This window comes from Streptomyces sp. NPDC047079, from assembly GCF_040643755.1.
Classification (GTDB): Bacteria; Actinomycetota; Actinomycetes; order Streptomycetales; family Streptomycetaceae; genus Streptomyces.
Genome location: NZ_JBEYUZ010000008.1, coordinates 1 through 115,343, shown reverse-complemented (window position 1 = coordinate 115,343; position 115,343 = coordinate 1). Strand labels below are relative to the sequence as shown.

The window sequence follows — 115,343 nt, the reverse complement described above, 5'->3', positions numbered from 1 at the left end:
GGCAGCCGACCTGCTCCACCACGGCGTCGCGCTGGGCTCAGGCTATGTCCAGAACCCGGTGATCTCGCAGGTCGCCGAGGCCGTCTTCGGCAAGGGCAGCTTGCTGTTCATCGTGCTGGCCGCCGCCACCGCCCTGGTCCTGTTCCTCGCCGCGAACACCGCGTACAACGGCTTCCCGCTGCTCGGCTCGATCCTCGCTCAGGACCGCTATCTGCCGCGCCAGCTGCACACCCGCGGCGACCGCCTCGCCTTCTCCAACGGCATCGTGCTGCTGGCGGGCGCGGCCAGCATGCTGATCGTCATCTACGGCGCCGACTCGACCCGGCTGATCCAGCTGTACATCGTCGGTGTGTTCGTGTCGTTCACGCTGAGCCAGACCGGCATGGTCCGCCACTGGAACCGGCATCTCGCCACCGAACGCGACCAGGCCAAGCGCCGGCACATGGTGCGCTCGCGCGCCATCAACGCCTTCGGCGCCTTCTTCACCGGCCTGGTGCTGGTCGTCGTCCTGGTCACGAAGTTCACGCACGGCGCCTGGGTCGCCCTGCTCGGCATGTGCATCTTCTACGCGACGATGACCGCGATCCGCCGGCACTACGACAGCGTGGCCGAGGAACTGGCGGCCCCCGAGGGCCCGAGCGACGACATCGTGCGCCCGTCGCGGGTCCACTCGCTGGTGCTCATCTCCAAGATCCACCGCCCCACGCTGCGCGCCCTGGCCTACGCCAAGCTGCTGCGCACGGACACCCTGGAGGCGCTCAGCGTCAACGTCGACCCGGCGGAGACGAAGGCGCTCAGGGACGAGTGGGAGCGGCGCGGCATAGACGTACCGCTGAAGATCCTCGACTCGCCGTACCGCGAGGTCACGCGGCCCGTCATCGAGTACGTGAAGAGCCTGCGCCGCGAGTCCCCGCGCGACGCCGTGTCCGTGATCATCCCGGAATACGTGGTGGGCCGCTGGTACGAGCACCTGCTGCACAACCAGAGCGCACTGCGGCTCAAGGGCCGGCTGCTGTTCACGCCGGGCGTCATGGTGACCTCGGTGCCGTACCAGCTTCAGTCCTCCGAGCTGGCAAAGCAGCGGGCCCGCAGACGGCAGGACTGGAACGCACCCGGCGCCGTGCGGCGCGGCCCCGCGGAGGAGCGGGCCAAGGAGTCGTCGGCCTCACGGAGCTGAGGCTCCCGTCACATGGTGAACGGCCGGGTGACAGCCACGTAGACTGGTGGGCTGTCGTCCGGCCGCACCGGCCCGCGCTCGTCCCCCCTCTCTCTCACCTGGAGTCGTCCCCCCATGCAGGCAGAACCGAAGAAGTCGCTGGTGGGCCAGGAGTACGAGGTGGAGATCGGCCCCGTCGCCCACGGCGGTCACTGCATCGCGCGCACGGACGCCGGCCAGGTCCTCTTCGTGCGGCACGCACTGCCCGGGGAGCGGGTGGTGGCCCGGGTCACGGAGGGCGAGGAGGGGGCCCGCTTCCTGCGCGCGGACGCTGTGCAGGTGCTGGAGGCGTCGAAGGACCGCATCGAAGCGCCCTGTCCGTACGCGGGCCCCGGCCGCTGCGGCGGCTGCGACTGGCAGCACGCCAAGCCGGGCGCGCAGCGCCGGCTGAAGGGCGAGGTGATCGCCGAGCAGCTGCGGCGGCTCGCCGGCCTCACCCCCGAGGAGGCGGGCTGGGACGGCACCGTGGTGCCGGCCGAGGGCGACAAGCTGCCTGCGGGTCAGGTGCCGCAGTGGCGCACCCGGGTCCAGTACGCGGTGGACCCCTCCGGCAGGGCGGGCCTGCGCCGGCACCGCTCGCACGAGGTCGAACCGGTCGACCACTGCATGATCGCCGCCGAGGGCGTCAGCGAGCTGGGCATCGAGAAGCGCGACTGGACCGGCATGGACTCCGTCGAGGCGATCGCGGCTACGGGGTCACAGGACCGCCAGGTGATCCTGACCCCGAAGCCGGGTGCACGGCTGCCGCTGGTCGAACTGGACAAGCCGGTGTCGGTCATGCGGGTCGACGAGAAGACGGGAGGCGTGCACCGCGTCCACGGCCGTCCCTTCGTCCGCGAACGCGCCGACGGCCGTACGCACCGTGTCGGGGGCGGCGGCTTCTGGCAGGTCCACCCCAAGGCTGCCGACACCCTGGTGACGGCGGTGATGCAGGGCCTGCTGCCCCGCAAGGGAGAGACCGCTCTCGACCTTTACTGCGGTGTCGGCCTCTTCGCCGGCGCGCTCGCGGACCGGCTCGGCGAGAAGGGCGCGGTACTCGGTATCGAGTCCGGCAAGCGCGCGGTGGAGGACGCCCGCCACAACCTCGCCGACTTCCCCCGCGTCCGCATCGAACAGGGCAAGGTCGAGTCGGTTCTGCCGCGCACCGGCATCACGGAGGTCGACCTGATCGTCCTGGACCCGCCGCGCTCCGGCGCCGGCCGGGAAACCGTCTCCCACCTGTCGTCCCTGGGCGCCCGCAGAATCGCCTACGTGGCGTGCGACCCCGCGGCCCTCGCCCGGGACCTGGCGTACTTCCGGGACGGCGGATACCGGGTGCGGACGCTTCGGGCGTTCGATCTGTTTCCGATGACGCATCACGTGGAGTGCGTGGCGATTTTGGAGCCGGTGAAGAAGGACGCCTGACCTGCGGTTTCGCGGTGCTCGTCGGCTACCCGACCTGTTTCCGGTCATTCATCGGGTCGAGTGGGCGTTCTTTCGTCGAGGGTGTCTGACCTGCGATCTCATCCTGAGGTGGCAGCCAGGCCAACTGCGGGGCACTGCGCCGCTCGGAAATCTTGACGCTCAAACGACGCTCGTCCTCAGCGGCCGACAGTGCTTGCGCGGGTGATCGAAGATCGCCTCGCGGTCGGCGGCCGCGCCGCGATGCCGCTTGCGATTTTCGCAACGCCTTCGTATGGTGGGTTCATGGGTGAGTCCGTAACCGATCGTGTACGAGAAGTCATGTCGGCGGCCTCGGTCACTCAGGCTGTGTTCGCCGAAGCCATCGGGCTGACGCCCGACAAGGTCTCCAAATCTCTTGGCGGTGTCCGCAGGTTCACGTCTCTCGACCTGGCGCGTATTGCGGAGTTCGGCAACACCACCGTGGACTGGTTGCTGACCGGACGTGAACGGCTGCGTCCCGCCGTCGCGGCCCGCACGACCGCGCCCGCGCTCGACGAGCGCGGGCGGGGCAGGCTGAGGGAGCTTGTCGACCGGTTCACCACGGCGTACGAGGTGATCGATCTCCTCGGCCTGTCGCCCGAACTGCCGGAGCTGCCCCCTGTCCGGTCGGACCTCCGGCGCTATGTCGACCAGGGCATCGCGCTGGCGGAGGACGCACTCGTCCGGCTCGCCGCCGAGGGCCGGCCGGCCATGGGCGGACTGGACACCGCGGATCTGCTCCAGGCCATGGAGCGCTCCTTCGGTGTCGACGTGGCGAAAGCCGATCTGCCGGACGGGTTCGACGGCGCCGCATGGCAGGTGGACGGATTCCGGCTGATCATGATCGCCCGGACCGACGTGCCGACCCGTCAGCGTTTCACCCTCGCCCACGAACTCGGGCACATCCTGGCGAAGGACGCCCAGGATCTGCTGACAGAGACGCATCTGTCCCCGGGACACCAGAAGGACCTGACCGAGGTGCGCGCCAACGTGTTCGCCGCCAACCTCCTGATGCCCCGGGACGAGATCATGTCGGCGGTGCGGGAAGGCGAACTCACGGACGAGTACCTCACCTCACTCGTCGTGCGATTCCAGGTGTCCCCCAGCGCCCTAGCGGCACGGCTCGGGCAGTTGGGCGTCATCGCTCCGGAGACGGCGAACAGACTGCGTGGGCTCACCACGCAGGCGTGTCACTGGCTGACCGGACAGAGTGACCTCTTCGAGGCCCGCAAGACGTGGTCACATGCCGGACGACTACCGTTCCGGCCGGCCCAGTTGCTCTACGAGGCCTACCTGGCCGGGGACACCACCCTGCGCCCGCTGGCCGCGTACACCGGCCTGGACGCCGAAAAGGTGCGTGCCATGCTCGAACCCGAACCGGCTCCGCAGGGCGAGGGGACCTCCGGTGCTGAAGTGGACGAAGGGGATCCGGTCTTCCAGCCATGACGCGCCACTGCTGGTTTCCCGACAACACGGTGTTGTGCAACTTCGCCGCAGTCGACCGCCTGAGCCTGCTGGAAAAGGTCCTCGACGGCCGCGGACGTTGGACACAGGCTGTCGCGGCCGAGGCCGAGCAGTCGGCGCGGTACTGGCCGAAGCTGAGTCAGGCGATCGACGGCGGATGGCTCGGCGAGCCGATCGAGATCGACGACCCGGTCGAGACTGCCCTCGTGGACCGTATCCGCCGCGTCGACTTCGCGGGCTCCTCGTCCCGGCCCTGCTGCTGTCGGCGTCAACGGCCACCGCGACGGCGCCTCCTGGCTGCTCAGCCCCCACGGAATGGACGGCGCCGTTCCACGGCACGTCCGACTCCGAGTGGGCGGCCATGCCACCGGTGAACGTCCTGCTGCCTTGGACGAGCACCGGAGCGGCGGCGAGTTCGGCGGCCGCGGCGAGCGGCGTGGCCGGGAGCGCGGCGGCGACCGTCGCCAGGGTGGTCTGCACGGCGAGGAAGTAGGCGTTCGCCTTGCCGCGGCGCACCGAGATGCGGTCGGCCATTTCGACCACCAGCTTGTACAGGTCCAGCAGGGTCTCGTCGGTGGATGCGCCGGGGGATGTGTTGATCGACATGGAGGGTTCTCCTTCGGGTCGGGTGCCTTATGGGGCCGGGCGACCCCCGGGGCGCCGTGGTGTCACGGCGCCCCGGGGGAGGGGGAGAGGGGTCAGGCGGCCCGGGGGAAGTCCTCCGGCCCGTCCTCGGCCTCGTCGGGCGCGACCTCGGCCTCGTTCCCGGCCTCGTCCTCGGGCTCGACGTCCCGGACGCAGACCTTGTCCTGGTGGAGGTTGATGCTGCTCACCTCGAGGTCGAGGATCTCGCCGAGCTCGATCCCGCCGTGGTTGAGGTCGTGCCGCAGCTGCCCGCTCATCGCGGAGCAGTGCAGGAACACCGGGCGCTCACGGCCGGGGACCCGCAGCAGCACATAGCCGCCCTGCCCCTCCGGGACGATCTTCACCACCTCGCCCTCCAGCCGCTCGTGCAGCGCGACCCTGGGCGACGCCGCCCCGGCGGACGGAAAGGGCACCACAGGCCTGCCCCGGCCCTGCGCCCTGCCCGGCGCCAGGGCCAGGGTGACCCGGCGCCGGCGGCTCTCCATCGACAGCACCGTCACCTCCACCTGGCTCCCCGGGGTGAGTTCCGTGCCGGCCGGCAGCGAGCTGCGCGGCACCAGGCCGTTGACGGGCCCGGAGATCCGGACGAACACCCCCGCCTGCCGCACGCTGTGCACCGTGCCGGTGAAGGTGTGCCCCACCGGGTGGGTGGCCTCCAGCCGGCGCCAGGGGTTGTGCTGGCCGCTGAGCAGCGTGTACTTGGTGCCGCCCGCCGGGAGCATCTCGAAGGCGCCGTCCAGCCACTCGCCCACCGTGCAGAACCGGGTCATGTCGGTGACGATCCGCGACCAGTCGACATCCTCGCCGCTGAGCACCCCCAGGGTGCCGTCGGCGGCCCGTACCACCGCGAAGTCCGCGGAGACGCTGACGACCTGGGCGCGGGCCGGGGTGATCCCGCCGGTCGCCAGCGGGATCAGCGCCATCTCCTGGGCGGGCTCCAGGCGCACCGCCTCCAGCTGCTGCCGCAGCTCCGCCCGCATCCGGGCCATGTCCGCGTACAGCGGGGTGTACGGGATGTGGCGCAGCCCGCGGACGTCGCTGGGGATGTCGTCCGCGTGCTGCGCGAGGTAGATCATGCGCTTGCCGATCAGCTTGGCGGCCATGTACTCCATGGCCACGTTGGGCGTCCGGCAGGAGAAGTCGACGATGCAGACCTCGGCCTGCTGGATGCCGCGCCACACCACATCCAGCACGTTGGCCGGGCCGTAGACGCTGTCGGCGCGGACCGGCGTCATGCCGGCCTCCGTGACGACCGGGCTGATGACGTCCTGGAAGTGCCAGTCGAAGTCGAACTCGTCGTCGTTGCGGAGGATCTTCTTGCCCATGGGCGTGATGACGAGGACGTTGCCGGGAACGGTCTGCTCGTCGCGGGTGAGTCGGATGTCATGCATGGCGGTTGCCTTCCGGGAGGAGGCGCCTGCTGCGCCTCGCTGGTACGAGACTCCCGAGCACGACCGGTCTTTCCCCGCTTCCTCCGCTGAGCTTCCGCGGCCCCCCTCCGCCGGCCCCGGGCGCGGGCTCAAAGTGACCTCAACGTACGCCCTGCACGCGGGGGTTGGCCGCTGCACAATTGACCTATGACAGACATGGGGGAGCAGTGGCGCATCCGGGTCCTGGGCGACCTCGCCGTCGAGCGGGACGGGACACCGCTGGAGCCGCCCGCCGGGCTCACCGGTGCGGTGCTGGTGGTACTGGCGCTGCGGTTACGGTATGGCGTGCGGGAGCAGGACGTGATGGCGTGGGTCCGTGACGGTGCCGGGCGCGCCGCGATCGCTTCGGAGGCGGCGCTGGCCCAGCACTTCAGCAGCCTACGCCGGACCGGACTGCCGGTGCCCAAGCGGGCCAAGGGACGCCCGTACACCCTCGACCGGCACGCGGTCCGGGTCGACGCCGAAGAATTCATCTCGGGCGTGGGGAAGTTGCGCGATCTGCCCGGGCCGCCGGGCCCGGCGGAACTCGCCCCGCTGATCGGCCTGTGGCACGGCGACCCGCGCGTCTGTCACCCGCAGGTCGAACCCGACCGCTGGAACGGGGTGTTCACGTGCCGCGACCGACTGCTGGAGGTGCTCGGCGGCGCGGACCCGGACGTCCTGCGCCAACTCGACGGCCTGGAAGGTTTCCTGGACTTCTTCCCCGGTGACCGTCTCTGCGACCCGGTCCGGGAGCGGCTGCGGGCCGGCGAGCGGCGGCGCATTCTGGTGGTGGAGGACCAGATGGCCGACCTGATCGAGGGTGCACTCGAGGGCTTCGGGTTCTCCTGTCTCACCGTCCGCTCGCTGGACGAGTGGTGGCAACTGCAGCGCGATCGGGAGGCGGAGGTGAGGCAGCTCGCCGGGGCGCTGGTGGACCTGCATCTGACCCCGGGGCTGGACGACCGGTGGGGCCTGGAGGTCGTGGCGTGGCTGGCCCGCCACACCGAGGTGCCGGCCTCGCTGATGACCATGGCACCGCCGTCGGGCGACCTCTACGACAGCACCCTGGTGCAGCGGGCCCGTTACCGCCTGGTCGGCATCATCCACAAGGGCACGCCCCAGGTCGACCTGACGGTCATCAGGACGGCCGCCGAGGCCCTGGTGTCCCAGGACCCGAAGTACCGCAGAAGGCGGGCCGAGACCTGGCTGGAGTGGGCGGCCCTGCGCGCCGACGAGAAACTGGACGCCGGGGGCAGCGGCCGGAACGCGGCGCTGGAGCGCTGCCGCCAGTCTGCCGACCGGGTGCGCGGGACCCTCCGGCACGGCACGGTGGAGGAGGCGGAACGTCAGATGCGCGCCTTCCTCCAGCACTACCCGGGCTGAGGGCCGAGCAGCCGCCGTCAGCGCGCGACGGGCAGCCGGACCCGTAGATGGGCGCCGCCGAGCGGGGAGCGGTCCAGGATGTCGAGCCGCCCGCCGGCCTCTCGTACCAGCCCCCGCGTGGCCGATAGCCCGGTGCCGCCGGTGCCGTGCCGGGACAGGTGCTCGCCGGTGCGCAGCAACTCCCGTTCCTCTTCGGTGAGTCCGGGCCCCGTGTCCTCGATGTCCACCTGGAACCATCTGCCGGTCCCGGCCGGGCCGCCGTCCTCGTCGGGCCGCCGGAGCCGCACCACGACGTCCGGGCCGCCGCGGACCGCGTCCGCGGATCCGGCCGCCCGCAGTGAGCGCACCGCCTGGGCCGCGTTACGGATCAGGTTCTCGAACGCGGTCTCCAGGCCGATGCGTACGGCCAGCACCGGCGCCCCGCCGGTCTGCTCGCCGTCCAGCTCGCTGCGGAAGGTGATCCGTACGCCCTCGTTGAACTCGACGTCCCGGGTGACCTTGAGCAGCAGTTCGCCCAGGTCGTGCAAGGCCGGCGGCGCCTGGTGGCCGGAGACCGCGGTGCGGATCTGCTCCCCGCCGAGCCGGGGCAGCATCTGCATGACCCGGTTCACTTCGGCAGCCTCGGCGCCGTCGAGTTTCTCGCCGAGCGCGCCGAGACTTGCCAGGATGAGCGCCAGGTCGTTGTCGGCCTGGTGCGCGTGGTGCCGTACCGCCTTCTCGGTGCGCGCGGCGCGGGTGAAGGCCCTGGCCTCCTCCATCCGCTGCAGCAGGACCTCCACGGACGCGGCGGCCTGCTCGCTCGCGCCCTCGGAGAGCAGGGCGCCCAGGCCGGCCCGCAGGGTGCGGTAGCCGCCGGTGCCGTCGGGGAGCGCCGCGCGCCGCAGGAGTCCCTGTCCGCACAGCCGGTCCAGGACCTCCTCGGCGTCGAAGAGCTGCCCGGAGCGCCGGGGGAAGTCGTCGGGCAGGCCGACCAGCGGGAGGTCGTTCAGGATGTCGGCGGCCCGGAACGGCTCCTCCGGGTGCAGCGCGTACGCCAGGCCCAGCGCGGCCCGTTCCTCGGCGGGGAGCCCGTCGGCCACCTCGGAGCGCACCCGGGCCCGGAACTCGGGGGTGCGGACCAGGGACAGTCCGGTGTGGCCGAGCCGGCCGTCGGCGGACCGCTGCGGCAGCACCTCGTCCAGCAGCATCCGCATGACCAGTGGATGGCCCTCGGACTCGTAGTCCAGGGCGTGCACGACGGCCGCGTCGGGGACCACGGCGTGCAGGTCGAGGAGCCAGGCCAGTGCCTCGCGCGGGGTACCGCCGTTGAGGGCGATGCCCGCGCCGGGGAACGCCAGGGCGCACGGGCCCAGCCGGGGGACCAGCAGGCGCAGCAGGTTGATCCGCCGGTGGGCGGGCGCCGACAGCAGACCGGCCGGCGGCGGGGCGAGGACCCGCAGCAGCTCCACAGCGGTCAGCGCCGCGACACCGGCTGGCGTGGCCGGGGCCGGACCGGCCGTGGGCACGAACCAGATCAGCGGCCGCGGCAGTTCGTCGGGCGGCGGTGCGTCGGTGGCGGAGACCCACAGGCCGACCCCGGCGGGGTCGGTGATCGGCAGGTGCGGCAGTCGGGCGTCGTCCAGCCCGGTCAGCAGGGTGTGGTAGCCGTGGTCCCGGAAGGTCACGGGTTTGCGTACGTCTTCGCCGAGCATCGCGCTCAGGCAGGAGGCGAAGTCGGCGACGGAGGTCTCGTGGCGGTCCGCGGCGAGGGCGCGCAGCGACTGCAGCAGCGGGACGTCAGACTCGCCGAGGCGGACGTAGCGGGTCAGATAGTCGTGCCGCGGCGGCACGGATTCGGGCGGGTAGTGGCTGAGGATCTCCGGGAGGCCGCGGCCGAGCGCGGGGTCCCAGCGGGGCGGGCGGGGCACCCAGGCGGGGCTGCTGCCGTTCATGTCGATGTCCTCTGCCGTCAGCAGCCTGCGGGCCGCCTCGAACTCGTTGGCGTCCAGGCAGGCCAGGACCGCCGCGGCGTGGGCCTCGGACAGCTCGGCGGCGGCGAGTTCCGCGCGCAGTTCCTTCTGCTGCCGCTGCTCGGTGCGTTGCACGGCGGCCTCGGCCTCATCGAGCAAGACCGTCGCCTCGGCGCGCCGGCGCAGCGCGGCCTCCTCGGCCCGCCGTTCCAGTTCCGCCGGGAGGGCGGTCGAGCTGCGGGAGGCGCGCCGGCGCAGCAGGGTGACCCGGGACCGTACGGTGGCGAGGGCCTCCTGCTGGGCGGCGTCGAGCCGGGCGTCGAGGCCGGCGCGTACGTCCCGGGGCAGGGCGGTGCCGGCCGGGCCGGCGGGGGAGCCGGCGGTGTCCAGGAGGTCGGCGACGACGGTGAACTCGCCCTCGTCGACCAGGCGGTGCAGTCCCTGGGCATCGGTCATCGGTTCGGCCAGGCCCCGCAACACCAGGACGGCCGCCTCGCCGGGGTCGAGCGTCCGGCCGCCGGCCAGGGCGACGGCGAGTCCCGGGTGCCGGCTGCGGCCCGCCCAGTCCCGTAGCACCGTGTCGAGCAGCGGCCCGGCCTGGTCGACGGGGTCCGCGGGGCCGGCAGAGTCTGCGGGTACGGTCATGAGGCCCTCCAGCGGGCGAGCAGTTCCAGGTCGCCGAGGAAGTGCCGGGCCAGCACGCCCTCCGGCCCGTCCGGCCCCTCCAGCGCGGCCGCCGCGTCGGTCAGTTCCGTCCAGTGCCCGGCCAGCCAGGTGCCCAGCTCCTCGGCGCCCGGCGGAGCGGCACCCGTCGCGGCGGCCGATCCCGCCGTCCGGAGGAGGTCGTCCACCGCGGCCACCACCGGGTTCAGCCGCTGCAGGTAGCGCTTGAGGTGGCCGCCGAACATCAGGGTCCCGTGCTGGGAGGCGCCCCGCCCGGCGGCCAGCACCAGTTGCTCGGCCGGAAAGGCCCCGGGCCCCTCGCGCCACTCCCGGAGTTCGCCGTCGCCGCGGCCGGTGACGATCCGGCCCAGCTCGGCGAAGGCCCCGGAGGGGGTGTTGAACAGGGCATGGTGGGTGCGGGTGCTGACCTGGCTGGCGAAGGTCATGGCCCGGGCGTGCGCCAGCCGCTGTTCCAGCTCCTCCCAGAGCCTGGCCCGTTCGTGCTCCCGCCGCGAGCCGTCCAGGCTCACCCGGATCAGCTCCAGCGGCATCGGCAGGTAAGCCGCCCGCCAGTAGGCGACGACTCGGTCCACGAACTCCCGCCACGGCGTGCCGAGTCGGGGCAGTACGACCTCCAGCGCCTCGTGGCCGGAGGCGTCTCCCGTGAGCAGCAGCAGGGAGCACGCCCCGAGCGCCACCACCACCCGCTCCCCGGCGGAGAGCCCCTCCTCGAGGACGAGTTCCTCGAGGACCAGCTCCTCCAGGACCGCGGCCACCGCCTCGGGGTGGTGCGCGGAGCGGGCGGCGCCCAGCACCGCCGTACGGGCCCGGGGCCGGAAGCCGGCGTCGGGCAGGCCGCGGCGGAGCACCGCGGCCTCCACGAACTGCCCGGTGTTCCAGCAGTGCCGTATCAGCCACCGCTGCCAGCGCCCCGCCCGGCCGTCTTGCCCGCCGTCGAGCCCGCCGTTCCGGTGGTCGGCCAGGCAGCGGGCGGCAACCACCGCGACCAGGTCCTCGGGGCCCGACCCGCCGAGCAGCTCCAGCAGTTGCCAGGGATCCTCCGCGGCGCCCAGCACCTGGGCCACCAGCCGCGGGTCGGCGGCGCCCTGATCCGCGTAGGCGTGCAGCAGCCGCTGGGCCGGGGCGTGGGCGGCCCCTGCCGGCGGCAGGGCCGTAGCGGAATCGCGCCCGGTCTCCGGCCCGGCCCCCGTGGCCGCCTCCGGCCCGGTCTCCGGCGCGGCGGTCAGCCCGACGGCTCCCGCCGCCCGGGCCACCGCGTCCGCGGCGGCGGCCCCGCTGACCCGGACGCTCAGCTCCGAGGCCAGCCGGTGACGCCCGTAACGGCCGTCGAACGCGAGGTAGTTGAAGCTGCCGACGACGGCCTCGTCGTCCCAGACCAGCAGCGCCGCCCGGTTGCCGCCCTCCACCAGGCGCAGCCGGCCGGGGAAGTCGGCCAGCAGATCCTGCAGCCGCTGCCGGGCCTCGCCGTACTGACGGCGGTCGCCCACCGGGTGGGTGGCGTCCGGCAGGACCAGGGTGACCTCGACGCCCTCCTCCAGCCGCGCGCGCAGGGCGCCCACCAGCCCGGTGTCGACGATCTCGGCGGCCAGGCCGTCGGAGGCGATCACCAGCCTGCGGCGTGCCCGGCTCAGGGCGACCCGGAACAGGGTGCGGTGCGTCGCGTCCGTCACCAGACGGGCGGCGGGCAGCCGACGGGCCGCCAGTCGGGCCTGCGCCTGCCTCAGGTACTCGGTCCAGCCGCTGACCCACAGCTCCAGCGCCGACGCCTCGACACTCGGGTACTCGGCCGGCGCCTCCACCGCCGGCTCCGGCAACTCTTCACGCCCACGCTCCGGTTCCGGCGCCGGTGCCCCAGCCGACCGGAAGTCCGCGGCCCGTACCTGGACCAGCCGGCTGTGCTCGTACGACGGCACCGAGGCCCGTACCCAGTCCAGGAGCTCCGTGATCACCGGGCTGTCGTCGCCGGGCTGTTCCAGCAGCAGCCCGACGTCGGACCGCCCCCCGGCGCCCGACAGCGGGGCCGCGCTGGTGACCAGGGCCGCCGTGTGGTCGGCGACCACCAGCTTGGCGTGCGTCCGGGCGCTGGTCACCGGCAGCACCACCTGGGTCGCGCCGGGTTTCCCGCCCAGCCGCTGCAGGTCCTCCAGGGCGTTGCGGGTCCGGTCGTCGAACTCCTCGTCCCGGTCCCGGTCGGCCGCCCCCCACAGCAGGACCAGCCGTACGTCACGCCGCACCGCGTCCTCGAGCGCCGGGAGGTGCCGACGCAGCGTCTGGTAGTGGATCCGCGGACTGCAGATCACCAGTTGGCTTGTGGCCTGTGCGATCAGCTGCCCCACCAGCCGCTCGTGCTTGTCGGCCGTCACCGGCCGCACCCGCATCTCCCGGTCCGCACGTTCCCGCAGCAGGCCTTCCAACTGCCTAGCGTCATCGGCGAGTTCGCGGTGCCAGGTGTGGCGCTGCCCGGCCGGGACCCCGCGCGCCGTCTCCACCCGGTCCGCCAGGCGTGCCAACGCGCCCGCAGGGGAGGGAGGTTCGCTCAGCGCGCCCACCGCAACATCGCGCAGCTCGCTGAACGGCTTGCCGCCGGGCGCCTCCGCGGCGAGCTGGGTGAGCCGTTCCGAGGCACTCTCCCGCAGCTCGGCCGGCACCCGGTCGTCCACCACGGTCATCGTCAGCTGCTGGTCATGCTCGTGCCAGCGCGGCTCCACCTTCAGCTCGATCCACCGGCGGGTCCGCGGCCGTTCCAGACCGGGCGGCGGCAGCCGGTAGGACAGCACCTTGCGTCTGCGCCCGGAGTCCACCGGCTGGTGGGACCTGTCGGCCGGCGGCTGCCGCTCGTCGGCCTTCAGCGACTCGTCGAGCGCCCGCAGCACCGCGGACTGCGACACCCTGTCCAGGCCCACCGGGTCGTCGCCCACCGGCAGGGCGAGCCTCGGGTCGGGCGGCGACAGCGGGCCGCGGGCGGGCAGCACCCGGCGGGTGATCTGGTCGATCATCAGCTCCCGCTTCTCCCGCACGTACTCCGCGCCGGGCACCGGCGCGCCCCGGTCCAGCTGGTCGGCGACCTCCGGCGGTACGACGATCCGGCTCAGCGAGCGGTCCACCGACAGCAGCCCCGCCCGCCACAGGTCGTACACCAGGTCGTGGACGATCCTGCGGCCCAGCTGCAGGTGCCCGGTGAGCTGCCCCACGTCGTTGAGCCCGGCGCGCACCGCGTCCAGCAGCACCAGCTCCATTGGCGACAGCGCGCCGCCGTAGCCGAGCCGTACCTGCAGCTCCACCGTCTCGCAGGGCACGTAGACGACCGCGATGCTCACCTCGCCTCCAAGGACAGGACGTCGGCGGCGTTCAGCACGACGCCGTAGTGGTCCACCGCCTGGCAGACGGTCTGCCAGAAGGTGTCACCGCCGTTGTCGAACCCCGCGTAGTGCGCGTAGTCCCCGACCACCACCAGCAGCTGTCGGGCCCGGGAGAACAGGACGTTGATCAGGTCCCGGCGGGACAGGTGCCCGAAGCTCTCGGCCGCGCTGCCCGAGCCGCGCCGCTTGTTCCGCACCAGCGAGACCACCACGATGTCCGCCTCCCGGCCCTGGAAGGCGTGCACGGTCTGCACGAACCGCGACAGGTCGCCGTAGCGGTGCAGGACCTCGGCCTGCTGGCGGTACGGGGTGAGCACCGCCAGCGGCTCGGTACTGAAACCGTTGCGGCCCGGAACCGGGGCCGGGCGCATGGCCGACACCAGGCGGTGCACGATGTCCGCCTCGCCCTCGTTCTTCCAGTACGGCTGCTCCTGGCAGTTCGGCAGCCCCGCGGTGTCCAGCCACACCAGGGCACGGCCGCGCAGCCAGCCCGGCGCCTCCACCGGTGCCGGGGTCTCCGGGTGGTGGGTGGCCAGCCCGCCCAGCGGCATGCCGTCCTCGGGCGGGCGCTCCCCGGGGCGCGGCGGCCGCGGGTAGAACACCCGGCTGACCACCTGCGCGATCGGCTCACGCATCCGGAACTGGGTGGACAGCCGCGCCGTCGGCCGGTTTCGCCAGGTACGCGACTCCACGTCGGTGTCCGTGTCCGTGCCGGCTTCCGCGCCGGTGCCGGTGTTCTCGTCTGCAGGCTCCTGCTCCGGGAAGAGGCTGCCGAACATGTCGAACGCCTTCAGGTACGTCTTGCGGTCGGCGCCCGCGGCGGCGATCGCGGTGCTGGGATCGTTGACACACGAGTCGAGGAACCGCACCACCTCGTCCCGCCGGTGCGCCGGCAGCTGGAAGTGGTCCCCGATCAGCGTCCAGCGGGTGCCCCTCACCAGCGGTATCGCCAGCTCCGTCGGCCATGCCTTGGCCGCCTCCTCGACGATCACCCAGTCGAACGAGGACGCCCCGCCGGGGGTCCCCAGGTTGCGCGGCGTGGCGGTGGCACAGGTGGCGAAGACGATGTTCGCGCCGCGCTGCAGCCGGTCCGCCAGCTCCGGCAGGACCGGCTCCCGGGCACCGGGGTCCAGCATGTCGCGCCACCGCTCGAGCACCGGCCGCACGTCCGGGTCCACCCCGGCGGCCAGTTGCTCGTCGATGCCCTGCCGCATCTGCCGAGCCCGGCGCAGCACCAGCTCGCTGCGGAGCCACGGGCGGACCCGCTCGTCCGGGTTGCCGCGCTGGGACACTACCCGCAGCGCGATCGGGACGTCGGGGTCCGCGTCCGTCGGCCTCTCGTCGTTCCGTGCGCCGATGTCCTTCAGGATGCGCGCCGCGAGGTTGTCCAGGGTGAAGTTGGACTGGGCCGAGACGAGGACGCGATGGGTGGACTCCTGCTCCAGATAGGCGGCGACGGCGCGCGCGGTGACCGTCGTCTTGCCCGTCCCGGGCGGACCCTGCAGGGCGAAGAACGGCTGGTGCACCAGGATGTCCCGCACCGCCTGCCGGCCGCCCTTCCGCAGGCCCTTGCCCGCGTCCGCCCAGCGATGCGGCAGCGTGGGCAGTGAGAACGGCCTGCGTAACTGGCTGACCAGCGACTTGAGGCCGAACAGCTCCCAGCGCGCGTCCGCCTGCCGGCGCAGCACCGTCTCCGCGCCGATGTCGTCGGCCGGCCGGACCCAGCCCCGCGGCGGGATCTTCTTCTGCCCCGGCTTGGGCTGCAGCACGATCCGGTCGCCGCCCTCGACCCGAACCACCTGCGCCTGCACGCTCCGTTCGTTCTGCCCCTTGCGGTCGTGGTCCCCGGCGTACACCTCGACGTCGGCGCTGCCGCTCTCCTCGTTCTCCAGTCGGCCGAAGAACTCCCCGAACGGAGGCCGCAGTTCGGGGTTGCTCGCGTACTTCGTGAGCAGGGCGTGACTATGGACCCGCTCCTGGTCGCGCTTCTGGTCCCAGCGCACCAGCGTGCCGTCGCCCGGGGCGTCGGCCACCGTCTCGTACGGGTAGCGGCGGGCGCGCAGTTCGACGCCCTGGAACTCCAGCAGCCAGTTGATGGCGCGCTCGTAGTCCAGCTGCGCGGTGGACTTCGTGACGGCAGGGCGGAGGGCGTCGGTGAACGCCTCCCAGCTCGGCCGGTCCCGGCGCAGCGCGTTGAGCCGCGGCGCCGGGGTGCGGTAACTCAGCGCCTTGATCTCGGGCATGGGTCGCTTCAGCGAGGCCGCCCGCAGATCCTCCAGCTTGTTCTGCACCCCGTACGCGTCCAGCCGCGCCACGTACTTCACAACCAGCACCTCGGGCATCGGAGCCCCCAGGCTCAGACCCTGCTGCGGCCGGAGCAACTGGCAGAACCACAGGCCGCGGGCGCCCGCCAGCACCACGGTGGCCTCCCGCTTGCTCTCCGTGGAGCCGCCGTTGACGAACGGGTCGGCGCCGTCCGGGGACCAGAGCACCTCGCCGCGGCGCAGGTCGGTACGGAGCAGCTCGGCCGTCTCCCGGATGCCGGCCTCAGTGTCCGCCGGGTGCTCCAGCCACTTCCACTTGCCCAGGGTCTCCTCGCCCCGCTCCGGCATGAAGGCCAGCAGATGGGGCAGGCTGCTCACCGCGCCGCCGAACTCGATCATGTTTGCTTCGTGGTGCTCGTTCAGGTAGCCCGCGACCTCATCTGCGGTGGGCCGGTTCCGCGGGTGCGGATCCAGCATCCGCCGCAGCAGGTCGCGCAGCGCAGACGGCAGCCGGACATGCTGCAGCCGGTCCCGCAGATGCTCGCCCAGGCGCTCCAGCCGGTCCCGCTCGGCCACCACCTCCGCCGTCTCACGGGGAACGCGCTCCGGTACCAGCTCCTGCGGCAGCGGCTCGACGAACCACTCCCAGGCGACCGCCGCCAGCCCGTACACGTCACCCTTGGCGCTCTCCACGACATTGTCCGACTCGCCCGGCCGGGGCAGCAGGTACGCCAGCCGCTCCGGCGCCAGATACGGCAGCGGCTCGGGCCCCTCCGCCAGCACCAGCTCCCGCAGCTGCCCGGCCGCGGAGGAGTCCGCGGACGCGCCACTTAGCAGCCCCGCCACGAATGAGCTCAGCTCGAACCGGGCCAGCCGCAGCCGGTACTCGCCGTCGGACCCGACGGCCACGTCCAGCGCGGCGGGGGAGAGCCGGCGGTGCGTCAGGCCCAGGTCGTGCACGATCGCCAGGGCGTCCGCCAGCAGCTCGAACTGCCTCAGTGCCCCCGACGGATCCTTGCGCAGGTTCTCGCCGTCCGCCGGGGAGAGCTGGTTGTCCGCCCCCACGGTGGCGATGAACGCCGCCTCGATCCCCTCGCCCGACTCCGTCCTGAGCCCCGCGTCCTTCGCCGTGACGGCGTCCAGGTAACCACCGCCCAGCAGCACCGGCAGACAAGGATGCTCCAGCCCCGACAGCCGGGTCAGTGCCCGCACCTGCTGGTCCCACAGCAGACCGCCCAGCTTCGTCAGCCCCAGATACACCGAGACGTCGACCTGCCGGTTCGTCTCCGCGTCGAACAGCTCCCGCGTCAGGTACAGGTGCCCCGGGAGCAGCTCCCGGAGGCCGATCGGCTCGTCCGGGACCATTGCCTCGTACGGCCCGCAGCGGGCGGTCGCCGCGTCGCAGCAGAAGTACTTGATCAGATCGACGACCTGCTCCACCCCGAACGCCACAGCCCTCGCCCCCTTGCGCAGCAGCACACGCGTTGCCGCAAGTATGGGGCAAATGGGCGGTGTCAGTGAGGGCTGTCACCACTTCATCTGGACCAAAAGGGGGGCAGCATGCTGACCCCCTTCGCAGCCGCGCTCGGAGTCCTGGGCTTGCTGACTCTCGTTCCCGGCCCGGACATGGCCGTGGTCACCCGGCGCGCCCTCGTGGCCGGCCGCGGGGACGCGCTGCGGACCGTGGGCGGAACAGCGACCGGACTGCTGGTCTGGGGTGTGCTGACGGTGGCCGGACTCGCGGCCGTACTGGCTGCCTCGCCCGCGGCCTACCTCGTGGTCAAACTCCTTGGAGCCGGCTACCTGGTGGTCGTGGGCGCGCAGGCGCTGTGGCAGAACCGCCGCGACGCACCCACGGCTTCAACGGGTCCCGGTCCTGCCGTCGTCGGAAGCCCCTGGCGGATCGGCCTGGTCAGCAACGTCCTCAACCCGAAGATCGCCGTCTTCTACACCGGGCTGCTCCCCACGCTGGCCCCGCCCGGGCTGCCCGCCGCCTGGGCCATGACCCTCCTCATCCTCCTCCACACCACCCTCACCCTCACTTGGCTGGGCAGCTACGTGCTCCTGCTGTCCAAGGCCAAGCACGTCCTTGAGAAGCCGCGGATCCGCCGTGCGCTCGGGCGGACCACAGGCGTCGTGCTCATCGGCTTCGGCCTCGCGGTTGCCACGGCTTCCGGCTGACCCGCATCAACCACTCCCACTCGGGCGTGACGGACTGAGGGCGACGACGATGGGCCGGGCAACACCGTTTGGGGGCAGCCGCGTTCGGTGCTGAGTCCTGCCATCGGCACCGAGTGGCTGAGGGGGTTTGTGGCGGGTGAGCCGTACCGCTGGGCGGAGCCTGGCCGGTGATGCCGGTCATCGTCTCCCCGCGGGCGACGGCGCGACCGGCGGGCAGCGCCTTGTCGAGACAGAGGGCCGTTCACGAATGTGGTCGCCGTCGACGTAGTCCGTGTCTGTGAGCCGGGCGCGGATTCCCCTGCCACGCGGTGGGCCGTGGGAGTGCTCTCCGCAGATCCGCCACACCGGCCCCCATTGACCTCTAGGGTTCCCAAGCTTAGCCTCCATTCCCATACGCAGACGACGTCCATATATGGAGACAGCGTTCATGGTGGGGGTCAATGTGGATGCCGAAGGCACCGTCCAGACAGCTGGTCCATCTCGCCGATCATTCTGGCCTGGCTCATCGCCGTCCTCCTCCGCGTGGCCCTCGGCTCGGCGACGGTCGCCGTCGTCACCGCCTCCGGCGTGGTACTGCCGCTCCTCGCGGGCAGCACTGTCCACCCCGAGATCATGGTCCTCGCCGTGTCCTGCGGGTCGATCGCCTTCTCCCACCTCAACGACCCGGGGTTCTGGCAGTTCAAGGAGTACTTCAACCTCTCGGTCATCGACGCGATCAAGGTCCGCACCACCTACACGACCGTGCTGGCGGTCCTCGGCCTGGGCGGCGTCCTGGCGATGGAGTGGGCCCTCGACGTCCTCAGCCTCTGACCACCGACCCGACCACCGCACACACAAGGAACCGCGACCACCATGAACCAGCCGACCGTCACCCACTTCGCCGTCTACCCCGTGGCCGGCCGTGACTGCATGGAGCTGAACCTCTCCGGCGCCCACGGCCCGTACTTCACCCGCAACATCCTCGTCCTCAAGGACTCCGAAGGCCGTACGGGACTGGGAGAGGTACCCGGCGGCGAGAAGATCACGCAGACGCTCCGCGACGCCGAACCCCTCGTCCTCGGCGCGAAGGTGGGCGACTACAAGCGCGTCCTGCGCGCGATCGCGGACCGCTTCGCCGACCGTGACTGCGGTGGACGCGGCGCCCAGACCTTCGACCTGCGCACCACAGTGCACGCGGTCACCGCCGTCGAGTCGGCGCTGCTCGACCTGCTGGGCCGGCACCTCGACGTGCCGGTCGCGGCCCTTCTCGGGGATGGTCGACAGCGCGACTCCGTACGCGTGCTGGGCTATCTCTTCTACGTCGGCGACCCCGGCCGAACCGACCTGGAGTACGCCCGCGAGCCGGACTCGGAGGTCGACTGGTACCGCCTGCGGCACGAGGAGGCCCTGACACCGGAGTCGATCGTGCGTCAGGCCGAGGCAGCCTACGACCTGTACGGTTTCCGCGACTTCAAGCTCAAGGGCGGAGTCCTGGCGGGCACCGAGGAGGTCAAGGCCGTACGGGCACTGAAGGACCGCTTCCCCGAGGCTCGGATCACTCTCGACCCGAACGGTGCCTGGTCCCTGCGCGAGGCGATCGAGCTGTGCACGCCCCTCGTCGGCACGCTCGCCTACGCAGAGGACCCCTGCGGGGCGGAGGGCGGCTACTCCGGGCGCGAGATCCTGGCCGAGTTCCGGCGCGCGACCGGCCTGCCCACCGCGACCAACATGATCGCCACCGACTGGCGCCAGCTCACCCACGCCCTGGCTCTGCAGTCGGTCTCCATCCCGCTGGCCGACCCGCACTTCTGGACCATGCAGGGCTCGGTGCGCGTGGCCCAGCTGTGCAACGCGATGGGCCTGACCTGGGGCTGCCACTCCAACAACCACTTCGACATCTCGCTCGCCATGGTCACCCACTGCGGTGCCGCGGCCCCCGGCGACTACAACGCCCTCGACACGCACTGGATATGGCAGGAGGGCCTGGAGCGCCTGACGACCGCCCCACCTCGCATCATCAACGGTGAGATCTCCGTCCCCGACGCCCCGGGCCTGGGCGTCACCCTGGACATGGACCGCCTCCTCGCAGCCCATGACCTCTATCGGACGAAGGCTCTGGGGGCGAGGGACGACGCCATCGGCATGCAATACCTGGTCCCCGACTGGAAGTTCGACGCCCGGCGCCCGTGCCTGGTGCGCTGACCGAGCGGTCCGCCCAGGGCCTGTCGCGAAAGTTGATCCCGGCCATGGGCGAGCACGGCCTGTGGCAGGTGGGGGTGCGACGAACGGCCAGTACAGTGGCGGACCCGGACCGTGCCCCTGGTATGCGCGGAACGCTACTGGCCCGTGGGACCGGGTCTACGACCTGTTCCGCCGCCGGCAGCGGGACGGCGCTTGGGCGAGGACGACCACCCGGCTCCAGGCCGAAGCGGACGCGAAGGGCCTGATCATCTGGGATGTGAACATCGACCCGGCCGTCTGCCGGGCGGCCCACCAGCACGCCGCCGGGGCGGGGAAAAGGGGGACGCCAGAAGGGGGCGCAGGCCCACACCGCAGGAGGCGACGGACGGACGCCCTCGCTCGCGGGCCAGGCGGGCCCGTCCAGCGGCTCCGGCGACTGAGAGCGTCCGGTGCCCGGCTGTCGCGCATGGGGATCGACAACCGGGCAATGCGCCAGGTGTGACTCGCGTTGGAATCGTCGTCCTGACTCTGGTGACCGCTCTCGGGGCTCTGGCTGCAGCGGTCGGGATCTCGCCCTGGTGGTGGTTCCTGGTGCTTCCGCTCACGTTCGTGGGTGTGCTCGGCGCCTGGGACCTGGTGCAGCGTCGGCACTCGGTGCTGCGCAACTATCCCGTGCTCGGCCATGCCCGCTACCTCATGGAGCGCATACGCCCGGAACTGCAGCAGTACTTCATCGAGCGGAACTACGACGGGCGCCCCTTCGACCGGGATGTGCGCAGCATCGTCTACGAGCGGGCCAAGGGCACCGACGCGGAGGAGCCGTACGGCACCGAGCGGGATGTATACCACCCCGGTCACGAGTTCCTGGTCCCGTCGATGGCGCCCTGCCCGGTGCCGAAGAACCCGCCGCGCGTGCGGATCGGCGGTCCGGACTGCAGCCGGCCGTACGACATGGCACTGCTGAACGTCTCGGCGATGAGTTTCGGCTCGCTGTCGGCCAACGCGGTCCTCGCGCTCAACGGAGGTGCCGCGGCGGGGGGTTTCGCCCAGGACACCGGTGAAGGCGGGCTGTCCGAGTATCACCTCCGTCCTGGGGGCGACCTGGTTTGGGAGATCGGCACCGGGTACTTCGGCTGCCGTACCGAGAAGGGCGATTTCGACGCGGCCGAGTTCGCCGACAAGGCCGCACACGATCACGTCAAGTGCGTGTCCCTGAAACTGTCGCAGGGCGCGAAGCCCGGCATCGGCGGTGTTCTGCCGGGAGCCAAGGTGAACGCCGAGATCGCCCGTGTCCGGGACGTGCCCGAGGGGCGGACGGTCGTCTCCCCGCCGTACCACCGGGTGTTCTCCACCCCGCGGGAACTCGTCCGCTTCATCGCCCGAATGCGCGATTTGTCCGGTGGCAAGCCCGCCGGGTTCAAGCTGTGTGTGGGCTCGCGCCGGCAGTTCCTGGCCGTGTGCAAGGCCATGCTGGAGGAGGGCACGGCGCCTGACTTCATCGTGGTGGACGGCGCCGAGGGCGGGACCGGTGCGGCGCCGCTGGAGTTCGCCGACCATGTCGGCACCCCGCTCACCGAGGGTTTGCTCACCGTGCACAACGCCCTCGTGGGCACGGGCCTGCGCGACCGGATCAAGGTCGGCGCGAGCGGCAAGATCGCCACCGGCACCGACCTGGTCAAACGCATGGTGCAGGGCGCCGACTACGGCAACGCCGCGCGGGCGATGATGTTCGCCGTCGGCTGCATCCAGGCCCAGAAGTGCCACACGAACACCTGCCCCACCGGCGTCACGACCCAGGACCCCCGCCGAGCCCGCGCCCTCGACGTCCGTGACAAGACGGCGCGCGTCCAGCGCTTCCAGGAGGCGACCGTGGCCAGCGCGCTGCAGATCATGGCGTCCATGGGCGTCACCGATCCCGCGCAACTGCGTCCGCACATGCTCCGCCAGCGCGTGGACCCCTTCACCGAGCGCTCCTACGAGGAGCTGTACGAGTGGCTCGAGCCGAGGCAGCTGCTCGCCGAGCCGCCGGCCTCTTGGGCGGCCGACTGGAAGGCCGCCGACCCTGACCGTTTCACCGTGTGACCTGGAGGACTCACGTGGCCCGTACTGTTGCCCGCGTCATCGTGGACGCGCTGAGCGAGCTCGGCGTGCGCCAGGTGTTCGGCGTCGTAGGAGACGCGCTCAACCCCCTGACGGACGCAATCCGCACGACCGAGGGCCTGGAGTGGGTGGGCTGCCGGCACGAGGAGGCGGCGGCCTTCGCCGCGAGCGCCCAGTCACAGCTCACCGGCACGCTCGGCGTGTGCATGGGCACCGTCGGACCCGGTTCCGTCCACCTTCTCAACGGGCTGTACGACGCGGCCAAGAGCCATGCCCCGGTCCTGGCGATCGCCGGTCAGGTACCGCTCGCCGAACTCGGCAGCGACTACTTCCAGGAGGTCGACAACGACGCCCTCTTCAGCGACGTGGCCGTCTTCCGCGCGACCATCACCTCTCCCGACCAGCTTCCGCAGATGCTGGAGACGGCGGTGCGTCACGCACTGGGCCGCAAGGGCGTCGCCGTCCTCACCGTGCCGGGCGACCTCGGCGAGCGGGAACTGACCGCCGACCGGCCGCCCCGCTTCTCCCTGAACGCTCCGCTGAGCCGACCGGACGGGTCGGCCGTCCGCCGCGCCGCGGAACTCCTGGACCGCTCCGAACGGGTCACCCTGCTCGTCGGGGAGGGCGCCCGAGCCGCCCGCGAGGACGTCCTCACCCTCGCCGGCCGCCTGGCCGCACCGATGGTGCTGACGCTGAAGGCCAAGGCGGGTTTCGAGGGCGACCACAACCCCTTCCAGGTCGGTCAGACGGGGCTGATCGGCAACCCCGCCGCGGCGGCGGCCCTCCAGGACGCGGACACCCTCCTGCTGCTCGGCACGGACTTCCCCTACCGGGACTGGTATCCCGAGGGCCGGACCGTGATCCAGGTGGACACCGAGGCCACCCACATCGGGCGCCGAGTACCCGTCCACGTCGGGCTCGTGGGGGACACCGGCGCCACCGTACGCGACCTCCTGGACGACCTCACCGCCGCGCCTGCCGGGTCCCGAGGCGCACGTGACCGCTCGCACCTGGAGAAGGCGCGTAAACGCTTCGACCAGTGGCGCACAGGTCAGGCCCGGCTCGCCGACCCGTCGCACGACCAGGGTGTCGTGGGCCGCATCCGCTCCGCTCTGGACAACCGTGCCCACGACATCCGCCCCGAAGTACTGGCCGCGGCCGTCGACCAGGTCGCGGCCGACGACGCCGTCTTCACCTCCGACACGGGGATGGCCACGGTGTGGCTTTCTCGCTTCGTCGAGATGCGCGGCGAGCGACGCCTCATCGGCTCCTACAACCTCGGCTCGATGGCCAACGCCATGCCCCACGCTCTGGGTGCCCAGAGCCTGGACCGCGAGCGCCAGGTCGTGGCCTTCTGCGGCGACGGCGGGCTGAGCATGCTCCTTGGCGACCTCATGACCCTGAAGACGTACCGCCTTCCCGTCAAGCTCGTCGTCTTCGACAACCGCCGGCTCGGCATGGTGAAACTGGAACAGGAGCAGGCCGGACTGCCCGAGTTCGGCACCGTGCTCGACAACCCCGACTTCGCCGCCGTAGCCGAGGCCATGGGCATCACCGGCATCCGCGTGACCGACCCGGCCGACGTGGAGAGCGCCGTGCGACGCGCCTTCCGCACTCCGGGCCCGGTCCTGCTCGACGTCCTCACCAACCCCGACGAGATCGCCGTGCCGGCCAAGCCGACCGTCGAACAGGGCTGGGGGTTCGCGGTGGCCAAGGTGAAGGAAATCGTACGCAGCCACGGAGAGCCGAGCGGGGACTGACAGAAGTTCGAGGAATGCTGGTCGGCCGCCGGGGTATGCGCGTGTTCGCCGGACGATGGACCGGCGAACACGAGGCCGATCGACTGGGAGGGCGCATGATGGCGACGACCACGCAGACCGCTGGGCAGACGGTGGACCTTCCGGAGGTCGCGGACCCTTCCAAGGTCGCGCCCAAGGACGCGCGGGAGTTGTCGAAGCTGTTCTTCGACCAGTTGGCGGTGCTGGAGGAGGGCACGCCCGCGTACCAGTACGCGCGCAACACGCTGATCGAGATGAACATGTCCCTGGTCCGCTACGCGGCAGGCCGGTTTCGCAGCCGGGGGCCCGAGGAGATGGAGGACATCGTCCAGGTCGGCATGATCGGGCTCATCAAGGCGATCGACCGGTTCGAGTTGTCGCGCGAGGTCGAGTTCACCTCTTTCGCCGTGCCGTACATCGTGGGGGAGATCAAGCGGTTCTTCCGCGACACGTCCTGGGCCGTGCACGTCCCGCGTCGGCTCCAGGAAGCCCGCGTCCAACTCGCCCGTGCCAACGAGGAACTGCGCAGCCGACTGGGCCGGACACCGACGATCAAAGAGCTGTCCGAGCTGATGAGCCTTCCGGAGGACGAGGTCGTCGAGGCCCAGCTGGCCTCCAACGGCTACAAGTCGGCCTCCCTGGACGCGGCGATCAACGGCAGCGAGGACGGTGAGGCCGCGCTGGCGGACTTCATCGGCGACGAGGACGCCGCCCTCGGCCTGATCGAGGACTTCCACGCCCTCGCCCCGATGATCGCCGAACTCGATGAACGCGATCGCAAGATCATCCACTGGCGGTTCGTCGAGGAACTCACCCAGGCCCAGATCGGCGAACGTCTCGGAGTCTCCCAGATGCACGTCTCGCGGCTCATCACCCGCCTCCTGGCCCGCCTGCGCGAAGGCATGCTCAGCGCCACCTGAGGGTCGGAGATCCGGCACCCGGACGGCAGCCCGGTGTCCTCCCGGCGCCAGGGCAGACACCGAGCGTCGTGCCTCACTGCGCGAGGTTCTGTCAACCGCGGCATCGAGCGGTCCTGCCGACCTGCCGCCGCTACGGCATCTGCGTCCTGGTGAACAACGACGCCCGCATGACGACGACCGTCCTCTTCGGTTGATCCGCTGGGGCGGCTCGCCGCCGCCGGCGCACGGTGCGCGCCGTTGACACTCGCTGGCTGCGGTGCTCCACCCGAAGCTGGTGGTGCGGAGGACCGGCGGGCCGCCGCGTCAGGCGGCGGCCCGCCGGCTCCGTCGAGGAGCTGGGCTTCGGTCAGATGCCGACGTAGGCCGCGAGGTGCTCGCCGGTGAGGGTGGAGCGGGCGGCGACGAGGTCGGCGGGCGTGCCCTCGAAAACGATCCGGCCGCCGTCGTGACCGGCGCCCGGGCCGAGGTCGACGATCCAGTCGGCGTGCGCCATGACCGCCTGGTGGTGCTCGATGACGATGACCGACTTGCCGGAGTCGACGAGCCGGTCGAGCAGGCCCAGCAACTGCTCGACATCGGCGAGATGGAGGCCGGTGGTCGGCTCGTCGAGGACGTAGACGCCGCCCTTCTCGGACATGTGGGTGGCCAGCTTGAGCCGCTGCCGCTCGCCGCCGGACAGCGTGGTGAGCGGCTGGCCGAGGGTGAGGTAGCCGAGCCCGACGTCGGCGAGCCGCTCCAGGATGCGGTGCGCGGCCGGAGTGCGTGCCTCGCCGGCGCCGAAGAACTCCTCCGCCTCGGTCACCGACATCGCGAGCACCTCGCTGATGTCGCGGCCGCCGAGGTGGTGGTCGAGCACCGAAGCCTGGAACCGCTTCCCCTCGCACTCCTCGCAGGTGGTGGCGACACCGGCCATCATCGCCAGGTCGGTGTAGATGACGCCGGCGCCGTTGCAGGTGGGGCAGGCGCCCTCGGAGTTGGCGCTGAACAGCGCCGGCTTCACGCCGTTGGCCTTCGCGAACGCCTTGCGGATCGGGTCGAGCAGTCCGGTGTACGTCGCCGGGTTGCTCCGCCGCGAGCCGCGGATGGCGCCCTGGTCGATCGACACCACACCCGCGCCGGCGGGGACCGAGGCGTGCACCAGCGAGCTCTTGCCGGAGCCCGCGACGCCGGTGACGACGACGAGCACCCCGAGCGGGATGTCGACATCGACGTCGCGCAGGTTGTTCGCCGTCGCGCCGTGGATCTCGAGCGTGCCGGTGGGTTTGCGCACCGTCTCCTTGAGGGAGGCCCGGTCGTCGAGATGGCGGCCGGTGAGGGTGTCGCCGGCCCGCAGCCCTTCGACGGTGCCCTCGAAGCAGACGGTGCCGCCCGCCGTGCCGGCGCCGGGGCCGAGGTCGACGACGTGGTCGGCGATCGCGATCATCTCCGGCTTGTGTTCCACGACGAGCACCGTGTTGCCCTTGTCCCGCAGCCGCAGCAGCAGGTTGTTCATCCGCTGGATGTCATGGGGGTGCAGGCCGGTCGTGGGCTCGTCGAAGACGTAGGTGACGTCGGTGAGCGAGGAGCCGAGGTGGCGGATCATCTTGACGCGCTGTGCCTCGCCGCCCGACAGCGTGCCCGACGGCCGGTCGAGCGAGAGGTAGCCGAGACCGATCTCCGTGAACGAGTCGAGGGTGTGCTGAAGCTTGCCGAGCAGCGGCGCCACCGACGGCTCGTCGAGGCCGCGGATCCAGTCGGCCAGGTCGCTGATCTGCATCGCGCAGGCGTCGGCGATGCTGATCCCCTTGATCTTCGACGACCGGGCCCCCTCGCTGAGCCGGGTCCCCTCGCACTCCTGACAGGTGGTGAAGGTGACCGCCCGGTCCACGAACTCCCGGATGTGCGGCTGCATCGCCTCCCGGTCCTTGGAGAGCATCGACTTCTGGATCCGCGGGATCAGACCCTCGTAGGTCATGTTGATGCCCGCGATCTTCATCCTGGTCGGCTCGCGGTGCAGGAAGTCGTGCAGCTCCTTCTTGGTGTACTCGCGGATCGGCTTGTCGGGGTCGTAGAAACCCGACTCGCTGTAGAGCCGGTAGTTCCAGCCGCCCGCCTTGTAGCCGGGGATGGTGAGCGCCCCCTCGGCGAGCGACTTGGAGTCGTCGTAGAGCTGGGAGAGGTCGAGGTCGGTGACCGTGCCCCGGCCCTCGCAACGCGGACACATGCCGCCGGTGCGGGTGTAGGTCGCTTTCACGGCCGTGCCGTTACCGCGCTCGACCGTGATCGCGCCGCTCGCGCGCACCGAGGGCACGTTGAAGGCGAACGCGCCGGGCGGGCCGATGTGCGGCTGCCCGAGCCGGCTGAAGAGGATGCGCAGCATCGCGTTGGCGTCGGTGGCGGTGCCGACCGTGGAGCGGGGGTCGGCACCCATCCGCTCCTGGTCGACGATGATCGCGGTCGTCAGGCCTTCGAGTACGTCGACCTCGGGCCGCGCCAGCGTCGGCATGAAACCCTGCACGAAGGCGCTGTAGGTCTCGTTGATCAGCCGCTGCGACTCCGCGGCGATCGTGTTGAACACCAGAGAGCTCTTGCCCGAGCCGGAGACGCCGGTGAACACCGTCAGCCGGCGCTTCGGGATCTCGATGCTGACGTCCTTGAGGTTGTTCTCGCGTGCGCCGTGCACGCGGATCAGATCGTGGCTGTCGGCAGCGTGCGGCGCGGGCGACTGCGTGTCCGTCCTCGGGGCCATGCTCTTCGTGTCTCCATCTGTTGCGCGGGCCGCCTGTGCGGTCTCCGGCCGGCGTCGCGTGTCTCGATCTGACCAGCTTCGAGCAGTACGTCCGGTTCTCTTGTGTCGGCTTCTTCTTCGTCGGCGCGGGTCGAGCTCGGCGCAGGGACCTCGAGGCGCCCCCACGCCGCTTGGACCGTGGAGCCCGTGGTCCCGGCCATGCGGCGCGCCCGGCGAGGCGTCAGACCAACCAGCGGCCGGGGCCCATCCGCTCACGGTCAGGCATCTCGCTCACCTCGCGCCAAGCCTGGCCGGGGCGTGGGGGGATACGGAACCGGCGGTACGGCCTGGCCAGCGTAGCGGGTCGGAGCCGGGAGGAAGAGTGAGGTCCATGGCGGTTACGGTAGGCGCGACTGAGGAGCAGGCGCTTCTCGATTCCTGACCGGTTCCATCAACGCGTGCGGGCTGCTGCTACTGACGCGTTCTCTGCCGGATGTCGGGTAGAAATCCTTGTCGGTTCCGGCGGGCACCGTGGTCTGGATCACATGCCGTGAATTGAGCGGAGTCCCCTGTCGGTTTACCCCCGCATGACGACCCGGACCTGCTGGACGAAGGGGGCACGCCCCACTCCCTGGAGGCAGTGGGGGGAGGACAGGCCCGCCGTCATGGCGGCCTGAACCGCTCCCGTACGGCGGTGTCGGTGCCGACCCGAAGCGGTCGGCACCGAGGCCCGATGCGAAGCGCCTCCCGCCGGGTACTCACCTCACCTGGTCGGCGGCGGACGTCGTAGGGTCCGCGCTCTCATCGGCGACTCGGTGGTGTGCGCGTCCGCCTCCCGGTGGATCTGTGCAGGGGCGGTCAGGGCCGGGGACGCAGGGGCGGCTGCTGCTCGGGCGGTTGCCCGCCCAGGTCGGTGAGCAGGCGGGCGCAGACCTCGCGCAGTTTGCTGTTGGTCTGCTGGGACAGGGCGCGCAGGACGGCGAACGCCTGGTCGGCGGTGCAGTGCCGCTGCTGCATGGTCGCGCCGATGGCCTGGTCGATGACGGCGCGTGACTGCAAGGCGTTCTGGAGGTCACGTGTGAAGTCCTCCGCGTCGGCCAGGCGCTGGGCCAGGGCGATGCCCCCTCCGGCCTGTGCCGCGAACTGGGCCAGCACACTCTCGTCCCGGCGGGTGAAGCAACCCGCCCCGGCGCTGTAGAAGTTGAGGGCGCCGACGGTGTGGGCGTGCACCGGGATCGGCAGGGAGAGGCAGGAGCGGACGCCCAGGGACACCGCGAAGGAGGGGTAGGACCCCCAGCGGCCTTCGTCGAGCAGGTCCGCCGAGTGCACCACCTGCCCGGTGCGCAGGGCTTGCAGACAGGGTCCGTCGTCCTGCCCGTACTGCTTTTCGTCCAGCTTGTCGGCCACATCGCCGGTGCTGACCACGGTCAGGGGCCGGTGACTGCGTTGCAGGGTGACACCGCAGCCCTCGGCGGCGGGGACGGTCCGGACCGCGTCCTCGACCAGATGCTGCAGAAAGTCGCGCAGGGAAGCGGTCTCCAGCAGCCACTCCACCACCGGCACCACGCGGTGACCGTCGGCACCCTGTAGGAGCATCACGTCTCACCTTCCTCACCTCGATCCCGGCCTCGGCCGAGCGCTTGGTCTCCTCACCTTGTGCTCGTCTCTTCGTATGCCCGGACCATGCGCGACCGCACGTCACCCGGGACCGTACGGAGTGTGGCGCTGCTCCCACGCTGACGACGCTTTCACTCCGCCCTGGGGGAAGGGTGTGCGTGACGTCGTTCGATTCCCTCGTGTGGTGAACGGTGGCCCTGCCGGGGGATTGATCACCGTGCGATTGACGGGGTGTCAGATCCGCCGTGGTCCGTGAAGGCGAGGGAGGGGGAGGGGGACCTCGGTTCTCAGGGGGTGCCCCCGCCGGGGTGCCGGTGCACACCCCCGCCCAGGAGATCGCGCAGGGCCTGCTCCTCCGCGGGGCTCAGTCCGGTCACGAACTGCTGGAGCGTGGCGATCGGGTCCGGTCCGCGGTCGAGGGCCTCGCGCATGGCCTCGGCGGTGAACTCGGCCGCGTTCTTCGCGGGCCGGTACGCGCCGCGCCGTCCGTCCACGTCACGCAGCACAAGTCCCTTGTCGTACAGGCGTTTGAGGATCGTGTGGACGGTGTTGTAGGCGAGGCCGCCGCCGATCTCGGTCTGGATCTCGGCCGGTGTCAGCGCCCGCTCGGTGGCCCAGAGTGTGGCGAGTACCTCGCTCTCCAGCTCGCCGGCGCTGCGTCGTTCCGCCCTGCCCTGGGGGCCTGTGCCAGCCATGCCCGCAACCTTACAGCGCGTAGGGAAGTGGCAGGGGTGGCAGTGGGGGCGGCCGGTGGTGAGCGCGGATCACCCGTTCGGCGGAGTGCGATCCGCGTGTGGCCGGTGTGGCGAGCCGTCTCGCCCTGCGGCGTCTCACTGCGCGGGTTTAACTTGTCCGTGTTTTACCGACTTCATTCCCGACTTTCGCCGTCGACTCGACCCTACGGCTTGTAGGGTGGGAGCCCCTACGGTTTGTAGGGAAGTGAGGGGTGGGCCGTGACCAGCAGCTCGAACATCACACTCGCAGGAGTCCGCCGGCTCGCGGGGCCCTCGGTCGCCGGTTCGTCATGGCGCGACCCCGGTCAGAGCCTGATCGCCGTGGTCGCGGGCGCCTTCACGCTGGCTCAGCTCGTCCTTGTACGGCCGGGGATGGGGCTCGGCTGGGACGAGACGGTGTACGTCAGCCAGGTCAGCGCCCACGCCCCCGCCGCGTACTTCAGCGCGCCGCGCGCCCGGGGCATATCGCTCCTGGTCGCGCCCGTCACCTCGTGGTCCTCCTCCACCGCGCTGCTCCGGGCGTATCTGGCAGTGCTGTCCGGCGCCGCCCTGTTTCTCGCCCTGCGTGCCTGGCGGGGTCTCTTCCCGGTCCGGGTGCTCGCGCTCGGCGGTGCCCTGTTCGGGAGCCTGTGGGTCACCCTGTTCTACGGCCCGCAGGTCATGCCCAACTACTGGGTCGCGGTCGGCGCCCTCGCCGGTACCGGCTGTTTCCTGCGCGCCCACGCCGACCGCACCGACCGGGCGCCCGTGTGGGGAGTCGCGGCGAGCGCTGCGCTGATGGCGTGGATGCGGCCCATGGACGCCCTGTGGATCACCACACCCCTGCTGGTCCTGCTGGTGGCCGTACGCCGGTGGCGGTGCCTCGCGCTGCTGTCCGCGCTCGTGGGCGGGCTGACCCTCGGGGCGGCCGAGTGGATCGCCGAGGCGTACGCCGACTACGGGGGGCTCGTGCGGCGCCTGTCCGAGGGCTCCCGGATCCAGGGCGGCCTGGGCTGGGACGTCGCCGTCACCGACCAGCTGCGCAGCCTCGCCGGGCGCGCCCTGTGCCGTCCCTGCACGGGCGCGCTGCCCAACCCGGCGGTGACGGCCTGGTGGTTCACGCTGCCCCTGTTCGCCTTGCTCGCGGCGATCGTCGCGGTCGGGGCCCGGCGCCCGGCCCGCACCCTAGTGCCGCTGGCCTGCGCGGCGACGGCGGCCCTCCCCTATCTCTTCCTGATCGGATACGCCGCGCCACGGTTCCTGCTCCCCGCCTACGCCCTGCTCGCGATCCCGGTCGCCGACGCCCTCCTCCACCTGGTGACCGCACCGGACGGCCGGTGGCGGCCCGTCATGGCGACGCTCGTGGCGCTCGGGCTGGCCGGCCATCTGGCGGTGCAGTACGCGGTGCTGCACCGCACCGTGGCCCGCACCACCGCCGACCGCCACGGCTGGTCCCGCACCGCCGCCGAACTGCACCGGTTGGGCGTCCGGCCGCCCTGCCTGCTGACCGGGAACGAGTCCGTCCCCATCGCCTTCTACACCGGCTGCTCCTCGGCGGCGACCAGCGGCAGCAACGCCAACAGCACCGCCGCCGACATCGCGCGGGCCGCACAGCGCATGCCCGTCGCCCACCTCGGCACGCCCACGGGCCGCCCGCCGTCGTACACCCACGGCTGGCCCGCCCACTCCTTCGACGGCATCCGTCTGTACATCGCCCCCAGGACCGCACCGTCGACGGCCGTGGGCGGACACGGATGACCCCGCCGACGACCACGCAGACGCCCCCCGACGCCCCGGAGACGGCTCCCGCCCGGACCAGGGCCCTGCATGCCCGCGCCCCCTGGCACGCCGCCGTCACCCTCGTGGTGCTGGTGTGCACCGCGTTGCTCGCCCGGCGCCACTGGCCCGTGATCGAGGCCGGCGCCGCCCGGCTCGCGGGCGCCGACCCGGGCTGGCTGCTCCTCGGGGCGACGGCCGCGGCGTCGACCTGGGCCTGCTCGGCCGTCGCCCAGCAGGGCGCGGTGGCCGAGGCGCTGCCCGGTGGCCGGCTGGTGGCGGCGCAGTTCGCCGCGTCCGCCGCCAACCATGTGCTGCCCGCGGGCGTCGGCGCAGGCGCCGTCAATCTGCGCTTTCTGACCCGCTGCGGACTGTCCGTGCCCCGCTCGGCGACCGCCCTCGCGGTCAAGGCCACCGTCGGGGGCGTGACCCGGGGCGCGCTGATCGCCGTCCTCGCCCTCGCCGGACCCGGGCTGCTGCGGATACCACGTGTCTCCGTGGCCGTCGTGGTGGCGGCGCTCCTGGCGACCGCCGCACTCCCGCTGCTGTGGCTGTCCGGATCGCTGCGGCGAGCCGTGCGAGCCGTGTCGGCGGACGTGCGGGCCCTGCATCGGCTACCCGGGCGGGCAGCCGCCCTGTGGGGCGGATCGCTGGCCTTCTCCTCGCTGCACGCGCTGGTGGTCGTCGCGGTCACCCGCTCCCTCGGCCTGCCCCTGCCACCGGAGCGGGTGGCACTGGCCTACCTCGCGGCGAGCAGCGCGGCCGTTCTGCTGCCCACCCCCGGCGGCATCGGGTCCCTCGACGCCGCGCTCGCGCTCGCGCTCAAGCTCGCCGGAGTCCCCGGCAGCGCGGCGGCTTCCGTGGTCCTCGGCTACCGGCTGCTGACCGTGTGGCTGCCGCTCGTCCCCGGTCTCGTGGTGCTCGGCGTGCTGATGCGGCGCAAGGCGCTGTGATCCCCGCGGGTTCCAGGGACCGCAAGGCGCACATCCGAGGCGTACGTCATCCGCGGGCACCCGCCTTCGCGGCCCGGCGGGAGCGCAGGAGCTCCAGGGCGAGCGGGATCAGCGAGACCACGACGATCAGCGCGATCATCGGGAGCAGGTACTTGTCGACGTTCGGCACCGAGGAGCCGAGCGCGTACCCGGCGAGGGTGAGGCCGAGGCTCCATACCAGGCCGCCGGCCACCTGCCAGAGGGTGAAGGTGCGCGCGGGCACGTGCAGCGCGCCGGCCATCGGGTTCAGCACCGTGCGCACTACGGGGACGAAGCGGGCCAGGACGATCGCCTTCGCGTGTCCGTACCGGTCGAGGAGCTCCTCGGCGCGCTGAGCGCCTTCCTTCAGCCGGGCCGAGCGGCTGCGGGCGAGCAGCGCGCCACCCGCCTTGCGCCCGATGAGATAGCCGCACTGGGATCCGGCGAGCGCGCCCACGGCCGCCGCGACGAGCAGCGCGGGCAGCGACAGATGCACCCCGTGCCGGCCCGAGCCGGTGCACAGCAGGCCCGCCGTGAACAGCAGGGAGTCGCCGGGCAGGAAGAAGCCGATGAGCAGGCCCGTCTCGGCGAACATCACGATGCCGACGCCGAGCACGCCGAAGGCCGCGAGCAGGGACTGGGCGTCCAGCACGTTCACGGCGAGCTGCGCTCCCTGTGACAGGGGTGTGGCCATCGTCGCGAGCCTTTCACGGGGGCCGGGTGCGGCACTGCGCCACCCGGCGGCTGACTGCAAATCTGTAGACCGTCTACTGAACTGTAGACGATAGTGGGGTGGCGAACGTTCCCGCCATCACCGGTACAGGTGACCGCCGCCGTATCCGCGCGGGTGCCGCCCTCCGGGATCAGGCCGTCGCGAGGGAGATCTCCGTCGACTTGATCAGGGCGACGACCGAGGAGCCGGGCGCCAGGCCGAGGTCCTCCGCGGCGATCCTCGTGATCACGGCCGTGAGTGTGCCGCCCACGACGGAGACCTTGACCGATGCCATGGCGCCGCCCGTGGAGACACGGTCGACGGTCCCCGGCAACTGGTTCCGGATGGAGACGTTCTCCACCGCCGTGGTGGCGAGCGCGACCTCCGTCGACTTGATCAGCACGTGCACGGAGGCGCCCGGGGCGAGATCCAGCTCGTCGACGGCCTCCGCGGTGATCGCGGCGGTGATGTCCTGGCCCCCGGCCAGTCTCACCTTGACGGCCGCCATGACCTCACCCGGGGTGACGGTCGTCACGGTGCCGGCAAGCTGGTTGCGGATGCTCAGGTTCATGAGTGCGCCTCGAGGAACAGGGGAAAACGCCGGGTTCTGTTCCTATGCTGAGCCAGCGGCGGCCGAATTCCCTCGCCACAGGCGCGTGGCGTGTCAGGCCGCACCCGCGTGGCGTGTCAGGCCGGATACGTGTGCGTCTGCGCCGCCTTCACGGTCGCCCAGACCGGAGCGCCCGGCTGGAGACCGAGTTCGGCCGCGGCGACGGTGGTCAGGTCCGCCGCCAGGGGCAGCTCACCGGTGAGGTCGATCCGGATCCGGTCACCGTGGGTCTCGAGTCCCGCGACCTCGCAGCGCCACAGATTCCTCGCACTGGAGCCGGCGGGCCGTTCCCGGTACAGGGTCACCGCGCCCGGCGGGAACGCCACGAAGACGGGCCCCGACAGAGCCTCGTCGGTCGTGACCCCGGGACCGGCGTCGAGCCGTACGGAGTGTCCCTCGGCCACGCCCCGGTACAGATTGAGCCCCACCAGCCGGGCGATGTAGTCGGTGCGCGGATGGCGGGCGATGTCCGACGGCGTGCCCTCCTGGACCACCCGGCCGTGCTCCACGACCACCAGCCGGTCGGCGAGGACCATGGCGTCGAGCGGGTCGTGGGTCACGAGCACCGCCACCGCCTCGAACTCGGCGAGGTGACGTCGCAGCCCGGCCCTCACCTTGAGCCGGGTGCGGGCGTCGAGCGCGGCGAGCGGCTCGTCCAGCAGCAGCAACCGGGGGCTCGTGGCCAGTGCCCGGGCAAGCGCGACCCGCTGGGCCTGGCCGCCGGACAGCCGCCGCGGCTTGGCGCCGGCGTGGTCGGCGAGGCCCATGCGCTCCAGCCACCCGGTGGCGACCTCCCGCGCCCGGGCCTTGGACGCGCCTCGACAGCGCGGTCCGAAGGCCACGTTGTCCAGGGCGGTCAGATGCGGGAAGAGCAGGTAGTCCTGGAAGACGACGCCCACGGGACGCGACTCGGGCGGCGTACGGTCCAGCGCGGCGCCGTCGAGCCGCAGATGACCGCCGGAGAGCGGGACGAGCCCCGCCAGGGCCCGCAGGGCGGTGGTCTTGCCGGCGCCGTTGGGCCCGAGCACCGCGACGACGTCTCCGGGCGCCGCGGCCAGCGTGACATCGAGCCGGAAGGAGCCGCGCTCGACGACGATGTGCGCGTCCAGGCCCTGACTCCCCGCATCGGCGGAGGCGGGACGGACGGAGGACCGGTCCGTATGGGTCATGACGCCGTCATCCAACGGTCCCGCAGTCCCGCCAGGACCGCGATCGACACGGCCAGCAGCACCAGGCTCAGGGCGATCGCCGCCGCAGGGTCGTTCTGGAGCGCCAGGTACACGGCCAGCGGCATCGTCTGGGTACGGCCGGGGAAGTTGCCCGCGAAGGTGATCGTGGCCCCGAACTCGCCCAGCGCCCGCGCCCACGCGAGCACGGCTCCGGCCGCGATGCCCGGCGCGACCAGCGGCAGCGTGACCCGCCGGAAAGCGGTGAAACGGGAGGCGCCGAGCGTCGTGGCGGCCTCCTCGTAGCGCGGGTCGGCGGCCCGAAGCGTCCCCTCCACACTGATGACCAGGAACGGCATCGCCACGAACGCCTCCGCCACCACCACCCCGGCCGTGGTGAAAGGCAGCGTGACCCCGAACCACGCGTCCAGCCACCGCCCCACGACCCCGTTGCGCCCGAGCGCCAGCAGCAGTGCCACACCGCCCACCACCGGGGGCAGCACGAGCGGCAGGGTCACCAGGGCCCGCACCAGGCCCCGCCCCGGGAAGTCCGTACGAGCCAGCAGCCACGCCAGGGGGACGCCCAGCACCAGGCTCACCGCGGTGGCGGCGGTCGCGCTCACCAAGGACAGCTGGAGCGCCTGCCACACCTGTGTGCTCGTCAGCTGGGCCGGCAGGGAGCGCCACGGGGCCCGCAGCAGCAGGGCCACCAGCGGCAGCAGCAGGAACACCAGGCCGGCCAGCGCAGGCAGCAGCAACGGCAGCGGCACCCCCGGACGGCGGACACGCCCGCGCCGCGAGCCGTCCGTGAGGGTGCCGGCCGCGGCGTCGGAGGTGCCGGAACGGGTCACGGCTGGAGGAACCCGGCCTCGGTCAGGACACTGCGGCCCTCGGCGGACCGCACCAGCGCGATGAACTCCTTGGCCGTCTCGGCGTTGGGCGCGTTCTTGAGCAGGGTGATCGGGTAGTCGTTGACGGCCTTGGCCGACTCGGGGAAGGGCACGCCCTGCACCTTGTCACCCGCCGCCTTCACATCGGTCTTGTAGACGACCGCCGCGTCGGCCTCCTTCAGCTCCACCTTCGTCAGGGCGCCCTTGACGTCCTGTTCGTACGACACCGGCGTGAGCTTCAGCTTGCTCGCGTCGAGTGCCTTCTGCGCCGCGGCGCCGCAGGGGACGGTCTTGTCGCACAGCACCACCTTCATACCGGACCTGGTGAGGTCCCTCAGGGAGGACATCTTGTGCGGATTGCCGGGCAGGGTGGCGATCTCCAGCTGGTTGCGTACGAAGGTGACCGGGGTGCCGGCCGCGGCTTCGCCGTCCGCCACGATGGCCATGGTCTTGGGGCTGGCCGCGGCGAAGACGTCGGCGGGGGCGCCGCCGGTGATGTTCGCGGCGAGGGTGTCGCTGCCGGCGAAGTTGAAGACGACCTTCGTGCCGGGGTGCTCCTTCTCGAACTCCTTGCCCAGGGTCGTGAAGCTCTCCTTGAGGGAGGCGGCGGCGAAGACGGTGACCGTGCCGGACAGCTTCGGCGACGAGGACGCCGCTGAGCCCGGCTTCGTGGCGGATCCGGAGCCGGATCCGGAGCCGGAGCCGGTCGAGGAGGAGCAGGCACTCAGGGCCAGCAGCGCGGCGGCCCCCGCACCGGCCACCTGAAGCGTCCGACGGGTTCGGCGCGCGGAACGGGTCATCACGGGTCCACTCCCTCTGTGCGTCGCGGGAGAGATCCCCGGACCCCTCCGATACGCCGATCATTCTGACGCAGATGCTATCCGTATGTCTTCAGTCGCATCGCATGGGCTAGTCGAATCAGGGGTGGAGGTGCGCATGTGCGTCCCTACGGGCCTGCCTGTGCGGTGGCGCGGGTGTCACGTGCGGTCGATGTGTACGTTTGTCGACTTCACTCGGGCGGTGGCCTCCACCCCGACCTCCAGGCCGAGTTCCTCCACCGCCTCCCGGGTCAGCAGCGAGACCAAGCGGTGCGGACCCGCCTGGATCTCCACCTGGGCGGCCACGTCGCCGAGCTTCACGGCGGTGACGATCCCCGGGAAGGCGTTGCGGGCGGAGGTGTACGAGGGGGCGTCCTCCTCGCCGGTGCCGCCCGCGAGCTCCACCGAGAACGCGGCCAGGTCCTTGCCGTCGATGACCCGGCGGCCGATCTCGTCGCGATGGGTCGCCATCCGGCCCGCGTCCGCCCAGCGCCGCGCGGTGTCCGGGCTCACCCCCAGCAGACGGGCGGCCTGCCCGATTGTGTAGGACTGCATGGGCGCCACGATAGGCGCCCCCGTCGCCCCGGCCGCAACACACCCCCGACGGCCCCTCGGCGCGCCCGGATCTGCGAAAACGGCGTGACCCCCTCCGCACGCATGGCAGGATCCCACCCCATGGACGTGTCCTGGGCGATGCGGAGCGTGCGCGCGGCGGTGTTCGCCGTCGTGTGCGTGCTGCTCGCCGCCGGGGGACACACGCTGGCCACGGGCGCGGTGCCGGCGGTGTGGGTGGACGTGGCCGGATTTCTGCCCGTCTTCGCGGGCAGCGCGCTGCTCGCCGGGCGTGAGCGTTCCCTCCTCGGCATCGGCCTCGCGATGGTCCTTGTGCAGGGCGGGCTCCACCTCGCCTTCGACGCGGGCGGGCCGCCGGATGCGGCGATGCCCATGCCCGGCATGCCTCACGGGATGCACATGGCCGCCCAGCCGCACGTCATGACCTCGCACGCCGTCGCCGCGCACCTGGTCGCCGCGCTCGTCGCCTCCTGGTGCCTACGGCGCGGCGAGGCCGCCCTGTGGTCGCTGCTGCGCAAGGCCGTGGCCTTCGTCCCGCGCCTCGTCGCCTGGTGGGGCACGGCGCCCCTGCCCGAGTACGCCGGACTGGCGCGCCCCCGCGCGCACCGGCGCCGCCTCCTGCGGCAGGCGCTGCTCCGCCACGCCGTGTCCCGGCGCGGACCGCCCCCGGCTGCCCCGTACACCATCTGACCCCCCAACACCGAGCACACGTACGGAGCACCACCACCCATGTCCCCCATGCGTACCACCCTGCGCCGCGCCGTCACCGTCGCGGCCCTCACCGCCGCCGGTGTCCTCGCCGCGGCAGGCGCGGCCTTCGCGCATGTCACCGTCCACCCCGAGAGCTACGCCAAGGGCGCCACCGACGGTGTGCTGACCTTCCGCGTACCCAACGAGGAGGACACCGCCGCGACCACCAAGGTGCAGGTCTTCCTGCCCACCGATCACCCGGTGCTGGGCGTGCTGGTCACCCCCGAGGCCGGCTGGACCGCGCAGGTGACCACCACCAAACTCAAGACGCCGGTCAAGACGGACGACGGCACCATCACCGACGCCGTCTCCGAGATCACCTGGACCGGCGGGCGCATCCGGCACGGCCAGTACCAGGACTTCCACGTCGCCTTCGGCCAACTCCCCGGCAACGCCGACCAGCTGACCTTCAAGACGCTGCAGACCTACTCCGACGGCAATGTCGTCCGCTGGATCGAGCAGACCCCGAAGGGCGGCGACGAGCCGGAGAATCCGGCGCCGGTCCTCCATCTGACGGCCGAGGGAGCGCCCGAGGCGTCGGCGGAGGGCAGCGCGTCGACGGCGGCCCCGTCCGGCGGCGGCACCGCCGGGAAGTCGGGCGACGCCGCCACGAAGACCGCCTCCGCCGACGACTCCACCGCACGCGGGCTCGGCGTCGCGGGCCTGGCCGTCGGCGTGCTGGGCCTGGCCGCCGCGGGCTTCGCGCTCGCCCGCGGCCGTGGCCGCAGCTCCGCCTCCCAGTAGCCGGATCCCCGTCCCGCCGCCGTCAGTGCCTGTCGGCGGCGGGACGGGCAGTGCACCGCGCCGGCAGGTGCACCATCGACGGCCACCGGGTCTGCGCGGCCGTCGAAGCCATCGGTGAGCCCGAGGCCGTACGTGCCTGCGGCGACGCTTGAGCAGGTGCCCTGACGGTGTCAGCCCGAACGTTTCGAAGGCGCCTGCTCGCGCTCCAGGCGGATGTCCTGGCTCGACAAGGTCATCGGTGACGCGGAGAAGGCGCGCAGCCGGATACGGATGCCCTTCTTGGGGATCACGAAGCGGCCGCCCGGGGCCTGGATCCGGTAGGTGGCCGTCGTATGACCGGCGAGGGACGAGGGGCCGTCGAGCACCTTCCAGTAGCGGCTCATGCCCTGCCCGGTGGTCACCGTGAAGTGGGGCTCCAGGGCCGCCTCACCTCGGTTGGCGACCCGGACCCTGAGCGTCTCGACCGTCAGGGGCGTCCGGGAGGCGGCGGCAGCGCGCATGTGCAGCGGCGGTGTGCCGGTCGCCGCCACGGCCACGGCCACCAGGGACGGGGCCACCAGGGCGCCCGTCAGCACCATGCGGGCCACCCTCCGTCCAGGCAGCAGCCTGGGCTGCCAGGCGGTGGTGAAGGCCGTGGGCGGCACGGTGACGGCTGCCGCCAGCCACAGCGGCGTCATCAGCAGGTAGTAGCCGTCCTGCGAGCGGGTGGCGAAGAAGAAGGCGCACCACGGCAGCACGGTCGCGGCCGGTCCCAGCCGGCGCACGAACAGCACGAACAGCGCCAGCAGCCCCGCCGCCAGCAGCATGCTGGCGTGCGAGTACCAGGTCAGCCGGTCGCTGCCGTCGGTGTAGTACAGGGAGATGCCCACCAGGCCCTGGCCGTGGATGACCGCGCCCTGCGTGATCGGCAGCGCGACGCCCGATATCCAGGTGCGTGGCTCGCTCACGATGAAATACGCGTTGATCAGCAGCCAGGTTCCGGTGGCTATGCCCGCGATGCGTCCCACGGCCAGGGCGGCCCCACGCGCGCCCAGCTCCCCCCGGCGTATCGCGTAGACCCCGGCCAGCAGGAACGGCGTGAGGAACCACGGCAGTTGCTGGGCGGCGCAGGCCGCGCCCAGACACGCGGCCCGTGCCCAGTCGGCCGGGCCGCCCGCGCCCATCCGCGTCCACCGCATCACGACGGGAATCAGCAGGGCGAGCGCGACGACCGCCGGGTAGCCGAGCCGGGCGTATGCCGGGACCATGCCGAAGCCGAGGCACACCATGGTGGCCGCGGAGCGCCACGGCGTCGGCAGCATCTTCCACATGACGATCGCGCCGAGCGCCATCGCGGTCGTGGTGACCAGGGTCTCCGGCACCGCGCCGTGGCCGAGCCAGAGCAGGGGCGCGGTCAGCAGGGCGGTCAGCGGCGGGTAGCCGTAGGTGTAGTCGTAGCCGCCCGTCACCGTCGGGGTGTAGGCGATACCGTGGCCGAACAGCCAGGGCCACGGCTGCCCGTACACCGGGTGGCCGTGTATCAGTTCACGGGCGGCCTGCGTGGTGAGGATCGACTCGTCGCTGAAGTTGTGCTTCACGGACAGGGCGCAGTAGGCGAGCGTGACCGCCGTCACCAGGACGACGAGGTCGAGCCGCGCCAGCGACCGGCTGCGCCGCACCACCAGCGTCAGGACGCCGGTGACCAGGATCGACGCGTAGCAGAGGGAGATGATCGCGGCGACCACCGGCTTGTGGCTGGCGGCGGAGGACCACACCGCGCGCGTGCCGATGAACAGGCTGATGTCCGCGAGCAGCGTCAGGACGCGATGCCACTGCGCGGGAGTCTGATCCGGCTCGTCCGGCGCCATCAGGGGGCGCAGACGTGTCCATCGGCCGCTTGTCGCGGACCTCACTTCTGCCAGCTGCACGACACGGAACGTAGGGCGGCGGGATGAACGTCGACCCCCTGGAGGTGAAGAGTCCGGTGTGAGCCCAGTAAGAAGTATCTGTACGGGGGTGTACCGACCGGGTGCATAGGCGCTCCCCGGTCAGTAGATGTCGCGCACATAGCGCTTCTCGGCGGCCAGCTGTTTCACATACGAGGCCGCCTCCGGTTCGCTCAGTCCGCCGTGCACGACCGCGATGTCCCGCAGTGCCCGGTCGACGTCCTTGGCCATACGGGAGGCGTCTCCGCAGACGTACAGGCGGGCGCCGTCCTGCAGCCAGTGCCACAGCTCCAGGCCGTGCTCGCGCATCCGGTCCTGCACGTAGACCTTGGCCCGCTGGTCGCGGGAGAAGGCGGTGTCGAGCCGGGTGAGGACGCCCTCCCGGCCAAGCGCCGCCAGCTCGTCCTCGTAGTAGAAGTCCGTGGCACGGTGCTGCTCGCCGAAGAACAGCCAGTTCGGTGCCTTGTGCCCCAGTTCGCGGCGTTCTTCGAGGAAACCGAGGAAGGGTGCGATTCCGGTTCCCGGTCCCACCATCACCATCGGTGTCGAGCCGTCGGCCGGGGGCCGGAAGTGCGGGGAGCGCTGTACGAAGACCGGTACCGCGGTACCGGGCTCGGCGTCCGCGAGGAAGCCGCCGCAGACCCCCGCCCGCCGCCGCCCGCCCAGCCCCTCGTAGCGGATCACGGACACCGTCAGCGACACCCGGTGCGGATCGACGAGCGGGCTCGACGAGATCGAGTACAGCCGGGGGCGCAGCCGCTTGAGCGCCCCGGTCCACTCCTCGGCCGTCGCCTTCACCGCGTGCTCGGCCACCACGTCGACCGCCTGCCGGCCCCAGGACCAGCGCGCCAGCCCGTCCTTGTTTTCGGGCCGCAGCAGCTGCCGCAGCTCCCGGTCGTCACGGGTGCGTTCGGCGACGAAGCGCAGGAGGTCCGGGGTGATCCGGGTGATGTCGAGATGCCGCAGCAGGAGATCGGTGAAGGGAATCGTGCCGCCCCCCGCGGCCTCGACCGCCGTGGAGCCGTCGATTCCCGTCACCTCCAGCCATTCCTGAACAAGCGCGGGGGAGTTGACAGGGTGCACCCCGAGCGCGTCCCCCGTCTCGAACGTCAGGTCCGTCCCGCTCGTGTCGAAGGTGAACCGTCGCACCTCCTTGCCCGCACCGGGCCTGCTGAGCGGCCGGTTGCCGAGGAGACGGGCGGTGGCCGGGGCGGACTTCCCGGCCCGGGGCGCGGTGGCGGCCGGCTCGCTCGTGCCGGGGGTCGCCTGGCCCGGGGTTCTCGCGCCGGGCGCGGGCCGGGCCGGTGAATGTGTACCGGGCGCCTTCGGGTCCTGTGCCGAGGGCGTGCCGCCGAGGGCCTCGAGGACTTCCTCGAGCCAGGCCCCCGCCGACGGCTCGTAGTCCGGTTCGCAGTCCGTGCGCGGCGCGAGGCGCACCCCGCCCAGCTCGTGCAGGCGCGCGTCCAGCCGGCGCCCGTGCCCGCAGAAGTCGTCGTACGACGAGTCCCCGAAGGCGAGCACGGCGTACCGCACGCCGTCGAGCCGGGGTGCCTCGCCGCCGGAGAGGTCGTGCCAGAAGCCGGAGCCGTTGTCGGGGGCATCCCCGTCACCGAACGTGCTGGTGATCAGCAACAGATCGGCGTCGCGCGGGAGATGACGCGCATCGGTCTCGTCCATGCCGACCAGGGTGGCCCGGTGCCCGGTCGCGGTGAGCCGTCGCACGGCGGCGGCCGCGAACTCCTCCGCGTTCCCCGTCTGCGAGGCCCACAGCACGACGACCTCACGACCGGCCGGCTCCGCGGGCGACCTCCCGGTCCCGGACCTGGAGTACAGGCCGGCGAGGAGGCCGTTGACCCACACGGCGTGCTCGGCGCTGAGGGGCGCGTCCGGAGGCAGCACCGGCACGCCCGGCGCGCCGGAACCGAGGCCCGCGAGGAAGCCGGTCAGATACCGGCGCTCACGGGCGGTGAGGACCGGAGGCGGTGAGGGGACGAAGCCGAGGGGGGCACCCGCCGGTGCGGCCGGGGGCGGGGCTGTGGGGAGCGAGCCGGCCGTGGGCGAGGCGGTGCCCGGTGCCAGGGCGTGGGCGTGGGCGTGGGCGGGAGCCTTTCCGTCGCGCTCCACTGCGGGCGGTTCCGTCACCTTCGTCAGCGCCACCGCGCACACCTTGAACTCCGGCTGGAACGACACCGGGTCCACCGCGTCGCTGGTCACCGCGTTGACGCTCAGATACTCGCCGAACAGGTCGTTCCAGTGGAACGGAGCGAAACAGCACCCCGGCCGCACCCGGTCCGTCACCACCGCCGGCAGTACGGCCCGCCCGCGCCGCGAGGCGACCTCGAGCCGGTCGCCGTCCACGACCCCGAGCCGTGCGGCGTCCTCGGGATGCACCTCCACGAACGGACCGGGATTGAGCCTGTTGAGCCTGGCGACCTTCCCGGTCTTCGTCAGCGTGTGCCACTGGTGCGGCACCCGCCCGGTGTTGAGCAGGAACGGGAAGTCGTCGTCCGGGAGCTCGGCGGGCGGCAGGTGCGGCCGTGCGTGGAACACCGCCCGCCCGCTCGGCGTCGGAAAGGACAGCCCGCCCTCGACGTACCGGACGGGATTGCGGGCCGGGCCGTCCTCCCGCGCGGCAGGCCACTGCACGGGCCCGGAGCGCAGCCGCCCGTACGTGACCCCGCGCAGATCCCAGCCGGTCTTCGGGTTCCACGCCCGCTTGATCTCCTCGAAGACCTCCTCGGCGCTGTCGTACGAGAACCCGTCCGCGTATCCCATCTCCCGTGCGACGGCCGCGATCAGCCGCCAGTCGGCCGTCGCCTCACCCGGCGGGTCGACCGCCGGCCGGGCGAGCGTCAGCCCACGCTCGCTGTTGACGAGGACGCCCTCCGTCTCGGTCCACAGCGCGCCGGGCAGGACCACATCGGCGTACGCATTGGTCTCGGTCTCGGCGAACGCGTCCTGTACGACGACGAACTCGGCGGCCTCCAGCCCCTCGATGACGGTCTTCCGGTTGGCCACCGACGCCACGGGGTTGGTGCACATGATCCAGCAGGCCCTGATGTCTCCCTCGGCCATCTTCCGGAACATCTCGACGGTCCCGGTCCCGACCCCGTCCGCGCGGAGGGTGCCGGACGGCACCCCCCACAACTCCTCGACGAACGCCCGCTCCTCGGCCACGAGGACGGACCGCTGACCGGGCAAGCCCGGCCCCATGTATCCCATTTCGCGCCCGCCCATGGCATTGGGCTGCCCGGTGAGCGAGAACGGGCCGCTGCCCGGGCGGCAGATCGCCCCGGTGGCGAGGTGCAGATTGACGAGCGCGTTGGTGTTCCAGGTCCCGTGCGTGGACTGGTTGAGCCCCATGGTCCAGCAACTCGTCCACTCCTTCGCCTCGCCGATGAGCCGCGCCGCCTCCCGGATGTCATCCTCGGCCAGACCCGTGATCTTCGCGACGGCCTCGGGCGCGTAGTCGGCGAGGAAGCCGGGCATCGCCTCCCAGCCCTCGGTGTGCCGGGCGATGAAGTCGGCGGCCGTGCGGCCGTTCTCGTGCAGCAGGTGCAGCAACCCGTTGAGCAGGGCCAGATCAGTCCCGGGCCGGATCTGGAGGAACAGGTCCGCCTTCGCCGCGGTCGCGGTGCGCCGGGGATCGACCACGATCAGCTTGGCACCCGCCTTGACCCGGTCCATCAGCCGCAGGAAGAGGATCGGATGGCAGTCCGCCATGTTCGAGCCGATGACCAGGAAGACGTCCGCCTTGTCCAGATCGTCGTACGAGCCCGGCGGCCCGTCGGCACCCAGCGACAGCTTGTAGCCCGCGCCCGCGCTCGCCATGCACAGCCGCGAGTTGGACTCGATGCGGTTGGTCCTCACGAAGCCCTTGGCGAGTTTGTTCGCCAGATATTGCGCCTCCAGGCTGAGCTGCCCGGACACATAGAACGCGACCGCGTCCGGACCGTGCGCGTCCACGATCTCCCGCAGCCGGCGCGCGGTCGCGCGGACGGCCGAGTCGACGGACGCGGGCGACGCCTCCGCACCGCGGTCGGCTCGGACGAGTGCCGTGGTCAGCCGCCCGGGGGCGGCCAGCAGATCCGCGGTCGTCGCGCCCTTGGTGCACAGCCGCCCGCGGTTGGCGGGGTGCTCCTTGTCGCCGGAGGCCTTGACGACGCGGCAGCGGCCGTCGGCACCGGTCGCGACGTCGAGCACGATCCCGCAGCCGACGCCGCAGTACGAGCAGACGGTCCGTATACGCCGCGTTCCGGGACTGGTGGTCATGACGACGACCGTAGGAACCGGCCGTTACGCGGATGTCACACCCCTCGATCTTGAGGGGTTACGGGCGCTGCACAGGGGGCGCTCGGCCGGTGTGAGGGGGCGCGAGGGCGGTACCCGGGGAGTGCGATGTGGCCAAGGTGACAGCAGTGGCGGTCGGGGGCGTCGCGGTCCGTGTCGCTGTTGGGCCGAACGGGTGACCATGCGCAAGAATTGACCGATGCAGACGATGAGTGCGAGCCAGCGGGGAGGGCCGGTGAACAGCCACGATGTCACCGACGAACAGTGGGAAGGGCTCGCTCAGGTCGTTCCGCTGCGTGGCCGGGACGCCTGGCCGTCGGCGGTCGGCCACCGGTCCATACCGGAGGCGGAGACCGAGGCGCGCCGCCGTTTCGTGGTCCTGCGGGTCAATGTGTTCGCGGACGCCCGGGAGGTGGCCGAGACGCTGATGGCTGGGGTGCCCGTGCTGCTCGACCTCACGGGTGCGGAGGCCGACGTCGCCAAACGGGTGCTGGACTTCAGCACGGGTGTCGTCTTCGGCCTGGCCAGCGGGATGCACCGGGTCGACCGCAACGTCTTCCTCCTGACCCCGCCCGGGACCGAGGTGCGGGGCCTGATGGAGGGGGCGGGGGTTCCCGGCGTCTGAGCCCCGGAGCGCGGAGTCCGAGCGGGGGACCGCCCCCGGGCGTGCGGGGCTTCGGTTCGTGTGGCCGATGGCTTCGGTTGGTGCGGGCCGATGGATTCGGTCGTCGCCGTGTGGCCAGCTCGGTCGCCCGATCGTAGGAAGGGCGCGAGGGCAAAACGGTTCGGCTGGGACGGGCCCCCTACGGTGCCGGACATGACCGCCCCACCCGCGTTGTCCCTGCCGGACCGCCCCGGTATCAGCGATCCGCGTCCGGACCGCCCCTGCCTCACCGAACTTCGGCTTTCCGCGTTCGCCGGGCACCGGCGGGCCGCCTTCGCGCTGGGCCCGTTGACGCTCTTCGCCGGCCCCAGCGGCTCGGGCAAGTCCCGTGCGCTACAGGCGTACGAGGCGCTGGCGCGGCTCGGTGGCGGAGCCGAGCTGAGGGAGGCGTTCCCGGCCCCGGCGTCCTGTGTGCCCGAGCGGGCGCGGCCCGACGCCCAGCGGCGGCGGGGCTTCCGCATCGGTTGCACGGCCGACGGCCCCGAGGGGCCCGTCCGGCTCGACCTCGCGGTCCAGGCCGAACCCGCGTTGCGTATCGTCGGCGAGCGGCTGACCTCCGGCGGGCTGGTGCTGCTGGAGACGGCCCTGCGCGATCCCGGCCGGGCGACGGTGCAGGCGGCCTGGCACACGGCGGGCTCCTCACCGGTCACCCGGGCCCCGCTCCCGGACGACCGCCTCGGCACCGCGCTGCTGCCGCTGCGCGTGGCGGGCAGGACCGACGGCCAGCGACGGGTGCTCGCCGCGGCGGAGCAGATGGTGGTCGCCCTGCGCTCGGTCTTCGCCTGCGACCCTCGGCCCCGGCGGATGCGCGCCCCCGTCCCGCCGGGCGCGGGCCGGCTGCTGCCGGGTTGCGACAACCTCGCCGACGTGCTGTGGCGTACGCGTGCGGAGTGCGCCAGGCGGCACGCGCTGCTGACCTCGGCGGTCGGGGCCGGGTGCGCGGGGCGGGTCGTGGATCTGCTGGCCGAGCCGCTCGCCGACGGAAGGATCCGCGCACTGCTGGACCGGGGCGAGGGGCTGCGGACACCGCTGGAGCTTCTGGGCGACGGCGAACTGCGCTATGTGGCCCTGGCGCTGGTACTCCTCACCGGTCCGGGCGTCCTCGATGTCGACCCGGTGAGGGAGGTGCCGGAGGCGATGCAGACCCTCACGGTGCTGGCGGACGGCCTCGACCGCTGTCTGGACCCCAGGCAGACTCGGGAACTGCTCCGGCTGGCGGCACGAATGTGCCAACGGGGCCATATCCGCCTGGTGGGCACGGTGAGAGAGGCACCCCCGGCGACGGAGGTGGACGGGGTGACGGTGGTAGACCTGAACCCGTGACACCAGAGCCTGAGCCCGCGCCACCGGAACGGAAGCCTGCGCTGCCGGAACGGGATCCCGCGCCGCCGGAACGGGATCCTGCGCCGCCGGAGCGGGGCCCTGCGACCCCGGAACCCGAACCCGCGCCCGGGGAACCCGAGTCCGCGACCGCGGAGTCCGAGCCCGTAGCACCGGAACCCGGTGCACGTGAGGGCCTCGACGTGGCGCGGCTTCAGCGCCGCCTCGCCGACTTCGCCGCGGCGCGCAACTGGCAGCCCTACCACACGCCCAAGAACCTGGCGGCCGCGCTGAGCGTCGAGGCATCCGAACTCGTGGAGATCTTCCAGTGGTTGACACCGGAGGAGTCCGCGCGGGTGATGGACGACCCCGCGACCGCCCATCGGGTGAGGGACGAGGTCGCGGACGTGCTCGCGTATCTGCTCCAGCTGTGCGAGGTGCTCGGCATCGACGCGCTGGCGGCGCTCGACGCGAAGATCGACCGCAACGAGGAGAGGTTCCCGGCGCCCGGAGCCGACTGAGACGGAAGCCCACCCCGGCGCGGTGGACGGCGCCTGGCCTCCGTCCCCGGGCCACGAACACCCTGGTATGTCACTCTCCGGAGTCACCGAGTTGTCCCCACCCCGCAGGTTGTCCACAGATTTCGGTCCAGCTCTGGCTTTTCGTCCCTCCAACCTTCACTCTGGGTAGTGGACAACGGAGTTCGGGCTGGATGTGCGAGAGCACGTCGGACAGAGCGGGGGGCAGCGCATGGACGCGGTGCGGCTCATCGTGACGAGCAGGTGCGCCCTGGCGGGGAGCGAGGGCGGGCCGAAGATCATGGCGGAGGCGTGGCAGGCCTACGCACTGGCGCAGGCGATCGGCAGTCGCCTGGCGGTCTCGGGCCCTCCCGAACTACGCGGGGAGGCACTGGGACTGACGGAGCTGGCGGGCAGAGGCTGCGGTGTCCTGGACACCCCCTCCATCGACGTGGCCGACCTGCGGGCCGCCCAGCTCACGGATCTCGGTGACGCCCGCAAGGCCCTCCTCGACCTGGGCACCCTCCTCACGGAGCTCGGCATGGCCCTCGTCGCGGCCGCGAGCGCGGCGGACGACGAGGGCACGTACTGGCAGTGCATGGAGGCCATTGACGCGGCCGACGAGTCCAGGGACCGGGTCAGGGAGATGCTGCGCAGACTGGCGGCGAGGGACGGCGAGATACGGGAGCGGTACAGAACGGCGGGTTGAGCACCCCCTCCACGCCCCGGCCGGGAGCGCCTGGCCGACGGCACCGCGGATTTCACCCGACCGAGCCGGCCGGAGACCGGCGGGAGTGCCGGCGCCGCCCGGCGTCCGAGCGTGCAGGATGGAGGCATGGATCTTCGCATCTTCACCGAGCCCCAGCAGGGGGCGACCTACGACACCCTTCTCTCCGTCGCCAAGGCCACCGAGGAGCTGGGCTTCGACGCTTTCTTCCGTTCCGACCACTATCTGAAGATGGGCGCCGCGGACGGCCTTCCCGGCCCCACCGACGCCTGGATCACCCTCGCCGGCCTCGCCCGCGAGACCAAGCGCATCCGCCTCGGCACGCTGATGACCGCCGCCACCTTCCGCCTCCCCGGTGTCCTCGCCATCCAGGTCGCGCAGGTCGACCAGATGTCCGGGGGCCGTGTCGAACTGGGTCTGGGAGCGGGCTGGTTCGAGGAGGAGCACAAGGCGTACGGCATTCCGTTCCCCAAGGAGAAGTTCGCCCGCCTCGAGGAGCAGCTGGCGATCGTCACGGGGCTGTGGGCGACCGAGCCCGGCAAGACCTTCACCTTCCACGGGAAGTACTACGACCTGACCGACTCGCCCGCCCTGCCCAAGCCCGCCCAGTCCAAGGTCCCGGTGCTCATCGGCGGCCACGGCGCGACACGCACCCCGCGGCTGGCCGCGCGCTACGCCGACGAGTTCAACATCCCGTTCGCGTCGATCGAGGACAGCGAGCGCCAGTTCGGCCGGGTCCGTGCGGCCGCCGAGGAGGCCGGGCGCGGCGCTGACGCGCTGACGTATTCGAACGCGCTCGTGGCCTGTGTCGGCAAGGACGACCAGGAGGTGGCCCGCCGCGCCGCCGCGATCGGCCGTGAGGTCGACGAGCTGAAGGCCAACGGCCTGGCGGGCACCCCGGCCGAGGTCGTCGACAAGATCGGCCGGTATCAGGAGATCGGCTCCAGCCGTATCTACCTCCAGATCCTCGACCTGAACGACCTGGACCACCTGGAGCTGATCTCCTCGCGGGTCCAGTCCCAGCTGGGGTGACCCTTCAGGGGCCGCCGGGGCCCTCCGTGCGTCGCCGCGCGGAGGGCCCCGACACCCCTGTGAGCGGAACCGTGGCCTCCGTCATGGCCCCGCCGCTCACGTCCCCCCGCGGGTGACGGTCCGGCCCGGCGCCGCGCCCGTGACGGTCTCACCGGGCCTGGACCTGGGGACGACCGGAAGACTGGGGGTGAGCGCGTGGCGGAAGGCGCAGCGATGAGAGACAGGCCCCGGGGGAGCGCAGGATCCCCGGCAGCCCGGGCGTGCTGGTGGAAATCGGGTGGTCGCGGGTGCCCCGGTGCCGGAAGACTCGGGACATGTTCCTGACGATCAGTACCACCGGCACGCCCGAACGCCCGGCGACCGACCTGGGTTTCCTGCTGCACAAGCACCCGGGGAAGGCGCAGGCGTTCTCCATCTCCTACGGCACCGCGCACGTCCTCTACCCCGAGGCGGACGCCGAGCGCTGCACGGCGGCGCTGCTGCTGGAGGTCGACGCGGTGGCACTGGTCCGGCGAGGCAAGGGCAAGGGCCGGGGCGGCGCACCCGACGCGGCCCTCGCGCAGTACGTCAACGACCGCCCCTACGCGGCATCCTCCCTGCTCGCCGTGGCGCTGAGCAGCGTGTTCTCGAGCGCGATGCGGGGCGTGTGCACGGCCCGGCCCGAACGCGCCGGGCAGCCACTGCCCCTGCGGATCGAGATACCCGCCCTGCCCGCCCGGGGCGGCCCCGACCTCGTACGGCGTCTCTTCACGCCGCTCGGCTGGAGGGTCACCGCCGAACCGGTGGCGCTGGACGCCGAGTTCCCGGAGTGGGGGGACTCGCGGTATGTGCGCCTGGTCCTGGAGTCGGAGGCACTGACCCTGGCAGGGGCCCTGCGCCACCTGTACGTTCTGCTCCCGGTCCTGGACGACGCCAAGCACTACTGGGTCTCCGCCGACGAGGTCGACAAGTTGCTGCGGGCGGGCGAGGGCTGGCTGCCCGGCCACCCGGAGCAGAAGCTGATCACCAGCCGGTATCTGTCGCGCCGCTGGTCGCTGACGCGGCAGGCGATGGAGCGGCTGGAACTGGTGCGGCTCGCGGAGAGCGACGACAGCGACGTCGAGGAGATCGACAACGCGGTGGATGCCGAGACGGAGAGCGAGGAGAAGCCGACCCCGCTCGCCGTGCGGCGCAGGGAAGCGATCATCGCCGCGCTCGAGGAGTCCGGCGCCACCCGCGTCCTCGACCTGGGCTGCGGCCAGGGCCAGTTGGTACAGGCACTGCTGAAGGACGCGCGGTTCACGGAAATCGTGGGTGTGGACGTGTCGGCGCGGGCGCTCGCCATCGCCGCCCGGCGCCTGAGACTGGACCGCATGGGGGAGCGGCAGGCGTCGCGCGTGCAGCTCTTCCAGGGCTCGCTCGCGTACACCGACCGCCGTCTGAAGGGCTACGACGCCGCCGTGCTCAGCGAGGTCGTCGAGCACGTCGACCCGCCGCGGCTGTCCGCCGTGGAGCACGCGGTGTTCGGCGCGGCCCGCCCCCGGACGGTCCTCGTGACGACCCCGAACGTCGAGTACAACGTCCGCTGGGACAGCCTGCCGGCCGGGCACGTCCGCCATGGCGACCATCGCTTCGAGTGGACGCGGCGGGAGTTCCGGGCCTGGGCGGACGCGGTGGCCGGACGGCACGGCTACGGCGTGCGGTTCGTACCCGTGGGACCCGACGACCCGGAGGTGGGCCCGCCCACCCAGATGGCCGTGTTCACGCTGGCCGCGAAGGAGGAGAGGGCCGCATGACCACCACCCGTACCACAGGGCGCACCCTGCCCGTGACCGACCTCTCCCTCGTGGTCCTGATCGGTGCGTCCGGCTCGGGCAAGTCCACCTTCGCCCGCAGGCACTTCAAGCCGACCGAGGTCATCTCGTCGGACTTCTGCCGCGGACTGGTCGCCGACGACGAGAACGACCAGAGCGCGAGCCGTGACGCCTTCGACGTACTGCACTACATCGCGGGTAAGCGCCTCGCCGCGGGACGCCGCACCGTGGTCGACGCCACCAGTGTGCAGCAGGAGAGCCGCCGCCAGTTGATCGAGCTGGCCCGGCAGTACGACGTGCTGCCGATCGCGATCGTGCTCGACGTGCCGGAGGAGGTGTGCGCCGAGCGCAACGCGGCCCGCTCCGACCGGGCGGACATGCCGCGCCGCGTCATCCAGCGCCACACCCGAGAACTGCGCCGGTCCCTGAGGCACCTGGAGCGGGAGGGCTTCCGCAAGGTGCATGTGCTGCGGGGTGTGGAGGAGGTCGAGACCGCGACGGTCGTCACCGAGAAGCGCTTCAACGACCTGACCCACCTCACCGGCCCCTTCGACATCATCGGCGACGTCCACGGCTGTGCGTCCGAGCTGGAGTCGCTGCTGGACAAGCTGGGATACGTCGACGGCGCGCACCCGGAGGGCCGGACCGCCGTCTTCGTGGGCGACCTGGTCGACCGCGGCCCGGACAGCCCGGGTGTGCTGCGCCGGGTGATGTCGATGGTGGCGTCCGGCAACGCGCTGTGCGTGCCCGGCAACCACGAGAACAAGTTCGGGCGCCATCTGCGCGGCCGCAAGGTCCAGCACACGCACGGACTCGCCGAGACGATCGCGCAGATGGAGGGCGAGAGCGAGGAGTTCCGGCAGCAGGTACGGGAGTTCATCGACGGACTGGTCAGCCACTACGTCCTCGACGGGGGGCGGCTGGTGGTGTGCCATGCCGGTCTGCCGGAGAAGTACCACGGCCGCACCTCCGGCCGGGTCCGCTCGCACGCGCTGTACGGCGACACCACGGGCGAGACCGACGAGTTCGGCCTGCCGGTGCGCTATCCGTGGGCCGAGGAATACCGGGGCCGGGCGGCCGTGGTGTACGGACACACGCCGGTCCCCGAGGCCACCTGGCTGAACAACACGATCTGTCTGGACACCGGTGCCGTCTTCGGCGGCAGGCTGACCGCGCTGCGCTGGCCGGAGCGGCAGTTGGTCGACGTGCCGGCCGAGCGGGTCTGGTACGAGCCGTCCCGGCCGCTGCGCACGGAGGCGCCGGGCGGGCACGACGGCCGGCCGCTGGACCTCGCCGATGTCCACGGCCGTAGGGTCGTCCAGACCCGGCACGCTGGCCGGGTCTCGGTCCGCGAGGAGAACGCCGCGGCGGCCCTGGAGGTCATGAGCCGCTTCGCGGTGGACCCGAGGCTGCTGCCGTATCTGCCCCCGACGATGGCACCGACCGCGACCAGCCACGTCGAGGGCTACCTGGAGCACCCGGAGGAGGCCTTCGCTCAGTACCGGGAGGACGGGGTCGCGAGGGTCGTGTGCGAGGAGAAGCACATGGGCTCGCGGGCCGTGGCCCTGGTGTGCCGGGACGCCGGGACGGCACGGAAGCGTTTCGGGGTCGGGGACACCTCCGGCTCGGTCGGGGGCGGGGAAGGCCCCACCGGGTCGCTGTACACCCGCACCGGGCGGCCGTTCTTCGACGACGCCGCGGTCACCGAGGAGATCCTCGGCCGACTGCGCTCCACGATCGGCGAGGCGGGCCTGTGGGAGGAACTGGAGACCGACTGGCTGCTGCTCGACGCCGAGCTGATGCCGTGGTCGCTGAAGGCTTCGGGGCTGCTGCGCTCGCAGTACGCGGCGGTGGGCGCGGCGTCCGGGGCGGCGTTCCCGGGGGCGCTGGCCGCGCTGGAGGGCGCGGCGGCGCGGGGCGTGGAGGTGACGGACCTGCTGGCGCGCCAGCGCGCGCGGGCCGCGGACGCGGCGGCGTTCACGGCGGCGTACCGACGTTACTGCTGGACCACGGAGGGACTCGAGGGCGTCCGCCTGGCCCCGTTCCAGCTCCTGGCGGTCCAGGGCCGCAGTCTCGCGGCGCTGCCGCAGGACGAGCAACTGGCGCTGCTCGACCGGCTGGTCGAGCACGACGGAAGCGGGCTGCTCCAGACGACCCGCCGGCTGTACGTCGACACCGGCGACCCCGAGTCGGTGCGTGCCGGGATCGACTGGTGGCTGGAGATGACCGGGCGCGGCGGGGAGGGCATGGTCGTCAAGCCGGTCGAGGCGGTGGTGCGGAGCGCGGCCGGACGCCTGGTGCAGCCGGGCATCAAGTGCCGCGGCCGTGAGTACCTCCGGATCATCTACGGTCCCGAGTACACGCGCCCGGAGAACCTCGCGCGGCTCCGCGGCCGGTTCCTGAACCACAAGCGCTCTCTCGCGCTGCGCGAGTACGCCCTCGGCCTGGAGGCCCTGGACCGTCTCGCCGAGGGCGAGCCGCTGTGGCGGGTCCACGAGGCGGTCTTCGGAGTGCTGGCCCTGGAGTCGGAACCGGTGGACCCGCGTCTGTGAAGGAGCCGTACTCCCCGGGTCGGGCGTCCTCGCGGACGTGTCACGCCCGGGGAGTACGCAGCGAGACCGGGCTCGCCCAGGCCACAGCGGCGGCGCTGGGTGTCCGTGACGAGGTGTATTTCTCGCCACATCTCGCCATAGGGGGCGGTGATCGGCACGACTGCTTATCGTCAAATAGACGGAATCAAATGGCCCGGTTCGCGGGGAACGAAGGGTGAACACGCGCCCGAATGGTCAGGATGGAGGCATGGGATTCCATGTCGACTCCGAGGCCGGGCGGCTGCGTCGCGTCATCCTCCACCGGCCGGATCTCGAGCTGAAAAGGCTCACCCCCAGCAACAAGGACGCGCTCCTCTTCGACGACGTGCTGTGGGTGCGCCGGGCGCGCGCCGAGCACGACGGGTTCGCCGATGTGCTGCGAGACCGCGGGGTCGAGGTCCATCTCTTCGGCGATCTGCTCACCGAGGTCCTGGAGATCCCGGCCGCCCGCACCCTTGTCCTGGACCGTGTCTTCCACGAGAAGGAGTACGGCCCGCTCGCCACCGATCATCTGCGCGCAGCCTTCGAGGCCCTGCCCGCCGCGGAGCTCGCCGAGGCCCTCGTCGGCGGCATGACCAAACGCGAGTTCCTGGAGGCCCACCCGGAGCCGACCTCCGTGCGGTTCCATGTCATGGAGCTCGACGACTTCCTCCTGCGTCCCCTCCCCAATCACCTCTTCACCCGCGACACCTCCGCCTGGATCTACGACGGTGTCTCCATCAACGCCATGCGCTGGCCCGCCCGGCAGCGCGAGACGGTCCACTTCGAGGCGATCTACCGGCACCATCCGCTGTTCCGTGACGAGCCCTTCAACCTCTGGTCGGAGGGGCAGTCCGACTACCCCTCCACCATCGAGGGCGGTGACGTGCTGGTCATCGGCCGTGGCGCCGTCCTCATCGGCATGAGCGAACGGACCACGCCCCAGGCCGTCGAGATGCTCGCGACGAAGCTCTTCGCCGCGGGGTCGGCGCGGTCCATCGTGGCGCTCGACATGCCCAAGCGGCGCGCCCTCATGCACCTCGACACCGTGATGACCATGGTGGACGCGGACACCTTCACCCAGTACGCGGGGCTCGGGATGCTCCGCTCCTACACCATCGAGCCGGGGGCGGGGGACAAGGAGCTGAAGGTCACCGACCATCCGCCGGAGCACATGCACCGGGCCATCGCCGCGTCGCTGGGGCTCAGTGAGATCCGGGTGCTCACTCCCACGCAGGACGTGCACGCGGCCGAGCGGGAGCAGTGGGACGACGGGTGCAACGTCCTCGCCGTCGAGCCGGGGGTCGTCATCGCCTACGAGCGGAACTCCACCACCAACACCCATCTGCGCAAACAGGGGATCGAAGTGATCGAGATCCCGGGCAGCGAGCTGGGCAGGGGCCGGGGCGGGCCCCGGTGCATGAGCTGCCCGGTGGAGAGGGACCCCGTCTGAGGGTGCCGCGAGCGCCGGGGCGGGCGGGGGTTCGTATAGAAATGTAAGACGTCGTATACACTTCCATTCGTCCCCTTGTTCGTCCTGCCTCGCGTATCCCTGGAGTGCCCCCATGGCGACAGTCCCGACCGCCCTCGCCGGACGTCACTTCCTCAAGGAGCTGGACTTCACCGCCGAGGAGTTCCGTTCCCTGGTCGAGCTGGCGGCCGAGCTCAAGGCGGCCAAGAAGGCCGGGACCGAGACGCGGCATCTGACCGGCAGGAACATCGCCCTGATCTTCGAGAAGACCTCGACCCGCACGCGCTGCGCCTTCGAGGTCGCGGCCGCCGACCAGGGCGCCCACACCACCTACCTGGACCCGGTCGGCTCGCAGATCGGGCACAAGGAGTCCGTCAAGGACACCGCCCGTGTGCTCGGCCGGATGTTCGACGCCATCGAGTACCGGGGGAGCGGGCAGAGCGTGGTCGAGGAGCTGGCCGCACACGCCGGGGTCCCCGTCTACAACGGCCTCACCGACGAGTGGCACCCCACTCAGATGCTCGCCGACGTGCTGACCATGACCGAGCACTGCGCCAAGCCGCTGACCGGCATCGCCTTCGCCTACCTCGGCGACGCCCGCAACAACATGGGCAACTCCTACCTCGTCACCGGCGCCCTGCTCGGCATGGACGTCCGTATCGTCGCCCCCCGGTCGCTGTGGCCCGAGGACACGGTCGTCGAGACGGCGAAGGGGCTCTCCACCGCCTCCGGCGCCCGGATCACGCTCACCGAGGACGTGAAGGACGGTGTGCGCGGCGCCGACTTCGTCGCCACCGACGTATGGGTGTCCATGGGCGAGCCCAAGGAGGTCTGGGACGAGCGCATCGCGCTGCTCGGCCCGTACGCCGTGACCATGGACGTGCTGCGCGCCACCGGCAACGACGACGTGAGGTTCCTGCACTGTCTGCCCGCCTTCCACGACCTCGGCACGGCCGTGGGCCGCGAGATCCACCAGCGGCACGGGCTGACCGAGCTGGAGGTCACCGACGAGGTGTTCGAGTCCCCGCACTCCCTCGTCTTCGACGAGGCGGAGAACCGGATGCACACGATCAAGGCCATCCTGGTCGCCACCCTCGCCTGACCGGGCGTGCCCGCCACCACAGCGGAGCCCGGCACCCTTCCCGTACGATCCTCGACGGTCCCGGAACCACCCCTTCCGGCGATCGCCTCGCGACCTCCCCCACGCGCTCGGCAGCCTCTCGGCTCCTCCCGGGCAGGGGACACCCCCCGGTCGACCCGCACCACTGAAAAGAGCGCCACCTTCATGCCCGGCAGACCCGCCAACCCCTTCCGCATCAAGTCACCCGAACTGCTCGTCGCCGAGGCCGGCGCCGATCTCGCGGGTCATGGCCTCAAGCGCCATATGGGCCTGTTCCAGCTCCTCTGCTTCGGCGTCGGAGCGATCGTCGGCACCGGCATCTTCGTCGGACTGTCCGACTCGGTCGCCCAGGCCGGGCCCGCGGTCGTGGTCTCCTTCGTGCTCGCCGCCCTCACCTGCGTCTTCACCGCCTTCGCGTTCGCCGAGCTGGGCGGCGCCATCCCGGTCTCCGGGTCCTCGTACTCCTTCGCCTACGCGGGTCTCGGCGAGGGCACGGCCTTCCTCGTCGGCTGGTGTCTGCTGCTGGAGTACGGCGTGTCCGTCTCGGCCGTCGCGGTCGGCTGGAGCCAGTACGTGAACGAGCTGCTGACCAGCCTCACCGGGTGGCAGCTTCCCTCGGCGCTCTCCGGCGGGCCGGGCGACGGCGGGGTGATCAACCTGCCCGCCGTCATCGTGATCGCGCTGGCCTCCGTGCTCCTGGTGCGCGGTGTTCGCGAGAGCGCCCGCGCCACCGCCGCCATGGCGGTCCTCAAGCTCGCCATCCTCGTCGCCTTCTGCGCCATCGGATTCACCGCCTTCAAGCACGGCAACCTGACCCCGTTCGCGCCCGCCGGGCTCGGCGGCATCGGCGCCGGCACCACGGCCGCGTTCTTCTCGTACATCGGCTTCGACGCGATCACCACCACCGGCGAGGAGGCCAAGAACCCCCGCCGGAACATCCCCCTCGCGATCCTCGTCTGCCTCGGCCTGGTCACGCTGCTGTACTGCGCGGTCGCGCTCGCCGCGATCGGCGCCATCGGCGGGCCCGCGGTCGGTGGCCGGCCCGCCGCGCTGTCGTACGTCGTCAACCAGGTCACCGGCTCCACGATCGGCGGCGCCGTGATCGCCTTCGGTGCCGTGGTCGCCATCGCCTCGGTCGTGCTCGCGGTGATGTACGGCCAGACCCGCATCCTGATGTCGATGTCCCGCGACGGGCTCGTCCCGCGCGTCTTCGAGCGGGTCTCGCCGAAGACCGCGACCCCCGTCACCGGCACCCTGATCGTGGCTGCCGTCTTCGCCGTCCCGGCGGCCTTCTCCTCGCTGGACGCGGTCGTCAACCTGTGCACCATCGGCACCCTCGCCATCATGGCCGTGGTCAATGTCGCGGTGATCGCCCTGCGCCGCCGCGAACCCGGCCTGGCCCGCTCCTTCCGCGTCCCGCTGTATCCCGTGGTGCCGCTGCTCGGCGTCGGTTTCTGCCTCTATCTGATGTATGAGACCGGCTGGACGACCTGGGCGCAGTTCGCGGCGTTCCTGGCGGCCGGCTGCCTCGTCTACGCGCTCTACGGCCGCCGCCACTCCCGGCTCGTGGCGGCGCCCGTCACCGAGGACGCCGCTGTCGCGGAACCGCAGACAGTCTGAACCACACCGCCTTGCCGGACGCGGTGGGGCGGTGGCCGCAGGACGAGCTGAGGCTCCGGATCAGCAGCAGGCCACGCCCGTGCTCCTGCCAGGGGTCGGCGTGCGTGACGGCGGGGCGGGTCAGATCGCCGGGCGGCGCCGGGTCGGGGTCGTGCACCTCGACCGTGCAGCCGGTCGGCATCAGCTCTACGACCAGCTCGATCGGCCCGTCGCCCGCCGCGTGCTCCACGGCGTTCGCGACCAGTTCCGCGGTGAGCAGTTCCGCGGTGTCGCTGTCCGCCGCGTGCTCCAGCTCCGCCAGCGCCGTACGGACCAGTGCGCGCGCGACCGGCACGGCCGCGGCGGTGTGCGGCAGCGCGACGCGCCAGGAGGCGGGAGCGGGGGGTTCGTACAAGGCGGGTCCGTTCATGGCGCAGGCGGTCCTGCTTTCAACACGAGGCATGCATGGTACGGCGCGCCCCGCAGGGGGCTGTCGGCGGGTTTCGCCCGGGCCCCGTGTCCCCCGCACCGGGCTGCGTACCGCACGACGCCGGCCACAGGGCATCCGGCACCCGCCCCGCCCCGGCCACGTATCGCGCACTCGTGACGACAGTCACGGATCAGTGATAACTTCGTCACAGAGCAGCAGTCGTCACAGAGCAGCAGTGAGACAGCCGCCCCCCGACCGAGGAGGCCGCACGTCATGAGTCCCTTCACCGGCTCCGCCGCCCGCACCTCCGACTGGCGTCACCTCAGGTGTGACCTGGCCGACGGTGTGGCCACGGTCACGCTGGCCCGCCCCGAGAAGCTCAACGCGCTCACCTTCGGCGCCTACGCCGACCTGCGTGACCTGCTCGCCCAGCTCTCCCGGGAACGGTCCGTCCGAGCCCTGGTGCTGGCCGGCGAGGGGCGCGGCTTCTGCTCGGGCGGCGACGTCGACGACATCATCGGCGCCACCCTCTCCATGGACACCGCCCAGCTGCTCGACTTCAACCGCATGACCGGGCAGGTCGTCCGGGCCGTGCGGGAGTGCCCCTTCCCCGTGATCGCCGCCGTGCACGGGGTGGCCGCGGGCGCGGGCGCGGTGCTCGCGCTCGCCGCGGACTTCCGCGTGGCGGACCCCTCCGCGCGTTTCGCGTTCCTCTTCACCAGGGTCGGGCTGTCCGGCGGCGACATGGGTGCCGCCTATCTGCTGCCGAGGGTCGTCGGACTCGGGCACGCCACCCGGCTGCTCATGCTCGGGGAGCCGGTACGGGCCCCCGAGGCCGAACGGATCGGGCTGATCAGCGAGATGACCGAGGAGGGCCGCGCCGACGAGGCCGCGAAGGCACTGGCCCGCCGGCTCGCCGACGGCCCGGCACTCGCGTACGCGCAGACGAAGGCGCTGCTGACGGCCGAGCTGGACATGCCGCTCGCCGCGTCCGTCGAACTGGACGCCTCGACCCAGGCCCTGCTGATGAACGGCGCGGACTACGCGGAGTTCCACGCCGCGTTCACGGAGAAACGGCCCCCGAAATGGCAGGGGAGGTAGCCATGGAGGCGGCACACAGGCCCCTGCGCGTCGCCGTGGTCGGCGGCGGACCCGGCGGGCTGTACGCCGCCGCGCTGCTCAAGCGGCTCGACCCGGCCCGCGAGGTCACCCTCTGGGAGCGCAACGCGCCCGACGACACCTTCGGCTTCGGTGTCGTCCTGTCGGACGAGACTCTCGGCGGCATCGAGCACGCCGACCCCGTCGTGCACGCGGCGCTCAAGGACGAATTCGTGCGCTGGGACGACATCGACATCGTGCACCGGGGAGTGCGCCATACCTCCGGCGGCCACGGCTTCGCGGCACTCGGCAGGCGGCGGCTGCTGGAGATCCTGCACGAGCGCTGCCGCTCGCTCGGCGTCGACCTGCGCTTCGGGGCCGAGGCCCCGCACCCGGCCCGGCTGTCGAAGGCGTACGACCTGGTGATCGCCGCCGACGGGGTGCACAGCACCACCCGCGAGGCCTACGCCGAGGTGTTCCGTCCGTCCGTGGAGGAGCACCGCTGCCGCTACATCTGGCTCGCCGCCGACTTCGCCTTCGAGGCGTTCCGCTTCGAGATCGCGGAGACCGAGCACGGCGTGATGCAGCTGCACGGTTACCCGTATGCCGCCGACGCCTCGACCGTGATCGTCGAAATGCGCGAAGAGGTGTGGCGGGCGGCCGGGTTCGCCGAACTGGACACCGCCGAGACGATCGAGCGCTGCGCCAAGATCTTCGCGGACGCGCTCGACGGCCTGCCGCTGCGCTCGAACAACTCCGCCTGGACCACCTTCCGCACGGTCACCAACGCCCGCTGGTCGCACGGCAATCTGGTCCTGCTCGGCGACGCCGCGCACACCGCCCACTTCTCCATCGGCTCCGGCACGAAGCTCGCGGTGGAGGACGCGCTTGCGCTGGTCGCGTGCCTTCAGGAGCACACCTCGCTGCGGGATGCCCTCGTCGCCTACGAGGAGGAGCGGCGCCCGGTCGTCGCCTCCACCCAGCGCGCTGCCCGGGCCAGCCTGGAGTGGTTCGAGAACCTCCGGCTCTACCTCGACCAGCCCGCCCGGCAGTTCGCTTTCAACCTGCTCACCCGCAGCCGCCGGGTCACCCACGACAACCTGCGGCTGCGCGACGCGCGCTTCACCGAGGCGGTGGAGCGGGAGTTCGGCTGCCCGCCCGGCACCCCGCCCATGTTCACCCCCTTCCGGCTGCGCGGGCTGACCCTGCGCAACCGGGTCGTGGTCTCGCCGATGGACATGTACTCGGCGGTGGACGGCGTCCCGGGCGACTTCCACCTCGTCCACCTGGGCGCGAGGGCGCTCGGCGGGGCGGCCCTGGTGATGACCGAGATGGTGTGCGTGAGCGCCGAGGGGCGCATCACCCCGGGCTGCGCCGGGCTCTACACCGGGCGCCAGGCCGAGGCCTGGCGGCGGATCACCGACTTCGTGCACACCCAGGCGCCGGGCACCGCGATCGGGGTGCAGCTCGGGCACAGCGGCCGCAAAGGCTCGACCAAGCTGATGTGGGAGGGCATGGACGAACCGCTCGAGGACGGCAACTGGGGGCTGGTGGCCGCCTCCCCGATCCCGTACAAGCCCGGTGGCCAGACGCCTCGCGAGCTGTCCCGCGCCCAGCTGACCGACATCCGCGAGCAGTTCGCGTCCGCCGCCTGGCGGGCCGCTCGCAGCGGGTTCGATCTGCTGGAACTGCACTGCGCCCACGGCTATCTGCTCTCCGGCTTCCTCTCGCCGCTCACCAACCGGCGCACCGACGCCTACGGCGGCGCACTCGCCAAGCGGCTCCGCTTCCCGCTGGAGGTCTTCGACGCCGTACGGGCGGTGTGGCCCGAGGAGCGGCCCATGACCGTACGGATCTCCGCCACCGACTGGGCCGAGGGCGGCACCACGGCCGAGGAGGCCCTCGAGATCGCCCGGGCCTTCGCCGCACACGGCGCCGACGCGATCGACGTGTCGACCGGGCAGGTGGTGGCCGACGAACGGCCGGTCTATGGGCGGTCGTACCAGACGCCGTACGCCGACCGCATCCGCCACGAGACGGGCATCCCGGTGATCGCGGTGGGCGCGATCTCGTCCTGGGACGACGTCAACTCGCTGATTCTCGCCGGACGCACCGATCTGTGTGCCCTCGCCCGGCCGCATCTGTACGACCCGCACTGGACGCTGCACGCGGCGGCCGAGCAGGGATACGGCGGGCCGGGCGCGGTGTGGCCCGCGCCCTATCGGGCCGGCAGCCGTCGCCCGCAGACCGGACGCACGGACGCCCCCAAACCCCGTCTCGCCTTCAGCGGCTGAGGGGTTCCGGCTCGGCACCGCGTCATGGCTCGGTGCGTACGCCGGCGAAGACCGCTCCCGCGTCCCGCAGCCGCTCGTGCAGCGCCCGGAAGACCGCGGCGGAGCGGGTGCCCGGCCAGTCACCGGGGAGCAGCTCCGCCGGCAACCCGGGGTCGGCGTACGGCAGATGCCGCCAGGAGTCCAGGGCCAGCAGGTAGTCGCGGTACGCCGCCTCCGGCGGGGTGTCCTCGCGCGCCTCCCAGTCGCGCAGTACGCGCGCGTGGCGGTCGAGGAACGCCTCGTGCTGCTTGGCGATCGCGGCCAGGTCCCACCAGCGCGCCACCGACTGCCCGGTCGGCGCGAAACCCAGGTGCTCGCCGCGGAAGAGATCCACGTACGGGTCCAGACGCAGTCGACGAAGGGTGTGCCGGGTCTCCTCATGGAGACGTGCGGGAGCGATCCACACGCCGGGGGCCGCGGTACCGAAACCCAGTCCGGCGAGCCGGGAGCGCAGCAGATGCCGCTTCTGCCGCTCCGACTCCGGCACCGAGAACACCGCGAGCACCCAGCCCTCGTCCTCGGGTGGCGTCGTCGCGTACACGCGCCGGTCGCCGTCCTCGAGCAGTTGCAGGGCGTCCGGCGACAGCGCGTACCCGGCCGCTCCCGTGGCCGTGCGCGACGGCACCAGCAGCCCGCGCCGCTTCAGCCGGGACACCGACGACCGTACGGAGGGTGCGTCCACGCCGACCGCGGCGAGCAGCCTGATCAGCTCGGCCACCGGCACCGGGCCGGGCACGAAGCGGCCGTAGGCGCCGTAGAACGTCACGATGAGGGAACGGGGAGCGTGCTGATCGGACACGTTGATCACTCTAGATCGTCCGCGTCACCCATGATCACCGAGTGGGGGCGCCGAGCTGACCTCCGCCCGCAGCCGGAAGCGCTGGAGCTTGCCCGTCGCCGTACGGGGCAGCGCGTCCAGGAAGACGAACTCGCGCGGACACTTGTACGGCGCCAGCTCGGCGGTCAGAAAGGCACGCAGCGCCTCTGGGTCGCGGCGCGCCTCCGGTCTGAGGACGGTGTACGCCACCACCACCTGCCCGCGCGCCTCGTCCGGCCGGCCGACGACCGCCGTCTCGACCACGTCCGGGTGACGCAGCAGGGCGTCCTCGACCTCGGGACCGGCGATGTTGTACCCGGCCGAGATGATCATGTCGTCGGCGCGCGCCACATACCGGAAGTAGCCGTCGGGTTCGCGGACATAGGTGTCGCCCGTGATGTTCCAGCCACCCCGGACGTACTCCCGCTGCCGGGGGTCGGCGAGATAGCGGCAGCCGACCGGGCCGCGCACCGCGAGCAGCCCCGGCTCGCCGTCGGGCACGGGGATGCCGTTCGCGTCCTGCACGCGGGCCTGCCACCCAGGCACCGGAACTCCCGTGGTCCCCGGGCGGATCCCGTCGTCCGCGGCGGAGATGAAGATGTGCAGCAGCTCGGTCGCGCCGATGCCGTTGATGACGCGCAGCCCGGTGCGCTCGTGCCAGGCCCGCCAGGTCGCGGCGGGCAGGTTCTCCCCGGCCGACACGCACCGCCGAAGTGACGCGATGTCGTGCCCGTCGTGTCCGTTCAGCTCCTCCAGCATGCCGCGGTACGCGGTCGGCGCGGTGAACAGCACGGAGACCCGGTGCTCGGCGATCGCGGGCAACAGCTGCCGTGGACCCGCCTGTTCGAGCAGCAGGGCGCTCGCGCCGGCCCGCAGCGGGAAGACGACGAGCCCGCCGAGCCCGAAGGTGAAACCGAGCGGGGGACTGCCCGTGAAGACGTCGTCGTGGCGGGGCCGCAGCACATGCCGGGAGAACGTGTCAGCGATGGCGAGCACATCGCGGTGGAAGTGCATACAGCCCTTCGGGCGCCCCGTGGTGCCGGAGGTGAACGCGATCAGCGCCACGTCGTCGGCCGCCGTGTCCACCGGCGGGAACGGTTCCTCGGGCACCGGCAGACGCAGCAGGTCCTCGGGGGAGTCGCCGCCGTAGGGGGTGATGCGCAGGCCGGGGACGTCGGCTTTCGCGAGGTCGTCCACGGAGCGGGCGTCGCACAGGGCGTGCCCGACCCGGGCGATCTCGCACAGGGTGTGCAGCTCGTGCGGACGCTGCTGGGCGAGCACGGTGACGGCGATCGCGCCCGCCTTCAGCACCGCGAGCCAGCAGGCGGCGAGCCAGGGGGTGGTGGGGCCGCGCAGCAGGACACGGTTGCCCGGGACGACGCCGAGGGGGCCGGTGAGCGCGTGCGCGATCCGGTCGACACGGGCCCGCAGCTGCCCGTACGTCCACACGTCCCCGGTCGCCGTACGGAAGGCGGGGCGGCCGGGAGCGGTGCCGGTCAGCAACTCGACGGCGGCGTTGAGCCGGTCGGGGTACTGGAGCTCGGGCAGGTCGAACAGGAGCTCGGGCCACTGCTCGGGGGGCGGGAGGTGGTCCCGGGCGAAGGTGTCCAGGTGGGCGGTGGTGCCGACGGTGCCTGTGGTGCCGCTGGTGCCGGTTGTGCCGGCGGTCTCCGTGGGGCTGGTGGCGTCCCTCGGGTCCATGGTGTCTCGCCCCCTTGTCGTGGTGGGCTCGCGCATCGAGCGTATCGTGTTGGTGACGACAGTCAACGGTCCGCGATACGCTCGGGTGGGCAGCACACCCGCCCCGGTGCGCCGTCAGGGAGAGGGACCGGCAATGACCGCATTCTCACTCGAACCGGCACAGACCGCCTGGTGTGCGGAGCTGCGCACCCTGGCGGAGCAGCGGCTGCGCCCGCTCGCGGACAAGGGCGAGCCGGGCCGCGTCAACCGGGAACTCGTCGCGGAACTCGGCCGCCTCGGGCTGCTGGACCGGCTGTTCACCTCGGGCGCGCTGGAGCTGTGCCTGATGCGCGAGTCGCTGGCCCACGCCTGCACGGAGGCGGAGACGGCCCTCGCCCTGCAAGGTCTGGGCGCCCACCCCGTGCACGCGTACGGAACGCGCGCACAGCGCGCCCGCTGGCTCCCCGGGGTCCGTGCCGGCACCACGGTGGCGGCCTTCGCACTGACCGAGCCGGACGCGGGCTCGGACGCCGCGGCGCTGGCCCTGCGAGCGGACCCGGACGGCACCCTGCCCGCGCAGGATCCGCCCTCCCTCGCACGGAACCCGCGCCCGCGGGCGCAGGAGCCGTCCCCGCCCGCGGCGGTGACGGCTCCCCTCGCCGAGCGCGACGGCGGGCGCGGCTGGCGGCTCACGGGGGAGAAATGCTGGATCTCCAACGCCCCCGAGGCCGACTTCTACGCCGTCTTCGCACGCACCGCCCCCGGCGCGGGCGCGCGCGGTGTCACCGCCTTCCTCGTCCCCGCCGACCGCCCCGGCCTGACCGGCTCCCCGATCGACATGCTCTCCCCGCACCCCATCGGTGCCCTCGTCTTCGACGCCGTGCCCGTGACCGCCGACGACGTCCTCGGGGAGCCCGGCCGGGGCTTCCGGGTCGCCATGGGCACCCTCAATCTCTTCCGGCCCAGCGTCGGCGCCTTCGCGGTCGGCATGGCGCAGTCGGCCCTCGACGCGACCCTCGCCCACACGGCGCAACGGGACGCGTTCGGCGGCAAGCTGAAGGACCTCCAGGCCGTCGCGCACCAGGTCGCGGAGATGGCCCTGCGCACCGAGGCGGCCCGGCTCATGGTCTACGCGGCGGCGACGGCGTACGACGAGGGCGCCCCGGACGTCCCCAAGCGTGTCGCGATGGCGAAGCTGCTGGCGACCGAGACCGCGCAGTACGTCGTCGACGCGGCCGTCCAGTTGCACGGCGCCCGCGCCCTGCGCCGCGGTCACCTTCTGGAGCACCTCTACCGCGAAGTGCGCGCGCCCCGGATCTACGAGGGCGCGAGCGAGGTCCAACGCGGCATCGTCGCGAAGGAGTTGTACGCCACCGTGGAGGCCCCGTGACCGCCGAGCGCACCGACCCGCCCGTCCCCTCGCGTATCAACCCGCCGGCTCTCTCCCCGCCGACGGGCTTCTCGCACGCGGTGGTCGCCGCAGGCTCCCGGGTGGTGTTCCTGGCGGGCCAGACCGCCCTCGACGCGGACGGCAAAGTCGTCGGCACCACGCTCCCCGAGCAGTTCGAGCGTGCCCTCACCAACCTGCTCACGGCCCTGAGCGCCGCCGGCGGCACCCCCGCAGACCTCGCCCGCGTCACCGTCTACGCCACCGACGTCGCCGCCTACCGCACCCACGCCCCCGAACTCGGTCGCGTCTGGCGGCGCCTGGCGGGCCGCGACTACCCCGCGATGGCCGTCGTGGGAGCCGTACGCCTCTGGGACGAGGAGGCACTCGTGGAACTCGACGGCTTCGCGGTGCTTCCATGACAGCGGGCTTCGCTGCCCGGCCGGTGCTTCCCGACAGGCCCGAGTCGGAGTGACACGGCCCACCGTAGGGCTGCTACCCGGCTCCCGCGCTGGGTCGTCCCTCGGCCGTGCGAGCCCGCCCGACGCCAATCGACAACGGCAGAAGCCCACGGCGTCCGATCCGTCCGGAGCCGCGGGCTTCTGCCGTCTCGCTGGTCAGCCGACGGGCTGACCAGCGGACCGCCTACTGAATTCAGGCAGCCAGAGGTACCTCGGTGCCCGGTGCGACGCCCGGGTAGGCGTCGACGACCAGGTTGAGCTGGCGCTGCATGTACCAGATGTTGAGGCCGAAAACGAACGCGAGCCACGTGCTCGCAGCGGGGCTGCAGGTCACCGGCAGGCCGGCCGCACGCTGAGCGTTCGCGATGGCCTTCCCGGTGTTGTGGTAAGAGACCAGCGGAGCGATCAGGGTCCAGCCCAGGAAGATCATGACCAGCACGCTGCCCGCCGGGCTGAGGGTCCGGCGCCGGTCGAACTCCTGCAACTCCCTGTGGATCTTGTAGTACCAGACCAGCTGATAGATCCCGAGGGTGACGAGCGGCAGGCCGAGCCACACCGCGACCGGTCCGCGGCGCTTCATGGCCAGGCCGGGCAGGCGGATCGCGACGGGGGTGTCGGCGGTGCTGGGCGCGACGGCACCTCCGGCCGGGATCGGGACGCTCCGGCTGGACTCGGTGGTGGGCTTGCTGTCGTCCATGTGATGGGCTCCGTTGGCTGGTTCTGGTCTCAGCCGGAGCAGCATGGCAGCTGGTGAGTGGGCCGTGAAGGTAGTTGGAGGTTCAATGAAGACCTGTCATATGATTGTGATCAAGCTTGACCGATAAGCGCCGACGAACGCGGGGGCCGCCTTCCCCGCGTGGTTCGGGATCGCGGGGCGTCGAGGTCCGCCCCGGCTGCTGGTTCTGGTGCTGGTGCCCGGACCCTTCTACTGTCTTCCCTCATGACATTTTCGATTGTGGCCCGGTCCGGACCGGCCTTCGGAATAGCAGTGGCCAGCAAGTTTCTGGCGGTCGGCGCCGTCGTGCCGGCCGTGGAGGCCGGTGCGGGGGCGGTGGCCACCCAGGCGGCGGCCAACCTCCGCTATCGCCCCCAGGGACTGGCACTGCTGCGCACGGGCTTGCGGCCTGCGGACGTGGTGGCAGGTCTCGTGGCCGCGGACCGGGATCGCGCGCACCGCCAGTTGGGGATCGTCGGCCCCGAAGGCCCCGGAGCGACCTACACAGGCGAAGAGTGTCTGGACTGGGCCGGTGGGACGGCAGGCGACGGCTATGCGATTCAGGGCAACATCCTCACCGGCCCGGAGGTGATCGAGGCCATGGAGTCGGCCTGGCTGTCCTCGTCGGAGGTGGCGCTCGACCGGCGACTGCTCGCAGTGCTGTCGGCGGGCGACGCCGCGGGCGGTGACCGCCGCGGCCGCCAGAGCGCGGCCCTGCATGTGGCCTCTCCGGGCGCCGGGTACGGCGGCGGCAGCGATGTCGCCTGCGACCTGCGAGTGGACGACCATCCTGACCCCGTCGGGGAGCTGGGGCGTCTGCTGGACGTTCACGAGTTGTTGTTCGGCAGGCCCGACCCGGACTCCCTGCTGGACCTTTCGGGTGAGCTGAAGGAGGAGGTCCAGAGCCTGGTCACCGCGCGCGGTTACGCCTCGCTGGACATGTGGGCCGGGGTGGAGAACCTGGAGAACCGCCTGGTTCCCGGCAAGATCGACCCAGTGGTGCTGGCCCGTCTGCGGAACGGCGATGCCCGCGACTGAGGCCCAAGTCCGCCCCTGCGTGCATCATGAAGCCCCCGGGTTCGCCACCGGGGGCGGACACCATGCGTCTCCGCCACAGCGCGCAGCAGTCACCACATCCCAGGGGGGATCCACCGATGAAGGCCACCAAGCTCATCCGCTGCCTGTTCCCGGCCGCCACCGTGCTCGCCGCCACCACGCTGCTCAACGCCTGCGCCCCGGGCACCGGCAGCGACGGCAGCAACCCGGCCGCGCAGCCGACCACGACGGCCGCCGCCACCGCCTCTCCGACAACGCTGGACGACGTCCTCAAGGACATCCAGGCCAGCAACTCCGCAGCCCGCGAGGACCTCCAGAAGAAGGTCGAGGACCTCCAGAAGAAGGTCGACGAGGCGTCGAAGTCGGCCGAGGCCGCCGCCGAGACGAACGACGTGCCCAGCGTCGTCGGTATGAACCACGCCGCCGCGATGCGTCTGCTGCACAGCAAGGGCTTCATGGTGAACGAGGAGGACGCGAACGGGGACCGCTGGATCATCGACAACAGCAACTGGAAGGTGTGCCGCCAGGACCCCGGCCCCGGCAGCCACCCGGCCACTCTCCGCGTCGCCATCTACTCCGTGAAGCTCGACGAGCCCTGCTGACCCACTGCCATCGGAAGGGCCCAGGTCGGGGATGCATCCCCGACCTGGGCCTCGTGTTGTCCGGACGAATACAGCCGTCCCTATTCGTCCGCAGCGCCCTCTTCGCCCTTTGCTGTCAGCCAGTCATGGCGCCTGGCGCTGCTCGGTCTTCCCGTTCACCGCGCCCAGCAGCGCGGTGAACGGTCGGCCGGCTCTGGTCAGTGCTCGCCGTCAGGCCCCGCAACGGACGAAAGCCTGCACCGTGCCGGGCTGGTTCGTCTCGTTCTGGAACCGAATCTCCCACTGTGTGTCGCTCATCGCGCGGCTACCCGTCACGTCGATGTTGGCGGACGACACGTTCCAGCCACCGCTGATGGCTTTGGTGCCCGCAGGGCAGGTGACAGTGAGGGTCTCGCTTTGGTTGGCGGCGATGGGCCGGACCGGGCTGTTCACGGTGACCGGGGGATCGCCGACCCCATTCATGGCCAGGGCAGGGGACGCCAGGGCGACGGCCAGCGCGGGAGCGGCGGCCAGGGCGAGAAGCTTGGTGCGGGTCATGGTGTGACCTCCTTGAGCGGTTCATGCGTTCTCGACGAATCGAACGCATGAACTCAGGCTAGGAGCGGGCTGGATGGGACCGCCATCTGATACCCCCCGTTGGAGTGACGGGGTGCGTACCGTCGGTTACTGGGCGCGGCCGCGCGGGAACAGCTGCGCCGCCGGAGGCCGTGCGTATCGCCTGCGGCCGCACTCCCCGAAGACGGCGGGCGATGAAGCGGCCCATCTCCGTATGGCCGGCGATGTGGGAGCGCTCGGTGCTGGGCACGCTCAGATAGCAGGGCTGCGGCGTTCGACGAGGGTGGTGTCTTGCCATGTGCCGTGGTCTTGGCCGACGCGTTCGCGGTCAGCACCGGCAGGTCGGCGGGAGCGCGTGCCGCGCGCACCCCGAACGGCGGGAATGTACGCGGTGGTCGTATGGCAGCGCCCGAGCCCCGTCACCCGGGGCAGTGGGTGACGGGGCTTCAGGGCAGACGTGGAACCCGGGTGTTTCTCAGATGTTCCGGAACGTCTCGATCTGTGCGCCGACCGAGTTGAGCCGCTCGGCCAGGTCCTCGTAGCCGCGGTTGATGACGTACACGTTGCGCAGCACGGAGGTGCCCTCGGCCGCCATCATCGCCAGCAGCACCACCACGGCGGGCCGCAGGGCCGGCGGGCACATCATCTCGGCGGCGCGCCAGCGGGTCGGGCCCTCCACCAGGACGCGGTGCGGGTCGAGGAGCTGGAGCCGTCCGCCGAGCCGGTTGAGGTCGGTCAGGTAGATGGCCCGGTTGTCGTACACCCAGTCGTGGATCAGCGTCTTGCCCTGCGCGGAGGCCGCGATGGCCGCGAAGAACGGGACGTTGTCGATGTTCAGGCCGGGGAACGGCATCGGGTGGATCTTGTCGATCGGCGCCTCCAGCTTGGAGGGCCGTACGGTGAGGTCGACCAGCCGGGTGCGGCCGTTGTCGGCCACGTACTCCGCGCTGCGGTCGTGGTCGAGCCCCATCTCCTCCAGGACCGCGAGCTCGATCTCGAGGAACTCGATCGGCACCCGGCGCACCGTCAGCTCCGACTCGGTGACGACCGCGGCGGCCAGCAGGCTCATCGCCTCGACCGGGTCCTCGGAGGGGGAGTAGTCGACGTCGACGTCGATGTTCGGCACACCGTGGACCGTGAGCGTGGTGGTGCCGATGCCCTCGACCGCGACGCCGAGCGCCTCCAGGAAGAAGCACAGGTCCTGGACCATGTAGTTGGAGGACGCATTGCGGATGACCGTGACCCCGTCGTGGCGGGCGGCGGCGAGCAGCGCGTTCTCGGTCACGGTGTCACCGCGCTCGGTCAGCACGATCGGCCGGCCGGGAGAGACGGACCGGTCCACCACGGCGTGATAGTGCCCCTCGGTGGCGGTGACGTCCAGCCCGAACCGGCGCAGGGCGATCATGTGCGGCTCGACGGTGCGCGTACCGAGGTCGCAGCCGCCCGCGTACGGCAGCTTGAAACGGTCCATGCGGTGCAACAGCGGCCCGAGGAACATGATGATGGACCGCGTGCGGCGGGCGGCGGCGGCGTCGATGGCGTCCAGGTCGAGGCCGGCGGGCGGCACGATCTCCAGATCGCCCCCGTCGTTGATCCAGCGGGTCCGCACGCCGATAGACGCCAGGACCTCCAGAAGGCGGTACACCTCCTCGATCCGGGCCACCCGGCGCAGTACCGTGCGCCCCTTGTTGAGCAGCGAGGCGCACAGCAGGGCCACACAGGCGTTCTTGCTCGTCTTGACATCGATGGCGCCGGAGAGACGGCGGCCGCCGACCACCCGCAGATGCATGGGACCGGCGTAGCCCAGGGACACGATCTCGCTGTCCAGGGCTTCCCCGATCCTGGCAATCATCTCAAGACTGAGGTTTTGGTTGCCGCGCTCGATCCGGTTCACGGCACTCTGACTGGTGCCGAGTGCCTCGGCGAGCTGTGCCTGAGTCCAGCCACGGTGCTGCCGGGCGTCACGGATGAGCTTGCCGATACGTACGAGGTAGTCGTCTGACATGAGACTGAGGCTATCTCAGATATGAGATGGCGCCTTCTGGGGGGTCCGTTTGGGTGAGTGACCGTCAGTGACCCTTGGTGGAACGGGTGCGACGCCATCCGAAAGGGCCGGGCAAATCCATCGATGTCGTACGACGTCCTGAACTGCTGCGGGTGTGGCGTGGCCCGTTCTTCCCTCCGGTGGTGAGGGACCAGGAGTGCTTGTTGATGTTCAGGCGGACTCCGGGCAGGATCCGGAAACTCTTGCGGAATGTGAGCGGCATGCGTGCTTCCTTCCGTACGTACTGGTGCACGTCGGATACCCCGGTTCGCCGAGCTGATGGCAGGCGGCACGCGGCAGGCGGCAGGGGGAGGGGTCGCCGGGGGGTGGCCTCTGGGGGTCGGCCGTCCGGCAGGCGTCGATCCTCTGCTGAGACGTGCGGTGTGCGCGGGCGCGGCCGCCTGGTGTGGAGCCGCCCGCGGCGTCGCGGGCCGGGATCCTGCCGGGGCTGGGGCATGACCATCCAGCACCCATGTACTAGAGTTATCTCGACATCGAGATATCTGCCGAGGCGCACCGCAGCCGCCACTCCGGTAAGGACAACCTAACTTAGCCTTACCTCAGAGGATCGGTCGAGCCGTCGTGGCGGCAGGATTGCGGTGATACGCGCACATCAATGAAGGAGACTGTCGTGTCGGCGAACAGCTTCGACGCCCGCAGCACGCTGCAGGTGGGCGACGAGTCGTACGAGATCTTCCGGCTGGACAAGGTGGAGGGCTCGGCCCGCCTGCCGTACAGCCTCAAGGTCCTGCTGGAGAACCTGCTCCGCACCGAGGACGGCGCGAACATCACCGCCGACCACATCCGCGCCCTCGGCAACTGGGACTCCCAGGCCCAGCCGTCGCAGGAGATCCAGTTCACGCCGGCCCGCGTGATCATGCAGGACTTCACCGGCGTTCCCTGTGTCGTGGACCTCGCCACCATGCGCGAGGCGGTCAAGGAGCTCGGCGGTGACCCGGCGAAGATCAACCCGCTGGCCCCGGCCGAGCTGGTCATCGACCACTCCGTCATCGCCGACAAGTTCGGCACCAACGACGCTTTCAAGGCGAACGTCGACCTGGAGTACGGCCGCAACAAGGAGCGCTACCAGTTCCTGCGCTGGGGCCAGACCGCCTTCGACGAGTTCAAGGTCGTGCCCCCGGGCACCGGCATCGTCCACCAGGTGAACATCGAGCACCTGGCCCGTGTCGTGATGGTCCGCGACGGCAAGGCCTACCCGGACACCCTGGTCGGCACCGACTCGCACACCACCATGGTCAACGGCCTCGGCGTCCTCGGCTGGGGCGTCGGCGGCATCGAGGCCGAGGCCGCGATGCTCGGCCAGCCGGTGTCCATGCTCATCCCGCGCGTCGTCGGCTTCAAGCTCACCGGTGAGCTCCAGCCCGGCACCACCGCCACCGACCTCGTGCTCACCATCACCGAGATGCTCCGCAAGCACGGTGTGGTCGGCAAGTTCGTCGAGTTCTACGGCGAGGGCGTCGCCGCCACCTCGCTCGCCAACCGCGCCACCATCGGCAACATGTCGCCGGAGTTCGGCTCCACCGCCGCGATCTTCCCGATCGACGACGAGACCCTGAACTACCTGCGCCTGACCGGCCGCTCCGACCAGCAGGTCGCGCTTGTCGAGGCCTACGCCAAGGAGCAGGGCCTCTGGCTGGACCCGAAGGCCGAGCCGGACTTCTCCGAGAAGCTGGAGCTGGACCTGTCGACGGTCGTCCCGTCGATCGCCGGCCCGAAGCGCCCGCAGGACCGCATCGTCCTCGCCAACGCCGCCGAGCAGTTCAAGCAGGACGTCCGCAACTACGTGGACAGCGTGGACGAGGCGGGTGTCGAGTCCTTCCCGGCCTCGGACGCCCCGGCACTCCACCCCAACGGCTCCCCGACCAACCCGGTCCCGGTCACCGCCCCCGACGGCACGGCCTACACCCTCGACCACGGTGCGGTGACGGTCGCGGCCATCACCTCCTGCACCAACACCTCGAACCCGTACGTGATGGTGGCCGCCGCCCTGGTGGCCAAGAAGGCGGTCGAGAAGGGCCTGACCCGCAAGCCGTGGGTCAAGACCACCCTCGCCCCGGGCTCGAAGGTCGTCACCGACTACTTCGACAAGGCGGGTCTGACGCCGTACCTGGACAAGGTCGGCTTCAACCTCGTCGGCTACGGCTGCACCACCTGCATCGGCAACTCCGGCCCGCTGCCGGAGGAGGTCTCCAAGGCCGTCAACGACCACGACCTCGCGGTCACCTCGGTCCTCTCCGGCAACCGGAACTTCGAGGGCCGTATCAACCCCGATGTCAAGATGAACTACCTGGCCTCCCCGCCGCTGGTCGTCGCGTACGCCATCGCGGGCTCCATGAAGGTGGACATCACCCGTGACGCCCTGGGCGCCGACCAGGACGGCAACCCGGTCTACCTGAAGGACATCTGGCCCTCGGAGGCCGAGGTCAACGACGTCGTCGCCAACGCCATCGGCGAGGACATGTTCAACAAGTCCTACCAGGACGTCTTCGCGGGCGACGCCCAGTGGCAGTCCCTGCCGATCCCGACCGGCAACACCTTCGAGTGGGACGCGGAGTCGACGTACGTCCGCAAGCCCCCGTACTTCGAGGGCATGGAGATGGAGCCGGCCCCGGTCGAGGACATCGCGGGCGCCCGCGTGCTCGCCAAGCTGGGCGACTCGGTCACCACCGACCACATCTCCCCGGCCGGTGCGATCAAGGCCGACACCCCGGCGGGCAAGTACCTCACCGAGCACGGTGTGGAGCGCCGCGACTTCAACTCCTACGGTTCCCGCCGTGGCAACCACGAGGTCATGATCCGCGGTACGTTCGCCAACATCCGCCTGCGCAACCAGATCGCGCCGGGCACCGAGGGCGGCTACACGCGTGACTTCACGCAGGAGGGCGGCCCGGTCTCCTTCATCTACGACGCCTCCCGCAACTACATCGAGCAGGGCATCCCGCTGGTCGTCCTGGCCGGCAAGGAGTACGGCTCCGGCTCGTCCCGCGACTGGGCCGCGAAGGGCACCGCGCTGCTCGGCGTCAAGGCCGTCATCGCCGAGTCCTACGAGCGCATCCACCGCTCGAACCTGATCGGCATGGGCGTCCTGCCGCTCCAGTTCCCCGAGGGCCGGACCGCCGAGACCCTCGGCCTGACCGGCGAGGAGACCTTCTCCATCTCCGGCGTCACCGAGCTGAACGAGGGCACCACGCCGCGCACGGTCAAGGTCACCACCGACACCGGTGTCGAGTTCGACGCGGTCGTCCGCATCGACACCCCCGGTGAGGCCGACTACTACCGCAACGGCGGCATCATGCAGTACGTGCTGCGCAGCCTGATCCGCAAGTAAGCGTTCCGGCACGGCAGCTGAGGGCCGCATCCCCGCCCGGCGGGGATGCGGCCCTCAGTCCTTCCAAGCACCGGCCCAGGCGTGCCGCCCGTCACCAAGTCCCCGAACGGCAAACCTAGATCCACCCCGCGGCCTGAGCGACGGCGTACGGGGCGGGGACCAGGGTCGCCATGCCGAGCCACAAGTGCAGCGGCCGGCCCTCCTGCCAGGGCATGAGGACGTCCACCACCAGCACCATTCCGAGCACGAATCCGCCGCCCAGGACCGCGCCGAGCGTCATCCCGAGTGTGTTGTCCGGCGATGTGCGGGGGCAGCCGAACCCGCCGACGCAGTGGATCAGCGCGTATCTGGTCAGCAGCCATCGCACACACAGGGCCGGAACGATCGCGACCAGTCCGATCAGGAGATTCGCCATCGCGGGCGCCCACCAGGAACAGGCGGTGCCCTTCTCGTGGCCACCGTCCGAACCGGAACCGTGCACAGCCCGCCCTCCCCCAGGTCATCGCGTTCGTACAGGTAGATGACCACAAGAGCACCGGGGTTGCCCTGTTCGCGCCCAGGTGCGGCCAACACCGCCCCCACGAGTGACCTTCGAGGCCCTCGGGCGGCGCGGAAGAGGGCGGACGCGAAGCGGCGCGAGGGGCGACTGTCACGGCTGCCGTGCGGCCACGCGCCGTTCAGGGGACTTCGGGCGGGCGTCGTTCGCGGGCTATAGGGCAACGGCTTTCCACGACTCCGAGCGAAAGCCCTTCCCCGCGCGGACGCCTGGCTCCGCGTGAACGTCTCTCCGCGACTCCGCGCGGACGTCGTCCGGTGGGTGCGCGGACCGGGTGGCCGGTGAGCGGCCACCCGGTCCGCGATCCGGCACGGCCTGGGGGGAGGGGCCGCACCGGTTGGGGCGTGGCTTGTGGCGACCGGTGGAGGCGACAACGTTGTCGGACTGGTCTGTACATGACTGTACTCCCTCAATCGACAACGATGTCAAGGGAGTTCGCCCGTACGGCTGATATGCCGGAGCAACCCCTTCCGATGACGAGCCGCATCGCCCCGCCACCCCACCCGGTGTTCCGCAGGCGGTCTTCCCCGGGACGGGCGGCGCACGTTACTGTCCCTGCGGCTTGTGCGACCCGTGGTGCGCGACCCGTCCGAAGGAGGAGGGGCCGCGTCATGCGTTTCCGTCCGACGTCCCTGCTGCTGGCCGCCGCACTGGCGGTCGGTGGTTCCGCCACTCTCGGCTTCGCTCGAGCGGAGGGACCCCCATCCCTCGCGCTCGCCGCGGATAGCGCACCACCCCTGGTCGGTGACCCGACCCCCTACGTCGACCCGCTCATCGGCACCAGAAACGGCGGCAACGTCTTCCCGGGCGCCGTCGTGCCGTTCGGCATGCTCTCCTGGAGCCCCGAGAACACCCGGGGCGACGCGACCAGAACGGCCGCACCCGGCGGCTACCAGTACGACGCCACGCGTATCCGCGGCTTCAGCCTCACCCACATGTCCGGCACGGGATGCGCGGGCGGCAGCGGTGACATCCCGTTCTTCCCGTACGCCGGCGAGGTGACCTCCTCACCGGCGAGCGACACCAAGGACGCCGTGTACACGGCCGGCTTCACGCACGCCGAAGAGACGGCCGAACCCGGCCACTACAAGGTGGGCCTGTCCTCGGGCGTCACGGCCGACCTCACGGCCACCGCGCGCACGGGCTCGGGCCGCTTCACCTTCCCCGCGGACAAGCCGGCCTCACTGCTGATCCGTACCGCCAACTCCGAGGTGGGCTCGACGGATTCGTCGGTCACCATCGACCCGGCGACCCGCACGGTCTCCGGCTCGGTCACTTCCGGCAACTTCTGCGGCTACCTCGACCCCGAGGGACAGCGCAGCTATTACACGCTCTACTTCACGGCCCGCTTCGACCGCGACTTCACGGCGACCGGCACCTGGCAGGACGACAAGCTCAGCCCGGGCTCCACGCACACGACCGGTGACACGGGCGGCTTCTCGCACGGCGGCAGGCCCGTCGCCGGCAAGGGCGCGGGCGGATACGTCGCGTTCGCGCCCGGCTCGGACCCCGTGAACGTCAAGGTCGGCATCTCGTACGTCAGCCAGGCGGGCGCCGAGGCCAATCTCCGGGCCGAGAACCCGGACAGGCGGTCCTTCGAGTCCGTCCGGGACGCGGCCCGCCGCGCCTGGCGCGACCGGCTGGGCGCGATACGGGTCGGCGGCGGCACGGACGAGGACCGCACCACCTTCTACACCGCGCTCTACCACGCGCTTCTGCACCCGAACATGATCAGCGACGCCGACGGCCGGTACCGCGGCAGCGACACCGCGGTGCACCTGGTGGGCCGGGGCCACACCGCCCAGTACGGCACCTTCTCCGGCTGGGACGTCTACCGCGACCAGGTGCAGCTGCTGACCCTGCTGGACCCCGACACGGGCTCCGACATCGCCCAGTCGCTGTACGAACTCGCCCGGCAGAACGGGGGAGTCTGGGACCGCTGGCTGCACGGAGCGAGCGGCACCCACGTCATGAACGGCGATCCGTCGCCGACCGCCCTCGCGGGCATCCGCGCCTTCGGCGGAACCCGCTTCGACCTGCGCGGCGCGCTGAAGTCCCTGGTCGAGGCGGCGACGGACCCCACCCCGCAGGACCTGTCCGCCGCGGGCAAACCGGTCCTTTCGGTGGGGCAGCGCCCGTCCCTGGACAGGTATCTGGAGCACCACTACATGCCCTCGGTCTCCAACGCCTGGGGCGGCGCCGCCGAGACGCTGGAGATGTCCACCGCCGACTTCGCGCTCTCGCAACTGGCCCTGGCAGCGGGGGAGAAGGACACCGCGGCGACGTTCGCGGCCCGCTCCCAGTGGTGGCAGAACAACTTCAACCTCGCGGCCGACCCCAGCGGTGGCTACATCGCGAACCGCAAGGCGGACGGCAGCTGGGTCACCGGCTTCACGCCGGCGACCGGGAACGGTTTCGTGGAGGGGACGGCGGCCCAGTACACCTGGATGGTGCAGCACAACCCGGCCGGTCTGTTCGCGGCGATGGGCGGCAGGGACAAGGCGCTGGCCCGCCTCGACGCCTTCTTCCACAACGCCGACGGCAGCTGGGCCTTCACCGGCAGCGGCGGCGACAAGTCGGAGCTGGACAACGAGCCGTCGATCAACGTCCCGTACCTGTACGACTACGCGGGCGCGCCCTACCGAGCCCAGGAGACGGTACGGGCCGCGATGATCCGGCTCTGGTCGACGAAGCCCGAGGGCATCCCCGGCAACGACGACCTCGGCGCCATGTCGTCCTGGTACGTCTTCTCGGCGCTGGGGATGTACCCGCAGGTGCCGTCACGGGCCGAACTCGTTCTGTCCTCACCGCTGTTCCCGCTCGCGGTGATCCACCGGCCCCACGGCAACACCATCGAGATCCGGGCCGAGGGCGCGGGCAAGGACGCCCCGTACCTACGGTCGCTGGCGGTCAACGGCCGTACCGCCGACCGGCCTTGGCTGCCCGCCTCCTTCGTCCGCGACGGCGGCCGCCTGGACTACACCCTCTCCGGCACCCCCGACCCCACCTGGGGCGCTGACCCGGCCGACGCGCCGCCGTCCTTCCGGGCGGGCGAGCAGCCGTATCAGATCGGTGTCGGCCCGACCACCGCGAGCCTCGCACCCGGCGGCAGCACCAGGATCGGCATCCGGGCACTCGCCCTGAGCGGAGGCACCGGCCCCGAGGTGCACTTCACGGTGGACACCCCGCAGGGGGTGACGGCGAGTCCCGCCCAGGGCACGGTCAAGGACGGCGCCCAGGAGATCACCCTGACCGCGGACCAGGCCGCCCGGCAGGGCTTCTACGACGTCAAGGTCAGCGTGACCTCGGGGGAGACCGCATACACACAGCCGGTGGCGCTCACCGTCGCGGCCCCCGGCACCCTGCTGGCCGCCTACAACAACACCGGTGTCTCGGACGACACGGGCGACCACGACGAGGCCGACTACGACGGCGGCGGCTGGAGCTACTCGCGCCAGGCCCTGGCCGACGCGGGACTCACGGCGGGCCGCCAGGGCACAGTGGGTGGGCTCTCCTTCACCTGGCCCGGCTCTCCGGCGGGCCGTCCCGACAACGTGTCGGCCGCCGGCCAGACGGTCGAACTGGCCCGGCCGGCAACCCGGTTGAGCTTCATCGGCAGCGCCGTCAACGGCAACCAGCAGACGAAGGCGACCGTGACGTACACCGACGGCACGACGGACACGGTCGACCTCTCCTTCACCGACTGGACGGTCGGCGGCGGCTCCGGCACGGTCCAGTACGGCAACGAGGTCGTCGCGAAGACGGCGTACCGCAACGTCGCGGGCGCCGACAAGGATCCGGTGGCGACCTACGTCTTCGCCACCAGGCCGTACGAGGCCCCGTCCGGCAGGACGATCGGCAGCGTGACCCTCCCGGACGACGCGGACCTGCACGTGTTCACCCTCGCGGTGGGCTGAGCGACGCCCGAAAGCGAAGGGGCGGGCGCGGAGGGAACTCCGCGCCCGCCCCGTCCCTCGTGGGCGTGTCAGGCCAGGAGTTCCACCTCCGCCAGGGTCGACGCGGTGTCCAGGACCAGGCGGTAGTGCGCGTACGAGCCGGGGTGCGGGACCGAGAACGCCCTGGTCTGCCGGTCCCAGGGGAAGGACTCGCCCGAGCGTGCGTCCAGGGTCGTCCACTGGGTGCCGTCCGGTGACCCCTGAAGGGTCCAGCCCGTGGGGGCCTTCGTGTGGTCCGCCGGGGAGGTCAGGGTGTACTGCACCGCCTTGGCGGGGCCGGCCACCGGCAGATCCACGCCCGTCACGTCCGTCTCCGTCACCGAGGTGTTGTCGAAGAGCGGGCCCTCGCCCTTGAGCACGTCCGCGCTCGGCGACGGCACATTGTCGTCCTGGGTGATCGACACCGGCGCCGCGTTCTTCCCGCTGCCCCAGGCCGACGGGCGCGGACCCATGTCGAAGTCCAGCACTCCGCCGCCGGACAGCAGCGCGTGCGGCAGCGCCGTCGACGCCCACGGGTGGCCGTTGACCTTCAGCCCCTGGACGTACACGTTGCGCGTGCTGTTCTTCGGGGCGTTGACGACGAGGTCCCGCCCGCTGTCCAGGTGGACGGTGGCCTTCTTGAACAGCGGCGACCCGACGGCGTACTCGCCACTGCCCATGACCAGCGGGTAGAAGCCCAGCGCCGAGAACAGATACCAGGCCGACTGCTCGCCGTTGTCCTCGTCGCCGTGGTAGCCCTGGCCGATCGAGCTGCCCGTGTACAGACGGGAGAGGACCTCACGGACGTTCGCCTGGGCCTTCCACGGTTCGCCCGCCGCGTCGTACATGTAGATCACATGGTGCGCGACCTGGTTGGAGTGGCCGTACATGCCCAGACGGACGTCACGCGCCTCGGTCATCTCGTGGATGACCCCGCCGTAGGAGCCGACGAACTCCGGCGAGGCCGTCTCCGGCGTGGCGAAGTACTCGTCCAGCTTGTCCGCCAGCTTGGCCCGGCCGCCGTACAGGTTGGCCAGGCCCCGGCTGTCCTGCGGGACCGTGAACGCGTAGCCCCAGCCGTTCGTCTCGGTGTAGTCGTAGCCCCACACCCGCGGGTCGTATTTCGAGGACTCCACCCGCCAGTTGCCCTGCGCGTCGCGGCCCTGGAAGAAACCGGCCTTCGGGTCGAAGAGGTCGACGTAGTCGCGGGCGCGGTTCAGGAAGTACGCCGACTCCTCCTTGTAGCGCTTCTTGCCGGTCTTCTCGTACAGCGCCTGGCCCATCTTGGCGATGCCGTAGTCGTTGACATAGCCCTCCATCGCCCACGACAGACCCTCGCCCGTGCTGGTGCTCGTATAGCCGAGGAAGGGCGAGGTCGTCATGCCCTTGCGGCCCACCCCGGAGGCGGGGGGCGCGACCGTCGCGTTCTTCACCGCCGCGTCGTAGGCGGCCTCCGCATCGAACTTCACGCCCTTCACATAGGCGTCCGCGAAGGCCACGTCCGAGGAGGTGCCCGTCATCAGGTCCGCGTAGCCCGGCGAGGACCACCGTGAGGTCCAGCCGCCGTCCTTGTACTGCTGCACAAAGCCGTCGACCAGTTCACCGGCCTGCTTCGGGGTGAAGAAGGAGTACGCCGGCCAGGTCGTCCGGTAGGTGTCCCAGAAGCCGTTGTTGACGTACACCTTGCCGTCGACGATCTTCGCCCCGGTGTGCGTGGGGGTGTCCGGACCCGTCATCGGGGAGAACGGGGACGCGTACCGGTAGGCCGAGTCCACTTTCTCGAAACCGGAGTTGGGATACAGGTACAGCCGGTACAGCGAGGAGTAGAGCGTCGTCAGCTGGTCGCTGGTCGCCCCCTCGACCTCGATCGTGCCGAGCAGCTTGTCCCAGGCGCGCTGTGCGCGTGCCTTCACCTCGTCGAATCCCGTCCCGTCCGGGATCTCCTGGCGCAGGTTGTCCTTCGCCTGGTCGACGCTGATCAGCGAGGTGGCGAGGCGCAGGGTCACGGTGTGATCGGAGCCGGGCTTGAAGCGCAGATACCCCTTCACCCCCGAGGACGCCCCGTCCGTCACGGGCGCGTCGAACACGCCGTATACGAACAGACGCGTCGCCCCCGTCGACAGCCCGGACTTCACGTCGGAGAACCCGGTGACGATCCCCTTGTCCTTGTCGAGGGTCAGCCCGGCCTGCTCGGTCACATTGTCGAAGATCACGCTCGCGTCGTCGCCGGGATAGGTGAACCGCAGGACCGCCGCGTGGTCCGTCGGCGTCATCTCCGCCTTGAGCCCGTTCTCGAAGGTCACCCCGTAGTAGTACGGGCGCGCCGTCTCGTTGTCGTGTCGGAAGGCCAGCCCCCGCGCCCCGCGGGCGGTGTCGGGGGTGCCGGAGGCGGCTGACGGCATCACCTGGAACGTCTGCCGGTCGCCCATCCACGGGCTCGGCTCGTGGCTCGCGCTGAACGCCTCGATGACCGGCAGGTTGTCCGCGTTGTTCGCCCGGGCGTAGTCGTACAGCCAGCTCAGCGAGCCCGCGTTGGTCACCGGCGTCCAGAAGTTGAAGCCGTGCGGCAGGGCGGCCGCCGGGAAGGTGTTGCCGCGCGAGAAGGAGCCGCTGGAGTTGGTGCCGCGGGTGGTCAGCGCGTAGTCGGACAGATGCGCCTTGGGCCGGTCCGGCGGTGCGACCTTCAGGGCGATGTCGTCCAGCCAGCCGCGGAACTTCGCCGGCCCCTTCGGCGAGTCGTACGCCACCAGGATGCGGTCCACGGTCTTCCCCGCCGCGACCGACCCGATCCGCGAGGCCACGTCGTTCCACTGGTTGACGTACAGCACCTTGGCCGCGCCCTGCCCCTGTGGGGTCAGCGGGAAGCCGTGCTGGTCCAGCGCCCCGAGTCCGCTCAGATAGCTACCGTCGGTGAAGGCGAGGTCGACGGAGACGTTCGAGGCGTCGTAGTCCCGGTCCTTGTCGGCCATCGACGGGAAGACACGGTAGGACAGCCGGGTGTCCCGCTCGACGGGCACGTTCACATCGAAGACCTTGTTGTACGAGTACGCCCGTCCGTCCGTCGTGTGTGTACCCGCGTACCTCAGGGCCCGCCGGCCCGTGAAGCCGGCGCCCGCCTTGGCGGTGGGGGAGCCGATCGGACCCCGGTCCACCAGGGTGCGCATGTCCTTGGGCACGGGTTCGGTGTCGTTGCCGGTGGAGAACTGCACATCGGCGAGTTGCAGTATGTCCGCGCCGTGGTTCTTGGTGAAGTCGAGCCGGAAATGCGCGTACTCGGCGGGCTCCGCAAGGTCGTACGACTTGGTCTGGAAGCGCTGGTCGAACGCTTCCCCCACACGGGTGTCCAGGCTCTTCCAGTCCTTGCCGTCCGTGGAGCCCAGCAGGGTCCAGTCGGCTGGGTCCCGCTCCGCGTAGTCGTTGGCCGACGTCAGTGCGTAGGTGACCACTTTGACGGGCGCGTCGAGGTCGAACTCGACCCAGCCCGTGGGGGCGAAGGTGAGCCACTTGGTGCCGGACTCGCCGTCGATCAGGTTCTCCTTGACCTCCCCGGCTCCCGTGTTCTCGGCGCTGGCGCGGACATCGGTGACCTCGTCGGTCACGTTGCCGGGGATGCCGGTGGTGTATCCGCCGTCCACGCCGGACGCCCGTTTCGTGCCGTCCGCCGCCGTGTCCACGGTGTTCGACCACGTCGGCGCCGGATCGCCCGTCTCGAACGAGGAGGCGAACTCCCGGTCCGTGGCCGCCGGTTGGCCGGGCAGCGCCACTGCAGCGCCTTGCAGGCCCGCAAGCAACGCGAAGGCGGCCGTCGCCACGACCGCCGCCTGAGCCCGTCTGTGCCGAGATCTGTGCTGCATACGCGAGCACCCTCCCTGCGCTATGTAAATATGGACAACGTTGTCAACTCCGCTGCGCAAGGACCAGTAGGTGCCCAAGTGACCTGTGATGTCAAGGGCGTTGAGCGTGGCATTCGGGGTCAATGTGGCCGATACCCCGCCCGAGCGGCCCACGGGCATTCCGTATTTCCGCGAGGTCTCAACTCGGATAAGCAAACCGGCAACCTTGCATTCGATCTTGCTCAGCTGGCGGGAAGTGGACTATACCTGTCGGCGTTCGGGCAGCCATCGCCTTGGGGGCACGGCAGCCCTCTAACAGGCGCGACCGTGGGGAATCGGGAGGCGGCGAACGTTCTTGCACGACCGGCTGCCGTGCCGTCCCACTGAATCCCTTATGCACGACCCCAGCTTCACCATCACCGCGGTGCCGGGGAGGATCCGGTTCACCGCCTGAGTCCTGGAGAAGGCGAGGACTTGAGCATGGGATCCACTTCCGGCGAGAACACCACACCCGGGGGCGTCGGCCGCCGCGATCTGATCAAGCGGTCCGCCGCGCTCGGCCTGATCACCGTCCCCGCGATGAGTCTCCTCTCCGCGTGTGCCAGCGGCGGGGGTGGCGGCGAGGGCAAGGCCAAAGCGGGCAAGAAGACCAAGCAGAACCCGCTCGGCGTCAACGACACGGCACAGATGGAGTTCGTGCTCTTCGACGGCGGCTTCGGCAAGGAATACGCCCAGGACGCGGTCAAGGTCTACGAGAAGGACTTCCCCAAGGCGAAGGTCAAGTTCTCCGCCACCCAGAAGATCCAGACCACCCTTCAGCCCCGCTTCAACCAGGGCAACCCGCCGGACCTCATCGACAACTCCGGCGCCGAGCAGATGGACATGGGCGTTCTCGTCGGCAAGAGCCAGCTCGCCGACCTCACCCCGCTCCTCGACTCCCCCTCGTACGACGACCCGTCGAAGAAGGTCCGCGACACGCTGCGCCCGGGCGTCGTCGAGATGGGCCAGTTCGACGGCAATCCCGTCTGGATCATGTACTACGCCTACACCGTGTACGGCGTCTGGTACTCGCAGAAGGCCCTGGACTCGCTCGGCGAGACGTACCCGGAGACCTGGGACGAGATGCTCAAGGTCTGCGAGAAGGCCAAGAAGAAGGGCATGGCGGGCTGGACGTACGCGGGCAAGTACCCGTACTACATCCCCTTCTCCCTGTACCCGATGATCGGCAAGGTCGGTGGTCGCGAGGTCCTCGACGCCATCGACAACCTGGAGCCGAACGCCTGGAAGCACCCGGCCGTCAAGGTCTGCTTCGAGGCCTACTACGAGCTCTACAAGAAGGGCTACATCCTCCGGGGCACGCCCGGCCTCGACCACATCCAGTCGCAGACCGCCTGGGCCAAGGGCAAGGCGCTGTTCATCCCGAACGGCTCCTGGGTGGAGAACGAGTCCGCGAACGTGATCCCGGGCGACTTCAACCTCGCCGTCTCCGCGCCCACCGGCATCGACTCCTCCGACAAGATGCCCTTCGGCACCATCTGGGCCTCCGGCGGCGAACCGTTCATCGTCCCGGCCAAGGCGAAGAACCCCGAGGGGGGCATGGAGCAGCTGCGCATCATGCTCAGCGAGGCGTCCTCGAAGAACTTCACCGCCAAGGTCAAGTCGCTCACGGCGTTCAACGGCGGCACCACCGGCATCAGCCTCACCCCGGGCCTGAAGTCCGGTGTGGCAGCGCTGGAGAAGGCCGGCAGCAACGTCCTGAACCCGCGTCTGCAGGACTGGTACGTGCAGCTCGAGAAGGAGAAGATCGGTGTGGCCGGCCTCGGCGAGATGATGGCCGGGCGCATCACCCCGGCCGAGGCCATCAAGAGGATCCAGGGCTTCGCCGACGAGGCCGCGAAGGATTCGACGATCAAGCACTACAAGCACCAGTGAGGATCCGTCACCAGCGGCGGCCGCCCGCACGGCCGGGGCCGGGGGTCATGCAGCGAGATCGGGGTCGGTAGCAATGCAGCACGGCAAGTACCGGTTCATCGTGGGGTTCCTGGCGGTTCCCCTCGGGCTGTACGCGCTCTTCGTCGTGTGGCCGTTCATCCAGTCCATCTACTACTCGTTCACGGACTGGACCGGGCTGAGCCCCGACTTCACGATGGTGGGCTTCGACAACTACACGAGGATGTTCCACGACGACATCTTCTGGAAGTCGCTGTGGCACAGCCTCCTGTTCGCGCTGCTGCTGCCGCTGGTGACGATCAGCCTGGCGCTGTTCTTCGCCTTCATGATCAATGTCGGGGGACGGCACCGGAAGGGCGGGCCGGTGATCACCGGCGTGCGCGGCTCGTCCTTCTACAAGATCGTCTACTTCTTCCCGCAGGTGCTCTCGATCGCCATCGTGGCCCTGCTGTTCGCGTTCGCGTACAACCCGGACAGCGGCGCGATCAACTCGCTCCTGCGCGGCATCGGGCTCGGCAGCGTACAGCCGCTGTGGCTGGGCGACCCGAGTCTCGCTCTGTGGTGCGTGATGGCGGTCCTGCTCTGGTCCACGGTCGGCTTCTTCGTGGTGCTCTTCTCCGCCGGGATGGCCTCCATCCCGGCGGATCTGTACGAGGCCGCACTCCTCGACGGGGCCAACCGGATCACCACGTTCTTCCGGATCACCCTGCCGCTGCTGTGGGACACCGTGCAGTCCGGCTGGGTGTACATGGGCATCCTCGCGCTCGGCGCCGAGTCGTTCGCGGTCGTACAGATCATGACGACCGGACCGGGCGGGCCGGACTACTCGACCACCGTCATGGTGCTGTACGTCTACCAGAAGGCCTTCCGTGACGGTCAGGCCGCCTACGCAACCACGATCGGTGTCGCCCTGCTCGTCGTCACACTGCTCTTCGCGGCGATCGTGATGCGGCTGGGCCGGCGCGAGCGGCTGGAGTTCTGATCATGAAGACCACCGAGACCCCCGCCCCGATGCCGGCCGAGTCCGGCGTCACCGACGCAGGCAAGGACGCTCCGGCCGGCGAGCGGCCCCGGGAGAAGAGGGAGGGCACCGCCCTCAATGTCTTCTCGCACGGCATGCTCGTCCTGTGGGCGTTCATGGTGGTGCTGCCGCTGCTGTGGGCGGTGATGACGTCCTTCAAGGACGACAGTTCGATCTTCAGCTCGCCCTGGGCGCTCCCGGACAAACTGCACTTCGAGAACTGGGCGCGGGCCTGGACCGATGCCAACATGAGCGACTACTTCCTCAACACCGTTCTGGTCGTGGGGGGTTCGCTCATCGGCACACTGGTCCTGGGGTCGATGGCCGCGTATGTGCTGGCCCGCTTCGATTTCCCGGGCAACCGGTTCATCTACTACCTGTTCATCGGCGGCATGAGCTTTCCGATCATGCTCGCGCTGGTCCCGTTGTTCTATGTCGTGAACAACATGGGGCTGCTGAACACGATCCACGGGCTGATCCTCGTCTACATCGCCTACTCGCTGCCCTTCACGGTCTTCTTCCTGACCGCGTTCTTCCGCACCCTGCCGACGTCGGTGGCGGAGGCCGCGTTCGTGGACGGGGCCTCGCACACCCGGACCTTCTTCCAGATCATGCTCCCGATGGCGAAGCCGGGCCTGATCAGCGTGGGGATCTTCAACTTCCTGGGCCAGTGGAACCAGTACATGCTCCCGACGGTCCTGAACACCGACCCCGACAAACACGTCCTCACACAGGGCCTGGTCCAGCTGGCCGCCAGCCAGGGCTACAAGGGTGACTGGTCCGGCCTCTTCGCGGGTCTGGTGATGGCCATGCTGCCGGTACTGGCGGCGTACATCGTCTTCCAGCGCCAGGTGGTGCAGGGGCTCACCGCGGGGGCTCTCAAGTAGCGACACACAAGCTCCGCCGGAGCGAAGGCGGTGTGCCGAGGCGACCGTACCTACGCCGGAGACCTCGACTTCCGGCGTCGTCCCCGTGAACCGGGGGCGGCGCCGATGTGTCCGTACGCACTCATTCCGATCTTCCCTGATTTCCGTCAAGGACTTGACTGCGGCAACCCGTTCAGCGGAGCTTGGAGTTCACAACTTGTAAGTGACTCGGGTTCCGCTGGCGTGATCCGAGTCACACTGGCGGCATCGTGGCCGCCGGGCTGAGGGCAGGAGTGGATGAGTCGATGGAGACTCCGGGGTCGCAGTCGTCGCTGCACCGAGCAAATCTGGAACGCGTCGTTCGTGCGGTGCGCCTCGCCGGGTCGCTCACGCAGGCGGAGATCGCGAGGACGACGGGCCTGTCCGCGGCAACGGTCTCCAACATCGTGCGGGAACTGAAGGACGGCGGAACCGTCGAGGTCACGCCCACGTCGTCGGGCGGCCGAAGGGCCCGCAGCGTCTCTCTGAGCGGTGATGCCGGCATCGTCATCGGCATCGACTTCGGGCACACCCATTTGCGCGTCGCGGTCGGAAACCTCGCCCATCAGGTGCTGGCCGAGGAGTCGGAGCCGCTGGACGTGGACGCCTCCGCCGCGCAGGGCTTCGACCGGGCGGAAGAGCTGGTCAGCAGGCTGATCGAGGCGACCGGGGTGGACCGCTCCAAGATCGCGGGCGTGGGTCTCGGCGTGCCCGGTCCCATCGATGTCGAGTCGGGCACCCTCGGCTCCACCGCGATCCTGCCGGGCTGGACCGGCACCAGGCCCGCCGAGGAGCTGCGGGGGCGGCTCGGCGTGCCGGTACACGTGGACAACGACGCCAACCTCGGCGCCCTCGGCGAGCTGGTCTGGGGCAGTGGGCGGGGGGTCAAGGACCTCGCCTACATCAAGGTCGCCAGTGGTGTCGGAGCCGGGCTGGTGATAGACGGTTCGATCTACCGCGGGCCCGGTGGCACGGCGGGAGAAATCGGGCACATCACTCTCGATGAATCCGGTCCCGTCTGCCGCTGCGGCAACCGGGGCTGTCTGGAGACCTTCACGGCCGCGCGGTACGTGCTGCCGCTGCTCCAGCCCAGCCACGGTGCCGATCTGACCATGGAGGGCGTGGTCAGGCTGGCGCGGGACGGCGATCCGGGCTGCCGTCGGGTGATCGCGGACGTCGGTCGCCACATCGGCAGTGGGGTCGCCAACCTCTGCAATCTCCTGAACCCGAGCCGTGTGGTCCTGGGCGGTGACCTCGCCGAGGCCGGGGAGCTGGTTCTGGGGCCCATCAGGGAGTCGGTCGGCCGTTACGCGATCCCCAGTGCCGCACGTCAGCTCTCGGTGTTGCCGGGGGCGCTCGGAGGCCGCGCCGAAGTGCTCGGGGCGCTCGCTCTCGCGCTCAGCGAGATGGGTGATTCAACCCTTTTGGACGGCACGCTGCCCGCCGTTACCCCTGCCTTCACTTAGAGAACGGATGGCACCGTTGCCATCTCGTTAAGGATTTACTTCTTGACGTCGCACCTGCGGCCGAGTTGACTTCCAGCCACCTCGGCCGCAACGACGCGGCCTCGTCAGGGAGGTTTCTGAAGTGAACACGCGTATGCGTCGTGCCGCCGTTGCCGTTGCCGCCGGTGCGATGGCCGTCGGGCTGGCCGCCTGTGGCAGTGCCAAGGAGTCGGGCGGCGGCTCTTCCTCGTCCTCGGGCCCCAAGAAGGGCGACGCCATCAAGGTGGGTCTGCTCCTTCCGGAGAACAAGACCGCGCGGTACGAGAAGCTGGACAAGCCCCTGATCGAGAAGAAGATCAAGGAGCTGACGGGCAACAAGGCCACGCTGGAGTACAACAACGCCCGGCAGGACGCCAACCTCCAGGCCCAGCAGGTCGACACCATGATCACGGACAAGGTGGACGTCCTGATCATCGACGCCGTCGACTCCAAGGCCATCGCCAACTCGGTCAAGAAGGCCGACGACGCCGGCATCCCGGTCGTCGCGTACGACCGTCTGGCCGAGGGCCCGATCAAGGCCTACACCTCGTTCGACAACACCCAGGTGGGCAAGACCCAGGGCGAGGCCCTCCTGAAGGCCCTTGGCGGCAACGCCAAGAAGGGCAAGATCGTCATGATGAACGGCGCGGTGACCGACCCGAACGCCGCCCAGTTCAAGGCCGGTGCCCACTCCGTCCTCGACGGCAAGGTCAACGTCGGCCGCGAGTACGACACCAAGGAATGGTCGCCGGACAACGCCAACTCCAACATGGAGGCGGCTATCACGGCGCTCGGCAAGAAGAACATCACCGGTGTCTACTCCGCCAACGACGGCATGGCCGGCGGTATCATCACCGCCCTCAAGGCCGCGGGCATCTCCAACATCCCGGTCACCGGCCAGGACGCCGAGCTCGCGGGTGTGCAGCGCATCGTCACGGGCGAGCAGTACATGAGCGTCTACAAGTCCTACCCGCAGGAGGCCGACGTCGCCGCGCAGATGGCCGTCGCCCTCGCCCAGGGCAAGTCGCTCGACTCGCTCGCCAAGGACAAGGTCGACAGCCCGACCACCAAGCAGGTTCCGTCCGTCATCGTCCCGGTCGTCGCGCTGACCAAGGACAACATCAACGACACGGTCATCAAGGACGGCATCTACACCGCCGCGGAGATCTGCACCCCGCAGTACAAGTCCGCGTGCGACAAGGTCGGTCTGAAGTAAGCGACCCCAAGTCCTTTCCCCGTACGGGAATTCGTCCTTGAATTCCCGTACGGGACTGGCGCACACACAAGCTCCTCCGGTGCCCCGCGTTCACCAGCCCCGCAAGCTCGTTGCGGGGCGCCGGACGGAACATTCCCCCAAACTTCTGCACAACCTCCCGCCGGGTCAGGCGGCGAAGGAGATGGTTCACGTGTCCGCTACGCCCGTGCTGGCGTTGCGCGGGGTCTCCAAGCGGTTCGGTGCCGTTCAGGCGCTCACCGACGTAGAGCTTGAGGTCCACGCCGGTGAGGTGGTCGCCCTGGTCGGCGACAATGGCGCCGGAAAGTCCACGCTGGTCAAGACGATCGCCGGCGTGCACCCCATCGATGAGGGCGCCATCGAATGGGAAGGCAAGCCCGTCCAGATCAGCAGGCCGAACGACGCCCAGAGCCTCGGCATCGCGACCGTCTACCAGGACCTCGCGCTGTGCGACAACATCGACGTCGTCGGCAACCTCTTCCTGGGCCGCGAGCTCAAGAAGCGCGGCATCCTCGACGAGGTCGAGATGGAGCGGCGTGCCCGCGAGCTGCTGACCACCCTGTCGATCCGGATCCCCAGCGTCCGTATCCCGATCGCCTCTCTCTCCGGCGGTCAGCGCCAGACCGTGGCCATCGCCCGCTCGATGCTCGGCGAGCCCAAGCTGGTCATCCTGGACGAGCCCACCGCGGCGCTCGGCGTCGAGCAGACCGCCCAGGTCCTCGACCTGGTCGAGCGGCTGCGCGAGCGCGGCCACGCGGTGATCCTCATCAGCCACAACATGGCCGACGTGAAGGCCGTGGCGGACAAGGTCGCGGTGCTCCGCCTCGGCCGCAACAACGGCGTCTTCGAGGTGAAGACCACCTCGCAGGAGGAGATCATCTCCGCCATCACCGGCGCCACCGACAACGCCGTGACCCGCCGTGCGGCGCGCACGAACGGGGAGGTTTCCAAGTGAGCATCGAAAAGACCTCCGAGACGCAGCAGGACACACCGGCCGTCGAGAACCCCGAGGCCGCCGCGGCCGCGGTGACCGCGGTCGACCCGCGCCTGCTCGTACGCGAGCAGGGCCTGACGGGCTACGTGGGCGAGTTCAAGCGCAAGATGCGCGCCGGCGAGCTGGGATCCCTGCCCGTCATCGTCGGCCTGGTCATCATCTGCGCCATCTTCCAGAGCCTCAACTCCGCCTTCCTGTCCGCGCAGAACCTGAGTGACATCACCGTCACGATGGTCGGCACGGGCATGATCTCGGTCGGTATCGTCTTCGTCCTGCTGCTCGGCGAGATCGACCTGTCGGTCGGCTCGGTCAGCGGTGCGGCCAGCGCGCTCGCCGCCGTGTTCGCCGTCAACCAGGGCTGGCCCGAATGGGCTGCGGTGCTCGTCGCCGTCGCCGCGGGTGCGGTCATCGGCGCGGCGCACGGCTTCTTCTTCGCGGTGCTGGGCGCTCCCGCCTTCGCCGTGACACTGGCCGGTCTGCTCTTCTGGCTGGGCTTCATGCTCCAGGTACTGGGCGCCAACGGCACCATCAACCTGAACAGCGACGGTTTCATCGGCCAGCTGACCACGTACTTCTTCTCCGACGTGGCGGCCGCCTACGGCCTGGCCGCTGTCGTGGTCATCGTGTTCTTCGCCACCTCCTACCTGGGCAACCGCCGTCGCGAGGCCGCGGGCATCCCGTCCCGGCCGCTCAGCGAGACGGCCCTGCGCACGGGCCTGCTGGCCGTGGTCTCCTTCGCCGCGGCCTACATGTACAACCAGTACAAGGGCCTGCCGCTGGCCACCGTGATCTTCCTGGCCTTCCTGGTGCTCACGGACTTCGTGCTCCGCCGCACGGCGTACGGCCGCAAGGTGTTCGCGCTCGGCGGCAGCGTCGAGGCCTCGCGCCGTGCCGGTATCAACGTCACGGCCGTCCGGATCTCGGTCTTCGCGATCTCCGGATTCTTCGCGGCCGTCGGCGGTCTGTTCCTGGCCTCCAAGATCGCTTCGGCCAACCAGAGCGCCGGTGCCGGCGACCTGCTGATGAACGCGATCGCGGCGGCCGTCATCGGCGGCACCAGCCTCTTCGGCGGCCGGGGCCGCACCTGGAACGCCCTGCTCGGTGTGCTGGTGATCGTCTCGATCCAGTACGGCCTCCAGCTGGAGTCCATCGCCGAGCCGGTGAAGTACATGATCACCGCGGGCGTGCTGCTCACCACCGTGGTGATCGACTCGATCACCCGCAAGACCCAGAAGACGGCGGGCCGCGCGTAGGCCCACCGCGGCGGGGCGCGACCCCCTTCGACCTGTGCCCGGTACCAATGGCGGTGCCGGGCACAGTCCTGTGCGGTCCGGGCGGTCGGGATGGTCTGGGAGATCCGGGCGGTCCGGGCGGTCGGGATGGCCCGGGGCGGTCCGGGATGGCCCGGGCGGTCGGGATGGCCCGGGTGGTCCGGGCCGTTTGTGCGGCACCCGCGGTGCGATCCGGGCGGCTTGTGCCGCCCCGGCGGCCCGGTGCGGCCCGCGCGGCACGGTGCGGCCGAAAACGTGTGCCCCGGAACCTGAGGGCCGCCCATGATCCGTACAGGCGGAACATTAGACTCGACGGGCCCGGCAAAGCTCGACACAGCTCTACTGCAAGGAGGCACGGGTGCCGCTGCTGACCCGCATCAGGGGACCGCGCGATCTGGACCGGCTCAGCCTGGAAGAGCTGGACCAGCTGGCAGAGGAGATCCGGACCTTCCTCGTCGGCGCCGTCTCCAAGACCGGCGGCCACCTCGGCCCCAACCTCGGTGTGGTCGAGCTCACCATCGCCCTGCACCGCGTCTTCGACTCGCCCAGGGACAAGGTCCTCTTCGACACCGGCCACCAGGCCTATGTCCACAAGCTGCTCACCGGCCGTCAGGACTTCTCCGCGCTGCGCAGCAAGGGCGGCCTGTCCGGCTACCCCTCGCGCGCCGAGTCCGAGCACGACATCATCGAGAACTCGCACGCCTCCACGGTCCTCGGCTGGGCCGACGGCCTCGCCAAGGCCAACCAACTGCTCGAGCGGGACAGCCACGTCGTCGCCGTCATCGGTGACGGGGCGCTGACCGGAGGCATGGCCTGGGAGGCGCTCAACAACATCGCGGACGCCAAGGACCGCCCCCTGGTCATCGTCGTCAACGACAACGAGCGCTCGTACGCCCCCACCATCGGAGGCCTCGCCAACCACCTGGCCACCCTGCGCACCACCGACGGCTACGAGAAGTTCCTCGCCCGCACCCGCGAGGTGCTGGAGCGCACCCCCGTCGTCGGCAAACCGCTTTACGAGACCCTGCACGGCGCCAAGAAGGGCCTGAAGGACTTCATCGCCCCGCAGGGCATGTTCGAGGACCTGGGCCTGAAGTACGTCGGCCCCATCGACGGTCACAACATCGAGGCACTGGAGTCGGCACTGGCCCGCGCCAAGCGGTTCGGCGGCCCGGTCATCGTGCACTGCCTCACCGAGAAGGGCCGCGGCTACAAGCCCGCCGAGCAGGACGAGGCCGACCGCTTCCACGGCATCGGCCCGATCCACCCCGACACCGGCCTGCCCATCAAGGCGGCCGCCGCGAGCTGGACCTCCGTCTTCGGCGACGAGATGGTCAGGCTCGGCCGCGAGCGCGAGGACATCGTCGCCATCACCGCGGCGATGCTCCAGCCGGTGGGCCTGAAGAAGTTCGCGGACGCCTTCCCGAACCGGATCTACGACGTCGGCATCGCCGAGCAGCATGGCGCGGTGTCCGCGGCCGGCCTCGCGACCGGCGGACTGCACCCGGTCTTCGCGGTGTACGCGACCTTCCTGAACCGAGCCTTCGACCAGGTCCTCATGGACGTCGCCCTGCACAAGTGCGGGGTGACCTTCGTGCTCGACCGGGCCGGTGTCACCGGCGACGACGGAGCCTCGCACAACGGCATGTGGGACATGTCGATGCTCCAGGTCGTCCCCGGCCTCAGGATCGCCGCCCCGCGCGACGCCGAGCAGCTGCGCGCCCAGCTGCGCGAGGCCGTGGACGTCGACGACGCGCCGACCGTGCTGCGCTACTCCAAGGGCGTCGTCGGCCCCGCCGTCCCCGCGGTCGGCACGGTCGGCGGCATGGACGTCCTGCGCAAGGCCGACGCGCCCGTGCCGGACGTGCTGCTGGTCTCCGTCGGCGCGCTCGCCCCGATGTGCCTGGAGATCGCGGGCCTCCTCGACAAGCAGGGCATTTCCACCACCGTCGTCGACCCGCGCTGGGTCAAGCCCGTCGACGAGGCGCTCGTCCCGCTCGCCGAGCGGCACCGCGTGGTCGTCACCGTCGAGGACAACTCCCGCGTCGGCGGAGTCGGTTCGGCGATCGCGCAGGCCCTGCGCGACGCGGGCGTCGACGTACCGCTGCGCGACTTCGGCATCCCCCCGCGCTTCCTCGACCACGCCTCCCGCAAGGAGGTCCTCGCGGAGATCGGTCTGACCGCGCCGGACATCGCCCGCCAGGTCACCGGGCTCGTCTCCAAGCTCGACGGCCTCTCCCACTCCCGGCCTCGCTCGAACGGGGGGACCCCCGCCGACCGTACGGCCGCCGCGCGGGCCGTGGACTCGGTGGAGTCCGCACGGGACTGACGCCGTCTGACCTCCCTGCGCCGGCCCCGCCATCCTTTACGGTGGCGGGCCCGCCCCGTTCGAGTGAATCGACCCCTGCCGGGGCATACGCACTACGCCCCCTCTCGATCATGTCGGGGACGAGGAGCGTGGGAGGTACGCCGTGAGCAGGACCCTCTTCCGGACGAAGAACGTCGAGCAGTCCATCCAGGACACCGAGGAGCCGGAGCACGCGCTCAAGAAGACCCTCTCCGCACTGGACCTGACCGTGTTCGGCGTCGGTGTCATCATCGGCACCGGCATCTTCGTGCTGACCGGCAAGGTCGCCAAGGAGAACGCGGGACCGGCCGTCTCGCTGTCCTTCGTCCTGGCCGGTGTCGTCTGCGCGCTCGCCGCGCTCTGCTACGCCGAGTTCGCCTCGACGGTCCCGGTCGCGGGATCCGCCTACACGTTCTCTTACGCCACGCTCGGCGAGCTGCCCGCGTGGATCATCGGCTGGGACCTGGTCCTCGAGTTCGCGCTGGGCACGGCGGTGGTCGCCGTCGGCTGGTCCGGGTACATCCGCTCACTGCTCGACAACGTGGGCTGGCACCTGCCCGCGGCGCTGAGCGGCCGCGAGGGGGCGAGCGGGTTCGGCTTCGACATCCTCGCCGCCGCGCTCGTCCTGGTGCTGACCGCCATCCTCGTCGTCGGCATGAAACTGTCGGCCCGGGTGACCCAGCTCGTCGTGGCGATCAAGGTCGCCGTCGTGCTGATCGTGATCATCGGGGGCGCCTTCTTCGTCAACAGCGCCAACTTCAAGCCGTTCGTCCCGAACGCGCAGGCCGTGCCCGCGGGCAATGATCTCAAGGCGCCGCTCATCCAGCTCATCGCCGGCTGGGCGCCCTCCGACTACGGAGTGCTGGGCATCTTCACGGCCGCCTCCGTCGTCTTCTTCGCCTTCATCGGCTTCGACATCGTGGCGACGACGGCCGAGGAGACCCGGAACCCGCAGCGCGACATGCCGCGCGGCATCCTCGGCTCCCTGCTGATCTGCACCGCGCTGTACGTGGCGGTGTCCATCGTCGTCACAGGGATGCAGCACTACTCCGACCTGTCCGTGGACGCACCGCTCGCCGACGCCTTCAAGGCCATCGGACACCCCGGGTACGCGGGAGTCATCAGCTTCGGTGCCGCCATCGGCCTGACCACGGTCTGTCTGATCCTGCTGCTCGGCCAGACCCGGGTCTTCTTCGCGATGAGCCGGGACGGACTGCTGCCCCGCTTCTTCTCCCGGGTCCACCCCCGCTTCAAGACCCCGCACCGGCCGACCGTCCTGCTCGGCGTGGTCATCGCCGTCGTCGCGGGCTTCACCAGCCTCAGCGAACTCGCCGAACTGGTCAACATCGGCACGCTGTTCGCGTTCATCGTCGTCGCGATCGGCGTGATCATCCTGCGCAGGACCCGCCCCGACCTGCCCCGCGCCTTCCGCACCCCCCTCGTGCCGCTCGTGCCGATCGTTTCGGTGTGCGCCTCGCTGTGGCTGATGCTGAACCTGCCCGCCGAGACCTGGCTGCGGTTCGCCATCTGGCTGGCCATCGGCTTCTTCGTGTACTTCCTCTACGGCCGCTCGCACAGCCGTGTGGGCCAGGAGCAGCGCACGGCCGGACGGGCTGCCGGGCAGCCGGGGAACGGCACCCCGTGACTTCCCTCAGCCCCGGTCCGCCGGGGGTTCCCACTCACGCACGGTCCGGGGGCCCAGGACCTGCGCGCCCCGTTCCGTCACCCTGCGGCGCAGCTCCCGGTCCGCCGTGACGACGATGACGGGCCGGTCCCCGGCCTCCTCCACCAGCTCGACGATGCGGTCGTCACCGCTGCCGGGCGCCGACTCCACCCGTACGCCGGACACGGACTCCACCCCGCGCGCCGCGCCCTCCACCACGAGCACCAGCTCCACGGGCCCGGGACGGCCGGGCAGCCCCGCCTCGGCGTACCGCACGAGCCGGTCCCGCAGCCGCTCCGCCGCGCCGCGCCGGTCCCGCCACCAGCCGTCGGGCACGGATCCGACGACGTTCGCGGCGTCAATGATCACCAGGGGCGGGGCGCTCATGCCCTCAGCCTCGCACGGGCCCGCGCCGTTCGCTTGCCGGGTTCCCGTTTACAGTGGGGGAGTGTCAACGGTCCGTACTGTGAACGGCTCCTGGCTCCTGCGCGGCCGGGACGGCAGCCTGAGCGCCTATAGCCAGCGGGACGAAGCGGTGTGGTGCCGGGCCGAGCGGCACCCGAGCCTTTCCTGGGAGCCGCAGCGCAAAGTCGGCGGGGACCAGCGCCTGCATGCTCAACTCGCCCTCGGCCAGGGCGCCGACGGGTATGCCCACCTCGTCGCATGGCGCCCCACGGTCCCGGGTGAGTCGGGCCTCGTCCACTCCACCCACTACCGCCCCCGCCTGGCAGCGCTCGACTGGCTTCCCATCGGTCACCCGGATCGCAAGGGCGACCGGACCGGTCTGCCGGCGGTGGCCGTGGACGCCGAGGGCCGCGCCCACGTCTTCGCCCGCAACAAGGGCGGCGGTGTCAGCATGGTCGCCCAGAAGGAGCGCGGCGGCTGGGGTCCCTGGCGTGCCATCGGGGGCACGGGCGCGCACGAGGAACTCGCGGCCGTGGCCGGAGGGTCGGGGCGCGTGGAGTTGTACGCCACCACGTCGGTCGGGATCCTGCGCTGGCGACAGGAGGAGCCCGGCGCGACCCTGGTTCCCGACGAGGCGCTGGGGGTGGGCGTCCAGCCCGGCACCCTGACCGCCCTGCCCACCTCCAAGGAGCACACCACGCTGTTCTTCTCGGACCCGGAGGGCATGCTGCACGCCTGGCGCCCGGGAGGTGACCCGGTTCCGCTGCTGCTCGCCGCGGGCCCGGGCCCGGTGGCGGCACTGCGCTGCGTCATCGACGGCTATGACTGCACGCTGCTCGCCCAGCGTTCGGCCTCCGGCCGTGTCGTCCTCGCGGCCTGCCCCACCGAACAGGAGTCTGCGGGACTGTGGTGGAGCGAGTCGGGCCCGCAGCTGCCGGCGGGCACGCGGGTCTCGCTGGCCGAGGACGCCGAGGGCCGGGTCGTGGCCGCGGCCCTCACCCCGGACGGTGAACTCACCCTGGCCCGCCAGAAGGACGAGCCGGGGCTGGCGCTGGAGGCCTGGCAGTCGGTGTGACGCCCCCCGGTGGTGATTCCTCGTCAGGAGCCGCCGGTGGTTCTCCTGCCGGGCGACGACTCCTGGCGGGGCTGCTCGGGACCGCGCTCGGCGGCAGGATCGCGCAACGCGCCCGCGGTCGCGTTCGACGTGCTGAGCCGCGCCACGTTCGTGGTCCTCGGAGCGGCCGGCCGGCCGTCGCTCGCCAGGCCGCCCCGAACTCACCGGAGTTCGGCCCAGGGCAGATGACCGGCTGACCCGGCCACAGGCGCCCGGCGCCGGGCCGGTCGGACGTTCGCGACGCGAGGACGGTACCGGGGACGCAACACATTCCCGGCGCTTTGGTGTTCGGGTGGCCGACGACCAGGGCCAGGGCGCACATCGACGGCGCCGCGAACGCGCCGACGCCCGTGGGCTCACCGAGGGCAGTGCCCCGTATAGGGCCGGACGGCCGGCCTGCCGGGACGGCCCCGTACGACGAAGGGCCTCCGCGGAATGCGGAGGCCCTTGTCCCTGGCGGTTGCCGCCGGGTCCGACCAGGCGGTTACGCCGGCACCGATGCCACGCCCGGCTCCAGGAACGTCTTGCCGTTCACGCGCTCGGAGACGCCCTCGCGGTCCAGGTACGGCGTGATGCCGCCCAGGTGGAAGGGCCAGCCCGCGCCCGTGATCAGGCAGAGGTCGATGTCCTGGGCCTCGGCCACGACACCCTCGCCGAGCATCAGGCCGATCTCCTGCGCGACCGCGTCCAGCACGCGGACGCGGACCTGCTCCTCGGTCAGGACCGTGTCGCCCTGCTTCAGCAGCGCGGTGACCTCCGGGTCCAGCTCCGGCTTGCCGCTGTCGTAGACGTAGAAGCCGCGCTTGCCGGCCTCGACGACCGCCTTGAGGTTCGGGGAGACCTTGAAGCGGTCCGGGAACGCCCTGTTGAGGGTCTCCGAGACATGCAGGCCGATCGCCGGGCCGACGAGCTCCAGCAGCACCAGCGGGGACATCGGCAGGCCGAGCGGCTCGACCGCCTTCTCCGCGACCTCCACCGGGGTGCCCTCGTCGATGACGTTCTGGATCTCGCCCATGAAGCGCGTGAGGATGCGGTTGACGACGAACGCCGGGGCGTCCTTGACCAGAACCGCGGTCTTCTTGAGCTTCTTGGCGACGGCGAACGCCGTGGCGAGCGACGCGTCGTCGGTCTTCTCGCCGCGGACGATCTCCAGCAGCGGCAGCACGGCGACCGGGTTGAAGAAGTGGAAGCCGACGACGCGCTCGGGGTGCTGGAGCTTCGACGCCATCTCCGTCACCGAGAGAGAGGAGGTGTTGGTCGCGAGGACGGCGTGCGCGGGCGCGACCGCCTCGACCTCGGCGAACACCTTCTGCTTGACCGACATCTCCTCGAACACGGCCTCGATGATGAAGTCCGCGTCCGCGAAGCCCTCCGCCTTGTCCAGGACACCGGACACCAGCGCCTTGAGGCGGTTGGCCTTGTCCTGGTTGACGCGGCCCTTGGCGAGCAGCTTGTCGATCTCGGCGTGGACGTAGCCCACACCCTTGTCGACGCGCTCCTGGTCGATGTCCGTGAGGACGACCGGGACCTCGAGGCGGCGCAGGAAGAGCAGGGCGAGCTGCGAGGCCATCAGACCGGCGCCGACCACGCCGACCTTGGTGACCGGGCGCGCCAGGTTCTTGTCGGGGGCGCCCGCGGGACGCTTGCCGCGCTTCTGGACGAGGTTGAACGCGTAGATGCCCGCGCGCAGTTCGCCGCCCATGATCAGGTCCGCGAGGGCCTGGTCCTCGGCGTCGTAGCCCTGCTGAAGGTCACCGTTCTTCGCCGCGGCGATGATGTCGAGCGCGCGGTAGGCGGCCGGGGCCGCGCCGTGCACCTTGCCGTCCGCGATGAAGCGGCCCCGGGCGACCGCCTGGTCCCAGGCCTCGCCGCGGTCGATCGCCGGACGGTCGATCTCGATCTCGCCCTTGAGGACGGCCGCCGTCCAGATGAGCGACTGCTCCAGGAAGTCGGCGCCCTCGAAGAGGGCGTCGGCGATGCCCAGCTCGTAGACCTGCTTGCCCTTGAGCTGCTTGTTCTGGTTGAGCGCGTTCTCGATGATGACCGAGACGGCCTTGTCGGCGCCGATCAGGTTCGGCAGCAGGGTGCAGCCGCCCCAGCCCGGGACCAGACCGAGGAACACCTCGGGCAGGGAGAACGCCGGGAGGGCCGCGGATACCGTGCGGTAGGTGCAGTGCAGGCCGACCTCTACGCCGCCGCCCATCGCCGCGCCGTTGTAGTAGGCGAACGTCGGGACGGCCAGCTTCGACAGTCGCTTGAAGACCTCGTGGCCGCCCTTGCCGACGGCCAGCGCGTCCTCATGCCGCTTCAGCAGCTCGACGCCCTTGAGGTCGGCGCCGACCGCGAAGATGAACGGCTTGCCGGTGATGCCGACGCCGACGATCTCGCCGTCCGCGGCCTCCTTCTCGACCTGGTCGATCGCGGTGTCGAGGTTCGCGAGCGACTGCGGTCCGAAGGTCGTCGGCTTGGTGTGGTCCAGGCCGTTGTCGAGGGTGATCAGGGCGAAGCGCCCGGCGTTCAGCGGCAGGTCGAAGTGGCGCACGTGCGCCTGCGTGACGACCTCGCCCGGGAACAGCTCGGCCGCACCCTTCAGCAGCTCGGCGGTGGTGCTCACTTGTCCCCCTCGAAGTGCGGGTTCTCCCAGATGACCGTCGCGCCCATGCCGAAGCCGACGCACATGGTGGTCAGGCCGTAGCGGACCTGCGGCTGCTCCTCGAACTGGCGGGCCAGCTGCGTCATCAGACGGACGCCGGAGGAGGCGAGCGGGTGACCGAAGGCGATGGCGCCGCCGTACTGGTTGACGCGCTCGTCGTCGTCCGCGATGCCGTAGTGGTCGAGGAAGGCCAGGACCTGCACCGCGAAGGCCTCGTTGATCTCGAACAGGCCGATGTCGGAGATGGACAGACCCGCCTTGGCGAGGGCCTTCTCCGTCGCCGGGATCGGGCCGTAGCCCATGACCTCGGGCTCGACGCCCGCGAAGGCGTACGAGACCAGTCGCATCTTGACGGGCAGGCCGTTCTCGCGAGCGAAGTCCTCCGACGCGATGATCGAGGCGGTGGCGCCGTCGTTCAGACCGGCCGCGTTGCCCGCGGTGACCCGGCCGTGGACGCGGAACGGCGTCTTGAGGTTCGCCAGGTTCTCCAGGGTGGTGCCCGGGCGCATCGGCTCGTCGGCGGTGACCAGGCCCCAGCCCGTCTCGCCGGCCTCGGGGGTGGTGCGGCGGACCGAGATCGGCACCAGGTCCTGCTGGATCTTGCCGTTGGCGTACGCCTTGGCGGCCTTCTCCTGCGAGCGCACGGCGTATTCGTCGGCGCGCTGCTTGGTGATCTGCGGGTAGCGGTCGTGCAGGTTCTCGGCGGTCATGCCCATGAACAGGGCGGACTCGTCGACCAGCTTCTCGCTCACGAACCGCGGGTTCGGGTCGACGCCCTCGCCCATCGGGTGGCGGCCCATGTGCTCGACACCACCGGCGATGACGGCGTCGTAGGCACCGAACGCGATGGAGCCCGCCGTGGTGGTCACGGCCGTCATCGCGCCCGCGCACATGCGGTCGATGGAGTAGCCGGGCACCGAGGTCGGCAGGCCCGCGAGGATGCCCGCGGTGCGGCCGAGGGTCAGGCCCTGGTCGCCGATCTGCGTGGTCGCGGCGATGGCGACCTCGTCGATCTTCTTCGGGTCGAGACCCGGGTTGCGGCGCAGCAGCTCCCGGATCGCCTTCACGACGAGGTCGTCGGCGCGGGTCTCGTGGTAGATGCCCTTCGGGCCCGCCTTGCCGAACGGGGTGCGGACGCCGTCGACGAAGACGACGTCCCTGACGGTACGAGGCACGATGGCTCTCCTCCAGGGTGCGGGATGGCACTGCTGCGACGCGCTGAGCGCGCGCTCAGCACCATGCTACTTGTGGGTAACCAAGCTGCCCAGTCCCGCCGTGCCAAGCGGTGAAGGTCACACCATCGGTGGAGGGGGGAGCGCGGCGGTTGGCGCGATTTCGCCCTGACTCTTCCGCTTCCGGGGGCGCGTGGCTCTACGGCGCGGGGGCGCGCCCGTGGCCGTACGGGCACGAGGTGGGCCCGTGCCCGTACGGCGGCGGGGCGGCTCGTGGCCGCGCCCGCGCGCTGCGTGCCCGGCTTCAGCTGTGGCCGGACAGTGCGTCCACCAGTACCGGGGTGACCTGCTCGACCTGCCAGGGACGGGCGCCGTACCCGGTGAGCGCGGCCGCGATCGACGCGGCGTCGGCCGGCTGCGGCGGCTCCCAGCACAGGCGCCGCACGATGTCCGGAGAGATCAGGTTCTCCTGCGGCATGGAGAGCTGCTCCGCGAGCGCCGAGACCGCGGCGCGCGCGGCGGACAGCCGGGCCGCGGCCGCCGGGTCCCTGTCGGCCCACGCACGCGGGGGCGGGGGACCGGCCACCGGCTGCCCGGGCTGCGGCAGCTCGGCCTCGGGCAGTGCCTTCGCCCGGTCGACCGCGGCCTGCCACTGCTCCAGCTGGCGTCGGCCCATACGGTGACCGAAGCCGTTCAGGGAGGCCAGGGCGTGCACGTTCGGCGGCAGCGCCAGCGCGGCCTCGACGATCGCGGCGTCCCCGAGCACCTTGCCCGGCGAGACGTCCCTGCGCCGCGCGATCCGGTCGCGGGTCTGCCACAGCTCACGGACGGCCGCCATCTGCCGGCGGCGGCGCACCTTGTGCATCCCGGACGTACGGCGCCAGGGGTCCTTGCGCGGCTCGGCCGGCGGCGCGGAGGCGATCGCCTCGAACTCCTGCCGGGCCCAGTCCAGCTTGCCCTGCCGGTCCAGCTCCTTCTCCAGGGCGTCCCGCAGGTCGACGAGCAGCTCGACGTCGAGGGCGGCGTAGCGCAGCCACGGCTCGGGCAGTGGCCGGGTCGACCAGTCGACGGCCGAGTGCCCCTTCTCCAGTACGAAGCCGAGGACGCTCTCCACCATGGCACCGAGACCCACCCGGGGGTACCCGGCGAGGCGCCCCGCCAGCTCGGTGTCGAACAGGTACGTGGGCAGCATGCCTATTTCACGCAGGCAGGGCAGGTCCTGGGTGGCGGCGTGCAGCACCCACTCCACCCCGGACAGCGCCTCGCCCAGGACCGAGAGGTCGGGACAGGCCACGGGGTCGATCAGTGCGGTGCCCGCACCTTCGCGGCGCAGCTGGACCAGATAGGCACGCTGGCCGTACCGGTAGCCGGACGCGCGTTCGGCGTCGACGGCGACGGGGCCGCTGCCGGCGGCGAACGCGGCGATCACCTCGGCGAGCGAGGCCTCGTCGGCGATCACGGGCGGAACGCCGTCGCGCGGCTCCAGCAAGGGGATCGGCGCCGCTTCGACATCGTCCGGAGGGGCGCCTCCGGTGGTTCGCAGTGGGTTGTCTGCTGCGGTCTCTTGGGCGTCGGTCACCTGTCAAGGGTATCTGTGCGTGGACGGCGCCCGCCGACGGAACGTTCCGTCGACGGGCGCGAGAGGGGCGTAAACCAGTCACGTGTGACACATGGCGGTGCGCGCTTCCCGTGCCCGCGGGCGGCGTGGGGCGGGGCGCGTCCTGGGGGTGATGGGCGTCCCGGACTCGGGTCGGCGGCGGCTCGGCGCGGACGCGGACCGGGGTGGTGGGTGGGGGCTGGCGGGGATGCGGGTGCGGGACGAGGGGGCGGGCGTCGGGGTCCGCCGCGGGGTGCGGGACGAGGGGGCGGGCGTCGGGTCCGCCGTGTCGGGTGCGGGCGTCGGGAGTTCGGGTGCGGGGGTCGGGTCAGTGGATGATGCCGGTCCTGAGGGCCACCGCCACCATTCCGGCGCGGTCGCCGGTGCCCAGCTTGCGGGCGATACGGGCGAGATGGCTCTTGACGGTCAGCGCGGACAGGCCCATGGAGACGCCGATCGCCTTGTTCGACTGGCCCTCGGCGACGAGGCGCAGCACCTCGACCTCGCGTCCGGACAGCTCGCGGTAGCCGCCCGGGTGACTCGGGGCACCCGGGGGGCGACGGTGCAGGCGCGCGGCGGCGGCGCCGATCGGGGCGGCGCCGGGTCGGGTGGGGAGCCCGACGTTCGTGCGCGTACCGGTGACGACGTAGCCCTTCACTCCGCCCGCGAGGGCGTTGCGGACCGCGCCGATGTCGTCGGCGGCGGACAGGGCGAGGCCATTGGGCCAGCCCGCGGCGCGGGTCTCCGACAGGAGGGTGAGGCCGGAGCCGTCGGGGAGGTGGACGTCGGCGACGCAGATGTCACGTGGGTTGCCGATACGGGGCCGAGCCTCCGCGATCGACGACGCCTCGATGACGTCGCGCACTCCTAGCGCCCAGAGGTGACGGGTGACGGTGGAACGGACCCGGGGGTCGGCCACGACCACCATGGCGGTCGGCTTGTTCGGGCGGTAGGCGACCAGGCTTGCGGGCTGCTCGAGGAGAACGGACACCAGGCCTCCTGGGGGTGCGGGACGGGGCCGGCTCTGGGGATGAAGCCGGGACGAACCGTGCTTTCAAGGTCACAGTCGTCTTCGGCACCAAACCCGTGCTCCTTTAGAGAATGATCACGATTTGGTGAGTAACAATCCGGGCAATTCGGACGAGCGGGCGATCAAGTGAAGATCGAGTCGGTTCGGTCCTTTATCGATAAGGGGCCAAAAGGGGTCGTATCGACAAAGAGATGGCAAGGAACGTCAAGTCGGAATTGACAGGGCCGTCCCGGGGTGCGGGCGCGTGGGCATCAGCGGGGCTGCGGCCCCCGCCGTTGCGGCAGCGTCACCACCGAGCCGTCTCCCGGGCCCGCCGGGGGCAGGCCCGCCACCTGGGCCAGCAGATCGCACCAGGAGGCCAGGTGGGCGGCGGTGTCCGGGGCGCCACCGAGGCCCTCACGTGGCGTCCAGGAGGCGCGGATCTCGATCTGGGAGACTGCCGGGCGCGCGGCGAGCCCGCCGAAGTAGTGCGAGCTCGCCCGCGTGACGGTGCCGCTCGGCTCGCCGTACGCCAGCCCGCGGGACTGGAGGGCACCGGTCAGCCAGGACCAGCAGACCTCGGGAAGCAGGGGGTCAGCGGCCATCTCCGGTTCGAGTTCCGCGCGCACCAGGGTGACCAGACGGAAGGTGCCCTGCCAGGCCTCGTGCCCGGCCGGGTCGTGGAGCAGGATGAGACGCCCGTCGGCAAGGTCCTCGCTCTCCTCGACGACCGCCGCCTCCAGGGCGTAGGCGAACGGGGCCAGCCGCTGCGGCGGGCGGGTGGGCTCGACCTCGACCTCGGGCCGCACGCGCGCGGTCCTCAGCGCGTCGACGGCGGTACGGAAGGGCAGTGGAGCCGTCTCCGTGGCACCCCGGTCCCCCTCCTCCGCGCCGTCCATTCCGTCATCGCCGTCCGTCGGTCGTCCCTGAGCCGCAGCCATGCGGGGAAGAGTAAGGGGAAGAAAGCGCGTTCGCAGGGAGAGACACCCGATGCCTCCGGCGGTTTGGCGGGGAACGGCGGGGCAGGGTTGCGGCGGCCGCCGCCTGGGTATGGACGTGCGCCGGTGCGCGCTGCGGTGAGCGGTTCGAGCGGGGGCTGCGGGGCGGGGGCCGGTGGCCGGGCGTTGCCCGGAGGGGGAGCCGTACGACGCCCCAGGGCCCGTGCCCGTGCGGGAGCGACGCCCTGGTCGGGTGCCGCACACCCCGGACGAGCCTGTCGGTGCGGCGTGCGAGACTTTTGGCGTGAGTGCCAATGACCGCCCCGCGACGGGCCAGCCGACAGCGACGTACGACTCCGCCTTCCTCAAGGCGTGCAGGCGCGAGCCCGTTCCGCACACACCGGTGTGGTTCATGCGACAGGCCGGGCGCTCCCTGCCCGAGTACCGCAAGGTGCGCGAGGGCATCCCGATGCTGGAGTCCTGCATGCGGCCCGAGCTGGTCACGGAGATCACGCTCCAGCCGGTCCGCCGGCACGGCGTGGACGCGGCGATCTACTTCAGCGACATCGTCGTCCCCCTCAAGGCCATCGGCGTCGACCTCGACATCAAGCCCGGCGTCGGCCCCGTCGTCGAGCACCCGATCCGCACCCGCGCCGACCTGGCGCAGCTGCGTGACCTGACCCCCGAGGACGTCCACTACGTGACGGAGGCCATCGGCCTGCTCACCGCCGAGCTGGGCGAGACCCCGCTGATCGGGTTCGCGGGCGCCCCCTTCACCCTCGCGAGCTACCTCATCGAGGGCGGCCCCTCCCGGACGTACGAGCACACCAAGGCGCTCATGCACGGCGACCCGCAGCTGTGGGCCGACCTGGTGGACCGGCTCGCGGACATCACGGCCGCGTTCCTGAAGGTCCAGATCGAAGCGGGCGCCTCCGCGGTCCAGCTCTTCGACTCATGGGCCGGCGCCCTCGCCCCCGCCGACTACCGCCGCTCGGTGCTGCCCGCCTCGGCCAAGGTCTTCCGGGCCGTCGAGGGGTACGGCGTGCCCCGTATCCACTTCGGTGTCGGCACCGGAGAGCTGCTCGGCCTGATGGGTGAGGCCGGCGCGGACGTCGTCGGCGTCGACTGGCGCGTCCCGCTCGACGAGGCGGCCCGCCGCGTCGCCCCCGGCAAGGCCCTTCAGGGCAATCTGGACCCGGCCGTCCTCTTCGCGCCCAGGGAGGCGGTCGAGGCCAAGACCCGCGAGGTGCTCGACGCCGCCGCCGGTCTCGAGGGCCACGTCTTCAACCTCGGCCACGGCGTCATGCCGAACACCGATCCGGACAGCCTCACCCGGCTCGTGGAGTACGTCCACACGCAGACGGCCCGCTGACCGTCCCCCGCTTCCAAGGGACCCGTCCGCCGCCTCACTCACCAACCGGGCCGCGCCTGCCTGCCCCACCGCATACCCCGCGCCTCGGGCGGCGGCGGGGTGCCCGGGCGCAGCGGCCAGGCCAGTGCCATGCCCACGAGGAAGCCGACCACATGGGCCGCGTACGCCACCGTCCCGGCCTGGGAGACCCCTGCCCCGGACGAGTAGAGCGCCTGCAGCACGAACCAGAAGCCCAGCACCACCCACGCGGGCAGTCGCAGCGGCAGGAAGAGCAGGAACGGCACGAGGATCCAGACCCTGACCCTGGGGTAGAGGACCAGATACGCGCCGAGTACGCCCGCGATCGCGCCGGACGCGCCGATCAGCGGATCGCCCGAGTTGCTGTTGAGGACCGCGAAGCCGTACGCGGCCGCGTACCCGCACGCGACATAGAAGAGTGCGAACCGGATGTGGCCGAGGCGGTCCTCGATGTTGTTGCCGAAGATCAGCAGGAACAGCATGTTGCCCAGCAGGTGCAGCCAGCTGCCGTGCAGGAACATCGCCGTGAGGACCGAGACCGGCGGCGACTTCTGGTAGTCCGGCGGGCCCACCACGCAGCCCGGGCCGTTCGGGCCGATGCCCACGTCCCCCGTGGGAACGAGCCGCGGGAACTGATCGTGGATCAGCTCCCGCGGCACTGCCGCGTAGTGCTCCAGGAACGCATGGAGATGACACAGCTGGGACAGGTCGCTCTGTCCCACCACCGAGCCCGCTACGCCGGGGGTGAGCAGGAAGACGACGATGTTTGCCGCGATCAGCGCATACGTCACATAGGGCGTGCGCCGCACCGGGTTCACGTCATGAACAGGGATGACCACAACGAAGTACTGCCCTGGATGCGACCGGCGAATCGGTGAACCCGGTGAACGGGGCGCACCCCGCGTGCGTATGTCTCCTCAACCGCCCGCGGCGCGGGGAAGGCGTGTCGCGGGGACGACGTGAGGACAGGCGATGAACGACCGAGTTACTCCTCCGATACACGCTCTGCCCGACGGCGAGGCCGAGCTGGCGCTCGTGATCCACCTGCCCTGGGAGGACGTCGCCCGGCTGGGCCAGGAGGCCGGGCGACTGGCCTCCCAGATGCAGCGCCCCGTGACCCTCGACGAGGCCGTCAGCCACCGGCTGCGCTCCGTCCGGCCCGCCGCCGCGCATGCCAAGCCGGCGGCGCAGCCCCAGCCGACGGCCGTGACCTCCAGCGCGTCCGTGTCCTCGCTGCCGCCGCGGCCGCCCGCCGAGCAGGCCCGGCAGGCGATCGAGAGGATCAACGGAGTCGGCCAGCACGAAACGGCCTGATCGAGCCGCGTCCCGTGCTGCCGGGCAACCCGGCCGGTGCGGTGTCTAGCGGGGCCCCTTCTCCACCACCACGGCCGCCTTGCGCGCGGCGACCAGGACCGGGTCCCACACCGGGGAGAACGGAGGCGCGTACCCCAGGTCGAGGGCCGTCATCTCCTGCACCGTCATCCGCGCGGTCAGCGCCACCGCCGCGATGTCGACCCGCTTGGCGGCGCCCTCCCGGCCGACGATCTGCACGCCGAGCAGCCGACCCGTGCGGCGTTCGGCGAGCATCTTGACGGTCATGGGCGCGGCGTTCGGGTAGTAGCCCGCGCGGCTGGTCGACTCGACGACGACCACCTCGTACTGGAGCCCTGCGCGCCGCGCGTCCTTCTCACGCAGCCCGGTGCGCGCGATCTCCAGATTGCAGACCTTGCTCACCGCCGTGCCGACCACGCCCGGGAACATGGCATAGCCGCCGCCCACGTTGGTGCCGATGACCTGCCCGTGCTTGTTGGCGTGGGTGCCCAGCGCGATGTGCCGCTCGCGGCCCGAGACCAGGTCGAGCACCTCGACGCAGTCGCCGCCCGCCCAGATGTTCTCGTGGCCACGCACCCGCATCGCCAGGTCGGTGAGCAACCCGCCGTGCTCGCCGAGGGGCAGACCGGCGGCCTTCGCAAGGGCCGTCTCCGGGCGTACGCCGATCCCGAGGACCACCACGTCGGCCGGGTACTCGGCCGCGTCCGTGGCGACCGCCCGGACCGGGGACGTGCCTCCGTCCCCCGTGAGGACCTTGGTGGCCTCGGCGTCGTTCACCATGGTGATGCCGAGGCCCTCCATGGCGAGGTGCACCAGCCGGCCCATGTCCGGGTCGAGCGTCGCCATGGGCTCGCTGCCGCGGTTGACGACCGTGACCTCGTAGCCCCGGTTGATCAGCGCCTCGGCCATCTCCACGCCGATGTAACCCGCGCCGACGACCACCGCGCGGCGCCCCCGGGTGGCGGCCAGCGTGTCCAGCAGGGCCTGGCCGTCGTCCAGGGTCTGCACCCCGTGCACCCCGGGTGCGTCGATGCCGGGCAGGTCGGGGCGGATGGGGCGCGCCCCGGTCGCGATCACGAGCTTGTCGTACGACGTCCAGGTCTCGGCCCCGGACTCGACGTCACGCGCGCGCACCCGGCCGCGCTCGACGTCGATCTCCGTGACCTCCGTCCGCATCCGCAGATCGATGCCGCGCGCCCGGTGCTCCTCGGGTGTACGGGCGATCAGCCGGTCCCGGGCGGTGACGTCGCCGCCCACCCAGTACGGGATGCCGCACGCCGAGTACGAGGAGAAGTGGCCGCGTTCGAACGCCACGATCTCGAGTTCGTCCGGGCCCTTGAGCCGGCGTGCCTGCGATGCGGCGGACATGCCCGCCGCATCGCCGCCTATGACGACCACGCGCTCTCTCGTACGGCTCACGCTCATACGGACACGCTACGGGGGCGCGGCAGGTCAGTCTTGCCCGCCCCGCCCGTCGTGGCCGGGCGCCCCCGGCCGTCGGGAGCGCGGCCCGGCACCGCCGCTGCACGTGCGGACAGCCGGGGGCGTACCACCCGCAGCCACAGCAGTGTGACGGACGTTCCTTCGGCGCCGCATCGGGCCGGAACGTTTGGCCGGATCCGGTTCCGGTGCGGTCACGGCGCGTCTCGGCGGGGACACCCGGCCCCCGCGGGGCCCTCGGTGGCGTCTGAGAGGCTGGGGGACATGAGCGCACTGCACGCCCGCGGGGACGCGGGGCACGTCGTCGTCGTCGGAGGCGGGATCGCGGGGCTGGCCGCCGCCCACCGGCTGCTGGACCGGGGCGCGCGCGTGACGGTCCTGGAGGCGTCGGACCGGGTCGGCGGCAAGCTGCTGCCAGGTGAGATCGCGGGCGTGCGGGTCGACCTCGGGGCCGAGTCGATGCTGGCACGGCGGCCCGAGGCGGTGGCGCTGGCCCGTGCGGCGGGCCTCGGGGACCGCCTCCAGCCACCGGCCACCGCGACCGCCGCGATCTGGACCCGCGGCGCCCTGCGGCCGATGCCCAAGGGGCATGTCATGGGCGTCCCCGGCACCGCGTCCGCCCTCCTCGGACTCCTCTCCGACGAGGGCCTGCGCCGCATCGAGCACGATGCGCGGCTGCCGCGCACCGAGATCGGCGACGACGTCGCGGTCGGCGGGTACGTGGCGGAGCGCCTCGGCCGGGAGGTCGTTGACCGCCTGGTGGAGCCCCTGCTCGGCGGGGTGTACGCGGGCGACGCGTATCGCATCTCGATGCGTTCGGCGGTGCCGCAGCTCTTCGAGGCCGCGAAGGCCCACGACTCGCTGACGGAAGCGGTCCGCGAGATCCAGGCGAAGGCTGCCGCGGCCGCGCAGAGCGGCCCGGTGTTCATGGGCGTCGAGGGCGGTGTCGGCCGACTCCCGCTCGCCGTGGCGGAGTCGGTCCGGGCCAAGGGCGGCGAGATCGTGCTGGGGGCCGACGCGGACCGGCTGCACCGCACTCCGGGGGGATGGGAGGTCCTGCTCGGGGACCACCTGATCGAGGCGGACGCGGTGATCGTCGCCACGCCCGCCCCCCAGGCCGCCCGCCTGCTGCGCACGGCGTCCCCCGGGGCCGCCGCCGAACTGCGCACCGTGGAGTACGCCTCGATGGCCCTCGTCACCCTCGCCTACCGCCGCGCCGACGCCGCCCTTCCCGAGGGCAGCGGCTTCCTGGTGCCGCCGGTCGACGGGCGCACGATCAAGGCGTCGACCTTCGCCTCCCGGAAGTGGGGGTGGATCGCCGACGAGGACCCGGACGTGCTCGTCCTGAGAACGTCCGTCGGGCGGTACGGGGAGACGGAGATACTCGAGCGCGAGGACGCCGACCTCGTGGCCGTCTCGCGACACGACCTGCGGGAGGCGACCGGCCTGGACGCCGCTCCGGTGGAGGCCCGCGTCACCCGCTGGACCGACGGCCTGCCCCAGTACCCCGTCGGCCACCACGCGCGCGTGGCCCGCGTCCGAGAGCACGTCGCGCGCCTGCCGGGCCTGGCCGTGTGCGGCGCGGCCTACGACGGCGTCGGCATCCCGGCCTGCATCGCGAGCGCGCACGCGGCCGTGGACCAGCTGGGCGGCGACCTGCGGGGTGTGCACCAGCTCACCGCCAACCCGGTGCAGAGCCTTCACGGCGGAGCGGGAGAATAGGCACATGAGTGACGACGCCCCCACCACCGAGCCCGGCAGGATCCCGAACAAGGGCAAGCTGGCCAAGGACCTCAACGAGGTCATCCGCTACACGCTGTGGTCCGTCTTCAAGCTGAAGGACCTGCTGCCCGAGGACCGCGCCGGTTACGCCGACGAGGTGCAGGAGCTGTTCGACCAGCTCGCCGCGAAGGACGTGACCGTCCGCGGTACGTACGACGTGTCGGGCCTGCGCGCCGACGCCGACCTCATGATCTGGTGGCACGCGGAGACCAGCGACCAGCTCCAGGAGGCGTACAACCTCTTCCGCCGTACGAAGCTGGGCCGCGCCCTCACTCCGGTCTGGTCGAACATGGCGCTGCACCGCCCGGCCGAGTTCAACCGCTCGCACATCCCGGCGTTCCTCGCCGAGGAGACGCCGCGCGACTATGTGAGCGTCTACCCCTTCGTGCGCTCCTACGACTGGTACCTGCTGCCGGACGAGGACCGCCGCCGCATGCTCGCGGACCACGGCAAGATGGCCCGCGGCTACCCGGACGTGCGTGCCAACACGGTCGCCTCGTTCTCCCTCGGCGACTACGAGTGGATCCTCGCCTTCGAGGCCGACGAGCTGTACCGCATCGTCGACCTCATGCGCCACCTGCGCGGCTCTGAGGCCCGGATGCACGTCCGCGAGGAGGTCCCCTTCTTCACCGGTCGCCGCAAGTCGGTGGCCGAGCTGGTCGCCGGTCTCGCCTGACCGCGACGCACGCGCCGGGCGCCCCGGGGCCCGGCGCGTCGGCATGTCGGGGGGAAGGGCCGGAAGCGGCCGGCGGCAGCGGATACGTCCGCTGTTCCAGGGTCGTGAGGTCGCTGTGTCAACCGTGGCACATTCCACGGAGACGATCTCCCACACCCACCCGCGGCTGTAGGGCTGCCCTGGGGGGCCCAGGGCTCAGCGCCGCAGCAGCGCCCGGCGCGTGGCGCGGGCCAGGCGGGCCGCGGGGTGCCGGGACGGCGGGGTGGGGCCCGAGCGCTCCAGCCACCACTCACGCAGCCGTCGCCGCGCCCCGGCGTCCTCGGGGAGCCCGGCGAGCAGCAGATGCTCGGCGAAGTCGAGCGCGTCGCGCCGGTAGCCGCCGGCCATCGGGCGGGCATGGGCGTAGTCGAGGAAGGCCGTCCGGTACGCCTCCCCGAGGATCACGGGCAGCTCGGGCGCCACCTTCGCGACGACACCGGCCCGCTTGGCGGCGAGGGCGCGCGTCTGCACCCCGATCCGTACCCGGTCGAATCCCTCTGGCACGGGTGTGCCGGCGACGAGGCAGGACAGCAGCGAGGTCTGCGCGAGCGCGAGCCTCTGCCGCGCGGACGCACCACCGGAACCACCGGCAGCACCACGACCGGAGCCCTGCCGCGCCGCGCCTGCCGCACCGTCAGGCGCCGCAGTGTCCGCCGCCGAGGCGTCCGTCCGGGCCCGGACGGCTCGCTCCCTCCCGTCGGTCCGGGCAGGGGCCGGAGTGCAGGCAGCGGCGTGGGTCCTGACCGTCGTCTTCTCGACCGTCTGCCGAATGACGGACAACTCCCGTTCCAGTTCCCCCGGTTCGGGGAAGTTCTCGTCGCGTTCCAGCAGCACCCCGGGCGGGGTGGCGCGCGACGCCAGGTCGGCCAGTATGTCGAGGACCGCTTGCGGCACCGGGTGCGCGTGACTGTCGTGCCAGACGCCGTCGCGTTCGAAGCCGCCCGCGACATGGACGTACGCGATGGCTTCGACGGGCAGCTCGTCCAGCGCCCCGGCCGGGTCCTCGCCCCGGTTGACGTGGTTGGTGTGCAGGTTGGCGACATCGATCAGGAGTCGTACGCCCGTGCGGTCGACCAGGTCGTACAGGAACTGTCCCTCGGTCATCTCCTCGCCGGGCCAGGAGATGAGCGCCGCGATGTTCTCCGCGGCGAGCGGCACGGGCAGCGCCTCCTGGGCGATGCGGACGTTCTCGCACAGCACGTCGAGGGCGTCTCGGGTGCGGGGAACCGGAAGCAGATGGCCCGCCTCCAGCAACGGCGAGGCGGTCAGCGGTCCGCCCGCCCGTACGAACGCTATGTGCTCGGTGACCAGCGGCGAGCCCAGGGCCCGGGCGCGCTCGGCGAGCGCGGCCAGCCGTGCCTCGTCGGGACGGTCCGCGCCGCCGAGACCGAGGGAGACGCCGTGCGGGACGACGGTCACACCGCGCTCGCGCAGGCGCACCAGGGACTCGGGCAGATGACCGGGACACACGTTCTCCGCGACGGCCTCGACCCAGTCGATGCCCGGCATCCGCTCCACGGCGTCGGCGATCTCCGGCCGCCACCCGATGCCCGTACCCAGTCGCTCCATCGTCCCCTCCTCCGCCACTGATCCACCGGCGCCCCCGCGGACCACGACCTACCGACGGCCCCGCCGTCCCCGCCCTCGCCCTGCCCGTTTCCCCCTCGACGACCGCCGTCGACGGTGTGACGGAGTCATGGCCCCGATGCCCGGGGCCGAACCCTTCCCGGCGGCCTTCAGAGGAACATTTGAGGTTCCGCCCACCGCCTGGCCTGCCGCAGGACGCTCTCGCGCGGCGCCGCGTGGAGCGGACCGAGGCGGAGTTCCACTCCAACGGGGGGCACTACGGCTCGCGACCTCCAGGAAGGGCTGCTGGTGACCATGCGGCACCTCGCGGCGGCCCAAGACGTGCGCCTGCCGCCTCGCCGCTCGCGGCCAAGGCCCCACCCGGAGGAACCGTGACCATCCGTCCCCACAGGCACGGGCTGCGCAGTGCGGTCGCCCTTGCCGCGGCCGCCCTCCTGACGGCCCCTGCCGTGACCCCGGCGCACGCGGCCACGCCGTCGCAGGACGCCTGCCACACCGTCGGCGACGCGATGCCCCACGGCGACTGCGGACCCTTCCAGCAGGTCTTCGCCGACAACTTCAACGGCCAGTACGTGCCGCTGGGATCCTTCACCGGCTGCGCCGGGGACGGCGATTTCCATTGCGCCGGCCTCAAGGTGTACGGCGGCGTCTACCAGCGGACCGGCGCCTACCCGCGCGGCTGGTACGACACGGCCAACCCCAAGAACCACTCCAACGGCAACACCCGCACCTTCGGCGGCGAGTACCGCGCCGACGACACGACCTGGATCGGTCCGTCCCCCACCGGAGACGGCCAGCTGCATGTGCGCATGTACCGGCCGGCGTACGGGGACAACCACGTGGCCGCACTGGTGCCGCTGGGCTGCATGAACATCCGCTACGGCAAGTTCAGCGAGCGCTGGCGCGTCCACGGCACACTGGACGGCTACAAGATGGCTCACCTGCGGTATGCCGGAAGCGAGATCGACTTCCCGGAGGCGGGCGAGAACTTCGCCTACGACCCGATCAGCGCCTTCGTCCACGGCTTCCGCGAGTACAACGCCGACGCCCCCGGCCGGTGGACGGACTGGCACACCAGCACCTACGAGATCACCCCGTCCGGCGTCAGCTTCTACCTGGACGGCAGGAAGGTCGGCGCAGTGTCGGGCAACAACCCGGACACCACGCCCTGGGTGCTCCAGAACGAGTCGAGCCTCGGCGGCAACTACGCGGCCAAGGGTTCGTCCGTCCAGATCGATACGACCTGGCTGACCTGCTACAGATACAGGGGAACGAGCCGGTGAGCCGTCGCGGACCGGCGGACCGGCGGACCGCGGACTGTGGAACGTCAGCCTCGGCGCAGGGCCGGATGGTCCGCCACCACCGTGCAGCTGCCGGGGGCGATCTCCGTGAAACCGGCGTCGCGTACCAACGGCAGCCCGGACGCGGTCAGTTCGTGCCAGCGTGACGGGGGCGCCGTACGGACATGGAGCGGGAAGCCCGCCTCCCGCCAGGCGGTGCGCTCCTCGTCCGGCAGGGCCCACCAGGCGAGTTGCGCACCATGACCGGCCTGGGCCATCGCCTTGCCCGCGGACATCTCCAGGTCCGGGTTCAGCCACAGCACCGGCGTCGACGGTTCGGGCTCGAGGGGTGGATCCTGGTCTTCGAGATCCGTGCCCGAGACCTGGAGCCGGGCCAGGTCCTTGGGCCAGCCGTCCAGCGGGACGGGCGGGAAGACCCGTACCTCCGCCGACTTGCCGGTGACCGTGATGCCGGGCAGCGCCTCGGCCCGGCGCCACTCCGCGCCGCGTGCCCGCCGCACCACCTTGCGGATCCGCGCGTCCTGCCAGTCCCGCATCGCCTGGGCCCACACACCCTCGCCCAGCGAGCGCGCGTCGCCGAGGATCAGGAGCACGGCGCGCGCCGCGGTCTCCAGGGCGTCCGTACGCGCCGGGGGAGCGGCCCGCTCGATGCGCACCACCAGCGGCAGTACGAACTGCGGCGCCTCGTCGCGCGCGGTGCGCTCGGAGCGGAAGGGGCCGGCCTGGCCGTCGCGCGGGGATTCCGCCGACGCTGCGGGGGTCTGGTCACTGCTCACGACGCCCAGTGTGCCAGGCCGAAGATCGGGTCATCGGGTGAGCCGTCGTGGGCGGACGCGGGACGGGACGGCCTGGGCCGTCACCCGGAGCAGGCCGTGCGTTGTGCCTCCTGCCACGCGCAGACCGGGCAGAGCGTGATCCCCTTGTGGGACTCGGGGTACTCGGTCGGCTCCCGGCACAGCACGCACTCGGCGAAGGGCGGGCCGTCCGTCGTGGGCGCCGGGGCCGCTGCCTCGGCCGCCCCCGTATCGCAGTAGTCGCTCATGCCTCCAGCGTAGGCGGGGCCGACCGTTGCCTGTTGGGGCACTAGTAGGACTCCGTTAGGTTGCTCTGGTTCTTGTGTCTGGGCTGGTGGTAGACGTTCGGGGCAGGGGGCGGTGGCAGGTGGTGCAGGTGCC

At 71.3% G+C, this 115,343-nt stretch carries 82 protein-coding genes and 2 pseudogenes (1 of these 84 running past the window's edge); 48 read left to right on the top strand and 36 right to left on the bottom strand.

Annotated features, from left to right (window positions below; genetic code table 11):
- From ABZ823_RS13835 to ABZ823_RS13825, 3 genes are all read left to right on the top strand, one after another.
- On the top strand, positions 1-1,177 hold the 3' portion of the coding sequence (locus ABZ823_RS13835) for an APC family permease (protein ID WP_361658429.1). The gene continues 875 nt to the left of window position 1, outside the view; only the last 1,177 of its 2,052 coding nucleotides appear in the window; the start codon falls outside the window, past its left edge; it ends in the stop codon at positions 1,175-1,177.
- 114 nt (positions 1,178-1,291) lie between these two features.
- Positions 1,292-2,620 carry a TRAM domain-containing protein gene (locus tag ABZ823_RS13830; protein WP_361658426.1) on the top strand — a complete coding sequence of 443 codons (1,329 nt, stop codon included), beginning with the start codon at positions 1,292-1,294 and terminating at the stop codon, positions 2,618-2,620.
- 282 nt (positions 2,621-2,902) lie between these two features.
- Positions 2,903-4,084, top strand: a complete 1,182-nt coding sequence (locus ABZ823_RS13825; RefSeq protein WP_361658425.1) for an XRE family transcriptional regulator — start codon at positions 2,903-2,905, stop codon at positions 4,082-4,084.
- Between the two features lie 716 nt (positions 4,085-4,800).
- Here ABZ823_RS13825 and ABZ823_RS13820 read toward each other — a convergent pair.
- A complete protein-coding gene (locus ABZ823_RS13820; protein WP_361658422.1) occupies positions 4,801-6,138 on the bottom strand; it encodes a S1 RNA-binding domain-containing protein in 1,338 nt (445 codons plus the stop codon).
- Positions 6,139-6,324: 186 nt separating this feature from the next.
- On the opposite strand from ABZ823_RS13820, the gene ABZ823_RS13815 reads away from it, so the two are divergent.
- Entirely contained in the window at positions 6,325-7,542 is a 1,218-nt protein-coding gene (locus ABZ823_RS13815) for a response regulator (protein WP_361658419.1), read from the top strand.
- 17 nt (positions 7,543-7,559) lie between these two features.
- On the opposite strand, the gene ABZ823_RS13810 is transcribed toward ABZ823_RS13815, so the two are convergent.
- From ABZ823_RS13810 to ABZ823_RS13800, 3 genes are read right to left on the bottom strand one after another with little or no spacing between them, the layout of a single operon-like run.
- Positions 7,560-10,136 carry an ATP-binding protein gene (locus ABZ823_RS13810; RefSeq protein WP_361658417.1) on the bottom strand — a complete coding sequence of 859 codons (2,577 nt, stop codon included), beginning with the start codon at positions 10,134-10,136 and terminating at the stop codon, positions 7,560-7,562.
- Positions 10,133-13,492, bottom strand: a complete 3,360-nt coding sequence (locus ABZ823_RS13805; RefSeq protein ID WP_361658414.1) for a hypothetical protein — start codon at positions 13,490-13,492, stop codon at positions 10,133-10,135. Before ABZ823_RS13805 ends, ABZ823_RS13810 begins: the two co-directional genes overlap by 4 nt.
- Entirely contained in the window at positions 13,489-17,277 is a 3,789-nt protein-coding gene (locus ABZ823_RS13800) for an AAA domain-containing protein (RefSeq protein WP_361658412.1), read from the bottom strand. Before ABZ823_RS13800 ends, ABZ823_RS13805 begins: the two co-directional genes overlap by 4 nt.
- An 81-nt stretch (positions 17,278-17,358) precedes the next feature.
- On the opposite strand from ABZ823_RS13800, the gene ABZ823_RS13795 reads away from it, so the two are divergent.
- From ABZ823_RS13795 to ABZ823_RS13765, 7 genes and pseudogenes are all read left to right on the top strand, one after another.
- Complete coding sequence (locus ABZ823_RS13795; RefSeq protein ID WP_361658409.1) at positions 17,359-17,979, top strand: LysE family translocator; 621 nt, start codon at positions 17,359-17,361, stop codon at positions 17,977-17,979.
- A 471-nt stretch (positions 17,980-18,450) separates the two neighbouring features.
- A pseudogene (locus tag ABZ823_RS13790) lies at positions 18,451-18,789 on the top strand (gluconate permease); the annotation flags it as partial.
- Between the two features lie 42 nt (positions 18,790-18,831).
- Entirely contained in the window at positions 18,832-20,160 is a 1,329-nt protein-coding gene (locus ABZ823_RS13785; protein ID WP_361658406.1) for an enolase C-terminal domain-like protein, read from the top strand.
- A 214-nt stretch (positions 20,161-20,374) separates the two neighbouring features.
- Positions 20,375-20,470 (top strand): annotated as a pseudogene (locus tag ABZ823_RS13780) (IS5/IS1182 family transposase); the annotation flags it as partial.
- A 167-nt stretch (positions 20,471-20,637) separates the two neighbouring features.
- Entirely contained in the window at positions 20,638-22,221 is a 1,584-nt protein-coding gene (locus ABZ823_RS13775; protein ID WP_361658404.1) for an FMN-binding glutamate synthase family protein, read from the top strand.
- A 14-nt stretch (positions 22,222-22,235) separates the two neighbouring features.
- A complete protein-coding gene (locus ABZ823_RS13770) occupies positions 22,236-23,999 on the top strand; it encodes a thiamine pyrophosphate-dependent enzyme (RefSeq protein ID WP_361658401.1) in 1,764 nt (587 codons plus the stop codon).
- Between the two features lie 98 nt (positions 24,000-24,097).
- On the top strand, positions 24,098-24,937 hold the full coding sequence (locus ABZ823_RS13765; RefSeq protein WP_361658726.1) for an RNA polymerase sigma factor SigF: 840 nt from the start codon (positions 24,098-24,100) through the stop codon (positions 24,935-24,937).
- Positions 24,938-25,283: 346 nt separating this feature from the next.
- Here ABZ823_RS13765 and ABZ823_RS13760 read toward each other — a convergent pair whose 3' ends face one another.
- The 3 genes from ABZ823_RS13760 to ABZ823_RS13750 all read right to left on the bottom strand — a co-directional run bounded on the left by ABZ823_RS13760 (position 25,284) and on the right by ABZ823_RS13750 (position 29,956).
- Entirely contained in the window at positions 25,284-27,665 is a 2,382-nt protein-coding gene (locus ABZ823_RS13760; RefSeq protein ID WP_361658398.1) for an excinuclease ABC subunit UvrA, read from the bottom strand.
- A gap of 837 nt (positions 27,666-28,502) precedes the next feature.
- Complete coding sequence (locus tag ABZ823_RS13755) at positions 28,503-29,240, bottom strand: GAF and ANTAR domain-containing protein (protein ID WP_361658395.1); 738 nt, start codon at positions 29,238-29,240, stop codon at positions 28,503-28,505.
- Between the two features lie 308 nt (positions 29,241-29,548).
- Positions 29,549-29,956 (bottom strand): BlaI/MecI/CopY family transcriptional regulator, encoded by a 408-nt coding sequence (locus tag ABZ823_RS13750; protein WP_361658392.1) that lies wholly within the window; start codon positions 29,954-29,956, stop codon positions 29,549-29,551.
- 258 nt (positions 29,957-30,214) lie between these two features.
- On the opposite strand from ABZ823_RS13750, the gene ABZ823_RS13745 reads away from it, so the two are divergent.
- Together ABZ823_RS13745 and ABZ823_RS13740 are read left to right on the top strand one after the other, a co-directional pair.
- Positions 30,215-31,732: a hypothetical protein gene (locus ABZ823_RS13745; protein WP_361658390.1), complete on the top strand. Its 1,518-nt coding sequence runs from the start codon at positions 30,215-30,217 to the stop codon at positions 31,730-31,732.
- Complete coding sequence (locus ABZ823_RS13740; protein WP_361658387.1) at positions 31,729-32,703, top strand: YbhN family protein; 975 nt, start codon at positions 31,729-31,731, stop codon at positions 32,701-32,703. Before ABZ823_RS13745 ends, ABZ823_RS13740 begins: the two co-directional genes overlap by 4 nt.
- Before the next feature lie 46 nt (positions 32,704-32,749).
- Here ABZ823_RS13740 and ABZ823_RS13735 read toward each other — a convergent pair whose 3' ends face one another.
- The 6 genes from ABZ823_RS13735 to ABZ823_RS13710 all read right to left on the bottom strand — a co-directional run bounded on the left by ABZ823_RS13735 (position 32,750) and on the right by ABZ823_RS13710 (position 37,472).
- Positions 32,750-33,415 (bottom strand): DedA family protein, encoded by a 666-nt coding sequence (locus tag ABZ823_RS13735; protein ID WP_361658384.1) that lies wholly within the window; start codon positions 33,413-33,415, stop codon positions 32,750-32,752.
- Between the two features lie 169 nt (positions 33,416-33,584).
- Entirely contained in the window at positions 33,585-34,004 is a 420-nt protein-coding gene (locus ABZ823_RS13730; protein ID WP_361658381.1) for a TOBE domain-containing protein, read from the bottom strand.
- 116 nt (positions 34,005-34,120) lie between these two features.
- Entirely contained in the window at positions 34,121-35,212 is a 1,092-nt protein-coding gene (locus tag ABZ823_RS13725; protein WP_361658378.1) for an ABC transporter ATP-binding protein, read from the bottom strand.
- The gene (gene modB / locus ABZ823_RS13720) at positions 35,209-36,060 is read right to left on the bottom strand and encodes a molybdate ABC transporter permease subunit (protein ID WP_361658375.1); all 852 of its coding nucleotides are present in this window, start codon (positions 36,058-36,060) and stop codon (positions 35,209-35,211) included. The genes ABZ823_RS13725 and modB overlap by 4 nt, the downstream gene beginning before the upstream one ends.
- The gene (modA, locus tag ABZ823_RS13715) at positions 36,057-36,899 is read right to left on the bottom strand and encodes a molybdate ABC transporter substrate-binding protein (protein WP_361658372.1); all 843 of its coding nucleotides are present in this window, start codon (positions 36,897-36,899) and stop codon (positions 36,057-36,059) included. Before modA ends, modB begins: the two co-directional genes overlap by 4 nt.
- Positions 36,900-37,076: 177 nt before the next feature.
- Positions 37,077-37,472, bottom strand: coding sequence for a helix-turn-helix transcriptional regulator (locus ABZ823_RS13710; protein WP_361658369.1), 396 nt, complete (start codon positions 37,470-37,472; stop codon positions 37,077-37,079).
- 120 nt (positions 37,473-37,592) lie between these two features.
- Between ABZ823_RS13710 and ABZ823_RS13705 the strand changes: the two genes are divergently transcribed.
- Positions 37,593-38,180, top strand: coding sequence for a hypothetical protein (locus ABZ823_RS13705; RefSeq protein ID WP_361658366.1), 588 nt, complete (start codon positions 37,593-37,595; stop codon positions 38,178-38,180).
- Between the two features lie 39 nt (positions 38,181-38,219).
- Positions 38,220-38,984, top strand: a complete 765-nt coding sequence (locus tag ABZ823_RS13700; RefSeq protein WP_361658364.1) for a YcnI family protein — start codon at positions 38,220-38,222, stop codon at positions 38,982-38,984.
- Between the two features lie 170 nt (positions 38,985-39,154).
- Here ABZ823_RS13700 and ABZ823_RS13695 read toward each other — a convergent pair whose 3' ends face one another.
- The gene (locus ABZ823_RS13695; protein ID WP_361658724.1) at positions 39,155-40,831 is read right to left on the bottom strand and encodes a hypothetical protein; all 1,677 of its coding nucleotides are present in this window, start codon (positions 40,829-40,831) and stop codon (positions 39,155-39,157) included.
- A 180-nt stretch (positions 40,832-41,011) separates the two neighbouring features.
- Complete coding sequence (locus tag ABZ823_RS13690; protein WP_361658361.1) at positions 41,012-45,181, bottom strand: bifunctional nitrate reductase/sulfite reductase flavoprotein subunit alpha; 4,170 nt, start codon at positions 45,179-45,181, stop codon at positions 41,012-41,014.
- Positions 45,182-45,407: 226 nt separating this feature from the next.
- On the opposite strand from ABZ823_RS13690, the gene ABZ823_RS13685 reads away from it, so the two are divergent.
- The 10 genes from ABZ823_RS13685 to ABZ823_RS13640 all read left to right on the top strand — a co-directional run bounded on the left by ABZ823_RS13685 (position 45,408) and on the right by ABZ823_RS13640 (position 58,034).
- A complete protein-coding gene (locus tag ABZ823_RS13685; RefSeq protein WP_361658721.1) occupies positions 45,408-45,824 on the top strand; it encodes a cell division protein SepF in 417 nt (138 codons plus the stop codon).
- Positions 45,825-46,016: 192 nt separating this feature from the next.
- Positions 46,017-47,186 carry an ATP-binding protein gene (locus tag ABZ823_RS13680; RefSeq protein WP_361658358.1) on the top strand — a complete coding sequence of 390 codons (1,170 nt, stop codon included), beginning with the start codon at positions 46,017-46,019 and terminating at the stop codon, positions 47,184-47,186.
- 200 nt (positions 47,187-47,386) lie between these two features.
- Entirely contained in the window at positions 47,387-47,704 is a 318-nt protein-coding gene (locus tag ABZ823_RS13675) for a nucleotide pyrophosphohydrolase (RefSeq protein WP_361658355.1), read from the top strand.
- A 229-nt stretch (positions 47,705-47,933) separates the two neighbouring features.
- Complete coding sequence (locus tag ABZ823_RS13670; RefSeq protein ID WP_361658719.1) at positions 47,934-48,410, top strand: DUF6099 family protein; 477 nt, start codon at positions 47,934-47,936, stop codon at positions 48,408-48,410.
- A gap of 126 nt (positions 48,411-48,536) precedes the next feature.
- Positions 48,537-49,460: an LLM class F420-dependent oxidoreductase gene (locus ABZ823_RS13665; RefSeq protein ID WP_361658352.1), complete on the top strand. Its 924-nt coding sequence runs from the start codon at positions 48,537-48,539 to the stop codon at positions 49,458-49,460.
- A gap of 314 nt (positions 49,461-49,774) precedes the next feature.
- Positions 49,775-51,235 carry a 3' terminal RNA ribose 2'-O-methyltransferase Hen1 gene (locus tag ABZ823_RS13660; protein WP_361658349.1) on the top strand — a complete coding sequence of 487 codons (1,461 nt, stop codon included), beginning with the start codon at positions 49,775-49,777 and terminating at the stop codon, positions 51,233-51,235.
- Complete coding sequence (locus ABZ823_RS13655) at positions 51,232-53,805, top strand: polynucleotide kinase-phosphatase (RefSeq protein ID WP_361658346.1); 2,574 nt, start codon at positions 51,232-51,234, stop codon at positions 53,803-53,805. Before ABZ823_RS13660 ends, ABZ823_RS13655 begins: the two co-directional genes overlap by 4 nt.
- Before the next feature lie 247 nt (positions 53,806-54,052).
- Complete coding sequence (locus tag ABZ823_RS13650) at positions 54,053-55,276, top strand: arginine deiminase (RefSeq protein WP_361658343.1); 1,224 nt, start codon at positions 54,053-54,055, stop codon at positions 55,274-55,276.
- 112 nt (positions 55,277-55,388) lie between these two features.
- On the top strand, positions 55,389-56,396 hold the full coding sequence (gene argF / locus ABZ823_RS13645) for an ornithine carbamoyltransferase (protein ID WP_361658341.1): 1,008 nt from the start codon (positions 55,389-55,391) through the stop codon (positions 56,394-56,396).
- Positions 56,397-56,579: 183 nt separating this feature from the next.
- On the top strand, positions 56,580-58,034 hold the full coding sequence (locus tag ABZ823_RS13640) for an amino acid permease (RefSeq protein ID WP_361658338.1): 1,455 nt from the start codon (positions 56,580-56,582) through the stop codon (positions 58,032-58,034).
- Here the strand turns inward: ABZ823_RS13640 and ABZ823_RS13635 are convergent.
- Positions 57,994-58,443: an ATP-binding protein gene (locus ABZ823_RS13635; protein ID WP_361658335.1), complete on the bottom strand. Its 450-nt coding sequence runs from the start codon at positions 58,441-58,443 to the stop codon at positions 57,994-57,996. The genes ABZ823_RS13640 and ABZ823_RS13635 overlap by 41 nt on opposite strands.
- 273 nt (positions 58,444-58,716) lie before the next feature.
- On the opposite strand from ABZ823_RS13635, the gene ABZ823_RS13630 reads away from it, so the two are divergent.
- Complete coding sequence (locus ABZ823_RS13630) at positions 58,717-59,544, top strand: enoyl-CoA hydratase family protein (protein ID WP_361658332.1); 828 nt, start codon at positions 58,717-58,719, stop codon at positions 59,542-59,544.
- Positions 59,545-59,546: 2 nt separating this feature from the next.
- The gene (locus ABZ823_RS13625) at positions 59,547-61,835 is read left to right on the top strand and encodes a bifunctional salicylyl-CoA 5-hydroxylase/oxidoreductase (protein WP_361658329.1); all 2,289 of its coding nucleotides are present in this window, start codon (positions 59,547-59,549) and stop codon (positions 61,833-61,835) included.
- Between the two features lie 22 nt (positions 61,836-61,857).
- Here the strand turns inward: ABZ823_RS13625 and ABZ823_RS13620 are convergent, their stop codons facing one another.
- Together ABZ823_RS13620 and ABZ823_RS13615 are read right to left on the bottom strand one after the other, a co-directional pair.
- Positions 61,858-62,682, bottom strand: a complete 825-nt coding sequence (locus tag ABZ823_RS13620; RefSeq protein WP_361658326.1) for a PaaX family transcriptional regulator C-terminal domain-containing protein — start codon at positions 62,680-62,682, stop codon at positions 61,858-61,860.
- A 15-nt stretch (positions 62,683-62,697) separates the two neighbouring features.
- On the bottom strand, positions 62,698-64,428 hold the full coding sequence (locus ABZ823_RS13615) for an AMP-binding protein (RefSeq protein ID WP_361658324.1): 1,731 nt from the start codon (positions 64,426-64,428) through the stop codon (positions 62,698-62,700).
- A 97-nt stretch (positions 64,429-64,525) separates the two neighbouring features.
- On the opposite strand from ABZ823_RS13615, the gene ABZ823_RS13610 reads away from it, so the two are divergent.
- Positions 64,526-65,761: an acyl-CoA dehydrogenase family protein gene (locus ABZ823_RS13610; protein ID WP_361658321.1), complete on the top strand. Its 1,236-nt coding sequence runs from the start codon at positions 64,526-64,528 to the stop codon at positions 65,759-65,761.
- Positions 65,758-66,180 (top strand): RidA family protein, encoded by a 423-nt coding sequence (locus ABZ823_RS13605; protein WP_361658318.1) that lies wholly within the window; start codon positions 65,758-65,760, stop codon positions 66,178-66,180. The genes ABZ823_RS13610 and ABZ823_RS13605 overlap by 4 nt, the downstream gene beginning before the upstream one ends.
- A gap of 232 nt (positions 66,181-66,412) precedes the next feature.
- On the opposite strand, the gene ABZ823_RS13600 is transcribed toward ABZ823_RS13605, so the two are convergent.
- Entirely contained in the window at positions 66,413-66,916 is a 504-nt protein-coding gene (locus ABZ823_RS13600; protein WP_361658315.1) for a DUF4234 domain-containing protein, read from the bottom strand.
- A gap of 243 nt (positions 66,917-67,159) precedes the next feature.
- Between ABZ823_RS13600 and ABZ823_RS13595 the strand changes: the two genes are divergently transcribed.
- Both ABZ823_RS13595 and ABZ823_RS13590 read left to right on the top strand, forming a co-directional pair.
- Entirely contained in the window at positions 67,160-67,972 is an 813-nt protein-coding gene (locus tag ABZ823_RS13595) for a DUF1028 domain-containing protein (protein WP_361658312.1), read from the top strand.
- Positions 67,973-68,088: 116 nt separating this feature from the next.
- Entirely contained in the window at positions 68,089-68,592 is a 504-nt protein-coding gene (locus ABZ823_RS13590) for a PASTA domain-containing protein (RefSeq protein ID WP_361658309.1), read from the top strand.
- Positions 68,593-68,802: 210 nt separating this feature from the next.
- Here the strand turns inward: ABZ823_RS13590 and ABZ823_RS13585 are convergent, their stop codons facing one another.
- From ABZ823_RS13585 to ABZ823_RS13575, 3 genes are all read right to left on the bottom strand, one after another.
- Positions 68,803-69,129 carry a hypothetical protein gene (locus tag ABZ823_RS13585; RefSeq protein WP_361658307.1) on the bottom strand — a complete coding sequence of 109 codons (327 nt, stop codon included), beginning with the start codon at positions 69,127-69,129 and terminating at the stop codon, positions 68,803-68,805.
- 493 nt (positions 69,130-69,622) lie between these two features.
- Positions 69,623-71,152, bottom strand: a complete 1,530-nt coding sequence (locus tag ABZ823_RS13580; RefSeq protein WP_361658304.1) for a UDP-N-acetylglucosamine 1-carboxyvinyltransferase — start codon at positions 71,150-71,152, stop codon at positions 69,623-69,625.
- 64 nt (positions 71,153-71,216) lie between these two features.
- Positions 71,217-71,414: a DUF4236 domain-containing protein gene (locus ABZ823_RS13575; RefSeq protein WP_361658301.1), complete on the bottom strand. Its 198-nt coding sequence runs from the start codon at positions 71,412-71,414 to the stop codon at positions 71,217-71,219.
- Positions 71,415-71,822: 408 nt separating this feature from the next.
- Here ABZ823_RS13575 and acnA point away from each other — a divergent pair, with 408 nt between their 5' ends.
- The gene (gene acnA / locus ABZ823_RS13570) at positions 71,823-74,540 is read left to right on the top strand and encodes an aconitate hydratase AcnA (RefSeq protein WP_361658298.1); all 2,718 of its coding nucleotides are present in this window, start codon (positions 71,823-71,825) and stop codon (positions 74,538-74,540) included.
- A gap of 115 nt (positions 74,541-74,655) precedes the next feature.
- Here acnA and ABZ823_RS13565 read toward each other — a convergent pair whose 3' ends face one another.
- Positions 74,656-75,021, bottom strand: coding sequence for a hypothetical protein (locus tag ABZ823_RS13565; protein WP_361658295.1), 366 nt, complete (start codon positions 75,019-75,021; stop codon positions 74,656-74,658).
- A gap of 686 nt (positions 75,022-75,707) precedes the next feature.
- Between ABZ823_RS13565 and ABZ823_RS13560 the strand changes: the two genes are divergently transcribed.
- Positions 75,708-79,013, top strand: coding sequence for a GH92 family glycosyl hydrolase (locus tag ABZ823_RS13560; RefSeq protein WP_361658292.1), 3,306 nt, complete (start codon positions 75,708-75,710; stop codon positions 79,011-79,013).
- A gap of 68 nt (positions 79,014-79,081) precedes the next feature.
- On the opposite strand, the gene ABZ823_RS13555 is transcribed toward ABZ823_RS13560, so the two are convergent.
- Positions 79,082-82,885 (bottom strand): GH92 family glycosyl hydrolase, encoded by a 3,804-nt coding sequence (locus ABZ823_RS13555; protein WP_361658289.1) that lies wholly within the window; start codon positions 82,883-82,885, stop codon positions 79,082-79,084.
- Between the two features lie 459 nt (positions 82,886-83,344).
- Here ABZ823_RS13555 and ngcE point away from each other — a divergent pair, with 459 nt between their 5' ends.
- From ngcE to ABZ823_RS13510, 9 genes are all read left to right on the top strand, one after another.
- A complete protein-coding gene (ngcE, locus tag ABZ823_RS13550; protein ID WP_361658286.1) occupies positions 83,345-84,796 on the top strand; it encodes an N-acetylglucosamine/diacetylchitobiose ABC transporter substrate-binding protein in 1,452 nt (483 codons plus the stop codon).
- A 73-nt stretch (positions 84,797-84,869) separates the two neighbouring features.
- Positions 84,870-85,796: a sugar ABC transporter permease gene (locus ABZ823_RS13545; RefSeq protein WP_361658283.1), complete on the top strand. Its 927-nt coding sequence runs from the start codon at positions 84,870-84,872 to the stop codon at positions 85,794-85,796.
- 2 nt (positions 85,797-85,798) lie between these two features.
- Positions 85,799-86,722, top strand: coding sequence for a carbohydrate ABC transporter permease (locus ABZ823_RS13540; protein ID WP_361658280.1), 924 nt, complete (start codon positions 85,799-85,801; stop codon positions 86,720-86,722).
- 284 nt (positions 86,723-87,006) lie between these two features.
- Positions 87,007-88,206, top strand: a complete 1,200-nt coding sequence (locus tag ABZ823_RS13535) for an ROK family transcriptional regulator (protein WP_361658277.1) — start codon at positions 87,007-87,009, stop codon at positions 88,204-88,206.
- Positions 88,207-88,339: 133 nt separating this feature from the next.
- Positions 88,340-89,440 (top strand): substrate-binding domain-containing protein, encoded by a 1,101-nt coding sequence (locus tag ABZ823_RS13530; protein WP_361658716.1) that lies wholly within the window; start codon positions 88,340-88,342, stop codon positions 89,438-89,440.
- Positions 89,441-89,621: 181 nt separating this feature from the next.
- Complete coding sequence (locus ABZ823_RS13525) at positions 89,622-90,413, top strand: ATP-binding cassette domain-containing protein (RefSeq protein ID WP_361658274.1); 792 nt, start codon at positions 89,622-89,624, stop codon at positions 90,411-90,413.
- Positions 90,410-91,705 carry a sugar ABC transporter permease gene (locus ABZ823_RS13520; protein ID WP_361658271.1) on the top strand — a complete coding sequence of 432 codons (1,296 nt, stop codon included), beginning with the start codon at positions 90,410-90,412 and terminating at the stop codon, positions 91,703-91,705. The genes ABZ823_RS13525 and ABZ823_RS13520 overlap by 4 nt, the downstream gene beginning before the upstream one ends.
- Before the next feature lie 376 nt (positions 91,706-92,081).
- Entirely contained in the window at positions 92,082-94,052 is a 1,971-nt protein-coding gene (gene dxs, locus ABZ823_RS13515; protein WP_361658268.1) for a 1-deoxy-D-xylulose-5-phosphate synthase, read from the top strand.
- Between the two features lie 142 nt (positions 94,053-94,194).
- Positions 94,195-95,715, top strand: a complete 1,521-nt coding sequence (locus tag ABZ823_RS13510) for an amino acid permease (protein ID WP_361658265.1) — start codon at positions 94,195-94,197, stop codon at positions 95,713-95,715.
- A gap of 6 nt (positions 95,716-95,721) precedes the next feature.
- Here the strand turns inward: ABZ823_RS13510 and ABZ823_RS13505 are convergent, their stop codons facing one another.
- Positions 95,722-96,120: an NTP pyrophosphohydrolase gene (locus tag ABZ823_RS13505; protein ID WP_361658262.1), complete on the bottom strand. Its 399-nt coding sequence runs from the start codon at positions 96,118-96,120 to the stop codon at positions 95,722-95,724.
- Positions 96,121-96,199: 79 nt separating this feature from the next.
- On the opposite strand from ABZ823_RS13505, the gene ABZ823_RS13500 reads away from it, so the two are divergent.
- On the top strand, positions 96,200-97,213 hold the full coding sequence (locus ABZ823_RS13500; protein ID WP_361658714.1) for a hypothetical protein: 1,014 nt from the start codon (positions 96,200-96,202) through the stop codon (positions 97,211-97,213).
- 23 nt (positions 97,214-97,236) lie between these two features.
- On the opposite strand, the gene ABZ823_RS13495 is transcribed toward ABZ823_RS13500, so the two are convergent.
- From ABZ823_RS13495 to ABZ823_RS13470, 6 genes are all read right to left on the bottom strand, one after another.
- The gene (locus tag ABZ823_RS13495) at positions 97,237-97,359 is read right to left on the bottom strand and encodes a hypothetical protein (protein WP_361658259.1); all 123 of its coding nucleotides are present in this window, start codon (positions 97,357-97,359) and stop codon (positions 97,237-97,239) included.
- A gap of 377 nt (positions 97,360-97,736) precedes the next feature.
- The gene (locus tag ABZ823_RS13490; RefSeq protein WP_361658257.1) at positions 97,737-99,866 is read right to left on the bottom strand and encodes a 3-hydroxyacyl-CoA dehydrogenase NAD-binding domain-containing protein; all 2,130 of its coding nucleotides are present in this window, start codon (positions 99,864-99,866) and stop codon (positions 97,737-97,739) included.
- Positions 99,863-101,080 carry an acetyl-CoA C-acyltransferase gene (locus ABZ823_RS13485; protein WP_361658254.1) on the bottom strand — a complete coding sequence of 406 codons (1,218 nt, stop codon included), beginning with the start codon at positions 101,078-101,080 and terminating at the stop codon, positions 99,863-99,865. Before ABZ823_RS13485 ends, ABZ823_RS13490 begins: the two co-directional genes overlap by 4 nt.
- A gap of 301 nt (positions 101,081-101,381) precedes the next feature.
- Positions 101,382-102,656: a ribonuclease D gene (locus tag ABZ823_RS13480; protein ID WP_361658251.1), complete on the bottom strand. Its 1,275-nt coding sequence runs from the start codon at positions 102,654-102,656 to the stop codon at positions 101,382-101,384.
- A 346-nt stretch (positions 102,657-103,002) separates the two neighbouring features.
- On the bottom strand, positions 103,003-103,665 hold the full coding sequence (locus ABZ823_RS13475; protein ID WP_003993737.1) for a response regulator transcription factor: 663 nt from the start codon (positions 103,663-103,665) through the stop codon (positions 103,003-103,005).
- 290 nt (positions 103,666-103,955) lie between these two features.
- Positions 103,956-104,582, bottom strand: coding sequence for a DUF3000 domain-containing protein (locus ABZ823_RS13470; RefSeq protein ID WP_361658711.1), 627 nt, complete (start codon positions 104,580-104,582; stop codon positions 103,956-103,958).
- A 343-nt stretch (positions 104,583-104,925) separates the two neighbouring features.
- On the opposite strand from ABZ823_RS13470, the gene hemE reads away from it, so the two are divergent.
- On the top strand, positions 104,926-105,993 hold the full coding sequence (gene hemE, locus ABZ823_RS13465) for a uroporphyrinogen decarboxylase (protein ID WP_361658248.1): 1,068 nt from the start codon (positions 104,926-104,928) through the stop codon (positions 105,991-105,993).
- A 38-nt stretch (positions 105,994-106,031) separates the two neighbouring features.
- Here hemE and ABZ823_RS13460 read toward each other — a convergent pair whose 3' ends face one another.
- Positions 106,032-106,850, bottom strand: a complete 819-nt coding sequence (locus tag ABZ823_RS13460) for a rhomboid family intramembrane serine protease (protein ID WP_361658246.1) — start codon at positions 106,848-106,850, stop codon at positions 106,032-106,034.
- A gap of 133 nt (positions 106,851-106,983) precedes the next feature.
- Here ABZ823_RS13460 and ABZ823_RS13455 point away from each other — a divergent pair, with 133 nt between their 5' ends.
- A complete protein-coding gene (locus ABZ823_RS13455) occupies positions 106,984-107,325 on the top strand; it encodes a hypothetical protein (RefSeq protein ID WP_361658243.1) in 342 nt (113 codons plus the stop codon).
- 45 nt (positions 107,326-107,370) lie between these two features.
- Here the strand turns inward: ABZ823_RS13455 and ABZ823_RS13450 are convergent, their stop codons facing one another.
- The gene (locus tag ABZ823_RS13450; protein ID WP_361658241.1) at positions 107,371-108,768 is read right to left on the bottom strand and encodes an FAD-dependent oxidoreductase; all 1,398 of its coding nucleotides are present in this window, start codon (positions 108,766-108,768) and stop codon (positions 107,371-107,373) included.
- Between the two features lie 279 nt (positions 108,769-109,047).
- Between ABZ823_RS13450 and hemG the strand changes: the two genes are divergently transcribed.
- Positions 109,048-110,505, top strand: coding sequence for a protoporphyrinogen oxidase (gene hemG / locus ABZ823_RS13445; protein ID WP_361658239.1), 1,458 nt, complete (start codon positions 109,048-109,050; stop codon positions 110,503-110,505).
- A 4-nt stretch (positions 110,506-110,509) separates the two neighbouring features.
- On the top strand, positions 110,510-111,241 hold the full coding sequence (gene hemQ / locus ABZ823_RS13440; protein WP_361658237.1) for a hydrogen peroxide-dependent heme synthase: 732 nt from the start codon (positions 110,510-110,512) through the stop codon (positions 111,239-111,241).
- A 195-nt stretch (positions 111,242-111,436) separates the two neighbouring features.
- Here hemQ and ABZ823_RS13435 read toward each other — a convergent pair whose 3' ends face one another.
- On the bottom strand, positions 111,437-112,849 hold the full coding sequence (locus ABZ823_RS13435) for a DUF692 domain-containing protein (protein WP_361658235.1): 1,413 nt from the start codon (positions 112,847-112,849) through the stop codon (positions 111,437-111,439).
- Positions 112,850-113,238: 389 nt separating this feature from the next.
- Here ABZ823_RS13435 and ABZ823_RS13430 point away from each other — a divergent pair, with 389 nt between their 5' ends.
- Positions 113,239-114,150 (top strand): glycosyl hydrolase family 16, encoded by a 912-nt coding sequence (locus ABZ823_RS13430; protein WP_361658233.1) that lies wholly within the window; start codon positions 113,239-113,241, stop codon positions 114,148-114,150.
- 44 nt (positions 114,151-114,194) lie between these two features.
- Here ABZ823_RS13430 and ABZ823_RS13425 read toward each other — a convergent pair whose 3' ends face one another.
- Both ABZ823_RS13425 and ABZ823_RS13420 read right to left on the bottom strand, forming a co-directional pair.
- Entirely contained in the window at positions 114,195-114,944 is a 750-nt protein-coding gene (locus tag ABZ823_RS13425; protein WP_361658230.1) for an aminoacyl-tRNA hydrolase, read from the bottom strand.
- A gap of 80 nt (positions 114,945-115,024) precedes the next feature.
- Positions 115,025-115,210 (bottom strand): hypothetical protein, encoded by a 186-nt coding sequence (locus ABZ823_RS13420; protein ID WP_361658227.1) that lies wholly within the window; start codon positions 115,208-115,210, stop codon positions 115,025-115,027.
- Positions 115,211-115,343 lie beyond the last annotated feature (133 nt).

Coding starts and splice junctions, on each gene's coding strand:
- ABZ823_RS13830 (WP_361658426.1), top strand. CDS start 1,292: ATGCAGGCAGAACCGAAGAAGTCGCTGGTGGGCCAGGAGTACGAGGTG.
- ABZ823_RS13825 (WP_361658425.1), top strand. CDS start 2,903: ATGGGTGAGTCCGTAACCGATCGTGTACGAGAAGTCATGTCGGCGGCC.
- ABZ823_RS13820 (WP_361658422.1), bottom strand. CDS start 6,138: ATGCATGACATCCGACTCACCCGCGACGAGCAGACCGTTCCCGGCAAC.
- ABZ823_RS13815 (WP_361658419.1), top strand. CDS start 6,325: ATGACAGACATGGGGGAGCAGTGGCGCATCCGGGTCCTGGGCGACCTC.
- ABZ823_RS13810 (WP_361658417.1), bottom strand. CDS start 10,136: ATGACCGTACCCGCAGACTCTGCCGGCCCCGCGGACCCCGTCGACCAG.
- ABZ823_RS13795 (WP_361658409.1), top strand. CDS start 17,359: ATGCTGACCCCCTTCGCAGCCGCGCTCGGAGTCCTGGGCTTGCTGACT.
- ABZ823_RS13785 (WP_361658406.1), top strand. CDS start 18,832: ATGAACCAGCCGACCGTCACCCACTTCGCCGTCTACCCCGTGGCCGGC.
- ABZ823_RS13765 (WP_361658726.1), top strand. CDS start 24,098: ATGGCGACGACCACGCAGACCGCTGGGCAGACGGTGGACCTTCCGGAG.
- ABZ823_RS13760 (WP_361658398.1), bottom strand. CDS start 27,665: ATGGCCCCGAGGACGGACACGCAGTCGCCCGCGCCGCACGCTGCCGAC.
- ABZ823_RS13755 (WP_361658395.1), bottom strand. CDS start 29,240: ATGCTCCTACAGGGTGCCGACGGTCACCGCGTGGTGCCGGTGGTGGAG.
- ABZ823_RS13750 (WP_361658392.1), bottom strand. CDS start 29,956: ATGGCTGGCACAGGCCCCCAGGGCAGGGCGGAACGACGCAGCGCCGGC.
- ABZ823_RS13740 (WP_361658387.1), top strand. CDS start 31,729: ATGACCCCGCCGACGACCACGCAGACGCCCCCCGACGCCCCGGAGACG.
- ABZ823_RS13735 (WP_361658384.1), bottom strand. CDS start 33,415: ATGGCCACACCCCTGTCACAGGGAGCGCAGCTCGCCGTGAACGTGCTG.
- ABZ823_RS13730 (WP_361658381.1), bottom strand. CDS start 34,004: ATGAACCTGAGCATCCGCAACCAGCTTGCCGGCACCGTGACGACCGTC.
- ABZ823_RS13725 (WP_361658378.1), bottom strand. CDS start 35,212: ATGACCCATACGGACCGGTCCTCCGTCCGTCCCGCCTCCGCCGATGCG.
- modA (WP_361658372.1), bottom strand. CDS start 36,899: ATGACCCGTTCCGCGCGCCGAACCCGTCGGACGCTTCAGGTGGCCGGT.
- ABZ823_RS13710 (WP_361658369.1), bottom strand. CDS start 37,472: ATGCAGTCCTACACAATCGGGCAGGCCGCCCGTCTGCTGGGGGTGAGC.
- ABZ823_RS13705 (WP_361658366.1), top strand. CDS start 37,593: ATGGACGTGTCCTGGGCGATGCGGAGCGTGCGCGCGGCGGTGTTCGCC.
- ABZ823_RS13700 (WP_361658364.1), top strand. CDS start 38,220: ATGTCCCCCATGCGTACCACCCTGCGCCGCGCCGTCACCGTCGCGGCC.
- ABZ823_RS13695 (WP_361658724.1), bottom strand. CDS start 40,831: ATGGCGCCGGACGAGCCGGATCAGACTCCCGCGCAGTGGCATCGCGTC.
- ABZ823_RS13690 (WP_361658361.1), bottom strand. CDS start 45,181: ATGACCACCAGTCCCGGAACGCGGCGTATACGGACCGTCTGCTCGTAC.
- ABZ823_RS13685 (WP_361658721.1), top strand. CDS start 45,408: ATGAGTGCGAGCCAGCGGGGAGGGCCGGTGAACAGCCACGATGTCACC.
- ABZ823_RS13680 (WP_361658358.1), top strand. CDS start 46,017: ATGACCGCCCCACCCGCGTTGTCCCTGCCGGACCGCCCCGGTATCAGC.
- ABZ823_RS13670 (WP_361658719.1), top strand. CDS start 47,934: ATGGACGCGGTGCGGCTCATCGTGACGAGCAGGTGCGCCCTGGCGGGG.
- ABZ823_RS13665 (WP_361658352.1), top strand. CDS start 48,537: ATGGATCTTCGCATCTTCACCGAGCCCCAGCAGGGGGCGACCTACGAC.
- ABZ823_RS13660 (WP_361658349.1), top strand. CDS start 49,775: ATGTTCCTGACGATCAGTACCACCGGCACGCCCGAACGCCCGGCGACC.
- ABZ823_RS13655 (WP_361658346.1), top strand. CDS start 51,232: ATGACCACCACCCGTACCACAGGGCGCACCCTGCCCGTGACCGACCTC.
- ABZ823_RS13650 (WP_361658343.1), top strand. CDS start 54,053: ATGGGATTCCATGTCGACTCCGAGGCCGGGCGGCTGCGTCGCGTCATC.
- argF (WP_361658341.1), top strand. CDS start 55,389: ATGGCGACAGTCCCGACCGCCCTCGCCGGACGTCACTTCCTCAAGGAG.
- ABZ823_RS13640 (WP_361658338.1), top strand. CDS start 56,580: ATGCCCGGCAGACCCGCCAACCCCTTCCGCATCAAGTCACCCGAACTG.
- ABZ823_RS13635 (WP_361658335.1), bottom strand. CDS start 58,443: ATGAACGGACCCGCCTTGTACGAACCCCCCGCTCCCGCCTCCTGGCGC.
- ABZ823_RS13630 (WP_361658332.1), top strand. CDS start 58,717: ATGAGTCCCTTCACCGGCTCCGCCGCCCGCACCTCCGACTGGCGTCAC.
- ABZ823_RS13625 (WP_361658329.1), top strand. CDS start 59,547: ATGGAGGCGGCACACAGGCCCCTGCGCGTCGCCGTGGTCGGCGGCGGA.
- ABZ823_RS13615 (WP_361658324.1), bottom strand. CDS start 64,428: ATGCGCGAGCCCACCACGACAAGGGGGCGAGACACCATGGACCCGAGG.
- ABZ823_RS13610 (WP_361658321.1), top strand. CDS start 64,526: ATGACCGCATTCTCACTCGAACCGGCACAGACCGCCTGGTGTGCGGAG.
- ABZ823_RS13600 (WP_361658315.1), bottom strand. CDS start 66,916: ATGGACGACAGCAAGCCCACCACCGAGTCCAGCCGGAGCGTCCCGATC.
- ABZ823_RS13595 (WP_361658312.1), top strand. CDS start 67,160: ATGACATTTTCGATTGTGGCCCGGTCCGGACCGGCCTTCGGAATAGCA.
- ABZ823_RS13590 (WP_361658309.1), top strand. CDS start 68,089: ATGAAGGCCACCAAGCTCATCCGCTGCCTGTTCCCGGCCGCCACCGTG.
- ABZ823_RS13585 (WP_361658307.1), bottom strand. CDS start 69,129: ATGACCCGCACCAAGCTTCTCGCCCTGGCCGCCGCTCCCGCGCTGGCC.
- ABZ823_RS13580 (WP_361658304.1), bottom strand. CDS start 71,152: ATGTCAGACGACTACCTCGTACGTATCGGCAAGCTCATCCGTGACGCC.
- ABZ823_RS13575 (WP_361658301.1), bottom strand. CDS start 71,414: ATGCCGCTCACATTCCGCAAGAGTTTCCGGATCCTGCCCGGAGTCCGC.
- ABZ823_RS13560 (WP_361658292.1), top strand. CDS start 75,708: ATGCGTTTCCGTCCGACGTCCCTGCTGCTGGCCGCCGCACTGGCGGTC.
- ABZ823_RS13555 (WP_361658289.1), bottom strand. CDS start 82,885: ATGCAGCACAGATCTCGGCACAGACGGGCTCAGGCGGCGGTCGTGGCG.
- ngcE (WP_361658286.1), top strand. CDS start 83,345: ATGGGATCCACTTCCGGCGAGAACACCACACCCGGGGGCGTCGGCCGC.
- ABZ823_RS13545 (WP_361658283.1), top strand. CDS start 84,870: ATGCAGCACGGCAAGTACCGGTTCATCGTGGGGTTCCTGGCGGTTCCC.
- ABZ823_RS13540 (WP_361658280.1), top strand. CDS start 85,799: ATGAAGACCACCGAGACCCCCGCCCCGATGCCGGCCGAGTCCGGCGTC.
- ABZ823_RS13535 (WP_361658277.1), top strand. CDS start 87,007: ATGGAGACTCCGGGGTCGCAGTCGTCGCTGCACCGAGCAAATCTGGAA.
- ABZ823_RS13530 (WP_361658716.1), top strand. CDS start 88,340: ATGCGTCGTGCCGCCGTTGCCGTTGCCGCCGGTGCGATGGCCGTCGGG.
- ABZ823_RS13525 (WP_361658274.1), top strand. CDS start 89,622: ATGGTTCACGTGTCCGCTACGCCCGTGCTGGCGTTGCGCGGGGTCTCC.
- ABZ823_RS13505 (WP_361658262.1), bottom strand. CDS start 96,120: ATGAGCGCCCCGCCCCTGGTGATCATTGACGCCGCGAACGTCGTCGGA.
- ABZ823_RS13470 (WP_361658711.1), bottom strand. CDS start 104,582: ATGGACGGCGCGGAGGAGGGGGACCGGGGTGCCACGGAGACGGCTCCA.
- ABZ823_RS13455 (WP_361658243.1), top strand. CDS start 106,984: ATGAACGACCGAGTTACTCCTCCGATACACGCTCTGCCCGACGGCGAG.
- ABZ823_RS13450 (WP_361658241.1), bottom strand. CDS start 108,768: ATGAGCGTGAGCCGTACGAGAGAGCGCGTGGTCGTCATAGGCGGCGAT.
- hemG (WP_361658239.1), top strand. CDS start 109,048: ATGAGCGCACTGCACGCCCGCGGGGACGCGGGGCACGTCGTCGTCGTC.
- hemQ (WP_361658237.1), top strand. CDS start 110,510: ATGAGTGACGACGCCCCCACCACCGAGCCCGGCAGGATCCCGAACAAG.
- ABZ823_RS13435 (WP_361658235.1), bottom strand. CDS start 112,849: ATGGAGCGACTGGGTACGGGCATCGGGTGGCGGCCGGAGATCGCCGAC.
- ABZ823_RS13420 (WP_361658227.1), bottom strand. CDS start 115,210: ATGAGCGACTACTGCGATACGGGGGCGGCCGAGGCAGCGGCCCCGGCG.